Source organism: Variovorax sp. GW821-FHT10B04 (genome assembly GCF_059415645.1).
Genome location: NZ_JBWKNQ010000004.1, coordinates 1 through 114,707, shown reverse-complemented (window position 1 = coordinate 114,707; position 114,707 = coordinate 1). Strand labels below are relative to the sequence as shown.

At 68.0% G+C, this 114,707-nt stretch carries 100 protein-coding genes (1 of these 100 running past the window's edge); 68 read left to right on the top strand and 32 right to left on the bottom strand.

Translation table 11 applies throughout. The features are described 5' to 3' along the window. The 4 genes in view from AC07PZ_RS11795 to AC07PZ_RS11780 are tightly spaced (at most 14 nt apart) and all read left to right on the top strand, a layout consistent with a single transcriptional unit that may run on beyond the window. Positions 1-129, top strand: the 3' end of a protein-coding gene (locus AC07PZ_RS11795) for a carboxymuconolactone decarboxylase family protein (RefSeq protein ID WP_495295276.1). 306 nt of this gene lie to the left of the window's left edge; only the last 129 of its 435 coding nucleotides appear in the window; the start codon falls outside the window, past its left edge; it ends in the stop codon at positions 127-129. Beyond that, positions 126-1,040, top strand: a complete 915-nt coding sequence (locus AC07PZ_RS11790) for an NAD(P)-dependent oxidoreductase (protein ID WP_495295275.1) — start codon at positions 126-128, stop codon at positions 1,038-1,040. Before AC07PZ_RS11795 ends, AC07PZ_RS11790 begins: the two co-directional genes overlap by 4 nt. After that, a complete protein-coding gene (locus AC07PZ_RS11785) occupies positions 1,037-1,837 on the top strand; it encodes an SDR family NAD(P)-dependent oxidoreductase (RefSeq protein ID WP_495295274.1) in 801 nt (266 codons plus the stop codon). Before AC07PZ_RS11790 ends, AC07PZ_RS11785 begins: the two co-directional genes overlap by 4 nt. 14 nt (positions 1,838-1,851) lie before the next feature. After that, positions 1,852-2,487 carry an EthD family reductase gene (locus AC07PZ_RS11780; protein ID WP_495295273.1) on the top strand — a complete coding sequence of 212 codons (636 nt, stop codon included), beginning with the start codon at positions 1,852-1,854 and terminating at the stop codon, positions 2,485-2,487. Positions 2,488-2,523: 36 nt separating this feature from the next. On the opposite strand, the gene AC07PZ_RS11775 is transcribed toward AC07PZ_RS11780, so the two are convergent. The 3 genes from AC07PZ_RS11775 to AC07PZ_RS11765 form a co-directional block, all read right to left on the bottom strand. After that, on the bottom strand, positions 2,524-3,522 hold the full coding sequence (locus AC07PZ_RS11775; protein ID WP_495295272.1) for a 3-hydroxyacyl-CoA dehydrogenase: 999 nt from the start codon (positions 3,520-3,522) through the stop codon (positions 2,524-2,526). After that, the gene (locus tag AC07PZ_RS11770; protein WP_495295271.1) at positions 3,519-3,977 is read right to left on the bottom strand and encodes a PaaI family thioesterase; all 459 of its coding nucleotides are present in this window, start codon (positions 3,975-3,977) and stop codon (positions 3,519-3,521) included. Before AC07PZ_RS11770 ends, AC07PZ_RS11775 begins: the two co-directional genes overlap by 4 nt. A gap of 211 nt (positions 3,978-4,188) precedes the next feature. Next, positions 4,189-5,844 carry a sigma-54 interaction domain-containing protein gene (locus AC07PZ_RS11765; RefSeq protein ID WP_495295270.1) on the bottom strand — a complete coding sequence of 552 codons (1,656 nt, stop codon included), beginning with the start codon at positions 5,842-5,844 and terminating at the stop codon, positions 4,189-4,191. A gap of 277 nt (positions 5,845-6,121) precedes the next feature. On the opposite strand from AC07PZ_RS11765, the gene AC07PZ_RS11760 reads away from it, so the two are divergent. The 15 genes from AC07PZ_RS11760 (at position 6,122) to AC07PZ_RS11690 (ending at position 23,309) form a co-directional block, all read left to right on the top strand. Beyond that, entirely contained in the window at positions 6,122-6,901 is a 780-nt protein-coding gene (locus AC07PZ_RS11760) for an enoyl-CoA hydratase-related protein (RefSeq protein WP_495295269.1), read from the top strand. A gap of 24 nt (positions 6,902-6,925) precedes the next feature. Next, entirely contained in the window at positions 6,926-8,617 is a 1,692-nt protein-coding gene (locus AC07PZ_RS11755; RefSeq protein ID WP_495295268.1) for a class I adenylate-forming enzyme family protein, read from the top strand. Further along, positions 8,618-9,385: an enoyl-CoA hydratase/isomerase family protein gene (locus tag AC07PZ_RS11750; protein ID WP_495295267.1), complete on the top strand. Its 768-nt coding sequence runs from the start codon at positions 8,618-8,620 to the stop codon at positions 9,383-9,385. Then, a complete protein-coding gene (locus AC07PZ_RS11745; protein WP_495295266.1) occupies positions 9,385-10,128 on the top strand; it encodes an SDR family NAD(P)-dependent oxidoreductase in 744 nt (247 codons plus the stop codon). The genes AC07PZ_RS11750 and AC07PZ_RS11745 overlap by 1 nt, the downstream gene beginning before the upstream one ends. Before the next feature lie 14 nt (positions 10,129-10,142). Then, positions 10,143-11,309: an acyl-CoA dehydrogenase family protein gene (locus AC07PZ_RS11740; protein WP_495295265.1), complete on the top strand. Its 1,167-nt coding sequence runs from the start codon at positions 10,143-10,145 to the stop codon at positions 11,307-11,309. A gap of 28 nt (positions 11,310-11,337) precedes the next feature. Then, entirely contained in the window at positions 11,338-12,213 is an 876-nt protein-coding gene (locus AC07PZ_RS11735; protein ID WP_495295264.1) for a 3-hydroxyacyl-CoA dehydrogenase family protein, read from the top strand. Between the two features lies 1 nt (position 12,214). Beyond that, positions 12,215-12,892, top strand: a complete 678-nt coding sequence (locus AC07PZ_RS11730; protein ID WP_495295263.1) for a 3-hydroxyacyl-CoA dehydrogenase family protein — start codon at positions 12,215-12,217, stop codon at positions 12,890-12,892. Then, positions 12,889-14,094 carry a CaiB/BaiF CoA transferase family protein gene (locus tag AC07PZ_RS11725; RefSeq protein WP_495295262.1) on the top strand — a complete coding sequence of 402 codons (1,206 nt, stop codon included), beginning with the start codon at positions 12,889-12,891 and terminating at the stop codon, positions 14,092-14,094. The genes AC07PZ_RS11730 and AC07PZ_RS11725 overlap by 4 nt, the downstream gene beginning before the upstream one ends. Continuing rightward, on the top strand, positions 14,082-15,734 hold the full coding sequence (locus AC07PZ_RS11720) for a long-chain-fatty-acid--CoA ligase (protein ID WP_495295261.1): 1,653 nt from the start codon (positions 14,082-14,084) through the stop codon (positions 15,732-15,734). Before AC07PZ_RS11725 ends, AC07PZ_RS11720 begins: the two co-directional genes overlap by 13 nt. After that, on the top strand, positions 15,727-17,814 hold the full coding sequence (locus AC07PZ_RS11715; protein ID WP_495295260.1) for an oxidoreductase: 2,088 nt from the start codon (positions 15,727-15,729) through the stop codon (positions 17,812-17,814). Before AC07PZ_RS11720 ends, AC07PZ_RS11715 begins: the two co-directional genes overlap by 8 nt. Positions 17,815-17,915: 101 nt before the next feature. Further along, positions 17,916-19,253: a 3-hydroxyacyl-CoA dehydrogenase gene (locus tag AC07PZ_RS11710; protein WP_495295259.1), complete on the top strand. Its 1,338-nt coding sequence runs from the start codon at positions 17,916-17,918 to the stop codon at positions 19,251-19,253. A 69-nt stretch (positions 19,254-19,322) separates the two neighbouring features. Then, positions 19,323-20,507 carry an acetyl-CoA C-acyltransferase gene (locus AC07PZ_RS11705; protein ID WP_495295258.1) on the top strand — a complete coding sequence of 395 codons (1,185 nt, stop codon included), beginning with the start codon at positions 19,323-19,325 and terminating at the stop codon, positions 20,505-20,507. A 38-nt stretch (positions 20,508-20,545) separates the two neighbouring features. Then, entirely contained in the window at positions 20,546-21,481 is a 936-nt protein-coding gene (locus AC07PZ_RS11700; RefSeq protein WP_495295257.1) for an alpha/beta fold hydrolase, read from the top strand. A gap of 129 nt (positions 21,482-21,610) precedes the next feature. Continuing rightward, complete coding sequence (locus tag AC07PZ_RS11695) at positions 21,611-22,501, top strand: SDR family oxidoreductase (protein ID WP_495295256.1); 891 nt, start codon at positions 21,611-21,613, stop codon at positions 22,499-22,501. Positions 22,502-22,517: 16 nt separating this feature from the next. Continuing rightward, positions 22,518-23,309, top strand: a complete 792-nt coding sequence (locus tag AC07PZ_RS11690; RefSeq protein WP_495295255.1) for an enoyl-CoA hydratase — start codon at positions 22,518-22,520, stop codon at positions 23,307-23,309. A gap of 26 nt (positions 23,310-23,335) precedes the next feature. On the opposite strand, the gene AC07PZ_RS11685 is transcribed toward AC07PZ_RS11690, so the two are convergent. Further along, positions 23,336-23,896: a TetR/AcrR family transcriptional regulator gene (locus AC07PZ_RS11685; RefSeq protein WP_495295254.1), complete on the bottom strand. Its 561-nt coding sequence runs from the start codon at positions 23,894-23,896 to the stop codon at positions 23,336-23,338. Between the two features lie 328 nt (positions 23,897-24,224). Here AC07PZ_RS11685 and AC07PZ_RS11680 point away from each other — a divergent pair, with 328 nt between their 5' ends. From AC07PZ_RS11680 to AC07PZ_RS11570, 23 genes are all read left to right on the top strand, one after another. Then, positions 24,225-25,466 (top strand): ABC transporter substrate-binding protein, encoded by a 1,242-nt coding sequence (locus AC07PZ_RS11680; RefSeq protein WP_495295253.1) that lies wholly within the window; start codon positions 24,225-24,227, stop codon positions 25,464-25,466. A 31-nt stretch (positions 25,467-25,497) separates the two neighbouring features. Then, positions 25,498-26,085 carry an NADPH-dependent FMN reductase gene (locus AC07PZ_RS11675; RefSeq protein WP_495295252.1) on the top strand — a complete coding sequence of 196 codons (588 nt, stop codon included), beginning with the start codon at positions 25,498-25,500 and terminating at the stop codon, positions 26,083-26,085. A gap of 45 nt (positions 26,086-26,130) precedes the next feature. Then, positions 26,131-27,744: a class I adenylate-forming enzyme family protein gene (locus AC07PZ_RS11670; protein ID WP_495295251.1), complete on the top strand. Its 1,614-nt coding sequence runs from the start codon at positions 26,131-26,133 to the stop codon at positions 27,742-27,744. 44 nt (positions 27,745-27,788) lie between these two features. Next, positions 27,789-29,201, top strand: coding sequence for a 4-hydroxyphenylacetate 3-hydroxylase N-terminal domain-containing protein (locus AC07PZ_RS11665; RefSeq protein WP_495295250.1), 1,413 nt, complete (start codon positions 27,789-27,791; stop codon positions 29,199-29,201). 19 nt (positions 29,202-29,220) lie between these two features. After that, the gene (locus AC07PZ_RS11660; RefSeq protein WP_495295249.1) at positions 29,221-31,626 is read left to right on the top strand and encodes an acyl-CoA dehydrogenase family protein; all 2,406 of its coding nucleotides are present in this window, start codon (positions 29,221-29,223) and stop codon (positions 31,624-31,626) included. Between the two features lie 112 nt (positions 31,627-31,738). Beyond that, entirely contained in the window at positions 31,739-32,974 is a 1,236-nt protein-coding gene (locus tag AC07PZ_RS11655; protein ID WP_495295248.1) for an ABC transporter substrate-binding protein, read from the top strand. A 7-nt stretch (positions 32,975-32,981) separates the two neighbouring features. Next, the gene (locus AC07PZ_RS11650; protein WP_495295247.1) at positions 32,982-33,860 is read left to right on the top strand and encodes a branched-chain amino acid ABC transporter permease; all 879 of its coding nucleotides are present in this window, start codon (positions 32,982-32,984) and stop codon (positions 33,858-33,860) included. Then, complete coding sequence (locus tag AC07PZ_RS11645) at positions 33,857-35,701, top strand: branched-chain amino acid ABC transporter ATP-binding protein/permease (RefSeq protein WP_495295246.1); 1,845 nt, start codon at positions 33,857-33,859, stop codon at positions 35,699-35,701. The genes AC07PZ_RS11650 and AC07PZ_RS11645 overlap by 4 nt, the downstream gene beginning before the upstream one ends. After that, positions 35,694-36,440, top strand: a complete 747-nt coding sequence (locus tag AC07PZ_RS11640) for an ABC transporter ATP-binding protein (RefSeq protein WP_495295245.1) — start codon at positions 35,694-35,696, stop codon at positions 36,438-36,440. Before AC07PZ_RS11645 ends, AC07PZ_RS11640 begins: the two co-directional genes overlap by 8 nt. Then, positions 36,433-37,209 (top strand): crotonase/enoyl-CoA hydratase family protein, encoded by a 777-nt coding sequence (locus tag AC07PZ_RS11635; protein ID WP_495295244.1) that lies wholly within the window; start codon positions 36,433-36,435, stop codon positions 37,207-37,209. Before AC07PZ_RS11640 ends, AC07PZ_RS11635 begins: the two co-directional genes overlap by 8 nt. A 52-nt stretch (positions 37,210-37,261) precedes the next feature. Then, positions 37,262-39,403: a fatty acid oxidation complex subunit alpha FadB gene (gene fadB / locus AC07PZ_RS11630; RefSeq protein ID WP_495295243.1), complete on the top strand. Its 2,142-nt coding sequence runs from the start codon at positions 37,262-37,264 to the stop codon at positions 39,401-39,403. Next, the gene (locus AC07PZ_RS11625; RefSeq protein ID WP_495295242.1) at positions 39,396-40,223 is read left to right on the top strand and encodes an enoyl-CoA hydratase-related protein; all 828 of its coding nucleotides are present in this window, start codon (positions 39,396-39,398) and stop codon (positions 40,221-40,223) included. The genes fadB (AC07PZ_RS11630) and AC07PZ_RS11625 overlap by 8 nt, the downstream gene beginning before the upstream one ends. A gap of 49 nt (positions 40,224-40,272) precedes the next feature. Continuing rightward, the gene (locus AC07PZ_RS11620; RefSeq protein ID WP_495295241.1) at positions 40,273-41,421 is read left to right on the top strand and encodes an acyl-CoA dehydrogenase family protein; all 1,149 of its coding nucleotides are present in this window, start codon (positions 40,273-40,275) and stop codon (positions 41,419-41,421) included. 11 nt (positions 41,422-41,432) lie between these two features. Beyond that, entirely contained in the window at positions 41,433-42,239 is an 807-nt protein-coding gene (locus AC07PZ_RS11615) for an enoyl-CoA hydratase/isomerase family protein (protein WP_495295240.1), read from the top strand. Next, complete coding sequence (locus AC07PZ_RS11610) at positions 42,239-43,273, top strand: MaoC/PaaZ C-terminal domain-containing protein (protein WP_495295239.1); 1,035 nt, start codon at positions 42,239-42,241, stop codon at positions 43,271-43,273. The genes AC07PZ_RS11615 and AC07PZ_RS11610 overlap by 1 nt, the downstream gene beginning before the upstream one ends. Beyond that, positions 43,266-44,444 (top strand): acetyl-CoA C-acetyltransferase, encoded by a 1,179-nt coding sequence (locus AC07PZ_RS11605; protein ID WP_495295238.1) that lies wholly within the window; start codon positions 43,266-43,268, stop codon positions 44,442-44,444. The genes AC07PZ_RS11610 and AC07PZ_RS11605 overlap by 8 nt, the downstream gene beginning before the upstream one ends. A 109-nt stretch (positions 44,445-44,553) precedes the next feature. Continuing rightward, positions 44,554-46,701 (top strand): fatty acid oxidation complex subunit alpha FadB, encoded by a 2,148-nt coding sequence (fadB, locus tag AC07PZ_RS11600; protein WP_495295237.1) that lies wholly within the window; start codon positions 44,554-44,556, stop codon positions 46,699-46,701. Between the two features lie 30 nt (positions 46,702-46,731). Beyond that, a complete protein-coding gene (locus AC07PZ_RS11595; protein ID WP_495295236.1) occupies positions 46,732-47,979 on the top strand; it encodes an acyl-CoA dehydrogenase family protein in 1,248 nt (415 codons plus the stop codon). A gap of 25 nt (positions 47,980-48,004) precedes the next feature. Then, positions 48,005-48,979 carry an NAD(P)H-dependent flavin oxidoreductase gene (locus AC07PZ_RS11590; protein WP_495295235.1) on the top strand — a complete coding sequence of 325 codons (975 nt, stop codon included), beginning with the start codon at positions 48,005-48,007 and terminating at the stop codon, positions 48,977-48,979. Between the two features lie 4 nt (positions 48,980-48,983). Beyond that, on the top strand, positions 48,984-49,994 hold the full coding sequence (locus AC07PZ_RS11585; RefSeq protein WP_495295234.1) for an NADPH:quinone oxidoreductase family protein: 1,011 nt from the start codon (positions 48,984-48,986) through the stop codon (positions 49,992-49,994). Then, positions 49,991-51,571 carry an AMP-binding protein gene (locus AC07PZ_RS11580; protein ID WP_495295233.1) on the top strand — a complete coding sequence of 527 codons (1,581 nt, stop codon included), beginning with the start codon at positions 49,991-49,993 and terminating at the stop codon, positions 51,569-51,571. Before AC07PZ_RS11585 ends, AC07PZ_RS11580 begins: the two co-directional genes overlap by 4 nt. Before the next feature lie 67 nt (positions 51,572-51,638). After that, on the top strand, positions 51,639-52,580 hold the full coding sequence (locus AC07PZ_RS11575; RefSeq protein ID WP_495295232.1) for an NAD(P)H-dependent flavin oxidoreductase: 942 nt from the start codon (positions 51,639-51,641) through the stop codon (positions 52,578-52,580). A gap of 362 nt (positions 52,581-52,942) precedes the next feature. Continuing rightward, positions 52,943-54,490, top strand: coding sequence for a caspase family protein (locus AC07PZ_RS11570; protein ID WP_495295231.1), 1,548 nt, complete (start codon positions 52,943-52,945; stop codon positions 54,488-54,490). Positions 54,491-54,634: 144 nt separating this feature from the next. Here the strand turns inward: AC07PZ_RS11570 and AC07PZ_RS11565 are convergent, their stop codons facing one another. The 9 genes from AC07PZ_RS11565 to AC07PZ_RS11525 all read right to left on the bottom strand — a co-directional run bounded on the left by AC07PZ_RS11565 (position 54,635) and on the right by AC07PZ_RS11525 (position 62,662). Further along, entirely contained in the window at positions 54,635-54,985 is a 351-nt protein-coding gene (locus tag AC07PZ_RS11565; protein ID WP_495295230.1) for a hypothetical protein, read from the bottom strand. Between the two features lie 36 nt (positions 54,986-55,021). After that, the gene (locus AC07PZ_RS11560; protein ID WP_495295229.1) at positions 55,022-56,122 is read right to left on the bottom strand and encodes a CaiB/BaiF CoA transferase family protein; all 1,101 of its coding nucleotides are present in this window, start codon (positions 56,120-56,122) and stop codon (positions 55,022-55,024) included. A gap of 13 nt (positions 56,123-56,135) precedes the next feature. Continuing rightward, entirely contained in the window at positions 56,136-57,161 is a 1,026-nt protein-coding gene (locus AC07PZ_RS11555) for a phosphotransferase family protein (RefSeq protein WP_495295228.1), read from the bottom strand. Then, positions 57,158-58,180, bottom strand: coding sequence for a branched-chain amino acid ABC transporter permease (locus tag AC07PZ_RS11550; RefSeq protein ID WP_495295227.1), 1,023 nt, complete (start codon positions 58,178-58,180; stop codon positions 57,158-57,160). The genes AC07PZ_RS11555 and AC07PZ_RS11550 overlap by 4 nt, the downstream gene beginning before the upstream one ends. A 9-nt stretch (positions 58,181-58,189) precedes the next feature. Further along, positions 58,190-59,062 (bottom strand): branched-chain amino acid ABC transporter permease, encoded by an 873-nt coding sequence (locus tag AC07PZ_RS11545; protein WP_495295226.1) that lies wholly within the window; start codon positions 59,060-59,062, stop codon positions 58,190-58,192. A gap of 2 nt (positions 59,063-59,064) precedes the next feature. Further along, complete coding sequence (locus tag AC07PZ_RS11540) at positions 59,065-59,781, bottom strand: ABC transporter ATP-binding protein (RefSeq protein ID WP_495295225.1); 717 nt, start codon at positions 59,779-59,781, stop codon at positions 59,065-59,067. 61 nt (positions 59,782-59,842) lie between these two features. Beyond that, the gene (locus tag AC07PZ_RS11535) at positions 59,843-60,640 is read right to left on the bottom strand and encodes an ABC transporter ATP-binding protein (protein WP_495295224.1); all 798 of its coding nucleotides are present in this window, start codon (positions 60,638-60,640) and stop codon (positions 59,843-59,845) included. Positions 60,641-60,669: 29 nt separating this feature from the next. After that, positions 60,670-61,848 (bottom strand): acetyl-CoA C-acetyltransferase, encoded by a 1,179-nt coding sequence (locus tag AC07PZ_RS11530; protein WP_495295223.1) that lies wholly within the window; start codon positions 61,846-61,848, stop codon positions 60,670-60,672. A 31-nt stretch (positions 61,849-61,879) separates the two neighbouring features. Next, complete coding sequence (locus AC07PZ_RS11525; RefSeq protein ID WP_495295222.1) at positions 61,880-62,662, bottom strand: SDR family NAD(P)-dependent oxidoreductase; 783 nt, start codon at positions 62,660-62,662, stop codon at positions 61,880-61,882. 223 nt (positions 62,663-62,885) lie between these two features. On the opposite strand from AC07PZ_RS11525, the gene AC07PZ_RS11520 reads away from it, so the two are divergent. The 4 genes from AC07PZ_RS11520 (at position 62,886) to AC07PZ_RS11505 (ending at position 68,948) form a co-directional block, all read left to right on the top strand. After that, positions 62,886-65,609 (top strand): winged helix-turn-helix domain-containing protein, encoded by a 2,724-nt coding sequence (locus AC07PZ_RS11520; RefSeq protein ID WP_495295221.1) that lies wholly within the window; start codon positions 62,886-62,888, stop codon positions 65,607-65,609. Positions 65,610-65,763: 154 nt separating this feature from the next. After that, positions 65,764-66,987: an ABC transporter substrate-binding protein gene (locus AC07PZ_RS11515; RefSeq protein WP_495295220.1), complete on the top strand. Its 1,224-nt coding sequence runs from the start codon at positions 65,764-65,766 to the stop codon at positions 66,985-66,987. A gap of 314 nt (positions 66,988-67,301) precedes the next feature. Next, positions 67,302-67,616 carry a helix-turn-helix domain-containing protein gene (locus AC07PZ_RS11510; RefSeq protein WP_495295219.1) on the top strand — a complete coding sequence of 105 codons (315 nt, stop codon included), beginning with the start codon at positions 67,302-67,304 and terminating at the stop codon, positions 67,614-67,616. Positions 67,617-67,628: 12 nt separating this feature from the next. Next, positions 67,629-68,948 (top strand): type II toxin-antitoxin system HipA family toxin, encoded by a 1,320-nt coding sequence (locus AC07PZ_RS11505; protein ID WP_495295218.1) that lies wholly within the window; start codon positions 67,629-67,631, stop codon positions 68,946-68,948. 57 nt (positions 68,949-69,005) lie between these two features. On the opposite strand, the gene AC07PZ_RS11500 is transcribed toward AC07PZ_RS11505, so the two are convergent. Continuing rightward, entirely contained in the window at positions 69,006-70,529 is a 1,524-nt protein-coding gene (locus AC07PZ_RS11500) for an acyl-CoA synthetase (protein ID WP_495295217.1), read from the bottom strand. Positions 70,530-70,733: 204 nt separating this feature from the next. Here AC07PZ_RS11500 and AC07PZ_RS11495 point away from each other — a divergent pair, with 204 nt between their 5' ends. Both AC07PZ_RS11495 and AC07PZ_RS11490 read left to right on the top strand, forming a co-directional pair. Continuing rightward, positions 70,734-71,882, top strand: coding sequence for an acyl-CoA dehydrogenase family protein (locus tag AC07PZ_RS11495; protein ID WP_495295216.1), 1,149 nt, complete (start codon positions 70,734-70,736; stop codon positions 71,880-71,882). Positions 71,883-72,150: 268 nt separating this feature from the next. Then, positions 72,151-74,586 (top strand): PAS domain-containing hybrid sensor histidine kinase/response regulator family protein, encoded by a 2,436-nt coding sequence (locus AC07PZ_RS11490; protein WP_495295215.1) that lies wholly within the window; start codon positions 72,151-72,153, stop codon positions 74,584-74,586. Between the two features lie 39 nt (positions 74,587-74,625). On the opposite strand, the gene AC07PZ_RS11485 is transcribed toward AC07PZ_RS11490, so the two are convergent. Continuing rightward, positions 74,626-76,203, bottom strand: a complete 1,578-nt coding sequence (locus tag AC07PZ_RS11485; RefSeq protein ID WP_495295214.1) for an MFS transporter — start codon at positions 76,201-76,203, stop codon at positions 74,626-74,628. After that, positions 76,200-77,408 carry an aspartate transaminase gene (locus AC07PZ_RS11480; protein WP_495295213.1) on the bottom strand — a complete coding sequence of 403 codons (1,209 nt, stop codon included), beginning with the start codon at positions 77,406-77,408 and terminating at the stop codon, positions 76,200-76,202. Before AC07PZ_RS11480 ends, AC07PZ_RS11485 begins: the two co-directional genes overlap by 4 nt. A 182-nt stretch (positions 77,409-77,590) precedes the next feature. Between AC07PZ_RS11480 and nac the strand changes: the two genes are divergently transcribed. The 12 genes from nac to AC07PZ_RS11420 all read left to right on the top strand — a co-directional run bounded on the left by nac (position 77,591) and on the right by AC07PZ_RS11420 (position 87,418). Further along, positions 77,591-78,550 carry a nitrogen assimilation transcriptional regulator NAC gene (gene nac, locus AC07PZ_RS11475; protein ID WP_495295212.1) on the top strand — a complete coding sequence of 320 codons (960 nt, stop codon included), beginning with the start codon at positions 77,591-77,593 and terminating at the stop codon, positions 78,548-78,550. Positions 78,551-78,617: 67 nt separating this feature from the next. Continuing rightward, positions 78,618-79,079 carry an acetyl-CoA carboxylase biotin carboxyl carrier protein gene (locus AC07PZ_RS11470; RefSeq protein ID WP_495295211.1) on the top strand — a complete coding sequence of 154 codons (462 nt, stop codon included), beginning with the start codon at positions 78,618-78,620 and terminating at the stop codon, positions 79,077-79,079. A gap of 13 nt (positions 79,080-79,092) precedes the next feature. Continuing rightward, positions 79,093-80,457 carry an acetyl-CoA carboxylase biotin carboxylase subunit gene (gene accC, locus AC07PZ_RS11465; protein ID WP_495295210.1) on the top strand — a complete coding sequence of 455 codons (1,365 nt, stop codon included), beginning with the start codon at positions 79,093-79,095 and terminating at the stop codon, positions 80,455-80,457. After that, entirely contained in the window at positions 80,454-81,134 is a 681-nt protein-coding gene (pxpB, locus tag AC07PZ_RS11460; RefSeq protein ID WP_495295209.1) for a 5-oxoprolinase subunit PxpB, read from the top strand. Before accC ends, pxpB begins: the two co-directional genes overlap by 4 nt. Continuing rightward, positions 81,131-82,111 (top strand): 5-oxoprolinase subunit C family protein, encoded by a 981-nt coding sequence (locus tag AC07PZ_RS11455; RefSeq protein ID WP_495295208.1) that lies wholly within the window; start codon positions 81,131-81,133, stop codon positions 82,109-82,111. The genes pxpB and AC07PZ_RS11455 overlap by 4 nt, the downstream gene beginning before the upstream one ends. A gap of 4 nt (positions 82,112-82,115) precedes the next feature. Then, positions 82,116-82,559, top strand: a complete 444-nt coding sequence (locus AC07PZ_RS11450; RefSeq protein WP_495295207.1) for an acetyl-CoA carboxylase biotin carboxyl carrier protein — start codon at positions 82,116-82,118, stop codon at positions 82,557-82,559. 21 nt (positions 82,560-82,580) lie between these two features. Then, positions 82,581-83,354 (top strand): LamB/YcsF family protein, encoded by a 774-nt coding sequence (locus AC07PZ_RS11445; protein WP_495295206.1) that lies wholly within the window; start codon positions 82,581-82,583, stop codon positions 83,352-83,354. Between the two features lie 160 nt (positions 83,355-83,514). After that, complete coding sequence (locus AC07PZ_RS11440; RefSeq protein WP_495295205.1) at positions 83,515-84,267, top strand: SDR family oxidoreductase; 753 nt, start codon at positions 83,515-83,517, stop codon at positions 84,265-84,267. A 43-nt stretch (positions 84,268-84,310) separates the two neighbouring features. Then, a complete protein-coding gene (locus tag AC07PZ_RS11435) occupies positions 84,311-85,012 on the top strand; it encodes an amino acid ABC transporter permease (protein WP_495295204.1) in 702 nt (233 codons plus the stop codon). A gap of 3 nt (positions 85,013-85,015) precedes the next feature. After that, positions 85,016-85,774, top strand: coding sequence for an amino acid ABC transporter permease (locus AC07PZ_RS11430; protein WP_495295203.1), 759 nt, complete (start codon positions 85,016-85,018; stop codon positions 85,772-85,774). Positions 85,775-85,787: 13 nt separating this feature from the next. Then, a complete protein-coding gene (locus tag AC07PZ_RS11425) occupies positions 85,788-86,522 on the top strand; it encodes an amino acid ABC transporter ATP-binding protein (protein ID WP_495295202.1) in 735 nt (244 codons plus the stop codon). Positions 86,523-86,575: 53 nt separating this feature from the next. After that, positions 86,576-87,418 (top strand): ABC transporter substrate-binding protein, encoded by an 843-nt coding sequence (locus AC07PZ_RS11420; protein ID WP_495295201.1) that lies wholly within the window; start codon positions 86,576-86,578, stop codon positions 87,416-87,418. 41 nt (positions 87,419-87,459) lie between these two features. On the opposite strand, the gene AC07PZ_RS11415 is transcribed toward AC07PZ_RS11420, so the two are convergent. Then, positions 87,460-88,017 (bottom strand): pseudouridine synthase, encoded by a 558-nt coding sequence (locus AC07PZ_RS11415; protein ID WP_495295200.1) that lies wholly within the window; start codon positions 88,015-88,017, stop codon positions 87,460-87,462. Positions 88,018-88,019: 2 nt separating this feature from the next. Further along, complete coding sequence (locus tag AC07PZ_RS11410) at positions 88,020-89,474, bottom strand: short-chain fatty acyl-CoA regulator family protein (protein WP_495295199.1); 1,455 nt, start codon at positions 89,472-89,474, stop codon at positions 88,020-88,022. A 126-nt stretch (positions 89,475-89,600) separates the two neighbouring features. On the opposite strand from AC07PZ_RS11410, the gene prpC reads away from it, so the two are divergent. The 4 genes from prpC to AC07PZ_RS11390 all read left to right on the top strand — a co-directional run bounded on the left by prpC (position 89,601) and on the right by AC07PZ_RS11390 (position 95,521). Next, positions 89,601-90,779: a bifunctional 2-methylcitrate synthase/citrate synthase gene (gene prpC, locus AC07PZ_RS11405; protein WP_495295198.1), complete on the top strand. Its 1,179-nt coding sequence runs from the start codon at positions 89,601-89,603 to the stop codon at positions 90,777-90,779. A gap of 64 nt (positions 90,780-90,843) precedes the next feature. Beyond that, a complete protein-coding gene (gene acnD, locus AC07PZ_RS11400) occupies positions 90,844-93,438 on the top strand; it encodes a Fe/S-dependent 2-methylisocitrate dehydratase AcnD (protein WP_495295197.1) in 2,595 nt (864 codons plus the stop codon). Positions 93,439-93,450: 12 nt separating this feature from the next. Next, positions 93,451-94,644, top strand: coding sequence for a 2-methylaconitate cis-trans isomerase PrpF (gene prpF, locus AC07PZ_RS11395; RefSeq protein WP_495295196.1), 1,194 nt, complete (start codon positions 93,451-93,453; stop codon positions 94,642-94,644). A gap of 16 nt (positions 94,645-94,660) precedes the next feature. After that, a complete protein-coding gene (locus AC07PZ_RS11390) occupies positions 94,661-95,521 on the top strand; it encodes an isocitrate lyase/PEP mutase family protein (protein ID WP_495295195.1) in 861 nt (286 codons plus the stop codon). 38 nt (positions 95,522-95,559) lie between these two features. Here the strand turns inward: AC07PZ_RS11390 and acpA are convergent, their stop codons facing one another. Further along, the gene (gene acpA, locus AC07PZ_RS11385) at positions 95,560-97,299 is read right to left on the bottom strand and encodes an acid phosphatase (RefSeq protein ID WP_495295194.1); all 1,740 of its coding nucleotides are present in this window, start codon (positions 97,297-97,299) and stop codon (positions 95,560-95,562) included. Positions 97,300-97,440: 141 nt separating this feature from the next. After that, a complete protein-coding gene (locus AC07PZ_RS11380; RefSeq protein WP_495295193.1) occupies positions 97,441-98,640 on the bottom strand; it encodes an MFS transporter in 1,200 nt (399 codons plus the stop codon). A 102-nt stretch (positions 98,641-98,742) separates the two neighbouring features. Here AC07PZ_RS11380 and AC07PZ_RS11375 point away from each other — a divergent pair, with 102 nt between their 5' ends. Next, a complete protein-coding gene (locus tag AC07PZ_RS11375) occupies positions 98,743-99,528 on the top strand; it encodes an AraC family transcriptional regulator (protein ID WP_495295192.1) in 786 nt (261 codons plus the stop codon). Between the two features lie 65 nt (positions 99,529-99,593). On the opposite strand, the gene AC07PZ_RS11370 is transcribed toward AC07PZ_RS11375, so the two are convergent. From AC07PZ_RS11370 to AC07PZ_RS11345, 6 genes are read right to left on the bottom strand one after another with little or no spacing between them, the layout of a single operon-like run. Continuing rightward, on the bottom strand, positions 99,594-100,457 hold the full coding sequence (locus AC07PZ_RS11370) for a carbon-nitrogen hydrolase family protein (protein ID WP_495295191.1): 864 nt from the start codon (positions 100,455-100,457) through the stop codon (positions 99,594-99,596). Continuing rightward, positions 100,454-101,251: an ATP-binding cassette domain-containing protein gene (locus AC07PZ_RS11365; RefSeq protein ID WP_495295190.1), complete on the bottom strand. Its 798-nt coding sequence runs from the start codon at positions 101,249-101,251 to the stop codon at positions 100,454-100,456. Before AC07PZ_RS11365 ends, AC07PZ_RS11370 begins: the two co-directional genes overlap by 4 nt. Next, on the bottom strand, positions 101,248-102,228 hold the full coding sequence (locus AC07PZ_RS11360) for an ABC transporter ATP-binding protein (RefSeq protein WP_495295189.1): 981 nt from the start codon (positions 102,226-102,228) through the stop codon (positions 101,248-101,250). The genes AC07PZ_RS11365 and AC07PZ_RS11360 overlap by 4 nt, the downstream gene beginning before the upstream one ends. Continuing rightward, the gene (locus tag AC07PZ_RS11355; RefSeq protein WP_495295188.1) at positions 102,225-103,073 is read right to left on the bottom strand and encodes an ABC transporter permease; all 849 of its coding nucleotides are present in this window, start codon (positions 103,071-103,073) and stop codon (positions 102,225-102,227) included. Before AC07PZ_RS11355 ends, AC07PZ_RS11360 begins: the two co-directional genes overlap by 4 nt. Continuing rightward, entirely contained in the window at positions 103,070-104,035 is a 966-nt protein-coding gene (locus tag AC07PZ_RS11350; protein WP_495295187.1) for an ABC transporter permease, read from the bottom strand. Before AC07PZ_RS11350 ends, AC07PZ_RS11355 begins: the two co-directional genes overlap by 4 nt. Positions 104,036-104,071: 36 nt before the next feature. Further along, positions 104,072-105,724, bottom strand: coding sequence for an ABC transporter substrate-binding protein (locus AC07PZ_RS11345; RefSeq protein WP_495295186.1), 1,653 nt, complete (start codon positions 105,722-105,724; stop codon positions 104,072-104,074). Positions 105,725-105,885: 161 nt separating this feature from the next. Between AC07PZ_RS11345 and AC07PZ_RS11340 the strand changes: the two genes are divergently transcribed. Further along, a complete protein-coding gene (locus tag AC07PZ_RS11340; RefSeq protein ID WP_495295185.1) occupies positions 105,886-107,322 on the top strand; it encodes an amidase in 1,437 nt (478 codons plus the stop codon). Positions 107,323-107,331: 9 nt separating this feature from the next. Then, the gene (locus AC07PZ_RS11335) at positions 107,332-108,201 is read left to right on the top strand and encodes a MurR/RpiR family transcriptional regulator (protein ID WP_495295184.1); all 870 of its coding nucleotides are present in this window, start codon (positions 107,332-107,334) and stop codon (positions 108,199-108,201) included. Between the two features lie 34 nt (positions 108,202-108,235). Here the strand turns inward: AC07PZ_RS11335 and AC07PZ_RS11330 are convergent, their stop codons facing one another. Next, on the bottom strand, positions 108,236-108,826 hold the full coding sequence (locus tag AC07PZ_RS11330; protein ID WP_495295183.1) for a TetR/AcrR family transcriptional regulator: 591 nt from the start codon (positions 108,824-108,826) through the stop codon (positions 108,236-108,238). Positions 108,827-108,897: 71 nt separating this feature from the next. On the opposite strand from AC07PZ_RS11330, the gene bdcA reads away from it, so the two are divergent. Further along, positions 108,898-109,611 carry an SDR family oxidoreductase gene (gene bdcA, locus AC07PZ_RS11325; protein WP_495295182.1) on the top strand — a complete coding sequence of 238 codons (714 nt, stop codon included), beginning with the start codon at positions 108,898-108,900 and terminating at the stop codon, positions 109,609-109,611. Between the two features lie 8 nt (positions 109,612-109,619). Here bdcA and AC07PZ_RS11320 read toward each other — a convergent pair whose 3' ends face one another. The 5 genes from AC07PZ_RS11320 to AC07PZ_RS11300 form a co-directional block, all read right to left on the bottom strand. Beyond that, complete coding sequence (locus tag AC07PZ_RS11320; protein ID WP_495295181.1) at positions 109,620-111,221, bottom strand: gamma-glutamyltransferase family protein; 1,602 nt, start codon at positions 111,219-111,221, stop codon at positions 109,620-109,622. 19 nt (positions 111,222-111,240) lie between these two features. Continuing rightward, a complete protein-coding gene (locus AC07PZ_RS11315; protein ID WP_495295180.1) occupies positions 111,241-112,755 on the bottom strand; it encodes an amidase in 1,515 nt (504 codons plus the stop codon). Positions 112,756-112,766: 11 nt separating this feature from the next. Beyond that, the gene (locus AC07PZ_RS11310) at positions 112,767-113,132 is read right to left on the bottom strand and encodes a RidA family protein (RefSeq protein WP_495295179.1); all 366 of its coding nucleotides are present in this window, start codon (positions 113,130-113,132) and stop codon (positions 112,767-112,769) included. Positions 113,133-113,202: 70 nt separating this feature from the next. Further along, positions 113,203-114,252 (bottom strand): ABC transporter ATP-binding protein, encoded by a 1,050-nt coding sequence (locus AC07PZ_RS11305; protein ID WP_495295178.1) that lies wholly within the window; start codon positions 114,250-114,252, stop codon positions 113,203-113,205. Continuing rightward, positions 114,249-114,707: oligopeptide/dipeptide ABC transporter ATP-binding protein (locus AC07PZ_RS11300; protein ID WP_495295177.1), on the bottom strand; the 459-nt coding region annotated here is incomplete at its 5' end. The genes AC07PZ_RS11300 and AC07PZ_RS11305, both read right to left, overlap by 4 nt.

Genomic DNA, 114,707 nt, shown 5'->3' with positions numbered 1-114,707 from the left:
CGCGAAGTGCTGCTGCACATCGGCATGTACTGCGGCATTCCGATTGCGCGCGACTGCTTCGTGATCGCACGGCGCATCCTCAAGGAAGAGAACGTCGATCTGTCCTCACTCGAATCGGCGGCCGCATGAGCACGCGGCTCGGCATGATCGGCATCGGCGACATGGGTCGGCCGATAGCGTTGCGCCTGTTGCGCGCGGGCTTTGCGCTCACCGTGCACGACACCAATCCGGCCGCCGTGGCGGACCTCGTCGCGCAGGGAGCTCGGCAGGCCGCATCGGCCAGGGACGTCGGCTCGCAAGCCGAGATCGTCCTGGCCTGCCTGCCGTCGCCCGCGATCAGCGAGCGCGTGGCGCTCGGCGAAGGCGGCGTCATCGAGGGCACCGCGGTCCGCCACTACGTGGAGATGTCGACCATCGGCTCGGCGGCCATGGCGCGGATCGCGTCGGGGCTGGCTGCGCGGGGCATCGCATTGCTCGATGCGCCCGTCAGCGGCGGCCCGACCGGCGAGCGCGCCGGGCGGCTGACCTGCTTCGTCGCCGCGCCGCGCGCGGCCTTCGAGCAGGCCGAGGCGGCATTGCGGGGCCTGTCCGATCGGCTGTTCCATGTGGGCGAGACGCCCGGGCAGGCGCAGGTGCTGAAGCTGGCCAACAACATGCTCAATGCCGCCAATCTGTCGCTGGCCATCGAGATGGTGCTGATGGCCCAGCGCGCGGGCATCGACGAGGCGATGGCCATCGACGTGATCAATGCCAGCACCGGCCGCAGCCGTGCAACCGAAGAGACCTTCAAGGCGCAGATCCTGTCGAGGACCTTCAATACCGGCGCCAAGCTGAGCATCCTCCACAAGGACGTGGTGCTGGCCAGCGAGCAGGCCGAAGCGCTGGGCGTGGAACACGGCGCGGCCGATGCCGTTCGCGCGATCTGGGACGCCGCCGTGGCGCAGGGCCATGGCGGGGAGGATCTCTCGCGGATCTATCACTTCATCGCCGGCCAGGCGAAGCCGTTGCACGCTGGCGCGCACGAAGGCGGCGCGCCATGAGCGGCACCGGAATCGGCGTCGGCGATGTGCCGGTCGCGGTCGTGACCGGTGGTGCCAAGGGCATCGGCCGCGAGATCTCGCTGGCGCTCGCGCGCGAGGGTTCGGACCTCATCCTGGTCGGTCGCGACCGCGCCGCGCTGGACGACACCGCCGCGCAGATCCGCGCGCTCGGTCGGCGCGTGCTCGGCGTGGCCGCGGACGTCACCGTTCCCGCAGAAGTGGCGCGCATCTCGGCGGCCGTGCGCGACGCGTTCGGTGGACGGGTCGACACGATCGTCACGGCCGCGGGCTTTCGCGATCACTACAACAAGGCGGTCGATGCGCTGGACATCCACGAGTTCGATCTCGTGATGCAGGGCAACGTGAACGGCACGTTGCTGCCCATCCGCGAGGTGTTGCCGTTCATGAAGGAGAAGCGCCGGGGCAAGGTCGTCGCGATCAGTGGCGTCTACGGCCTCAAGGGCAATCCCCGGCATGCGGGCGGCTGCGCGTCCAAGTGGGCCGTGGAAGGCCTGGTGCGCGTGATGGCGCTCGAACTGGGGCCCTACAACATCAACGTGAACGCGGTCTGCCCGGGCTATGTCGAAGGGCCGCGTTCGGCCGCGGGCATGGCGCGCGCCGCCGCGCTGCGCGGTATCGCCGCGGCCGACGTGCGCGCCGAACTCGAGAACGCGACGGCCATGAAGCGGCTGTCGACCGCGGCGGATGTCGCCGATGCCGTCTGCTTCCTGGCCGGTGAACGGTCGCGCAACATCACCGGCCAGGACCTCGTGGTCGATGGCGGCTGGATGCTGTAGCCGGACGCGCCGCCATGTCCTGCTGTGTGATCACCTTCACCCGACGCGCCACGGACGTTCCGCTGGCGCTTTTCCGCGATCAGGCCCTGCGGCACGCCCGCACGCTGGCGCCGCCGGCCGGCTGCACCGGCCGCGCGCATTCGCAGGCCGACGACCGTGGCTACCGCCATGGGGACCCGATCTTCGACGCGATGGACGAATACCAGTTCGAGGACCTCGCCGCGGCCCAGGCATGGCGCTGGCGGAATCCCGGCGTCGATGCGCTGACGTTGCTGGCACGGGTGGTCCCCGTGCTGCCTGGCGATGCCGTGCGGGGAGGCGTCAAGCATGTCGAACTGCTGAAGCGCCGCGCGGACATGGACCGTGCACCGTTCGCAGCCTACTGGCGCGACACGCATGGCCCGTTGGCGGCGGCCCTGCCGATGCTGCGCCGCTACACCCAGCTGCCCGCGAAAGACAGCGAGTACGCGCAAGGCCAGCCCCGGTTCGACGGCGCCGCCCTGCTGTGGTTCGACTCGATCGACGCGATGCGCGAGGGCGCCCGCCAACCGGCATTCCAGCTCGCGCGTGACGACCTGGTGCAGTTCGCCGACACGGCCGCGTCGGCATCGTTGCTCACGCGCGAGGTCTGGTCGTCTTCGCAGGGCTGAACAGCGGACGACGCGGGCCGGTGCCGGCGGCCGCGCTCAGCCGCTTCGGCCGGGCGTCTCCAGCGCCTCGGGCGGCCAGGGCTCCACGTCATGGCGGCGCTGGCTGCGCAGGCGCATCAGCATGCGGTCGCGCCAGCGCACGCGCGCGGCCCATTGGGCCAGCGGCAACATGGCGCGCCGCTGGCCGTCCACCGTGTCGACCAGTTCGGGAATCCACGGGTCGTGCTGGCCACGCTCGGCCCCCATGCGCTCATAGGCCGGACCCATCTTCGTCGCATGCGATGCGATGCCGCCGCGCGTATTGAGGTCGACGGTTTCGAACGGACCCATGAAGCTCCATCGCAGGCCGAGGCCGTCCCGCATCACCGTGTCGATGTCCTCGACGTTGGCGACGCCGTCGCGCACCAGGCAATAGGCTTCCCGCAGAACCGCACCCTGAAGCCGGTTGAAGACGAAGCCTTCCACCTCCTTGCGCACCCGCACAGGCGACAGCCCGGCCTGCCGATAGAGCGCCTCGGCGCGCGTCGCAGCCGATGGGTCGGTGAAGGGCGCGGGCACGATCTCGATGACCGGAATCAGGTAGGGCGGATTGCCGGGATGGGCCACGATGCAGCGTGCGCGTCCTGCCAGTTCCGACGCATACAGCGAGACCGGCAGGGCCGAGCTGGCGCTCGCCAGGATGGCCTCTGCGGGTGCCAGCGCATCGAGCTGCTGGAAGAGCTCGCGCTTGAGTTCGGCCCGCTCCGGCGCGCACTCCTGCACCAGCGCCACGCCATCGACCGCATCGGCCAGCGAATCGGTCACCCGGACGCGCTGTGCGACGAGCGCCGGCGATTCGCCCGCGAGCCCGAAGCGGTCGCAGTCGTCGAGGCAATCGCGCAGTTCCTGCAACGCGGCACTTCGCCGTTGCGCGTCGGGGTCGTAGAGGCTCACCTGCAAGCCGGCGCGGCTGAACACGACGGCAAAGGCCACGCCGATGCTGCCAGCGCCGACGATGGCAATGCGCACGGGCGCCTGGTCCGCGCGGCCCGTCATGGCTTCGCCTCTGCGATGGCCACCAGCTTGAATACGCCGCGTGCCACCGCCACCACCGCACCGGCCTCGTCGCGGGCTTCCGCGTCGCAGAAAGCCATCGTGTGGCCGCGCCGGGTGCAGCGGCTCTCGATGGTGAGCGAGGTGCGCGCGGGCCTGTAGAAATGGGTCGTCATGTCGATGGTGATCGCGCCGAGGCCGAGGGGATCGTCGGCGCGTGCCGCCGCGCTGAGCGTGAAGTCCATCGCGCTCATGATGGTGCCGCCATGAATGTCGCCGCGACTGTTGCCGAGATGCGGCTGCCATGCCAATTCGGTCCGGCATATGCCGTCCTCCAGGCGGACCGCCGTCAGTCCGATGTACGCCATGAAGGGTACGTCGATGCCGAAGTAACGCTTCTCCTCGTCCGGCGGAATGGAGGTTTCTATCGACTGTTCAATTGCGCCGTGAAGTGCCAAGAGTCCACCTTGTTGGATTGCATGAATGGCCCTCCTTGATCAGGGCATCGATGCCACTTCATGCAATCCACGTGCCAGAGCCAATGGCGTGCGAATCAGGTGAAACGGGGCTGTTGCGCGTGTCGAAGTGACTGCGCCGGGTACACGGCTGTTTGCCGAAAACGCACAAATGGCGATGTGTCGCCAGATCGAACCCATTGGACGGTCCGGACTAGAAACCCATCAGCGCCAGCTTCTTGTAGAGATAAGACCGCGAAATGCCGAGTTCCTCCGCCATGCGCTTCTTGTTTCCGTCGAACTGCTTCATCGCATTGCGGATGAGTTGCTCCTCGACCTGGCCGAGGGTGTCGCGTACCGACGGCGGGCCGGCCGATGTCGATGCGACCGGCAGCGTGTCTTCGGTGCCGGCGATCTCGACGGTCGGCGATCGCTTCAGCAAGGCCCGGAACTCGTCGATGGTCACCACGTCGGAGTCGGCAAAGATGCTGGCACTCTCCACCGCATGCATCAGCTGGCGAACATTGCCGGGCCAGCTCTGTTGCTGGAGATACGGAATCACGTCGGGCGCCAGGGACTTCTGCTTCGTCGAGTTCTTCAATGCAAAGTCGTAGAGCGCCTGGTTGGCCAGCAGCGGAATGTCTTCCAGGCGTTCGCGCAATGGCGGCAGATGCAGCGTGACGACACTCAGCCGATAGAAGAGATCGAGCCTGAATTCGCCCTTGTCGATCATCGACGGGAAGTCGCGGTTGGTCGCCGAGATGAGCCGGAAGTTCGAGACCCGCGACTTGTCGCCGCCGACGCGCTCGAACGTCCCGTCCTGCAGCACGCGCAGCAGCTTGACCTGGATCTCGAGCGGCATGTCGCCCACTTCGTCGAAGAACAGGGTGCCTTCGTTCGCCTGCTCGAACTTGCCCCGGCGGCCCTTGCGTTCGGCACCGGTGAAGGCACCGGCTTCATAGCCGAAGAGTTCGCTTTCCACCAGCGTCGCGGGAATGGCCGCGGCGTTCACGGTCACCATCGACTCGTCCCTGCGATTGCTCAGCAGATGGACGGCATGCGCCACCAGTTCCTTGCCCGTGCCGCTTTCGCCGACCAGGAGCACCGGCACGTTCAGGGGCGCGATCCGCGCGATCTGCTCCTTCAGCCGCTGTATGGCCTTGCTCTGTCCGATGATGCGGTCGAGCCCGTGGCGCTTTCCGAACTGGCCGGACAGTGCGCGCTGGTAGTAGGAGACTTCACTCTTGAGCCGCGCCACTTCGGAACTCAGCGTCTGCAACTGGTCGGGTCCCTTGAACATGATCTGGCCGATGGCGGCCACGATGTTTCCTTCCGCGTCAAGCACCGGCATGCGGGTGACGACACGCGTGGTCTCGCGCATCTGCTGCAATTGGCCGATCTCCGCCTTGCCGGTGCGGGCGACTTCATGCAGTCGCGTGTTCTCGATGACCTCGGTCACGTATTTGCCGACGGCTTCTCCCGGACCGAGTCCGAAGAATCGTTCGTGGATCGGACTCAGGAAGCGGATGAACCCGTTGCGGTCCACCACCGTGAGCGCCTGGTACGGATTGGTGAGCAGATGCCGCAGGATGTCGTCGGCACAGTCGACAGTGGCGGCGAAGTCGAAGAGAACGTCGTGGATGCCGCGTTCGAACACCAGGAAGACGGTCGCTTCCTTCGACGCGATGGCGACCACCGACAGCCCCTTGCCACCGGCTTCGACCGCAAAGAGCCCGCGCTGCGCCGTTCCCTGCCTGCGCCATTCCACCCGGAGTACCGACACGAGTTCTTCGCTGATTGCAGCGCCGCTGGCAAAGAGGACTTCCTCCTTGGCCGAGAGGACCAGCGTGCCAAACGTCTCTTTTCTCATTAGATATTCCAAATTACCGGACTTGTCTCGATCGAGTGTTCGTGTCTTCGGGGCGAACACATCACGCGGTGCGGTGGCAGTGTTTGCATTCTATGAAGACACTTTGATGCCGACTATTCACCATTTCCTTAGTCGACTCCTTTTCGCCTGGCATTGCGCAAGAACGAGGCCCGGGGGGAGAAAGGCCACTCGATGCACCTCGACATGGCGATGACGGCGCGCGTGGCATGGAAGGTGCTTTTTAGACCTCCAGAAAACACATCTGGAGACAAAAGCAGTGACATACGAAGAGATCATCTATCGCGAAGACGGACCCGTCGGAACCCTGACCCTGAACCGTCCCGATGACGGCAACATGTTCACCGAGAAGATGTGCCACGAGATCCGCGACTGCATCAACGAAGTCCGTCGTGAAACGCGCACCCGCGTGCTCGTCATCACCGGTGCGGGCGACAAGTTCTTCTGCATCGGTGGGCGCAAGAACGGCATGGAAGAGACGACGCTCTACGCGGGCGTGCTGCCCACGTTGGAGATGTATGAAAGCATCGATCGCCTGCAGAAGCCGGTGGTCGCCTCGGTCAATGGATTCGCGGTGGGCGGGGGCAACGTGTTGCAGATGGTGTGCGACGTCACCATCGCCAAGGAAAGCGCGGTGTTCCGCCAGGTCGGTCCGATGATGGGCAGCTTCGATGCCGGCTATGGAACCTGGTATCTCGAAGACCTCGTCGGAAAGAAGCGCGCCAAGGACATCTGGTTCCGCAATCCCAAGATGAGCGCGGCCCAGGCCCGCGAGATGGGCCTGATCAACGAAGTGGTGCCGGACGGGCAACTGCAGGAAGCGACCATGAAGATGGCGCTGGAGATCGCCGACCGGGGCGCCTTCGCGCTGGCGTCGATCAAGGCGGCCTTCAACGCGCGGCACGGCGGCGTCGGCGGACTGTCGCGCATGGCGCACGACCTGTTGCTGCGCACCTACCTCAAGACCGACGAGTCGAAGGAGCTGTCGAAGGCCTTCGCCGAACGGCGCTCGCCCGACACCGACACCTTCGGTCACTGAGCCCGCGGCTCGGTTCGGCACCCCATGGGCAAGATACTTACCTTGCACGACCCGCGCAGCGCGCGCGGGTTCTATCTCAACGGCACCTGGCAGCCCGACACCATGTACGGGCTGCTGCGCAGGCATGCGACCCAGCGCGGCAGTGCATTCGCCCTGCGCGACGCGAAACGCCGGCTGACGTGGTCGGAGCTGCTCGGGCTGGTCGATCGCGTCGCCTGCGCACTCGACGAGGTCGGCCTGCGGCAGGGCGACCGGGTGTCCGTCTGGCTGCCCAATCGCGTCGAAGTGGTGGCGGTGTTCCTTGCGTGCTCGCGCAACGGCTATGTCTGCAACCCTTCTCTCCACGAGAACTACACGGGCGCCGAGATCGCCGACCTCATCGAGCGCATCGAGAGCCGCGTGCTGTTCGCCCAGCCCGGCCACGGCGCGGATGCCGCGACGCGCGACCCGCTGGCCGCGCTGGTCGGCCTGCCTTGCCTGAAGGCGATCTTCGCTCTCGACGCGCAGGTTGCCGGCATGTCCGCGCCGGAGGGCACGCGGCCGTTTCCCGGCGACGCGGTGGCGGCGGTGCCGGTGCCATCGATGGCGCTGGAGCCGCCGAGCGCAGACCCGGACAAGGTGGTGTACCTCGCCTTCACTTCGGGCACGACGGGCAAGCCCAAGGGTGTCATGCACAGCGACAACACCCTGCTCGCCAACGGCAGGGCGCTGGTGTCCGACTGGGCGCACGACGACCGCTCCGTTGTGCTCACGCTGAGCCCGATGAGCCATCACATCGCGACGGTCGCGCTCGAACAGAGCCTCGTCGCCGGATGCGAACTCGTCATGACGGATCGCCGTTCGGCGGTCGAACCCATCGACTGGATCGAACAGACGGGTGCCACCTATGTGATGGGTGTCCCCACGCATGCCATGGACCTGCTGCGTGCCATGGAAGGCCGCGGCACGGTCGGCCTCGGCCAGGTGTCGATCTTCTACATGGCCGGCGCGCCGATACCGCGAGACATCGCCGGGCGGTTCCTGCAGATGGGCATCACGCCGCAGAACGTCTACGGCATGACGGAGAACGGCTCGCACCAGTGCACGCGGCCGACCGACGATGCGGAGACCATCGTGTCGACCTGCGGCAAGGCCTGCACCGGCTACGAAGTCAGGCTGTGGCGGCAGGACGATCCGGACACCGAGGCGCCGCCCGGCGAGATCGGCGAGATCGGTGGCCGTGGCGGTCTGCTGATGCTCGGCTATTTTTCCAATCAATCCGCGACGGAGCAGTCGTTCAATGCGAGCGGCTGGTTCATGAGCGGCGATCTCGGCCTCATGAGCGACGACGGCAACCTGCAGATCGTCGGCCGCAAGAAGGACCTGATCATCCGCGGCGGCCACAACATCCATCCGGCGCGCATCGAGGACCTCGCACACAGGCATCCCCGGGTGGCGAAGGCCGCGGCCTTCGGGGTGTTCGACGAACGACTCGGCGAGAAGGTCTGCCTGGTCGTCATCGCGGCCGGTCGGGCGCCGTCGGCCATCGAGATGCTCGCACACCTCGACGCGCAGGGCCTGTCGAAGTTCGACATGCCCGAGTACTACACGGTCGCCGACGCGTTCCCGCTGACGGCCAGCGGCAAGGTGCTCAAGCGCGAACTGGCGGAGTGGGCCCGCAGCGGCAGGCTCCAGCCTCAGCCGGTTCGCCATGTCTCGCAGGCAAGGGAGTCCTGAATGGCCATCCGACTGAGTTTCGAAGAAGAGTTCGCGGTGCTGCGGATCGAGCGGCCGGAAGCGTTGAACGCGCTGAGCTTCGCGCTGATCCGGGACATCGGCAAGGCCCTGGAAGAGGTCGACCGCTCGGCGGCGCGCGCGCTGCTGGTGACGGGTGCCGGCGAGAAGTCGTTCTGCGCGGGCGCGGACATCAAGGAGCTGATGAACCGCTCGCTGGACGAACAGAAGCGCGGGGCCGAGCTGGGCCAGTCCGTGTTCGCGGCGCTCGACAGGCTGCGCATCCCGTCGGTGGCTGTCGTCAATGGCTACGCCTTCGGTGGCGGCTGCGAGCTGGCACTGGCCTGCACGTTCCGGCTGGCCGCGCCCCAGGCGCGCTTCGGGTTGCCGGAAATCAAGCTCGGCCTGATTCCGGGCTACGGCGGCACGCAACGGCTGCCGCGGCTGGTGGGCGAGGCCAGGGCGATGGAGATGATCCTCACCGGGCGGACCGTGCTGGCCGACGAGGCCTTGCGCATCGGACTCGTCAACCGCATCGTCGATGCGCCGCTGATGGACGCCGCGACGGCTTTCGCACGCGAGTTCACCGGCTTCGGCCGCCTCGCGCTCCAGTTCGCCAGGGAAGCGGTGCAGCGCGCGTCGCAGACCACCTTGACCGAAGGCCTGCGCATCGAGGCCGACCTGTCCACGCTCGCCTACCGCACGGCCGATGCCGATGAAGGCATGAAGGCCTTCGTCGAACGGCGTCCACCCGCTTTCAAAGGTTGCTGATGAATTCAACTTGTATCGTCGTCACCGGCGCCAGCCGCGGCATCGGCGCGGCCATCGCATCCCGGCTCGCGCAGGCCGGCCGGCAGGTCGCCTGCCTGTCGCGTTCGGGCGCGATGCCCGCACTGAGCGGGCTTGGCGAAGAGGCCGCCGCGCGCCTGCTGCCGATGGCTTGCGACGTCACACAGCCCGGCGCCATGCAGGCCGTGCTGGCGGAGATCGCCGCGCGCGGCCATGAGATCGCCGGGCTCGTGAACAACGCGGGCGTCCACCTCGACGCGCCGTCCGCCACGGCGTCGCTGGCCCACTACGAAGAAGTCATGGGAACGAACGCGACGTCGGTCCTGCTCGGCTGCCAGGCCATCCATCCGTACCTCGCGGCGCGCAAGAGCGGGCTCATCGTGAACCTCGGTTCGTTCTTCGAGAAGCTGGGCGTCAAGCGCAATCTCGCGTACTGCGCGTCCAAGGCAGCGGTAGGTGCCATGACGCGCTGCCTGGCCGTCGAATGGGCCGGCGACGGCATCCGCGTGATCGACGTGGCACCCGGCTACATCCATACCGACCTGAACCACGAGGCGATGACGCAGGGGCCGCTGCGTGCCTACCTGGACAAGCGGATCCCGGCGCGCCAGCCCGGCACCGCCGACGACGTGGCCCGCCTGATCGCCGGCCTCTACACGCTCGACATCCCCTTCCTCACCGGGGAAACGATCTACATCGACGGCGCCCAGGGCGTCGCACATTGAAGCGGAATCCAGAAATGAACATGTTCGATCGGCTCGACGCCTCGTTGCGCCTGAATGGCGACGAGAGGATGCTGCTGGACAGCGTCACCACCATGGCGCGGGAGCGCATCGCGCCACGCGCCGAAGCGCACGACCGCGATGCGTCCTTCCCCTGGGACAACGTGCGCGACATCAACGCGCTGGGGCTCAACGCGATGTTCGTGCCCGAGGAATACGGTGGTGCCCCGCTGTCGTACCAGTGCTATCTGGCCTGCGTCCGCGAGATCTCCAAGGCCTGCGCGTCGACCGGCATCATCTGGGCGACCAACTTCCATGGCATGAAGCCGCTGATCGAGTTCGGTACCGCCGCGCAGAAGGCCCGCCTGCTGCCGCGCATCGCGGAAGGCGGACTCGGGGCGCTGGCCATCACCGAGCCCGGTGCGGGTTCGGACGCCACCGGCATGCAGACCACGTTCCGGGAAGAGGGCGATCACATCGTGATCGAGGGCGGCAAGACCTTCATCAGCAACGGCGACGTGGCCGACCTGTACCTGGTGTTCGGCAAGTGGGCGGGCATCGACGATCCGAAGAAGGCGATCTCGGCGCTGATCGTCGAGAAGGGCACGCCCGGCCTGTCGGTGGTGCGCCTGGAGGACAAGATGGGCACGCGCGCTTCCGGCACCGCCACGCTGGCCTTCGACCGTTGCCGCGTGCCGCGCGACAACCTGCTCGTCGCGCCCGGCGCGGGCTTGCGCATCCTCTTCGCGTCGCTGAACCGGTCGCGCCCGAGCGTGGCCGCCCATGCGCTCGGCATCGCGCGCGCGGCCTTCGAGGACACCGTCGCCTACATCAACGAGCGGCGCCAGTCCGGGCGCCGGGTCATCGAGTTCCAGGGCGTGCAGTTCATGCTGGCCGACCTGGCCGCCGAACTCGTGCTGTGCGAGTCGTGGCTGTGGCGCCTGGCCGAGTCGGTGGACGCCGGCGCGCAGGACTTCGGCATCGAGGCCTCGGTGCTCAAGATGCGCGCGAGCGACCTCGCGATGCGCATGACGACCGACGCGGTCCAGCTCTTCGGCGGCTACGGCTACTGCAAGGACTACCGCGTCGAACGCCTGATGCGCGACGCAAAGATCACGCAGATCTGGGAAGGCACCAACCAGATCCACCGGCAACTGATCGGCCGCAGCTTTCTGAACAAATGACGGGAACACCCGTCCGCTGGAGACACACATGAAAGAGATCATGACAGTCGGCATCGCCGGCTGCGGAACGATGGGTGCGGGCATCGCCATCGTCTGTGCGCGCGCTGGCTTCAAGACCCGCGTCTTCGACATGCGCGCCGATGCCGTGGCGCGGGCCCGCGACCAGACCGAAGCCTTCCTGCGCAAGTCGATCGAGCGCGGCAAGCTCGCGCCCGAGCGGCTTCCCGAGGTCATGGACAACTGGATCGGCACGACCACGCTGGCCGACCTGGCCGATTGCGATCTGGTCATCGAAGCCGCGTTCGAGAACCTGCAGGTCAAGCACGACATCTTCTCGGCACTGGATCCGCTGTGCGGCGCCGACACGCTGTTCGCGTCGAACACGTCGACCATCTCCATCACCGAGATCGCGGGCGGTTCCGGCCGCGCGGACCGGTTCGTCGGCATGCACTTCTGCCTGCCGGCGCAGTTGATGAAGCTGGTCGAGATGTCGCCCGGGCTCAACACCAGCGACGACACCTTCCAGCGCGCCTGGGCATTCTGCGAAGCGGTCGGGCAGAAGCCGGTGCGCACGCAGGACTCGCCGGGCTTCATCCTCAACTACTTCCTCATCCCGTTCAACAACGACGCGATTCGGCTGGTCGAGCAGGGCGTGGCCGAGGCGGCCGACATCGACAGGGCGATCAAGACCGCATTGGGCTATGCGATGGGGCCGCTCGAACTGCTCGACCTGGTCGGGATGGACACGCAGCGCCTGCTGTGCGAGGCCATGCACGGCGCGACCCACGAACCGCGCGCGGCCTGCCCGCCGCTGGTCAAGCGAATGATCGCCGCCGGCCATCTCGGCCGGAAGAGCGGGCAGGGTTTTCACAGCTACCGGGACAGCCGGATGTACGGAGCCTGAGATGTCGAACTACCGAATCGTTTCGGCCGGCGAGAGCCGGTCCTTTCCCTCGTCCGACGCGTCCGACGCGTCCCACGCGTTCCTCGAAGCCGCGCAGCCTGACGGTGAGGCGCTGGTCATCATCGGCAGCGGCGCCGGCCAGGCCTTCCGGCAGGCCGGTGCGCCCGGGCGGCATGCCTTCGTCGCCATCGAACTCGGCACCGAGTGCCTGGGTGCGCACACGGGTGAGTCGCGTGGCCTCGAAGGCTCGAACGTCGTCGGCTTCGCGCGCTATCGGCTGGGCGACGCCGCGCCGTCGAATCTGATCGAACTCGTGCGCCAGCCGGCCACGCCGGACGCCGTGCTCCAGGCCGCGCGCACCGCGTTCGAAGCCGCCGGGCTGATCGTCGCCGTCTGCAATGATTTTCCCGGCCGCATCGTCGACCGGCTGATCCGCCCGTACTTCAATGCCGCGCTGCGCCGGCTCGACGAAAGGCTCGCGACGGCCGACGACCTGGACAAGACGCTGTGTCTCGGCCTGGGCTATCCCGAAGGGCCGATCAGCCTGCTCGAGCGCACGGGGCTCGCCCATCACCACGACGTCAGCGCGGCGCTGTATCGGGCGCTGGGCCAGGAGCCCTACGCGCCCGCGCGCCGGGCGCAGGTGGCCAAGCAGCGCAGCCTGCAGGACGGCCAATGAGCGCCGCCCGGTCGTCCGAAGGTGCCGCCCCGGGCCGCGGCCCGCTGTCGGGTGTGCGTGTCGTCGACTTCAGCACGCTGCTGCCCGGACCCTTGTGCAGCCTGTTGATGGCCGAGGCCGGAGCCGAGGTCATCAAGATCGAGCGGCCGGGGAGCGGCGACGAGATGCGCTCGTATGCGCCGCGCTTCGGTACGCAGAGCGTCAACTTCGCGCTGCTGAACCAGGGCAAGCGATCGCTGGCGCTGGACCTCAAGAACGCGGCGCACCTGGAGCAGGTCCTGCCCCTGGTGCGCGATGCGGACGTGCTCATCGAGCAGTTCCGTCCGGGTGTCATGGCACGCCTGGGGCTCGGCTACGACGCCATGGCCCAGCTCAATCCGAAGCTCGTCTACTGCTCCATCAGCGGCTGGGGCCAGCACGGACCGATGGCCGACGTGGCGGCACACGATCTCAATTACCAGGCCGAGACCGGCCTGCTCGGCCTGACGGCCGGCGTCGACGGCATGCCGGGCATTCCGCAGGCCCTGGTCGCCGACATCGCCGGCGGCGCCTATCCGGCCATGATGAACATCCTGCTGGCGCTGCGCGCGCGCGACGCCGACGGCCATGGCCGGCACATCGACGTGTCGATGGCGGACAACCTCTTCTCGTTCATGTACTGGGGGCTGGGCAACGGCTTCTCGGCCGGCCAGTGGCCCGTGCCCGGGCGGGAGCTCGTGACCGGCGGCACACCGCGCTATCAGGTCTACCGCACCCGCGACGACCGCTACCTGGCCGTCGCCCCGCTGGAGCAGAAGTTCTGGGAAGCCTTTCTTCGGGTGATCGAGGCTCCCGCATTGGTCGACGACGCGGCCGATCCGGAGGGCACGCGCGCCGCCGTGGCGGCCATCGTCGCCACGCGCTCGGCCGACGAGTGGATGCAGCGCTTCGACGGTGTCGACGCCTGCGTGTCGGTGGTCAAGTCGCTGCAGGAAGCCGTCGACTCGCCGCACTTCCGGGCGCGCGGATTGTTCGACGGCCGGATCGAGAGCGACGACGGCCGCGCCATACCGGCAATGCCGCTGCCCATCGACCGGCGGTTCCGGCCGCATGCGATGTCCCCGAGTCCTGCGCTCGGCGAGCACAGCGCCCAGTGGCCCGGCACACCGCCCGGCACACGTCCGACTCTCAACTCCAGCGAGGTTTCTTCATGCAAGGAATGATGCAGGACTGGCCCCTGCTGTGCCACCGGATCATCGAACACGCGGCGCGGCAGCACGGCGCGCGCCGCATCGTCACGCGGTCCGTCGAAGGGCCGATCGAGGTCACCGACTATGCGCAGCTGCACCAGCTGGCGCTGCGCATTTCGAAGCGCCTGTCGGCCGACGGCATCGGCTTCGGCGACCGCGTGGGCACGCTGGCCTGGAGCACCGCACGCCACCTGGCCTGCTGGTACGGCATCGCGGGGCTCGGCGCCGTCTATCAGCCCGTCAACCCGCGCCTTTTCCCGGAGCAGATCGCCTACATCATCAACGACGCGAAGGACCGCATCCTCCTCGTGGACACCAGCTTCGTGCAGTTGCTCGAAGGCGTGGCCGACCGGCTGACCGGTGTCGAACGCTACGTGGTGCTGACCGATCGGGCGCACATGCCGCAGACCACGCTGAAGAACGCCGTCTGCTTCGAGGACTGGCTCGACGGCGTCGATGCCGACTTCGCATGGGGCCGCTTCGACGAGAACACGGCCGTCACGCTGACCTACACGTCCGGCACCACGGGCCAGCCGAAGGGCGTGGTCTATTCGCATCGTTCCGTGAACCTGATGTCGCTGACGGGCTGTGCGCCGGACATGTACGCGTTCTCGTCGCACGACGTCGTGCTGCAGGTCATTCCGATGAGCCATGCCAATGGCTGGTCGTGGCCGTTCTCGGCACCCATGACAGGCGCCGGCCTGGTGTTTCCCGGCGCGCGGCTGGACGCGGCCTCGCTGGTCGAGCTGCTCGTCGACGAGCACGTCACCATGAGCGGCGGCGTGCCGACCGTGTGGCAGAGCATCCTTGCGCAGCTCGCCGGCACGCGGCAGCGTCTGCCGGACCTGCGCCGCGTGTACATCGGTGGCTCGGCCTGCTCGCGCGCCATGCTGGAGGAGTTCCGCAACGTGCATGGTGTCGAGGTGCGGGCGGGTTTCGGCATGACGGAGATGGGGCCGATGTCCGCCGTCGGGTCGCTGCTGCCCGAGACCGCCGCGCTCCCGCCCGAACAGGAGATCGCCATCCGCCAGACCCAGGGCCGGCCGCCGTACCTGGTGGAGTTCCGCCTGGTCGACGACGCCGGCAAGGTGCAGCCGTGGGACGGCGTCAGCCAGGGGCATCTGCGGGCGCGGGGGCCGTGCATCGTGCAGGCCTACCACGGCCAGCCGGCAGGCAGCGCACTCGATGCCGACGGCTTCTTCGACAGCGGCGACATCGCGACGATCGACCGCAACGGCTACGTGCACCTGACCGATCGTGCCAAGGACCTCGTGAAGTCCGGCGGAGAGTGGATCTCGTCGATCGACCTGGAGAACTGGGCGGCCAGCTTCCCGGGCGTGCACGAGGCCGCGGTGGTCGGCGTGGCGCATCCCAAATGGGACGAGCGCCCGTTGCTGCTGCTGGTCGCCAAGCCGGGTGTGACGCTCGACAGGGACGCCGTCCTCGCCTTTCTCGGCGAGCGCGTCGCGAAGTGGTGGTTGCCCGACGACGTGGTGATGGTGGACGAGATACCGCACACCGCCACCGGCAAGATCAACAAGGTCACGCTGCGCCAGCGCTACGCGGCGCACTATGCCGCGCCGGTGCCGAAGCGCCACCCGCTGGATGCCTGACGTGACGCAGGCCCGGCCCTTGCCATCCACGGCCGACCACGGCTTTCCGCTGCTGTTGTCGCCGCTGCGCGTCGGGCCGATCGAACTGCGCAACCGCGTGGTCATGGGTTCGCTGCACACGCGGCTGGAGAACGAGCCCGACGGCATCCGCAAGCTCGCCGTCTTCTACGAGGCACGCGCCCGTGGCGGCGTCGGCCTGGTCATCACCGGCAGCGTGTCGCCGAACCGCGAGGGGCGCGTGGAAGAGGACGGCAGCGTGCTCGACTCGGTGGCGGCCGTCGAGGACCACCGCCCCGTCGTGGCGGCGGTCCACGGCGCGGGCGCACGCATCGTGATGCAGGTGCTGCACGCCGGCATCTACGCGAAGCATCCGCAGCTCGTCGGCCCGAGCGGCAGGCGTTCGCCCATCAACCGGCGCGTGCCGCGGGCGCTGACGACCGACGAGGTCGAAGCCACGGTGGACGACTTCGTGCGGTGCGCCGAACTCGCTGCGCGCGCGGGCTACGACGGCGTGGAAGTGATGGGCTCCGAGGGCTATCTCGTGAACCAGTTCCTGGCGCCGCGCACCAACGACCGGACGGACGGCTGGGGCGGCTCGCTGGACAAGCGCATGCGCTTCCCGACGACGATCGTGCGGCGCATCCGCGAGCGGATGGGGGCCGGCTTTCTCGTCGTGTACCGCATCTCGGCCATCGACCTGGTCGAAGGCGGCATGACCGCGGACGAGATCGACACACTGGCCCGTGCGGTCGAAGCCGCGGGTGCCGACGTGCTCAACACCGGCATCGGCTGGCACGAGTCGACCGTGCCGACCATCGCGACGATGGTGCCGCGCGGCGCCTTCGCCTTCGCGTCGGCACGGCTCAAGCGCGCGGTGCGCATCCCGGTGATCGCGTCCAACCGCATCAATACGCCCGAGGTGGCCGAAGCGATCCTCGAAGCGGGGTCGGCGGACCTGGTGTCCATGGCGCGCCCGCTGCTCGCCGACCCGGACTTCGTGGCCAAGGCAGCCGCCGGCCGCGGCGACCGGATCAACACCTGCATCGGTTGCAACCAGGCCTGCCTCGATCACATCTTCAGCGGCCGCCTCGCGACCTGCCTGGTCAACCCGAAGGCCTGCCACGAGACCGAGTTCGACGATCGCCCCGCGCCGGGCCGCCGCCGCATCGCGGTGGTGGGTTCCGGCCCCGCAGGGCTGGCCTGTGCGGCGACCGCCGCGGCGCGAGGCCACGACGTCACGCTGTTCGAGGCCGATCGCGCGATCGGCGGGCAGCTCAACATGGCGCGGCGGATTCCCGGCAAGGTTCAGGAGTTCGGGGAGCTGATCCGCTACTTCGGCCAGCAGGTGAGCGCGAGCGGCGTGACCGTGCGCGCCGGCGTGCGGGCCGACTGGCAGATGCTGGTGGCCGGCAGGTTCGACCGCGTCGTCGTCGCCACCGGCATCCGGCCGCGCACGCCCGACATCGACGGCATCGACCATCCCAAGGCCGTGAGCTACCTGGACGTGATCCTGGGACGGGTGCACGTCGGTGCGCGCGTCGCGATCATCGGCACGGGCGGCATCGGGCACGACGTGGCCGAGCTTCTCACCGCAGGCCATGCCGGCGACGCATCGGTCGACGAGTTCCTGGCGGGCTGGGGCGTCGACATCGCGATCTCGACGGCGGGCGGCCTGGGCCAGCCCGCAGCGGCCCCGGCCGCGACCGCGACCGCGACCGCACGTGGGCGGGATGTCACGCTCTTCCAGCGCACCATGCAGACACCGAAGGCCAGGCTCGGGCTCAGCACGGGATGGATCCATCGCACGCAGCTGGCACGCCGCGGCGTGCGCACGGTGATGGGCTGCACGTACACCCGCATCGACGACGAAGGCCTGCACTACACGGTGGACGGCAAGCCGGCGGTCTGCGCGGCCGACCACGTCGTGATCTGCGCCGGCCAGGACCCCGACCAGACGCTCGTCGCCCCGCTGCGGGCGGCCGGCATGGAGGTGGACCTGATCGGCGGTGCGCGGGTCGCCTCGGAGCTGGACGCCAAGCGCGCCATCGACGAGGGCACCCGGCTCGCCTATTCGCTCTAGCGACGGGCTGCATGCGGCGGCGCGGCCTGCCGGGCGCGCGGCGCCGCCGCATGTCGCCTTCTCCTTGTCTTCTTTCCATTTCGACTCCGCACACCATGTCCATGAACGAATCCTCCAGCGAATCGCGTGCACTGCAATACCTGTCCCTGGCGCAGCATGCGGCGGCCCGTGTGCCAGGCATCGACACCTCGGCGCCGTTGCGCCGCATCGCCCGCGTCGGCGTCGTGGGCTCCGGGACGATGGGCGGCGGCATCGCGATGAACTTCGCCAACGCCGGCATCCCGACGGTCATCGTCGAGAACGATGCCCAGGCGCTGGAACGTGGCCTGGCGCGCATCCGTGCCAACTACGATGCGACCGCGGCCAAGGGGCGGCTCACCGCCGCGGAGGTCGAAGAGCGCATGGCTCGCCTCGAGGGTTCACTGGACTTCGCGGCGCTGGCCGGCTGCGATCTGGTGATCGAAGCCGTCTTCGAGAACCTGGACGTCAAGCGCGATGTCTGCGCAACGCTCGGACGGGTCTGCAAGCCGGGCGCGATCATCGCGTCGAACACCTCCACGCTGGACATCGATGTGCTCGCGCAAGCCAGCGGCCGGCCTGCCGACTTCCTGGGGCTGCACTTCTTCAGTCCCGCGCATGTGATGCGCCTGCTCGAGATCGTGCGCGGCGCGCAGACCGACCCGGACGTGCTGGCCACGGCCATGCAGCTCGCCCGGACCATCGGCAAGGTCGCCGTCGTGTCGGGCGTCTGCTACGGCTTCATCGGCAACCGGATGCTGGAGAGCTATCTGCGCGAGGCGGATTTCCTGCTCATGGAAGGCGCGACGCCGGCCCGGATCGACGGCGCCCTGGAGGCGATCGGCCTGGCCATGGGCCCCTGCCGGATGCTCGACATGGCCGGCACCGACGTGGCGGGGAAGATCGTTCTCGAGCGCGCCAAGGCCGGCAGCCTGCCCGACGACCCGGCCTACCGCGCGGTGGTCGTGCGCCTGCTCGACAGCGGGCGCCACGGCCAGAAGAGCGGCGCCGGCTATTACCGCTATGAAGGCCGCCGGGCGCTGCCCGACGACGCATTCACGGCGCTGTGCGCGGCCGTCGCGCACGACCACGGCATCGCCCGGCGCAGCGACATCACCGATGCCGAGATCGTCGAGCGCTGCCTGTATCCGCTGATCAGCGAAGGCGCGCGCATCGTCGAGGAAGGCATCGCCTACCGCGGCGGCGACGTCGACGTCGTCTGGACGCAGGGCTACGGCTTTCCGGTGGACCGGGGTGGCCCGATGTTCATGGCCGACGAGATCGGCCTGGGCACGATCGTGGCCGCGCTGAACCGCCATGCATCCGGGCGCGGCAACGCATTCGGCTACTGGAGCGTGTCGCCGCTGCTCGAACGACTTGCAGCGACGGGCGGGCGCCTGTCGCTCCAGGGCGCCCCCTGAACCACGGGCCGGCCGCCCCGTGCGATCGGCCCGCCCCCATCGATCCATCCGCAACCAAGGAACACCATCGTGAAAGAAGCCGTCATCGTCTCCACCGCGCGCACGCCCATCGGCCGCGCCTTCCGGGGCTCGCTCAACCACATCAAGTCGCCGACGCTCATGGGGCACGCGATCTCCCATGCCGTGGCCCGCGCGAAGGTCGATGGCGCCGAAGTCGACGACGTGGTCGTCGGCGCGGTGCTGACGGCGGGCACGGCCGGCATGAACATCGCCCGCCATGCGGCACTCGTCGGCGGCCTGCCGGCGAGCGTTGCGGCCCAGACCATCGAACGGCAATGCGCCTCGGGCCTGATGGCCATCGCCACGGCCGCCAAGCAGATCGTGGTGGACGACATGAAGATCGTCGTGGCCGGCGGCCAGGAAAACATCTCGGCCGTGCAGAACGTCTTCTACAAGCTGGCGACCGAGGCACAGGACCCGAACGCCATCGCGGCGGCACCGAACATCTACATGCCGATGCTGCAGACCGCGGAGTTCATCTCGCGCAAGTACGGCATTTCGCGCGAGGCGCAGGACCGCTATGCGTTGGCGTCGCAGCAGCGCACGGCGGCTGCGCAGGAAAGCGGAAAGCTCGACGCGGAGATCGTGCCGATCACGGCGCGGATGGCCGTCACCGACAAGGCGACCGGTGCGGTGTCGTACCGCGAGGTCGAGCTCGCCAGGGACGAAGGCAACCGCCCGCAGACCACCTACGAATCGCTGGCCCAGCTTCCGCCGGTGATCGAGGGCGGCGTCGTCACGGCAGGCAATGCGAGCCAGTTGTCGGACGGTGCGTCCGCCTGCGTCCTGATGGAGCGCAGCCTGGCGGAGAAGCGCGGTCTCGGCGTGCTGGGCATCTACCGTGGCATGGCCGTGGCCGGATGCGCGCCGGAAGAAATGGGGCTGGGTCCGATCTACGCCGTGCCGAAGCTGTTGAAGGCGCACGGCCTGAAGGTCTCGGACATCGGCCTGTGGGAACTGAACGAGGCCTTCGCCTGCCAGGCGCTGTATTGCCGCGACCAGCTCGGCATCGATCCGGCCTTGTTCAACGTGAACGGCGGCGGCATCTCGATCGGCCACCCGTATGGCATGACCGGCGCGCGATTGACCGGGCACGCACTGATCGAAGGCAAGCGCCGTGGCGCGCGCTACGTCGTCGTCACGATGTGCATCGGCGGCGGCATGGGGGCGGCAGGGCTGTTCGAAGTGGCCTGAGGCCGCGCATTTCTTTTCATACCAAGGAGACAACAACCATGAGATTCCCGACATACACGGCACGTGCCTTCGCGGCGCGCTCGGCGCAGGTCATGCTGCTGGTCCTGGTGGTCGTCGCGGCCGGGCTCTGGCCGAGCCCGGGCCGTGCGGCCGAGATGCGGCGCATCGCGGTGGCCGACGGCGTCGAGCTCGCCGTGAGGGTCGACGGCAACGGCCCGATCCCGGTCATCCTGCTGCATGGCTACAGCCTGTCGATGGACACCTGGGACAAGGTGATCCGCAAGTTCCCGTCGGACCGCTACACGACCTATGCCTACGACCTGCGCGGCTTCGGCGATTCGTCCAAGCCGGACAGCGGCTTCACCATGAACCAGCATGCGCAGGATCTCGCGGTGCTGATGGACAGGCTCAACCTGCCGAGTGCGGTGCTCATCGGGCATTCCCTGGGAGGCGCCATCGGCCAGGAGTTCGCGACCCTGTACCCGCAGCGGGTGCTCGCGCTGGTGACGTCGGACGCTTTCGCCCGGCAGTTGCCGTTGCCGGGTGCGAGCGACGCGATTCGTGCGCGCGCCGCGAGCTTCGGCACGGTGGAGCAGAACCGCGAGATCCTGAAGGGCGCCGTGCCGCGCTACTTCGATCCTCGCAACGCCAACCCCGTCGACGTCGAGCGCTTTCTGGCGGTCGCCCTGAAGTCGTCCACGCCGGCGCTGCGCGACCAGTTGATCGATGCCTACGCCGCACCGGCGCTGGACGCCGACAAGTACCGGAAGCTCCGCGTTCCCGTGCTGGCGATCTCGGGTGCCATGGACAACGTGGTCCCCGTGGCGCAGGCCATCGCCGTCAGCGATGCCGTGCCCGACGCCGAACTGGTGCTCGTGCCGCGCGCCGGCCATACGCCGATGTGGGAGCGTCCGGACGCCTGGGGGCAGGCCGTGCTCGAGTTCCTGGGCCGACGCGTCGGGTCGCGCTCCTGAGGCTGCAGGTTCGTCGCTTCCGACGATGGCGTCCGCGTGCGTGCGTGTCCATCATGAGTGGCTCGAATCGCCGATCGAGCCGCACGCACTGCGCGTGCCGTGGCATCACCACCTCACCTGGACTCCCTGATGAACCCCAGCGACCTGATGTACAAGCCCGGTCTCCTCGACGGAGAACGAATCCTCATCACCGGCGGTGGCACCGGGCTCGGCAAGGTGATGGCCGAGGCGTTCCTGATGCTCGGCGCGCAGGTCTATATCTGCGGGCGGCGCGGTGCGGTCGTCGAGGAGACGGCCGGCGCGCTCATGGCGCAGCACGGCGGCAAGGTCGTCGGCCTGGGCTGCGACATCCGCGAGCCCGAGCAGATCACGGCGATGCTCGACCGCATCTGGGCCGACGGCGGTGCGCTCACCGGGCTGGTGAACAACGCCGCCGGCAATTTCATCAGCCGCACCGAGGACATCTCGCCGCGCGGCTTCGACGCCGTCACCAACATCGTGCTGCGCGGCAGCTTCTGCGTGACGCTCGACTGCGGCAAGCGCTGGCTGGCCGAGCGGCGCAAGGCATCGGTCCTGAGCATCGTGACCACCTGGGTGTGGAACGGTTCGCCCTTCACGGTGCCGTCGGCCATGGCGAAGTCCGGCATCAACGCCATGACGCAGTCGCTGGCGGTGGAGTGGGGCGGCCGCGGCATCCGGTTCAACGCCATCGCGCCGGGCCTGTTCCCGACCGAGGGCATGAGTGCGCGCCTCAATCCGCAGGGCGGTGAGCACAAGCCGGAAGGCAACCCGATGGACCGCGCGGGCCGGATGCCGGAACTCGCCAATCTCGCGGTCTTCCTGATGAGCCGGCATGCGGAATACCTGACCGGCCAGACCATCGCGATCGACGGTGCGCAGTACCAGGCGACCGGCGGCAACTTCGCGTCGCTCGGTGCCTGGGACGACGCGCAATGGCAGGCCGCGCGCGACGCCATCGCCGACCGCAACCGTACCGACCGTGCCCAGCGCACCGTTTGACGAAGGAAGGTCGTCGATGGCCACGAACCCCGATGCGCTCCTGCTCGTCTCGCACCCCGAGCCCGGCCTGGCCGTGCTCACGCTCAACCGCCCGGATGCGCGCAACGCGCTGTCCATGTCGCTTCGCCGCGCCTTCGTCGTGGCGCTGCGCGAACTGTCCGGCGACGGACGGACGCGGGTCCTGATCCTCACCGGCCAGGGCTCGGCCTTCTGCGCGGGCCTGGACCTGGCGGAGCTGTCGGCGGGCCCGGCGCCTGGCGAGCCGTCGCCGCTCGATGCCGGCCCGGACCACGACGTCGTCGCTGCGCTGTCCGCGTTTCCGGGCGCGACCATCGGCGCGATCAATGGCGCGACGGCCACCGGCGGCCTCGAGCTGGCACTGGCATGCGACTTTCTGATGGCGTCCAGCGCGGCGCGCTTCGCGGACACCCATGGCCGTGTCGGCGTGATCCCCGGCTGGGGGCTGTCGCAGCGCCTGCCGCGCCGCATCGGCATCGCGCGTGCCAAGGAAATGTCGTTCACCGGCAATTACGTGGACGCCGAACTCGCGCTGGCCTGGGGCCTGGTCAATCGCGTCGTCGCGCCGGAAGAGCTGATGCCGCGCGCACTCCGGATGGCGGGCGACATGCTGGACGCCGTGCCCGGGTTCCTCGTGCGCTACAAGGCGCTGGTCGACGAAGGCATGTCGAAGCCATTGCCCGAAGCGCTGGCGATCGAGAAGGCGGCATCGGCCGAATGGCAGGCCACGTTCAGCGCCGACGCGCTGGCCGAACGCCGCGCCGCCATCCAGCGCAGGGGACGGGGCTGAGCGTTCGGCGTCCGGCCGCCGGCGCGTCAGCCTCCTGGGCGTGACACCAGTTGGAGCACCTTCTTCAGATAGTCCTCGTGCATCTTCGCATCGGACTCGCCGAGATTCACCACGTTGACGGACAGCAGGATGCGCGCCCGCAGCGCCGACGCGTCCTTGTCGAAGCCCATCTCCTCGAACGCCTGTTCAAGATAGGACAGGACGAGCGTTTCCGCGCGGCGCAGGGTCTTCTCCGCGCGCTCGTCCATCGTGGCCCAGACGCGCATCGCCCGGTCGAGATCGAAGGTGCCGAGCTGCGTGCTCACCGTGCGGAGGCGCTGGATGCGGTCGAGCGGACTGAGCGCCGCCGCGCCTGCGACGTCGAGCTCGTGGCGGACCCGCTCGACGCTGTAGTTGTCGGCCAGGTCGCCCAGATAGTGCTCGAAGCTCGAGAAGTGGTGATAGAAGCTGCCGATCGAAACCTTCAGGCGATCGGTCAGCGCGGCGAGCTTCACGCCGGTGATGCCCGACTGGCAGAGGATCACCTCGCCGGCATCGATCCAGTCCGCGCGGCTCAATCGATCCTTGCCGCCATTGCGCCCGGACACCGTCGTCTTCCTGGCTGCGCTCTCGGCAGTTTTCTTCGCAGGTTTCTTGGCGGTGCGCGCGGCGCCATCGGTGCTTGCGCCGGTGGTCTTGCGCGGGGAGGAAGAGACGGCAGCAGGAGTTTTTCGGGCGGTACCGCGCATACGGGAATGGCTTGACGAAGGGTTGTGTGACGTCCAAAGCATAACTCATCTTATGACGGCTTCGGACACCGCCCGGAGCCGCTTGCCAACGAGGGGAAACACCGATGTCGAGAGCCGTTCCGAACGATTGCAGCACAACATAACATAGCTTATCCTACCTACAAATCAACGACGAAAGGACGGAGACATGAGTTCGGTATCACCCTTCAGTTCCGCACCGAGCAGGCGGAAGATATTGCGCACGGCGGGATCGATCGCGGCGAGCACCATCGCCTCGTCCTTCCTGCCCGGATTGGCGTCGGCGCAGTCCGGCGAATTCCGCATCGGCTGGATACGGCCGACCACCGGCAAGCTCGCGAGTTCGTTCGCGCCCTTGTATGCCGGCGGCCTGATCGCCCTCGAAGAGATCAATTCGGCGGGCGGCATCCTGGGCCGCAAGCTGGTTCTCAACGAGGAGGACGACGAGGCCTCTCCGGCCAAGGAGCCGGCCGTCGTGCGCAAGCTCAAGTCGTCCGGCATCGACTACATCGTCGGGCCGACGGGCTCGCCGCAGACGCTGGCGGCACTGGCTTCGGCCACCCAGTCGAAGATGATCCAGACCGGCATCGCCAACGGCGAGGAGCTGGCCCATGCCGACAAGTACCCCTATCACTACATGTGCGTCTACACGACCACGCAGGAAGGGGAGGCCGCTGCGCAATACATGAGCGGCCAGCTGAAGCTGCGCAAGATCGGCATCCTGCACGAGGTCACGCCCTTCGGCGAAGCCGCCGCGGGCGCATCGCGCCGCAAGCTCAAGGAGCTGACCGGCCAGGACGCCGTGGCGGTCCAGACCTACTCCATGAACACGTCCGACCTGACGGTGCAGGTGCAGGCGCTCCAGAAGGCCGACTGCGACGGCGTGATCGTCTGGATGACGAGCAACGTGCACATCTCGATGGCCTTCACCGCGATGTCCAAGATGGGCTGGCTGCCGCCCATCATCGGCCACGTCAATCTGTTCAACGACGCGCTGTTCGATCTGGTCCCGGAGCAGACGCTGAAGAACGTCTTCGGCATCTACTACCGCAACTGGACCTACAGCGACAGCACGCCGGCCTCCGAACGCAACACCGCCCTCGCGAAGAAGCTGCAGGCCGCGCCCGGCGTCAAGGGCATCGAGGCCTACGTAGCCGGCACGCCGCAGTACGACTTCCTGCACCTGCTCAAGACCGTGATCGAGCAGGAGAAGAGCTTCGACGTCGAGGTCGTCCGCAAGGCGCTCAACGGAACCCGTGGCTACAAGGGCGCCATCGGAACGCTGAGCTTCTCCGAGACCAACCACGCCGGCGTGGCCCAGGAGGACATCACCGTGTCGAGCGTCGCCTCGAGCCGCGATCCACGTTCCAAGGCGCTCGGCGCACTGCGCCTGCGGGCACCCGGCGCCTGACGCAACGACCCACCACTCTGGAGAACCCGAGATGAAGAGCAAACCGTACATCGTCGGCATCGGCGGTACCGGTCGAGAGAACTCGTCGACCGAACGCGCGCTGCGCGCGAGCCTGGACCACGCGAAGCGCCTCGGCTGCCGCACGGCCCTGTTCGCCGCGGCGGACCTGGACTTGCCGATGTACGGCAGTGGACTCCTGACCGACAAGGCGCAACTGCTGGTCGAGGCGGTCCGTCAATGCGACGGGCTGCTGCTGGCCACGCCCGGCTATCACGGCTCCATCTCCGGCATGGTGAAGAACGCGCTCGACTACGTCGAGGAATTGCGCGCCGACGAGCGCCCCTATCTCGAAGGGCGTGCGGTCGGCAGCATCGTCTGCGCCTACGGGCCGCAGGCGATCGGCACGACCATCGTCGCGGTCCGTTCCATCGTCCATGCGCTGCGCGGCTGGCCGACGCCGGTCGCGGCGGGCATCAACTCGGCCGACCTCGGCTTCGATGCGGGCGGACGCTGCACGAACGCCGCGGTCCAGCAGCAGCTGGAACTGGTGGCACGCCAGGTCTGCGAGTTCGGTTCCATGTATTCGCAGATGGAGGCCTGTGCCGAGCTGACGACATAGCGCGCGATCACGCGCCGGTTGAATAAAAACAAAGGAGACAGATCCATGACCCTGATGGCGACGGACCCGCAGGTCCATCCATTGGCGAGCACCTTCAGCTTCACGCACTGCCTTCGCCGGGCCTGTGCAACGGTCGGCGAGAAGGTCGCCGTCGTCGATGAGACGCGAAGCCTGACCTGGAACGAACTGGGCGACCGCAGTCGACGGCTCGGCGCCGCGCTCAAGCAACTGGGAATGGCGCCCGGCGACAGAGTCGCGATGCTGGCGCACAACTCCCACCAGTATCTGGAGTACTACTACGGCGTGCCATGCGCCGGCGGCATCTTCGTGCCCCTGAACTTCCGGCTCTCGCCGCTGGAGTTGAGGGCCATCCTGGTCGACGCCGACGTGCGCATCCTGATCGTCGACGAGCACAACCTGGCGCTGTCGGCCGAAGCCGTCGAAGGCACGCCGGTCGAGCACGTCATCCACTTCGGCGACGCGCCGGCCCCCGGAGGCGTTCTCGACTACGAGGCCTTGCTGCGCGACGCCGACCCGATCGCGCCGGAAGACGATCATCCCGCGGCGGACGACGACGTGGTCTGCCTGTTCTACACGAGTGGCAGCACGGGCACGCCGAAGGGCGTCATGCACACGCACAAGAACCTCATGTCGAGTTCGCTCGTCTTCGCGGCGCAGATCGGGCTGAACGACGAGTCGATCGCGATGATCATCTCGCCGCTGTTCCACGTGGGCGCTGCCGGCCTCGCCATACCGGCGATGACGGCCCTGGGCACCGCCGTGCTGGTGTCGCGGTTCGAGGCGGCCAAGGCGCTGGCGACCATCGAGCGGCACGGCATCACGGTCATGACCTGCGTGCCGACCATGCTGCGGATGATGATCGACCACCCGGACGTCACCCGGCGCGACATCTCCAGCATGTCGGCGATCCTCTACGGCGCGTCGCCGATGCCCGAATCGCTGGCGCTGGAGGCGCGCGAGCACTTCCCGAAGGTGAAGCTCACGCCGTGCTACGGCATGACGGAGTCGACCGCCAGCGTGTCGTCGCTGCCGCCGTTCTATACCCGGCCGGAGAACTGGCGGCTCGGCAAGGCGAACTCCATCGGACGTCCGCTGATGGCCTGCGAACTCGCCATCGTCGACCCCGACGACCGGCCGCTGCCGTCGGGCTCGATCGGCGAGATCGTCGTGCGCGGACCGCTGGTGATGAAGGGCTACTGGAACAAGCCGGAGCTGACGGCGCAGACCCTGCGCAACGGCTGGCTGCACACCGGCGATCTCGGCTACATGGACGAGTCCGGCATCTTCCACGTCGTCGACCGGCTCAAGGACATGATCATCGCCGGCGGCGAGAACGTCTATTCGGCCGAGGTCGAGGCGGCGATCTATTCGTTTCCCGGCGTCGCGCAATGCGGCGTCATCGGCATACCGCATCCGAAGTGGGGCGAGTCCGTCCACGCCGTGGTGCGCGCCTCGCCGGGCATTGCGCTCGACGAGCAACAGTTGATCGCCCATTGCCGCAGCCGGATCGCCAGCTACAAGTGCCCTCGCTCGTTCGAGATCTGGACCGAGTCGCTGCCGCTTTCCGGTGCCGGAAAGATCAACAAGCCCGCCTTGCGGGCGCCGCATTGGGAAGGACGCGGCAGCCAGTTGGTCTGACCGTCCCCCGTTCAAGAACTCTTCAAACAACTCAGGAAACAGACATGCCTATCAAGACCCCCGAACAGTACGTGGAAAGCCTTCGCGACGGCCGAGTGACCTTCTGGGACGGCGAGCGCATCGACGACATCACGACCCATCCGAGATTCAGGATGCCGATCCAGTCGGTCATGGCCGACTACCGCTACGACGATCCGAAGCACGGCGAGCTTCGTCTCTATGAGACCGAGGAGGGCGGCGTCGCGCACCGGATCTTCCAGATCCCGCGCAACGAGAAGGACCTAGGGACGCGCGTGGAGATGATGAACCACACCTCCATCGGGACGCTCGTCACGGGCGTCTACATGGCGCTGATGAGCGTGAAGGATGCGGTCAGCAAGGTCAACCCGATGTACGGCGAGAACATCGAGCGCATGTACCGCTACTGCCGCGACAACGACCTGCGTGCCGCGGAGGTCATCACCGACCCCAAGGGCGACCGCAAGCGCAGCGCGGCGCAGCAGGACGACCCCGATCTCTACCTGCGCATCGTGGAGCGCCGCAAGGACGGCATCGTGGTGCGCGGCGCCAAGCTGCACATCACGGCGGCATCGCTGGTCCATGAACTGGTGGTGATGCCCACCAAGGGCATGAAGGCCGAGGAGGCGGACTACGCGGTGTCGTTCTCGATCCCGGTCAATGCGCCGGGCGTGAAGATCATCAACCGCAGCGTCGCCGCCGCCGAACTCAATCCCTTCGACTTCCCGGCCAGCTCGCACCACGGCATGCCCGAAGGCTTCGTGATCTTCGACGACGTCTTCGTGCCGTGGGACCGCGTGTTCCTGGCGGGCGAGGTCGAGCTTGCCGGCAAGCTGGCGCAATCGCTCGGGCTCTGGGAGCGCACCGGCGGCATGGTCGAGGCGGTCCGCCTGTCGGAGCTGTTCGTCGGGCTGGCGCAGCTCGTCAACGAGATGCAGGGCAAGGACAGCGACCCGGTGACGCAGAACTCCGTGGCCGAGCTGATCGCCTATGCCGAGATGCTGCGCATGTCGCTCGACTTCGCCTGCCGCCATTTCGAGACGACGCCGTCCGGCATGGTGTTCCCCAACACGCTGGCCATCAACGCGGCCAAGTACTACTACGCGGCCAACTACCACCAGACCGTGCGGTACCTGCACGACCTCGGCGGCGGACTCGTCCTCACGCTGCCGCTGGAGTCCGACCTGCGCAACGAGGAGTCCGGCAAGTACATCCGCAAGTACCTGCACACCAAGCCGGAAGTCAACGTCGAGACCCGCATGCGTGTCTACAACATGATCCGCGACCTGACCGCCGATGCCTACGGCGGCTGGCAGTTCGTGGTGGCGCTCCAGGCGGGCGGCGGCCTGCCGGCCCAGCGCGTCATGATGCGGCGCTCCTACAACATGGAGCAGGCCAAGCGCCGTGCGCTGATCGCGTCCGGCGTCCAGGTCGATTGAGGCGGGCCGGGGTCTGTCCGTGAGTATCGACACAGCCGAAGGCGACGCCCGCTTCGTCGCCGATGTACGTGAGTTCCTGAGCCGGAACCTGCCTGCGGACATGGCCGCGCGCGGACGCACGGACGTGCATCCGTCGCGCGAAGACATGCTCGGCATCATGGCGCTGCTGGCGCGGGCCGGATGGTCGGTGCCGAACTGGCCCGAGGCCCACGGCGGCCCGGGCTGGTCCGCATGGCGCCGCTATCTCTTCGAGGAAGAGCTGATGCGCGCGGGTGCGCCTGCGAACAACATCCAGGGCGTCTCGCTGGTGGGGCCGGTGATCTACAGCTTCGGCACGCAGGCGCAGAAAGACCGCTACCTGGCGCCGATCCGCGAAGGCCGGGAGTTCTGGGCGCAGGGCTTCTCGGAGCCGGGCTCCGGCTCGGACCTCGCGTCGCTCCGGACCCTGGCCGTGCGCGAAGGCGATGGCGCGGACGCGGTCTACGTCGTGAACGGCCAGAAGATCTGGACCTCGCAGGCCTTCATGGCCGACATGCTGTTCTGCCTGGTGCGCACCGACACCCAGGCCAAGGCGCAGCGCGGCATCTCCTTTCTGCTGATCCCGATGCGCTCGCCCGGCATCCAGGTGCGCCCGATCCAGTCGATCGACGAAGGCGAAAGCCTCTGCGAGGTCTTTCTCGATGACGTCAGGGTGCCGGTCGGGAACCTGGTCGGCGAGGAAGGAAAGGGCTGGGACTACGCCAAGTTCCTGCTCGGCCACGAGCGGGTGACCACGGCCGACGTGCCGCGCAACAAGCGCTATCTGTCGACGCTGCTGGAGATGGCGCGCCACGCGCCGTCGCCGTATCGTGACGGCGCCTGCCTGCTGGACGACCCCGTGTTCCGCAGCCGGGTCGCGAAGCTGGAGATCGACCTGATCGCGCTCGAGGCCGCGGCGATCGGCACCATCGAGTTCGACGACACCAGCCCGTTGACGCCTTCGGCGCTGAAGATCCACGGGACCGAGCTGATGCAGTCCCTGCTGGGCATGCAGGTCGAGTCGCTGGGCCTGCATGCGGCGGCTTTCGTGCCACACGATGCGCCCGCGGGTTCCGACGCGGCGCTGCAGGTCCAGCCGGCCCACGCATCGAGCGCGACCGCGGAGTACCTCTTTCGCCGCGCGGCCACCATCTATGGCGGTTCGACGGAGATCCAGAAGAACATCATCGCCAAGCTGCTGTTGAACGGCCAGCAGCCCGCGCCGGTGCCGCTGACCGAAGACCAGACGCTGCTGCAGCAGAGCGCCGAGCGCTTCGCCGCGTCGTGCGGTGAAGAAGGCTGGAGCGCCTTTGCCGCAGGCGACGCTGGCCTGGCGCGCACGCGCTGGCAGCGGCTGGCCGACACCGGCTTCCTCGGGCTGGGCACGTCGGAGAGTGCCGGCGGCCTGGGCGGGTCGAGCGCCGACGTCGCCGTCGTGTGCGAGGCGCTCGGCCGCGGCGGCGTGGCGCAGCCGCTCGGCGCCTGCTGGCTGGCGCCGTCGTACCTGCTGGCGCATGCCGACTGGCCTGCCGCGCGCCGCCGCGACGCGGTCGAGCGTCTGGGCGCAGGGCAATGGGTCGTGGCGCTCGCGCACGACGAGGGCGCAGGCATCGCGCGAACGGCGGGTGCATCGGCCGCGGTGCTGGCGCGGACGCAGGGCGACGCCATCGTGCTGCGTGGCCGGCAGCGTGCGGTCATGGGCGGCGCGATGGCCGACGCGTTCATCGTGTCCGCGCACTGGACGGCGGCGGATGGCGGGCCCGGCTCGCCGGCACTGTTCCTGGTGCCGAGCGAGGCCAGCGGACTCGCCTGCCGGCGCTACCGCGCACTGGACGGCCAGGTCATGGCGGACATCGAACTGGCCGACGTCGAACTCGATGCCGGCGCACTGATCGATGCGGGTGCGGCTGCGGCAGACCACCTGGAAGCGGCCACCGCGCTGGCGATCGCGATGGCCTGCGCCGACGCCGTCGGCACGATGGACACGCTGTTCACGACCACGCTCGACTACCTGCAGACCCGCAAGCAGTTCGGCAGCACGCTGTCGACCTTCCAGGCGCTGCAGCATCGGCTGGCGGAGATGTACGGCGAGCTTGCGATCTCCCGCGCGATGCTGCGGCGCGCCGTGGCGGCGCTCGACGAGGGCGGCCACGAACGGCGGCGCCTGGTCGCCGCGGCCAAGTCCCGCATCGGCCGGGCCGCCTTCTTCGTCGGCAGCCAGGCCGTGCAGCTGCATGGCGGCATCGGGATGACGCAGGAATGCGCCGTGGGGCGGCACTTCAAGCATCTGCACGTCTTCGAAGCGGTGTGGGGCAACGGCCCGTACCACGCGCACATGTTCGTCCGCCATGCCGAGAAGATGGACGAGAAGACAGGCTCGAACGACAAGGAGGTGCCCACACGCTGAGCGCGCAACCGGACCGAAGGCGGCGCAGCCATGCGCCATCGACCTGGCAACCCACCTGTCGCGCGCCGCCTCGAGCACGCGAAGGCCACACACAAGAAGACTGGAGACAAACATGAGTTCAACGTTGAGCCTCGAGAACCAGGACGGCACCCTCAGCCGCCGTGCACTGCTGGCGACCGCCGCGCAGCTCGCGGTGGCGACGGCCGCGGCCGCGCCGCTGTCGCTGCTGGCCGCCACGTCATCCACGGATCCCTTCCGGGTCGGCTGGGTGCGGCCGACCACCGGACGTTTCGCGTCCAGCTTCGCCTCGCTGTACGTCACCGGGCTGATGGCGCTGGACGAGATCAATGCCGCGGGCGGCATCCTCGGCCGGCCGGTGGAACGCGTCGAGCTCGACGACGAAGGCTCGCCGACCAAGCAGCCCGGCGTCATCAAGCGGCTGAAGTCGGACAACATCGACTACGTGCTCGGACCGACGGGCGACGCGCAATGCCTGGCATCGCTGCCCACGGCCACGCAGTCCCAGATCGTGCAGGCCTGCTTCACCCACGGCACCAAGCCGATGGACGGCAATGCGTACCCCTACAGCTTCGTGCTGTTCCATTCGGTGCAGATGATCTGCGACCTCTGCGTCGACCACTTCCACACCAAGGGCGTGAAGCGCTTCGGCCTGCTGGTCGAGAACACGTCGACCGGTGAGGCCGCGACCATCGCGTTCAAGGCGACGCTCGACCGCCTGGGCCTGACGGCGACCACCGTCCAGACCCTGCCGCTGGCCGGCGCCACCGCCACGCCCTACATCACGAACCTGCGCAAGGCCGGCACGGAGGTCATCATCAACTTCCTGGGCAGCGCGCCACCGGCCGCCCAGGTGCTCAACGCGATGTCGGAGCAGCAGTGGTTTCCGCCGATCACCGGCCACGCCGGGCTGCTCTACGAGTCGCTCTTCGATCTCGTGCCCGCGGAGGCGCTGAAGAACGCCAGCGGCGTGTGCTTCAAGGGGCTGACCTGGTCGGACGCCGAGGCGCCCGGGCCGAAGCAGATCGCCTTCGCGAAGAAGATGCTGACCTACCCCGACGTCACGTCGCCGTACAACGTCGCGTCGAGCCCTTTCTACGACTTCCTCTATCTGCTCAAGCAGGTGATCGAGCAGGAGAAGACCTTCGACAGCAAGCGCATCAAGACCGCGCTGGACAACGTCAAGGGCTTCCAGGGCATCCGCTGCAAGATCAGCTTCACGCCGGAGAACCACTGCGGCGTGTCGATGGCCGAGCTGGCGATCGCGAGCGCCACGTCCTCGAAGGACCCGCGCTCGCAAGGCAGCGTGTTCCGCCAGCGGCTGGCCTGAGGTGCCCATGGACTTCACCATCCTCATCCAGGGCATCACGATCGGCAGCATCTATGCGCTGGCCGGCGTGAGCATCAACATCATCTACCGGCCGACCAACGTCTTCAACATCGCGCAGGGCAACCTGGTGATGCTGGGCGCCATCGTGTGCTCCTCGCTGCTCGCGAAGTTCGGCCTGCCCTGGTACCTCGCGGCACTGGCGTCGCTGGTGCTCGGTGCCGCGCTGTCCTTCCTGACCGACGTGCTGGCCGTCGCACCGCTGATGGGCCGACGCGGCGGCGCGGGGCACGGCTGGGTGGTCAGCACGCTGGCCGTCTCGATGGTCATCGAGGACCTCGTCGGCAAGCTGGTCGGTCCGGACCCGAAGCCGCTGCCGCCACCGCCGCCGTTCTCGACGCACGCGCTGGTCGCGGGCCAGCACGTGAGCAGCTACCAGATCTTCCTGGTGGTGCTGGTGCTGGTCCTGGTGCTGATGGCCGAGCGCTTCTATCGCACGCGCGCCGGCAAGGCGATGCTGGCGATCTCGGAGGACCGCGAGGCATCGCTGCTGCGCGGCATCGATCCGCGCCGGCTCGCGGCGCTGTCCTTCGCCATCGGCGGCGGCGTCGCGGCGGTGGCGGGCGTGCTGGCCGGGCCGATCCTCTTCGCGTCGATCTCGATGGGCGCCATGATGCTCATCAAGGGCTTCGAGGCCGCCGCGCTGGGCGGCATCGGCTACAACCGCGGCGCCATCGTCGGCGGCTATCTGCTCGGTCTCGTGGAAGTGGTCGCGTCCACCTTCCTGTCGCCCGGCTACCAGGACGCGGCGTCCTTCGTGACGATGCTCCTGGTCCTGCTGGTGCGCCCGCAGGGCGTGTTCGGCCGCGCAACGCTGAGGGCCGTATGACCAACTCCATCTCGCAACAACCGGTCAAGCCGGCGCGGCTGCACTTCGCCGGCCTGGGTTCGTCGGGCACGGCCATCACCGTGTTCGCGGTCCTGGGCGCCATTCCGCTGTTCACGTCCAGCTCGTACGTGCTCTTCGTGGCCACGCAGGTCTGGGTCTACTTCGCCGTCGCGCTGGGGCTCAATTTCCTGAGCGGCTACGGCGGCCAGACCTCCATCGGCCACGGTGCGCTGATGGCCGTGGGCGCCTACGTCGCGGCGATCGGCATGGCCGACTACCACCAGTCGTTCTGGCTGATGCTGCCCGTCGCGCTGGTCTGCACCGCGGCGGTCGGCGCGGTGATGGCGATACCGGCGTTCCGGGTGTCCGCCTGGTACTTCGCGCTCATCACGCTCGCCTTCACCCAGGTGGTGCAGAGCCTGCTGGTCGAATGGCAGCCGTTCACGCACGGCTTCGCGGGCGTGATCGGCATCGCGATGCCGTCCATCGGCAGCTACGTCTTCACGGAACGCGATCTCTACTGGACGGTGTTTGCGTTCTGCATGCTGGCGTTCTACTGCAGCCGCAACCTGATCGACTCGCGCTACGGCCGGGCGCTGCTGGCCATGCGCGACAACCCGCTGGCGGCCATGGGCAGCGGCGTGTCGCTGGTGCGCCTGAAGCTGTTCGCCTTCGCCTACAGCGCGGTGCTCACGGGCGGCGCGGGCGCGTTCTTCGCGGTGCAGAAGACGGTGATCACGCCCGACGACTTCTCGGGCGAGCTGTCGATCTTCTTCCTGCTGGTGGTGGTGCTCGGCGGCATGGGTCGGCTGTATGGCCCGTTGTATGGAACGCTGGCCTTCTTCCTGCTGCCCGAGCTGCTGAGCGACCTGAAGACCTGGCGGCTGCTGATCTACGGCATCGGCCTGCTGCTGCTGGTCCGGTTCGCGCCCGACGGCATCGCCGGGGCGCTGACCTCGCTGCGCGAGCGCTACGGCTTCGGCAGGCCACAGGCGGCGCCGGTGGTGGCCGCGGACGTGAAGATCCCTCGCGTGCGCGGCGCCCGGCTCCAGGTCGATGCGGTGGGCAAGCGCTTCGGCGGTGTCGCTGCGCTGCAAGGCGTGTCGCTCGATGTCGAGGCCGGCAGCGTGCACGCACTGGTCGGCCCGAACGGGTCCGGCAAGACGACGCTGCTGAACCTGATCACCGGCTTCTACCCCTTCGACGACGGACGGATCGAGGTCGACGGCGTCGCCGTGCGCGACCGCAGCACCGATGCGCTGGCACGCGACGGCATCCGCCGTTCCTTCCAGACGCCGAAGCTGGTGCCCGAGCTGTCCGTGCTCGAGAACGTGATGCTCGGCACCTTCGCCAGCGAGAAGGCGGGGCTGGCCGCCGTCATGCTGAACCTCCCCAGCGCGCAACGCGAGCGCGCCGAACGCGAGGCGGAAGCGATGAACTACCTGCGCTTCGTCGGGCTCGACCCGCATGCCGGGCAACTCGCCGGCAAGGTGCCTCATGGGCAGCAGCGCCTGGTCGAGATCGCGCGTGCACTGGTCGCGCGGCCGCGGTTGCTGCTGCTGGACGAGCCCGCAGCCGGGCTGTCGATGAGCGAACTCGACGGGCTGGTCCAGCTGATCCGCGCCATCTCGGACATCGGCACGACCATCGTCATCGTCGAACACCATCTCGACATGGTCGCCAGCCTGGCGCAGCACGTCACGGTGCTGGAGCAGGGCAAGGTGCTGGCGACGGGCAAGCCCGCCAGCGTCTTCACCGATGAGCGGGTCATCGCCGCGTACATGGGTGCGCGTGCGCTGCGCAAGGACGACGAAGTCAAGGCGGAGGTCGCCCATGCGTGACGCGCACATCGCAGCGGCGCAGCCCCTGCTGGCCATCGAAGGGCTGAGTGCCGGTTACGGTTCCGTGGCCGTGCTGGAGAAGGTGAGCCTGACGGTGATGCCGGGCCAGATCTGCGCGCTGGTCGGCAGCAACGGCGCGGGCAAGAGCACGCTGCTGAAAACGGTGTCGGGCCTGTTGCCGCCGACGGCCGGACGCATCGTCTACGGCGGCAAGGACATCGGCGGCGAGCCGCCGCAGCGGATCGTCCAGCGCGGCCTGCTGCACGTGGCAGAGAACCGGCGCCTGTTCCGCCAGCAGAGCGTGCAGGACAACCTCGAGCTGGGTCTCTATGGCGCCGGCCTGAGCCGCGCCGAGGAGGCGCGGCGCTACGAGCACGTGTGGGCGCTGTTCCCCGCGCTGGCCGAACGGCCGCAGGTGATGGCCGGCGCGATGTCGGGCGGGCAGCAGCAGATGCTCGCCATCGCGCAGGCGCTGATGCGGTCGCCGCAACTGCTGATGCTGGACGAACCCTCGCTCGGCCTCGCGCCGGTGATCGTCGACCAGGTGCTGGAGATCCTCGTGCGGCTGCGCAGCGAAGGCTGCGCGCTGCTGCTGGTCGAGCAACTGGTCGAGCGGGCGCTGGAGATCGCCGACACCTGCTTCGTGATGCAGTCCGGCCGCGTCGTCGGCAGCGGCCCTGCGGCGGAGATGGCCAACAACCCGTTGCTGGAACAAGCCTATGGAGCCGCGCATGCCTGAGTCCGATGCCGTCCTGCTGGAGCGCCGGCCGGATCACGTCGCCATCGTGACGTTGAACCGTCCGGCGGCGCGCAACGCCGTCAATGGCGCATTGCGCGACGGGCTGAGCGCGGTGGTGGATGCGCTGGAGTCGGACGACGACGTCCGCGTCGTCGTGCTCACGGGCGCCGGCAGCGCGTTCTGTGCGGGCGCCGACCTGAAGGAGGTGGCGGCCGGCCGGTCTTCGGCGCTGCGCAATCAGCACGGCTTTGCCGGCTTCGTCAACGCACAGCGCGCCAAGCCCTGGGTCGCCGCCATCAACGGGCCGGCGCTCGCCGGCGGCTGCGAGATCGCGCTGGCGTGCGACCTCGTGGTGGCGGACGCGAACGCGGTGTTCGGTCTGCCCGAAGTCACCCGCGGGCTGGCGGCTGCGGCGGGCGGCCTCTACCGCCTGGTCAGGGCCTTGCCGCCGCATGTCGCGACCGAGCTCATCCTGACCGGTGACCCGATGACGGCACAACGCGCGCAGGCGTTCGGCTTGGCGAACCGCCTGGCGCCGCCAGGCCAGGCCGTCGCCGAAGCGCTTGAACTGGCGCGCCGCATCGCGGCCAACGGGCCGCTGGCCGTGCGCGAGAGCCTGCGCATCGCGCGTCGCGCCAAGGAAATCGACGAGGCCGCGCTGCGCGAGCTGTCCGACGAGGTCTGGACGCGCATCGGCCTGAGCCAGGACGCCATCGAAGGGTCGCTCGCCTTCGTCGAGAAGCGTCCGCCGCGCTGGACCGGACGTTGAGCCGCGCCCGCGGCCCCGCAATTCCCATGGAATCGACACTGGAAGGAACGATATGTACGAAGGAAAAAGCCTGAGCGTGCGCTGGCTGGAGGAGGGCATTGCACAGCTCTGCTTCGACCGGCAGGGCGAGGCCATCAACAAGCTGGACGCGCGCACGCTGCGGGAGCTGGGCGAGGCGGTTGCCGCGCTGGCGGCCGAGCCGCGCGTGCGGGGCGTGCTGGTCACCAGCGCGAAGGAAGTCTTCATCGTGGGCGCCGACATCACGGAATTCACCGCGACCTTCGGCATGGAGAAGCAGGCGCTCGCCGAACACACGATTCGGTCCAACGCGGTGTTCGTCGCACTGGAAGACTTGCCGGTGCCGACGCTGTCCGTCATCAACGGCTTCGCGCTGGGTGGCGGGCTGGAGCTTGCACTGGCGACCCAGTTGCGCGTGATGTCGACGACCGCGCAGGTCGGCCTGCCGGAAGTCACGCTGGGCCTGTTCCCCGGCCTGGGCGGCACGGTGCGGCTGCCGCGCGTCGCCGGCATCGCCACGGCGGCGGAGTGGATCAGCAGCGGCAAGCCGCAAGGCGCCGACGAGGCACTGCGCGCCGGCGTCGTCGATGCGGCCAGCCCGCCCGATGCCTTGCAGGGCGTGGCGCTCGGCATGCTCAAGCGCGCCATCTCCGGCGAGCTCGACTGGCGCCCGCGGCGGGCGCGCAAGCTGGTGGCGGTGGCCGCGGCGGGCGAGTCCGCCGCGCTGATCGCCGATGCCAGCGCGCGTGCCAACGCGGCTTCGGGCAAGCATCAGCCGGCGCGGCTGGCGGCGGTCGAACTCATCGGCCGCTCGTCGGCATTAGACCGCGCGGCGGCACTGGCCGCCGAGGCCCACGCGTTCGCGGAGATCGCCAAGACCCAGGCCGCCGGCTCGCTGGTGCAGACCTTTCTCAACGACCAGAAGCTCAAGAAGAAATTCAGGGCGCATGCGGCGCAGGGGCAGCCGGTGCGGCAGCTGGCGGTGGTGGGCGCCGGCATCATGGGTGGCGGCATCGCCTATGCGAGCGCGCTCGCAGGCGTGGCCGTGCGGATGAAGGACGTGTCGGCGACACAGCTCGACATCGGCATCGGCGAGGCCCGCAAGCAGTTGACGAGGCTGGTGCAGCGTGGCCGGTCGCAGGCCGACGCCGACCAGGTGCTGTCGCGCATCACGCCCCAGCTGGACACGGCGGGCTTCGAGCACCTGGACATGGTCATCGAAGCCGTGCCGGAACAACTGGCGCTCAAGCACGCGGTGCTGTCGGCGCTGGAGCAGGCCGTCTCGCCGGAGACGGTCATCGCGTCCAACACCTCCAGCCTGCGCATCGACCACATCGGCGAGGCGCTCGCGCGGCCGCAGAACTTCGTCGGGATGCACTTCTTCAACCCGGTGCCGGTCATGCGGCTGGTCGAAGTCATCCAGGGAACGCGCACATCGGACGCCGCGGTGTCGACCGCCGTGCGGCACGCCCTCGCGATGGGCAAGGTGCCGGTGGTGGTGAAGGACTGCCCCGGCTTCCTGGTCAACCGCATCCTCACGCACTACACGCGCGCCTTCCTGCAACTGGTGGCCGACGGCGCGGACTTCGTGCAGGTCGACCGTGCGCTCGAGGCCTTCGGCTGGCCGATGGGGCCGGCCTATCTGCAGGACGTGGTCGGCATGGACACCGGCGCCCATGTGCTGGGCGTGATCTCCGAAGGCTATCCGGACCGCATGCCGCCACTGCCGCACAACGCGCTGCAACTGATGGTGGCGAACCAGCGCTTCGGCCAGAAGAACGGACTGGGCTTCTACCGCTACGAGGTCGACCCGAAGGGCAAGCCGCGCAAGTGCCTGGCGGAAGACAGCCATGCGCTGCTGCGCGCCGTGCAGCCGGGCGGCCCCAAGGCTTTCAGCGACCGCGAGATGGTCGACCGCCTGATGCTGCCGCTGATCCTCGAAGCCGGCCGCGCGCTCGAAGACGGCGTCGTCGCGAGCGCGGCCGAGATCGACATGGCGCTGCTGCTCGGCGTCGGCTTTCCCGCGTACCTCGGCGGACCGCTGCGCTACGCCGACTGGCTGGGCCTGGACACAGTGGTGGCGCTGAGCGACAGGTACGCCGCACTCGGCACCGCATATCACGCCACGGCGCAGATGCGCCGCATGGCCACGGAAGGACGCAAATACCATGACTGAACCCGCACAACCGGCCGGCGCGGCGCCTGCGCGCCTGCGCTATGGCGTCGAGGACGGCATTGCGCGGATCGTGATCGACGACGCGGCACGCATGAACCCGCTGAGCATCGCGCTGCAGCACGAAATGCTCGCCGCGCTGGCGCGCATCCGCGCCGACACGTCGGTGCGCGCGCTGCTCATCACCGCCAACGGCAAGGCCTTCAGCGTGGGCGCCGATCTCTCGTCGCTCGGCCAGGTGGAAGCCGGCGACACCGTGGGCACGCAGACCGAGCGGCTGATGCGCGAGCTGACCAACCCGATGATCGAACAACTGCGCAGCCTGCCCGTTCCGGTAGTGTGTGCGGTGCAGGGCGCGGCGGCCGGTGCCGGCGTCGGGCTGGCGCTGGCGGGCGACATCGTGCTGGCGGGCCGCTCGGCGTACTTCTATCTGCCCTTCGTCCCGAAGCTCGGGCTGCTGCCCGACGCCGGCATCACCTGGTTCCTGATGCAGCTGGTCGGGCGTGCGCGCGCGACGGCGCTGAGTCTGCTCGGCGACAGGCTGAGCGCGCAACGTGCGGAGCAATGGGGTCTGATTGCGGAATGCACCGAGGATGCCGATCTCGCCGAACGGGCGCTGCAGATCGCGAAGCGCCTCGCCGCGCTGCCGGCACACGGCATCGTCGAGACGCGTGCGGCCTTCGACGCGGCCGGCCGCAACGACCTGGCCGCACAGCTCGCCCACGAAGCCACGCGCCAGCGCGAACTGCTCGACCGGCCCACCTTCCAGGAAGGCGTGCGCGCCTTCTTCGAGAAGCGACCGCCCGAGTTCGGCGGGCGCTGAACCCGCTTCATCCGCCGCATCGCGGCTCACACCAGGAACACACAGAACCATGGCCATCGAATTCCCTGTCGCCTGGCAGGACAGTGATATTTCCACCTACCGCGACACCGTGGCGCGCTTCGTCGAAGACGAGATGCTTCCCGCGGACGAAGCCGCACGCAAGCAGGGCCACGTCGGCCACGCACTCTGGCGCAAGGCCGGCGAGCTGGGCCTGCTCTGCGCCGATCTTCCCGTCGATTACGGCGGCGGTGGCGGCGACTACCGGCACATGGTCGTGCTCTACGAGGAGATGTCGCGCCGCGGGCTGACCGGGATGAACGCTTCGGTCCACAACATCGTGGCGCACTACGTCTTCAACCACGGCACGGAAGCCCAGAAGCGCGAGTACCTGCCGCGGCTGTCCAGTGGCGAACTGGTCGGCGCGATCGCGATGACCGAACCCGATGCCGGGTCCGACCTGCAAGGCATCCGATTGCGAGCACAACGCGAGGGCGCGCATTACGTGCTCAACGGCGCCAAGACCTTCATCTCGAACGGGCTGCTGGCCGGCCTGGTGCTGGTCGTCGCGAAGACGGACCCGGCGCAGCGCGCCCGCGGCACGTCCATCGTGCTGGTGGAGACACGGGACTGCGCGGGCTTCCGCGTCGGCCGCGTGCTCGACAAGATCGGCCTGAAGGCGCAAGACACGTCGGAGCTGTTCTTCGACAACGTGCGCGTTCCGGCAGCGAACATCCTGGGCGGCCAGGAAGGGCAGGGCTTCACGCAGCTCATGGCCGACCTTCCGTACGAGCGCACGGTGATCGCCGTCATCGGGCTGGCGGCCATGGAAGGCGCCTACCAGGCGACGCTCGACTACGTCCGCCAGCGGCGCGCCTTCGGCAAGCCGATCGGCGAGTTCCAGAACACCCGCTTCAAGCTGGCCGAGATCGCCACCACCACGCGCGTCGCCCGCGCCTTCGTCGACCAGTGCGTCCAGAAGCTGGTCGACGGAACGCTCGACACCGCGACCGCATCGATGGCGAAGTATTGGGTGTCGGAGGCGCAGGCCCGGGTGGTCGACGAATGCGTCCAGCTGTTCGGCGGCTACGGCTACATGAACGAATACCTGGTCGGCCGGATGTACGTGGATGCACGCATCCAGCGCATCTACGGCGGCACCAACGAGATCATGAAAGAAGTCATCGCCCGCGCGATGTGAGGACCCCTCCGATGCATTTCGAACACATGGACGTGGTGAAGGAAGGCGAGATCGCCTGGGTCACCCTGAACCGGCCCGAGCGCCTGAATGCGCTCAGCCTCGTGCTGATGCGCGAACTGTTCACCTTCTTCACCGCGCTGTACGACGACCCGAGCGTGCGCGTGGTGGTGCTGCGCGGCGCCGGCCGCGCCTTCTGCGCGGGGCTCGACCTCAAGGACCAGCAACGCCGCGACATCAGCAAGAGCGTCGCCGTGGCGATGGGGCAGCAGCGCACCGTGCGCGACATCATGCTGGCCATGCGGCGCTGTCCGCAGCCGATCATCGCGATGCTGCACGGCGCGGCCAGCGGCGGCGGCATGGCGCTCGGCCTGGCGTCGGACGTGCGCCTGGCCACGCCGGACCTGCGGATGAACGCGTCCTTCATCCGGGTCGGCCTGAGCGGTTGCGACGTCGGCGTGAGCTACTTCCTGCCGCGCATGGTCGGCAGCTCGGTGGCCGCCGAACTGCTGCTGACCGGCCGCTTCCTGGACGCCCGGCGCGGCGCGGCGCTGGGCCTCTTCAGCAACGTCGTGGAACTGCCGCAGCTGGAGGCCGAGGCACGCGCGCTGGCGACCGACATGCTCGCCGCCACGCCGCTGGGCCTGCGGCTCACCAAGGAAGCGCTGGGCCACGCCATCGACGCCGGATCGCTCGAAGCCGTCATCGCGCTCGAAGACCGCAACCAGGTGCTGTGCACCCAGGGCGAGGACTTCGAGGAAGGCATTGCGGCATTCCTCGAGAAGCGCCCGCCACGCTACGGCGCGGGCGCCGCCGACTGATGCCCGCGCCTGTGCCCGTGCCTGTGCCCGTGCGTCAGGCGGCGCCGCCGCAGCCGCTGGACACCGCGCTGCTGCTCGGCTGGCCGGAGCAGCGTGCCGTGCACCGGTACGACGTGCGCGACTGCATCCTCTACGCGTTGGGCGTCGGCGTCGGTGTCGGTGTTGGTGCAGGAGCCGGCACGTGGCCCGTCGACGCCGACGAACTGCGTTTCGTCTACGAGAAGCACATCCGCGTGCTGCCGACGATGGCCATCACGCTCGGCGTCGGGCGGAGCGACTTTCTCGGCGACCCGAGAACCGGCATCGACCTGGCGCGTGTGCTGCATGGCGAGATCGCGCTGGACCTGCATCGGCCCTTGCCGGCCGCGGGCACCGTGGTCGGCATGACGCGGATCACCGGGCTGGTCGACAAGGGTCCGCGCATCGGCGCGGTGCTGCACTACGAACGCAGGCTGGTGGAGCAGGGCAGCGCCGCACTCCTGTCGGTCGAACGCGGCACCTATCTGCTGCAGGGCAACGGCGGCTTCTCGGGGCCGGCGCAGGTCGCTGCGCCACCGCCGGCAGCGCCGTCGCCGCGTGCCGAGCCGGCAGCGAAGCCCGACTGGCAGTTCGTCACACCGATATCGCCGCGCGCCGCGCTGATCTACCGGCTCAGCGGCGACCTCAACCCGCTGCATGTGGACCCGGAAGCCGCCGCGCGGATCGGCTTCGACCGGCCGATCCTGCATGGCGCCTGCGCCTTCGGTGCGATCGGCCGCGATCTGCTGCGGCACGTCTGCGGCGATGCGCCCGAGCGCATGCGGCACCTGGGCGTCCGCTTCAGCGCGCCGGTGCGGCCGGGCGACACGCTGGAAACCCGCGTGTGGCGCGGCGCACCGGGCACCGCGACCTTCGAGACACGCATCCTCGGCGTTTCAACGGTCGCGCTGAGCCGCGGCACGCTGCGCTTCGGGCCGCCGAGCGACTCCCAAGCACACGCGCGAGCACAAGCACACGCACCCTTCACACTTTCACAAGGAGATTCCCATGCCTGAAGCCTATATCGTCGCCGCGGCCCGCACCGCCGGAGGCCGCCGTGGCGGCCGTCTTGCCGGATGGCATCCGGCCGACCTGGCCGCGCAGGTGCTCAACGCGCTGCTGGAGCGCACCGGCGCCGACCCTGCGCTGGTGGACGACGTCATCCTGGGCTGCGTCGGGCAGGCGGGCGAGCAGGCGACCAACATCGCGCGCAACGCGGTGCTCGCATCGAAGCTGCCGGAGTCGGTGCCGGGCACGTCGGTCGACCGCCAATGCGGCTCTTCGCAACAGGCCCTGCATTTCGCGGCGCAGGCCGTGATGTCCGGGACCATGGACGTGGTGATCGCCGCCGGCGTGGAAAGCATGACGCGCGTGCCCATGGGCATGCCGGCGACCCTGCCGCTGAAGAACGGCCTGGGCTTCTATGTGAGCCCGCTGATGCAGGCGCGTTACCCCGGCGTGGAGTTCAGCCAGTTCACCGGCGCGGAGGCGATCGCCAGGAACTACGGCCTGCAGAAGGCGCAGCTCGACGCGTATGCGCTCGACAGCCATCGCAAGGCGGCCGAGGCCACGCGCGCCGGGCGCTTCGCGAAGGAGATCGTTGCGATCGCCGCACGCCCCGCGGATGGCAGCGACCCCGGCGAGCTGCACACCGCGGACGAGGGCATCCGGGCGGGCGCGACGCTGGAAGGCATTGCCGGCGTGAAGCTCATCGCCGAAGGCGGGCGCCTGACCGCGGCCACGGCAAGCCAGATCTGCGACGGCGCCAGCGGCATGATGGTGGTCAACGAGCGCGGCCTGAAGGCCCTCGGCGTCGAGCCGCTCGCCCGCGTGCACCACATGACCGTGATCGGCCACGACCCGGTGATCATGCTGGAGGCGCCCATTCCGGCCACGAAGCGCGCACTCGACAAGGCGGGCCTGCGGATCGGCGACATCGATCTCTTCGAAGTCAACGAGGCTTTCGCGTCGGTGCCGCTGGCGTGGCTCCAGGCCACCGGCGCCGACCCCGCGCGCCTGAACGTGAACGGCGGCGCCATCGCGCTCGGCCATCCGCTGGGCGCATCGGGGACCAAGCTCGCCACGACCCTGGTCCACGCGCTGCGCGACCGGGGTGCCCGCTTCGGGTTGCAGACCATGTGCGAAGGCGGTGGCCTGGCGAACGTGACGATCTTCGAACGCCTCTGAAGGGCCGGGCCGGCTGCGCATTCGTCCGTTCCGACGATGGTCCGCCGGCCCCCGGATTCCTAGACTCATCGCAGGCCGCCGGCACGTCGCGGGCGCAGGAGTTGTGATGATGTTCGAGAGACAGAGCGTGCGGGTCGTGGCGACCGCGGTGCCGGGTGTCCATGAGTTGTGCTTCGACCGCCAGGGCGAGTCGGTCAACAAGTTCGACAACCGCACGGTGATGGAACTGGAGGAGGCCACGCGCTTCCTCAAGGCGCAGCCGGACCTGCGCGGCGTGCTCGTCACCAGCGCCAAGGACGTGTTCATCGTCGGCGCCGACATCACCGAGTTCGGCGAGATGTTCAGCCAGCCCGCCGCGGACATCGCGGCCGACGTGCTGCGGCGCAATGCGGTCTTCGTCGAGTTCGAAAGCCTGCCGGTGCCCACCGTGGTCGCGATCAACGGCTTCGCGCTCGGCGGCGGGCTCGAGTTCGCGCTGGCCAACAGCATCCGCGTGATGTCGACTGCGGCACAGATCGGCGTGCCCGAGGTCAAGCTCGGGCTGTTTCCGGGCTTCGGCGGCACGGTCCGGCTGGTGCGACAGGCCGGACCGGCGGTGGCCTGCGAATGGGTGTCGACCGGCAAGCCGGCGAAGGCCGATGCCGCGTTGGCCGCCGGTGTGGTCGACGACGTCGCCGCGCCCGAGGCACTGCGCGCCAAGGCGCTCGAATGGCTGCAGCGCGCGATGGACGGCGGCTTCGACTGGCAGGCCAGCCAGCAGCGCAAGCGCGAGAAGCTCGCGATGCCGCAGGCCCAGGCCGACGCCGCTTTTGCGGAGGCGCGTGCCAGGGCGGTACGCCAGGCGGCGCCTCACCAGCCCGCGGCGCTGGCCGCGATCGACATGATGCGGGCCGGCGCCGGGCTCGACCAGCGCGGCGCGCTGGAGCTGGAGGCCGGCACCTTCGGCGAGATCGCGCGCACGCAGGCCGCGGTGTCGATGGTGCGCACCTTTCTCAACGAGCAGGCCGTCAGGAAGACGGCCAGGCGTCATGCCAAGGCCGCGCAACCGGTGCGCCAGGCCGCGGTGCTCGGCGCCGGCATCATGGGCGGCGGCATCGCCTTTGCCAGCGCGCTGAAGGGCATCCCGGTGCGCATGAAGGACATCAGCCAGAAGGCGCTCGACCAGGGCATGGACGAGGCGCGCAAACAGGTCGGCCGCCAGCTCGCGTCCGGCCGCCTCTCGGAGCCCAGGGGCGCCGCCGTGCTGGCGTCGATCCAGCCGCAGATCGACAACGCGGGCTTCGACGCCGTCGACCTCGTGGTCGAGGCGATCGTCGAGAAGCTCGAAGTCAAGCAGAAGGTGCTGGCCGAACTCGAAGCCGGGCTGAAGCCGGGCACCGTGATCGCATCGAACACCTCGAGCCTGCGGATCGACGACATCGCGACGGCGCTGCAGCGCCCGCAGGACCTGGTCGGCATGCACTTCTTCAATCCGGTGCCGATGATGCCGCTGGTCGAGGTGGTCAAGGGCACGAAGACCAGCGACGCGGCCGTGGCCGCCGCCGTCGGCTATGCGGCTGCGATGGGCAAGACGCCGATCGTGGTGAAGGACTGCCCCGGCTTCCTGGTCAACCGCGTGTTCACCGCGTACATGCGCGGCTTCCTGCAGCTCGTGGCGGACGGCGGCGACTTCGTGAAGATCGACGCGGCCATGGAAGCCTTCGGCTGGCCGATGGGCCCGGCCTATCTGGAAGACGTGATCGGCATGGACACCGGCAGCCACGTCAACGACGTGATCTCCGCGGGCTATCCGCAGCGGATGCCGGCCTTCGCCGACGACGCGCTGCGCCTGATGGCGCGCGCCGGCCGCTACGGCCAGAAGAGCGGCTTCGGCTTCTATCGCTACGAGCCCAACTCGCAGGGCAAGCCGCGCCGCGTGCCGGCCGGCGACACGCATGCGCTGCTGGCGCCGCTGCAGCACAACGGACCGCGCGACTTCACGCCGGCCGAGATCGTCGACCGGCTCATGCTGCCGATGGTCGTGGAGGCCGCCCACGCGCTGGAAGAAGGCGTGGTCGGCACGCCGGCCGAACTCGACATGGCGCTGCTGATGGGCCTGGGCTTTCCGGCCTATGCGGGCGGCCCGCTGCAGTACGCCGACTGGCTCGGCCTGGCCGAAGTCGTCGCGCGCTGCGACCGGCTCGCGGCGCTGGGCGCGGCCTTCCGGCCGACCGACCGCATGCGCGCCATGGCGGCGTCCGGCGCCCGCTTCCACTGACATCCGTTCCATATTCCCCAGGAGTACACCTTGCATTTCGCGCTTCCAGAAGATGTCCAGGAGATGCAGCGCACGCTGCGCCGCTTCATGGACGAGCAGGTTTTGCCGCGCAACGCGGAGTTCGAGCGCATCGCCGCGTCGGGCACCTACCCGACCGACGTGGTCGAGCCGCTGAAGCGGATGGCGCGCGAGGCCGGCCTGTGGAACCTGTTCCTGCCCGGCCTGAAGCCCGACCAGCCGGGCACGCAGCTGAGCAACATGCAGTACGCGCCGCTGGCCGAGATCATGGGCCGTGTGCCGTGGGCGTCCGAGGTGTTCAACTGCAACGCGCCGGACACCGGCAACATGGAACTGCTGGAACTGCATGCGTCGCCCGAGCAGCGCACGCGCTGGCTGGAGCCACTGCTCGACGGCGCGATTCGCTCGTGCTTCGCGATGACCGAGCCGGACGTCGCGTCGTCCGATGCGACCAACATCCAGACCACGATCCGGCGCGACGGCGGCGACTACGTGATCAACGGGCGCAAGTGGTTCACCACCGGCGCGATGCACCCGCACTGCAAGTTCGCGATCGTGATGGGTGTGACCGACGAGAGCGCCGATGCGCCCAAGCATCGCCGGCATTCGATGGTCATCGTGCCGCTGGACACGCCGGGTTTCCGTATCGTGCGCAACGTGGCCATCATGCATCACCATGCGCCCGAGGGGCACTGCGAAGTGACCTTCACCAACGTGCGCGTGCCGGTCTCGAACCTGCTGGGCGAAGAGAACGCGGGCTTCGCGCTGGCGCAGGCGCGGCTCGGCCCGGGCCGCGTGCACCACTGCATGCGCACCATCGGCCAGTGCGAGCTGGCGATGGAGCTGATGTGCGAGCGCGCGCTGACGCGCAAGGCCTTCGGCAAGCAGCTCAGCGACTTCGCCAACGTGCAGGACTGGATCGGCTATTCGCGTGTGGAGATCGACCAGGCGCGCCTCTTCGTGCTGCAGGCGGCCTGGAAGATGGACACCTACGGCAACAAGGCCGCGCACATCGACGTGTCGGCCATCAAGCTGGTCGCGGCGCAATTGCAGACCCGGGTGGTCGACCGCGCGATCCAGGTGTTCGGCGCGATGGGCGTCACGCCGGACACGCCGCTGTCCTTCCTGTGGTCGTGGGGCCGCGCGATGCGCTTCTTCGACGGCCCGGACGAGGTGCACCTGCGCACCATCGCGCGCCACGAACTGACGCGGGCCAAGAGCACGCTCGGCGCCACCGCGCCGTACTACAGCGCGCATTGATCCGGCACCGACTCCCGCATCGCACATGAAGACACGAATCACCGAACTGCTGGGCATCCGCTACCCGATCCTCCAGGGCGGCATGCAATGGGTGGGCACCGCCGAGATGGCGTCCGCGGTGTCCAACGCGGGCGGGCTGGGCGTGCTGACCGCGCTCACCCAGCCGAGCCCGGACGCGCTGGCCGCCGAGATCGCGCGCTGCCGCACGATGACCGATGCGCCCTTTGGCGTGAACCTCACCATCCTGCCGTCGGTCAAGCCGCCGCCGTATGCCGAGTACGTCGACGTCGTGATCCGCAGTGGCGTGCGCGTCGTCGAGACCGCCGGCAACAGCCCGAAGGACTTCATCGAAAAGCTCAAGGCGGCCGGCGTGACCATCGTCCACAAGTGCACGAGCGTGCGGCACGCGCTGTCGGCCGAACGCAATGGCGTCGACGTGATCAGCATCGACGGCTTCGAGTGCGCGGGCCACCCGGGCGAGGACGACGTCGGTGGCCTGGTGCTGATACCGCTCGCCGCGCAGCGACTGCGCATTCCGGTGATCGCGTCCGGCGGCATCGCCAGCGGTGCCGGCATGGCGGCGGCCCTTGCGCTCGGCGCCGAGGGCGTGAACATGGGCACGCGCTTCTGCGCGACGGTCGAGGCGCCGATCCACGAGAACATCAAGCAGGCGCTTGTGCGCGCGTCGGAGCGCGAGACGCAGCTGATCTTCCGCACGCTGCACAACAGCGGCCGGGTGCTGAAGAACGCGGTGTCCGACGAAGTCGTGGCGACCGAGCGCCGCCCCGGCGGCTGCGAGTTCAAGGACATCCAGCCGCTGGTTGCCGGACAGCGCGGCCGTGCCACGCTGCAGAGCGGCGAGGTCGACGGCGGCCTGGTCTGGGCCGGCCAGACGGTCGGGCTGATCCAGGACATCCCGACCTGCGCGGAGCTGCTCGAACGCATGGTGGCCGAGTGCCGCGCGTCGCTGGCGCGGGCCAGCGCGCTCGCGGCGGGCTGAGCCGATGCGCAGCCTTCAGGCCCACGGCTTCGACGGCCTCGCGTCGTGGCAGCTCGCGGTGCTGCCCGCACCGGAGCCCGCCGCGGGCGAGGTGCAGGTCCGCGTCGAGGCCAACACGATCTCGTACGTCGACCTGCTGATGGCGCGTGGCCGCTACCAGATCAAGCCGGCGCTGCCCTTCGTGCCCGGCACCGAGTTCTGCGGCGTCGTCACGCAATGCGGCGCGGGTGTGCCGGACACGCTTCGCCCGGGCACGCGCGTGACCGGCACGGTGTTCGGCGGTGCCTGGGCCGAAGTCGTCTGCGCGCCCGCGTCGGCGGTCTGCCCGGTGCCGGCCGATGCGGACGCGGGCGCGGCCGCCGCGCTGCCCGTGACCTTCGCGACCGCCGTCTACGCGCTGCATGAGCGTGCCCGCCTGCGTGCCGGCGAGCGCGTGCTGGTGCTCGGTGCGGCCGGCGGCGTGGGGCTGGCGGCGGTGCAGACCGCGAAGGCGCTCGGCGCCTGGGTCGTCGGTGCCGCGACCGGCGCCGCCAAGTGCGCGGCGGTGCGCGAGGCCGGTGCGGACGTCGCGGTGGACATGGCCGCGCCGGACTGGGCCGCGCAGGTCAAGGCGGTGTCGGACGGCGGCGTCGACGTGGTGCTCGACCCGATCGGCGGGCGGGCGACCGACCCGGCCTTCCGCACCCTGCGCTGGGGCGGCCGGCATCTGGTGGTCGGCTTTGCCGAAGGCGCGATCGCCGAACTGCGCACCAACCTCGCGCTGCTCAAGGGCGCGTCGCTGGTCGGCGTCGACGTGCGCCAGTTCCGCGAGCGCGAACCCGAGGCCAACCGCGCCAACCTGGCGCTGACCGTCGACCTGTTCACGCGCGGCCTGCTGCGTCCCGCCGTGGCGGCGCGCGTGCCGGTGGCGGACTGGCCGAGCGCCATCGCCATGGCCGAAGACCGACTGACCACCGGCCGCGTGGTGATCGACTGGACCGCCGCCTTCACCGAACCCGGAACGAACTCGCCATGACACAGGCACCTGGAACCACGAGCGCGGCCTGGCACGCGCCGACCGCTTCCGCGCTGGTCTTCCGTGCGCTGCGGCGCTTTCCGGACCGACCGGCCTTCACCTGGGACGGCGGCAGCCTGCGCTATGCCGGCGCGCTGGACACCATTGCGCGCTTCCAGGCCGTCTTTTCGTCGCTTGATCTGCAGGAGCCGTTGCGGCTCGCACTGCTGAGTGCGAACCGCGCCGACGCGTGGTGCGCCGAGGTCGCCGCGCAGGCGCTGGGCGGCGCCATCACCTGGCTGCATCCGATGGGCGCACTGGCCGACCAGGTCGAGCAACTGGCCGATGCACGCGTGCATGCGCTGGTGGTCGACGCCGCCGCCTTCCATGACCGCGGTGGCGAACTCGCGTCGGGCGCCGATGGGCTGCAGGCGGTCTGGACGCTCGGCCCCGCGCGCTTCGGGCGCGACCTGCTCGCGGCTGCGGACGCCGCCGGCGCCTGCACGCCGCGCGACCTGGCGCGGCACGACGACATCGCCACCTTCAACTACACCGGCGGCACCACCGGCAAGTCGAAGGCTGCGGTGCGGCGCCAGCACGGCCATGCCGCGATGTGGCGCGCGATCCTGGCCGACTTCGAGCTGCCGGCCGTGCCGCGCTACCTCGCCGCGGCGCCTATCAGCCATGTGGCCGGCACCAAGATCATGCCGACGCTGCTGCGCGGCGGCAGCGTGCACCTGATGCAGAAGTTCGACCCGTCGCGCTTTCTCGCGACGCTCGAACGCGAGCGGCTCAACATGAGCCTGCTCGTGCCGACCATGATCTACACGCTGCTCGACGATCCGGCGATGGGCCGTGCCGACCTGTCGTCGCTCGAGCTGCTGTTGTACGGCGCGTCGCCGATGTCGCCGACGCGGTTGCTCGAAGGCATCGAGCGGATCGGGCCGGTGTTCTCGCAGCTCTACGGCCAGACCGAGTGCTACCCGATCAGCCTGCTGCGCAAGGGTGACCATGACGTGACGCGGCCCGACCTGTTCACGTCCTGCGGCTCGCCGCTGGTGTCGACCGATGTGCGCCTGCTGGACGCGCAGGGGCAACCCGTCGCGCTCGGCGAGGCCGGCGAGATCTGCGTGCGCGCGCCGCACGCGATGGACGGTTACTGGCAGCGCGACGAACTCACGCGCAGCACCGTGGTCGACGGCTGGCTGCACACCGGCGACATCGCGCGTGCCGACGACGAAGGCCATCTGTTCGTGGTCGACCGCACCAAGGACATGATCGTGAGCGGCGGCTTCAACGTGTACCCGCGCGAGATCGAGGACGTGCTGACCTCCGACCCCGCGGTGGCGATGGCCGCGGTGGTCGGCGTGCCCGATGCGCGCTGGGGCGAGGCCGTGCTGGCCGTGGTCGTCGCGAAGCCCGGCGCGCAGGTCGACGCCGCCGGCCTGATCGGCCTGGTGAAGGCGCGCAAGGGCGCACAGCACGCGCCCAAGCAGGTGCAGTTCGTCGATGCCTTGCCGCTGACGGCGCTGGGCAAGATCGACAAGAAGGCACTGCGTGCGCCACACTGGGCCGGCAAGGATCGGGGCGTCGCATGAGCGGCCTGCGCAACGTGCGCAAGGTGTGCAACGCGCGCGGAACCCCGCTGGCCGAAGGAATGTCCAGATGACCTTGCCCGCGTCGATTGCCCGCCGTTTGAAGCTGCCGCTGATCAGCGCGCCGATGTTCCGCGTGTCCGGGCCCGAGCTGGTGATCGCGGCCTGTCGTGCCGGCGTGATCGGCGCGTTTCCGACCGCCAACTGCCGCAGCGCGGCTGAGCTCGACGACTGGCTCGGCCATATCGAAGCGGCGCTGGGGCCGGACGACGCGCCGTTCTGCCCGAACCTGATCGTGCGGCACGAAGCCCTCGCCGAGCAACTCGCCGTGCTGCTGCGCCACCGCGTGGAACTGGTGATCACCAGCGTCGGCTCGCCGGCCGCTGTGGTCGGTCCGTTGCATGGCATCGGCTGCAAGGTGCTGGCCGACGTTGCGTCGCTGCGGCATGCGCACAAGGCGGTGGAGGCCGGCGTCGACGGACTGGTGCTGCTGAGCGCCGGGGCGGGCGGGCAGACCGGCTGGGTCAACGGCTTCGCCTTCGTGCGGGCGGTCCGCGCGTTCTACGACGGGCCGGTCGTGCTGGCCGGCGGCATGTCCGACGGCCATGCGCTGTGGGCCGCGAAGGCGCTGGGCTGCGACCTGGCCTACATGGGCACGCGCTTCATCGCCGCGGACGAGAGCCTGGCCGACCCCGCCTACAAGCGCATGCTGGTCGCGTCGGAGTTCGACGACGTGCTGCTGAGCGACGCATTCACCGGCCTGCCGGCGAACATGCTCGAAGCATCGGTGTGCGCGGCCGGGCTCGACCCGAAGGCACTGCCCGAAGGTCTCGGTGCGGACGGCGCGGCGCGGCTGTTCGGCGCATCAGGCAGCGAGGCGCAACGCTGGAAGGACATCTGGAGCGCGGGCCACAGCGTGTCGGGCGTGCGCGCGCTGGGCAGCGTGGCCGAGATCGTGGCGGCGACGGCGGTGGAGTACGCGGCGGCGCGGAAGGCGTCTTGCGCGGACTGAGGGGGAGTCCCGGGACGTGGGCGCGTCGCGCTCATGAGGTCCACCGCAGCGGCCAAGTCTGAGGTGGCTGGGGTGGAGAAGCACGGTCCTGCGCGACTCGCGCCGGCAGTTGACCGACCCTGATTGCCATAGGCGGTGCCGCAAACAGAACGTGGCTTGCGTCATGCGGCGCTGTTGGCCGGAGTTGCCGCCTCAACCAATGTCTATCCATTTGCATTGCGGCAATTGAAAGTGAAGATTGACGCGCTCTCCGGTGTCCGGGGCAGGTAGGATCTTTATATGCGCGGCGTTCGTTATATGCGCGGTACTAGTGAAGCTTGTTGAAATCACCTGAGCGTAGTTTTTATTAAAAAGGAATATCAATGAAATTAGCTATCGTAGGTGGAATCACCCACTATCAGCACATGAGGCCGTTGCCTGCTTGCACTAACGACGCTCAGGCTATCAATAGTCTACTAAATTCCACGGGCGACTATGCTGAGATCTGCTTTATTGATCCGACTGCCACTGCGGCGGATGCAAAATCAAAAATTGTCAAATTTATAGAAGCGCACAAACTAGATAAAATTGAAGAATTACTTTTTTATTTTTCGGGCCACGGGGACCGATCAGAAAACGATTTTTTCTACGCATTTTCCGACTACAAATTTGATTTTCGGGAGACCACTGGGCTTAGAAATTCTGAGCTCGATGAGCTCATTCGCAATCTGACTCCAACGCTCACTGTGAAGATTGTTGATGCTTGCTTTTCCGGGTTTACTTATATAAAGTCGGACGATGATCTGACGCCGATAGTTCAGAAATCTGCCAATGCGAATGAACTTAAGAATGTCTATTTCTTCTTTTCTTCCGCTGCTAATGAGAAGTCGTTTGCTGGGCCGAAATACAGCTATTTCACTCAATGTTTCCTTGAGATTTTGTCCGGCGAGACGGGCCTCGTTCGATACCGAGATCTTATGGGGGCTATTGCTGACATCATGAGTCGCCGGGGGTGGCCCAAGCCTTTCTTCGTCACACAGTCAACGAATTTGGAAAAATTTGCATACATAGGAGAACCAACGCGCGACGCCGTTAAAGATTCTCTGAAATTGCTCGAACCGCCAGAACCCACAGCGTCCAAAGATCTGCATCAAACGACAGGCGACGGACAGCTTGCGGTCAAGCAACGCCAGCCCTCAGTGCAGCCTCTTTCGTTGGCCGCGCTAGCGAATGAAAAAGCAACGAAAATCTACTGCACAAAAGAAGAAGCTATTAAAAATCTTGGCTTGCTTCAAATTTTAAAGAAGCCAGATTATTGGCCATCCGAGCTTCGCGATGCATATGAGTTGGAAGTGAAGTCGGTTGAAGAGGGCGATATTCCGAACTGCGCGGCAATTGGAAATTGGATAAAGAATCTCAAGGAAGACTCCGTTTTCGCGGCGCCAACTTATGAAACTCAGAAATTTACTACCCAAGAATACAAAGAATTACCGAAAAAGCCGACGCAGCCTTTTGGAGGATTTGGTTCTTCGATAGGTCAAATGCGGAGACTTTTTGGTGAGGAGAAAGAATATAAACTTGAAACTGTCGAAAAAACGCGCCAAGTACTATCCGGATTTCGATTCTCGGCCGATGCAATTGTCGAGCCTATGCTCATTCGATTTTCGCCAAAATTTTCATCCTTAGAAAATTATGCGTTATATATAGTTTGCCTTTTTTCACGAAAAAATGTGACTTGTCTTTACTCCGTCGAGCACCTTGCTTTTACGGGGTGGGATAATATAGTCGATCCCAAGGCTTTGGATTGGAAGCAATTATCATCATCCATTAAAGAAGTTGACTCTATCAATGAGATGATTAACTCTTTGGTACGCGAAGTTGTTGATTTCATTTTTTTGGATGCGCGTCAGCGCTTGTCGCCAGCAAACTGATCCCGAATCTCGGTGTGGCGGCACATATAATGAAATGTTGATGAAGTGCTTCTGATCTAACGTGGCTAACTGAAGTATGAGTTGATTACGATGCGTTAATTGCAGAATATTAACGCTAATGTCGGTCTGTCGGCGTGAATTGCTTCAGCGGTGCAGAAATGTTTGTAACGCTGCAGAAATCATCAGAAATTTATTCTGGCTCTCAAACTCATGGCAATCTGCCGCTGCAATTGCCTCTGGATGTTTTCCCACGCTTGAAAGAAGTTTTTCACCATCGCAGCGCAGCGTTGCGATTCGCTTCTTTGTCTTCTTGTTCTTGAGTTGTGCTTGCCAACAAGCGTCGGCAGCGCCGCATGATCGATATTCAAGGACTTCGGTATCCGGCTTCCACGCAAGGTACGTGACCGGATTGCCACTGGAAGCAGATACCTCCGCGCCAAGTGCCAACATCGCCATGAGCAGCAGGGACGAGCGCGCCGCTGTTGTTGTCTTCATTTGTAGTCCTGCTGTCCGTTATTCCGAACAGCAAGACTAGCCGACGTCGATATCGGCGGCAGCCGCACCCCAACTCGCCAGCGCCTGCGGCAACGCATCAGCCCGCGCAGCCACCGGTACCTCCCCCGGCGTGCGCGAAAACCGCGGCGCCGATGCCGGCTGCAGCACGCCATCCACCGTCACGAAAGCCTGCCGCGCCGCGTTGTGCGGATGCAGCGGCGCCTCGTCCCAGTCCAGCACGGGCGCGAAGCAGGCGTCGGTGCCTTCCAGCAGTTCGCACCATTCGCCGCGCGTCTTCATGCGGAACACGTCGCCCAGCCGCAGCTTGAGCAGCGGCCAGCGCGCCGGGTCCATCTGCGCGTCGAACAGCGGGTCGTCGACGCCGCAGCGCGCAAGCAGTTCCTTGTAGAACTGCGGCTCGATCGCGCCGATGGCGACGTACTTGCCGTCGGCGCAGGCATAGGTGTCGTAGAAGTGGGCGCCGCCGTCGAGCAGGTTCTCGCCGCGCTGGTTGCTCCATTGGCCCTGAGCCTTCATGCCGTACATGAAGGCGGACAGCAGGGCGGTGCCGTCCGACATCGCGGCGTCGACCACCTGGCCGGTGCCGGAACGGCGCGCCTCGTGCAGCGCCGCGAGCAATCCGACCGCGAGCAGCATGCCGCCGCCACCGAAGTCGCCCACGTAGTTGAGCGGCGGCAGCGGCGCCTCGCCTGCACGGCCGATCGCGTGCAGCGCACCGGCGATCGCGATGTAGTTGATGTCGTGCCCCGCCGCCTGCGACAGCGGGCCGGACTGGCCCCAGCCGGTCATGCGGCCGTACACCAGACGCGGATTGGCCGCCAGGCAGGGCGCAGGGCCGAGCCCGAGCTTTTCCATCACGCCGGGGCGGTAGCCCTCGATCAGCACGTCGGCCTGCGCGACCAGCGCGAGCACCTGTGCAGTTGCGCCTTCGGCCCGCAGGTCGACCGGGACCAGGCGCCGGTTGCGGCCGGTGACGTCGCGCGGGTCGGGCTCGGCACCGGGCCGGGCGATGCGGATGACGTCCGCGCCCATGTCGCCGAGCAGCATCGCGCAGAACGGGCCAGGCCCGATGCCTGCGAATTCGATGACCTTGAGTCCGGCGAGCGGTCCAGCCATGGTGGTGTCTCCTTCAGCCTTCGGTGGCGATGATCTCGGCGGCATAGCGCGCGAAGCGGGCGGACAGGTTGCCGACCGCGGCAGCGTTGTCGGCGGCGGCATTGCCGGCGCGAGCACGGGCGGAGATGCCTTCCAGGATCACGGCGAAGCGGAACAGCGAGAAGGCGTGGTGAAAGGGCTCCACGGCTGCGGTGCGCCCGCTGCTGCGCAGGTACACGTCGAGATACTCCTGCTGGCCCGGGATCTGCAGCGCCGCCAGGTCGAGGCCGCGCACGCCCTCGAACACATCGGGCTCGGTCAGCCACGGCAGGCTGCTGTAGGCGGCGTCGGCCAGCGGATGGCCCAGCGTCGACAGTTCCCAGTCGAGCACCGCCACGATGCGCGGCTCGGTGGGGTGGAACATCACATTGCCCAGGCGGTAGTCGCCGTGCGCGATGGTGGTTTCGTCGCCGGCCGGAATGTGTGCGGGCAGCCACTCGATCAACCGGTCGATGTCGGCGTTCTCCGCGCCCTTCGAGTCTTCCCACTGGCGCGTCCAGCGCGCGATCTGCCGCGTGAAGAAGTTGCCGGGCCTGCCGTAGTCGGACAGCCCGACGGATGTCCAGTCGACCGCATGCAGCCGAGCCAGCGTCTCGGCCAGCGCGACCAGGTAGGCGCGGCGCTCGCGCGGCGCGATCTCGGGCAGTGCGTAGTTGCTCAGCACGCGGCCTTGCAGCCGTTCCATCACATAGAAGGGCGTGCCGATCACCTCGCGCTCGTCGCAATAGAAGAGGGCGGGCGGCACCGGCACGTCGGTGGGCGCCAGCGCGCGCAGGATGCGGAATTCGCGGTCGACCGCATGGGCCGACTTCAGCAGCTCGCCCGGCGGTTGCTTGCGCAGCACCAGCTGCGGGCCTTGCTGGAAGCTCACGAAGAAGGTCGGGTTGGACTGGCCGCCGCCGATGCGTTCCAGCTGCATCGCGCCCTTCAGCTCGGGCAGCTGGGTGCGCAGGTATGACGCCAGGACGTCGGCGTCGAACTCGGACACGGCGGCCGTCATGCGTCCGCTCCGGTTTGGCCCGCGAGGCGCGTGCGCAGCTTCGACAGCAGCGTCATCACGCCGCCCGGCATCACGAACATGAACAGGATCAGCACCACGCCGTAGACGCCCCAGGCCGCGTCCTTCGTCACGCTCTCCGCCAGGCTCGGCACGAACATGATGAAGACCGCGCCGAACAGGGCGCCCCACAGCGTGCCGACGCCGCCGACCACCACGCCGACCAGCAGCGAGATCGACAGGAACATCGTGAACGAGTCGGGCGAGACGAACTGCACCGCCAGCGCCGACAGCGCGCCGCCCACGCCGGTGAACGCGGCGGACACGCCGAAGGTCATCGACTTGTAGTGGCTGTTGTCCACGCCCATCGACTCGGCCGCGATCTCCTGGTCGCGGATGGCGCGCATCGCGCGGCCGGTGCCGCTCACGATCAGGTTGTGCGCGATCCAGAACATCACGACCGCGACCGCCAGCGCATACAGGTAGAACCACTGGTCGGCCGTGAGCGGCAGGCCGAAGGGCGCCTCGGGCTTCATCAGCACGATGCCGCCCACGCCGCCGGTCAGCGGTTCGAGGTGTTTGTATTTCAGCAACTGCGGCGTGACCACGCCGAGCGCGAAGGTCGCGAGCGCCAGGTACAGGCCCTGCAGCTTCAGCGCCGGCCGCCCGAACACGTAGCCGACGACCAGGCAGACCAGCGCCGCAGCCGGCACGCCGGCCCAGTAGGGCACGTCGGCGCGGTCGACCAGGATGCCGACGGTGTAGGCGCCGATGGCGAAGAACGCACCATGGCCCAGCGAGATCTGCCCGTTGTAGCCGGTCAGCAGGTTCAGCCCGACCAGCGCGATGGCATAGGACAGCACCATCGTGGCCTGGAACAGGATGTAGCCCTTGGCGAAGAAGGCGAGCGCCGCGGCGGCGACGATCAGGGCCAGCACCCAGGGCACGGCATGGCTGGCGCGTGCGCGGGCAGCGGGTGCAACGGACGCAGCGGGTGTGGTGGCGGTGGTGGCTTGCAGCATCGGGCTTCCTCAGACGCGTTGGACGATGCGCCGGCCGAACAGGCCGGCGGGGCGCACGATGAGCACGCCGACGATGAGCACGAGCGCCACGGACAGCTTGAGCTCGGTGCCGACCACGTAGGTGCCCAGCAGGTTCTCCAGCACGCCGACCAGGAAGCCGCCGACGATCGCGCCGACCGCGTTGTCGATGCCGCCGATGAGCGCGCCCGCAAAGGCGTAGATCAGCACGCCGGTCATCATCCCCGGGTCCAGGAAGACCACCGGCGCGACCATCATTCCCGACACCGCGCCGATCGCGCCGGCCAGGCCCCAGCCCAGCATCAGCATGCGGCCGACGTTGATGCCGAGCAGGCGCGACGAGCCGGGGTTCTGCGCCGCGGCGCGCATCGTCAGCCCGAGCGTCGTGTAGCTGAAGAAGGTGAACAGTGCGGCCACGATGCACAGGGCGACGAAGATCGTGCCGACCTGGTGCGGCGACATCACGCTGCCGCCGAACCACGCGTCCTTGGCGAACGGGCTCGGGAACTCCTTGATCTGCGAGCCGAAGATCCAGCCCGCGAGGCTGTGGAAGATCATCAGCAGGCCGATGAAGACCACCACGACGCTGAGCGCCGGCGCCTTGTGCAGCGGCCGGATCACCGCGAACTCGATCGCCGCGGCCAGCACGAAGGAGATCGCCATGGTCGCGAAGAACGCGGCCCAGTAGGGCATGCCCGACTGGATCAGCGCCCAGGCGATGAAGGTCGAGAACATCGCCATCTCGCCCTGTGCGAAGTTCACGTGGTGGGTGGCCTGGTAGATCATCACCAGGGCCAGTGCCAGGCTGGCGTAGATGCCACCGGTCGCGAGGCCCGCGACCAGTTGTTGGATGAAGGTTTCCATGTTCACTCCCCGAGGTACGCGCGGCGGACGGCGTCGTCGCTGCGCATCTCGGCGCTGGTGCCGTGTTTGACGATGTGCCCGGTCTCGAGCAGGTAGGCGGTGTCGGCGAGTTCGAGCGCGATGCGCGCGTTCTGCTCGACCAGCAGGATCGACACGCGCTGTTCCGCGCGGATGCGCCGCATGATCGCGAAGATGTCCTTGACGACGAGCGGCGCGAGGCCGAACGACGGCTCGTCGAGCAGCAGCAGCGACGGCCGCGCCATCAGCGCGCGGGCGATCGCCAGCATCTGCTGCTCGCCGCCCGACAGCGTGCCGGCCTGTTGGGCGCGGCGCTCCTTCAGGCGCGGAAAGTAGTCGTACATGCGTTCCATGTCCTCGGCGGCGGCGCGCTTGTCGGCGCGGCCGTGGCAGCCCAGGCGCAGGTTTTCTTCCGCGCTCAGGCCGAGGAAGGTACCGCGCCCGTCGGGCACGTGGCCGACGCCGCGCATCGCGATGTATTCGGTCGACTTGGCGTCGATGCGCTCGCCGCGAAAGCTCACCGAGCCGCCGGTGCGAACCTGGAAATGGCAGATCGCGCGCAGCGTGGTGGTCTTGCCGGCACCGTTGGCGCCGAGCAGCGCGGTGATCAGGCCTTCGTCGACGTCGAGGTCGATGCCGTGCAGGACCTGGGTCGCGCCGTAGCTGGCCGTGAGGCCGCGCACTTCGAGCAAGCGGCTCATTCGAATACCTCCGTGCTCCGCACTGCAGTGCGAGCCTTGTTTGGGGCGGCCCGGCACGCGCTCATGCCGCCACTCCCTCTTCATCGCCCAGATAGGCCCGGATCACTTCCGGATGGCGGCGCACTTCGGCGGGCGTGCCGTCGGCGATCTTCTTGCCGAAGTTGAGCGCGACGATGCGGTCGCACACGCCCATCACCAGGCCCATGTGGTGCTCGACCAGCAGCACGGTGAGGTTCAGCCGGGTGCGGATGTCGAGGATCAGCTCGCCGAGGCCGCTGAGTTCCTCGTGGTTCAGGCCGCAGGCCGGCTCGTCGAGCAGCAGCAGCGACGGCTCGCTGGCCAGCGCACGCGCCAGCTCGACGCGCTTCTGCGTGCCGAAGGGCAGGTCGCCCACGGCGCGGTGCGCCACGCGCTCCAGGCCGAGCAGTTCGATCGCCGTCTCGGCATGCGCACGCGCGGCGCGCTCGGCCTTCCGTGCGCCCGGCAGGCGGAAGGCGTCGCGCAGGAAGCCCGCGTGATGGTGCGAATGCGTGCCGACCAGCACGTTGTCGCGCACCGTCATCGAACGGAACAACGCGAGGTTCTGGAAGGTCCGGCCCACACCGATGCCCGCGACGCGATGGCGCGGCTGGTCCGACAGCACCTGGCCGTCGAAGTGGATCGAGCCGCTGTCGCAGCGGTACAGCCGCGACAGGCAATTGAACAGCGTGCTCTTGCCCGCGCCGTTCGGGCCGATCAGCCCCCGCACCTCGCCACGTCGCACGTCGAAGCTGACGCCGTCGAGTGCCACGATGCCACCGAAACGCACGGATACGTCGTCCACGCGAAGCAGCGGCTTGTCTCCATTCTTGTCGTTCATGCCGTCAGTCGTTCATCTCGGCGCGCGCTTCAGAGCCGTTCCACGATGGTGACGTTGGCCAGGCCACCGCCTTCGCACATGGTCTGCAGGCCGTAGCGGCCGCCGCGCTGCTTCAGCACGTTGATCAGCGTGCTCATCAGCTTGGTGCCGGAGGCGCCCAGCGGGTGGCCCAGCGCGATGGCGCCGCCGTTCACGTTGAGCCGGGCCGGGTCGGCACCGATCGCCTGGGCCCAGGCCAGCGGCACCGGCGCGAAGGCCTCGTTGACCTCGTAGGCGTCGATGTCCTCGATCCGCAGGCCGGCCTTCTTCAGCGCGATCTGCGTGGCCGGAATCGGGCCTTCCAGCATGACCACCGGGTCGTGGCCGATCACCGTCATGTGGTGGATGCGGGCCAGCGGCGTCAGGCCGAAGGTCTTCAGCGCGCGTTCGCTCACGACCAGCACGCCGGTGGCGCCGTCGCAGATCTGGCTGGCGCTGGCCGCGGTGATGACGCCGCCTTCCTGCAGCAGCTTCACGCCGGCGATGCCCTCGATCGTCGCGTCGAAGCGGATGCCTTCGTCGACCGTGTGCATCTCGCCCGAGTCCTCGACGCCCGCGCGGCGCACCGCGACCGGCAGGATCTCGTTGGCGAAGCGGCCTTCGCGCGTGGCGGCGATGGCGCGACGGTGGCTCTCGAACGCGAAGGCGTCGAGCTGTTCCTTCGTCAGGCCGTACTTGCGCGCGATCATCTCGGCGCCGGTGAACTGGCTGAACTGCACGCCGGGGTAGCGCGCCTGGATGCCGGGGCTGGTGTATTCGCCCAGGCCGGCCTTGCGCGGCAATTCGTTGGGCGTGAACATCGGCACGCGCGTCATGCTCTCGACGCCGGCGGCGATCACGCAGTCCATGGTGCCCGACATCACGGCCTGCGCCGCGAAGTGCAGCGCCTGCTGCGACGAGCCGCACTGGCGGTCGATCGAGGTCGCCGGCACCGACTCGGGCAGCTTCGACGCCATCACGGCGTTGCGCGCCACGTTGGTCGCCTGCTCGCCGACCTGGCTCACGCAGCCCATGATCACGTCGTCGACCGCGGCGGGGTCGATGCCGGTCTTGTCGATCAGTGCGTCGAGCACGGCGGCCGACAGGTCGACCGGATGCCAGCCCGACAGGCGGCCGTTGCGGCGGCCGCCGGCGGTGCGTTGGGCGGCGACGATGAATGCTTCTGCCATGGAATTTCTCCTTGAAGATGGGATGTCGGACTCAGCGGGGCGCCATGCGGATCGCGCCGTCGAGGCGCACGCATTCGCCATTCAGGTAGGCATTGGTCACCATGGTCTCGACCAGCTGACCGAACTCGTCGGGCTCGCCGAGGCGCTTGGGGAAGGGCACCGACGCGGCGAGCGCGGCCTTGACCTTCTCGGGCGCGGCGTTGAGCAGCGGCGTGTTGAAGATGCCGGGCAGGATCGTGTTCACGCGGATGCCTTCGTCCATCAGGTCCCGCGCGATCGGCAGCGTCATGCCCGCGATGCCGGCCTTGGAGGCGGTGTAGGCGGCCTGGCCCATCTGGCCGTCCTGCGCCGCGACCGAGGCGGTGCTGACGATCACGCCGCGCTCGCCGGTGTCGGTCGGTGCCAGCGTCAGCATGCCGGCCGCCGACTTGGCGATGCAGCGGAAGGCGCCGATCAGGTTGATCTGGATCACACGCTCGAAGTTGGCGAGCGGGTAATGGCGGATCTCGCCGGTGTTCCTGTCGCGGCTCGCGGTCTTGACGGCGCTGCCGGTGCCGGCGCAGTTGACCAGGATGCGTTCCTGGCCGTGCGCCGCGCGCGCCTTGGCGAAGGCCTGGTCGGTCTGCTCTTCCGAGGTCACGTCGACCTGGCAGAACACGCCGCCGAGTTCGCGGGCCAGCGCTTCGCCGAGTTCGGCGTTGAGGTCGAACAGCGCGACCTTGACGCCGTGCGACGCCAGGCGGCGGGCCGTCGCGGCGCCGAGGCCGGAAGCGCCACCGGTGATCACGGCGGCAATGGAGGCATTGAGTTTCATGGGTAAAACGGTTTCCAGCGGAAGGGGTCGCACGGACGTGGAAAGGTCCGCGGCAGGATGACTTTAGGGATTGCCCGGCCAGGCGACCATCGTCCAAAGCGACGAGTTCGACGCCCTTCGCGCCGAATGAATACCGGGCGAATACGGGGTCTTGCGCGGATGTCCGTATGCGATCATTTCCCGCTGGGCCGGGCGCGTCACGCGTCCGCGCCGATCCTCCTCCATGACCCTGCCTGCCGACCGTTCCACCGCCGCTTCGCCGCCCTTGCCGCCTTCCGCTTCGTCCCGCCCGCTGACCGTGTCCTCCGCCAAGCTGGGGCCGCCGGTGCAACGGACGGCCGAGGTGCGGCGCACCGGCATTGCGGAGCGGCTGGCACGGGCCGGCTCGGTCAAGCTGGTGCTGGTGCGCGCGCCCGCCGGCTTCGGCAAGACCACGGCCATGGTCCAGCTGCGCGAGCTGCTGCAGGAGCGCGGCAGTGCCACCGGCTGGCTGGTGCTGGACCGGGCGGACAACGACGTGCCGCGCTTCCTGTCGGGCCTGTCTGCAGCGGCTGCCCACATGGGTGTCGAGCGCCGCAACGACGCGCCCGAAGGCATCCTCGACCTGCTGGCCGCCGAGACCGCGCCCTATGCGCTCTTTCTCGACGACTTCGAGCTGATTCGCGAGGGCGGCGTGATGGCGCTGATCCGCGAGCTCATCGACAACCTGCCGCGCAACGGCCTGCTGGTGATCGGCTCGCGCAGCGTGCCCGACCTCGGGCTGGGCCGCTTGCGCGCGCGCGGGCAGTTGCTTGAACTCGACACCAGCGTGCTGCGCTTCAGCCCGGCGGAGTCGGAGGAGTTCTTCCGCCTGCGTGGCGCCGGCCTGTCGCTGGAGGCCGTCGACCGCGCGCACGGCAAGACCGAAGGCTGGGTCGCGGCGCTGTGGCTGCTTTCGCTGGCGTTGCAGCGCGACGGCTCGCGCAGCAGCGACCTCATGGCCCGGCTGGCGCTGTCGGACCGCGACGTCGCCGAGTACCTGACCGAGGAAGTGCTGACCCGGCAGGACCCGCCGGTGCGCGACTTCCTGCTGCGCACCAGCGTTCTCAAGCACCTGAGCGCACCAGCGTGCCAGGCGCTGCTGCCGCACCAGGACTGCGCGGCCATGCTGCAGCAGCTGGAGCGCACCAACGTCTTCCTGATTCCGGTCGAGGACGCGCCGGGGCTGTACCGCTATCACAGCCTGTTCGCCGATTTCCTGCGCGACCAGTTGGCCAAGGAGCGGCCCGACGAGGTGGCGCGGCTGCACCTGGCGGCCTCGGGCTGGTATGAGTCCGAAGGGCGTGCCGTGCCGGCCATCGACCACGCGATCGAGGGCGGCGACCATCCGCATGCGCTGTACCTGCTCGAGAGCCAGGCGGAGATGCTGCTCGAGCAGGGCCGGATGCGCCTGCTCGACCGCTGGTGCTCGGCGATCCCGCCCGACCTGCTGCGCGAGAAACCGTTGATGCAGCTGGTGGCCGTCTGGGCGCGCTGCTTCACCCAGGGTCCGTGGACCGCGATGGAATGGCTGCAGGCCTCCGGTTGCGCGGACAGCCCCGCGCCCGGCATCCAGGCCCACGTGCGGGCGCTGCTGCCGATCCTGCTGGCGATGATGGACCGCTACGACGACGCGCATCGGGCCGGCCGCGAGGGGCTGCAGCATCTGCCGACCGGCAACGCCTTCGCCGACAGCGTGCTGCTCAACGCGATGGCCCACATCGTGTCGGTCGCCGGCGCGCGGCAGGAGGCCCACAGCTTTCTCGACGATGCGCGCCGCTCGCAGGGCGCCAGCGGCTTCAACCGCATGTACACCGAGACCGTGGGCGGCCTGCTCGACCTGCGCGAAGGGCGCATGCGGCAGGCCACGGCGCGTTTCCGCATGGCCGTGACCGCAGGCTCCGGCGCCACGATCTACAACTACTCGCACGGCAACGCCTGGGCCGGCGTGTTCTATGCGCGCGTGGTCTATGAGGCGAACGACCTCGCGGGCGCCGAGCGGCTGCTGAACGTCTACCTGCCGCTCGCGCGCGACGTCGGCCTGCCGGACCATCTGATCTTCAGTTACCGGATGCGCTCGCGCATCGCGTTCGCGAACGGCGACGTCGACACCGCCCTGCAGGCGCTGACCGAGCTCGAATACCTGGGCCACCAGCGGCAGCTGCCGCGCGTGATCGCCAACGCCAAGCTGGAGCGCTCGCATCTGCTGGTGCTGCAGGGCCACGGCGCGGCGGCGCGCGAGGAGCTGGCGCGCGCCGACGACCGGGAAGTCTGGAGCGCGCTCGCGCACCAGCAGCGGCCCGCGCAGGAGGTGGACGACTTCTTCATCGGCGAGCTGCGGGTGGACCTGCACTTCGGCAAGCCGGTCGACCATGTGGTGCGGCTCGAGACCGAGCTGCGCCAGGCCGAGACCGCGGTGCGCCGGCATCGCACGCTGAAGCTGCGGCTGTTGCTCGCGCTGTGCTTCCTGCGCAGCGGCGACGTCGGCCGGGCCATCGACCATGGCGTGCCGGTGCTGAAGGAAGCCTGCCGCGAAGGCTTCATCCGGCTGATCCTCGACGAGGGGCCGATCGCCGCGGGACTGGTGCGGCGCGTGCAGGCCGATACGGCCGCGTCGCAGGCGCTGCAGGATCCGATCTTCAGCGAGTACCTGCAGCGCCTGTGCGACCTGTTCGGCCCGCGCGCCGACGCCGAGGAAGACGCGTCCTTCGCGCCGGAAGCCGCCCCGCTGGCCGAGCCGCTGACCCGCAAGGAGATCCGCGTGCTGCAGCTGCTGGTGGAGGGCTATTCCAACACCGCGATGGCCGAGAAGCTCTTCGTTTCCGACAGCACGGTGCGCACGCACCTGCGCAACATCAACACCAAGCTCAACTGCCACAGCCGCACACAGGCCGTGGCGGTGGCACGCCGCCTCGGCGTGATCCGCTGAGCCGCGCCCGCGCCGACCGCGGCGGCGGACGCGGTGTTGTCGAATTCGTCGCTTCTGACGATAGGTCGGCCGTCGCTCGCCTCCTAGCATCTGCAACGTCGCATTGCAGACGCCGGGCGCCCTTGCCCGACCCAGAAAACCACCAGGAGACAACATGGCATTCAGGTTCAATCGCAGAGCTCTCGTCGTCGGCATGGCCGCGGCCCTCGCACTCACGACGCAGCTCACGGCGCAGGCGCAGAAGCGCTACGACACCGGTGCGTCGGACACCGAGATCAAGATCGGCAACCTCGTCTCGTACTCCGGCCCGGTCTCGGCCTTCGGCACCATCGGCAAGTCCGCCGCGGCCTACTTCGCCAAGGTCAATGCCGAAGGCGGCGTGAACGGCCGCAAGATCAACTTCATCTCGCTCGACGACGCCTACACGCCGTCGAAGACCGTGGAGCAGGCCCGCAAGCTGGTCGAGCAGGATGAAGTCTTCGCGATCTTCCTGCCGGTCGGCACCGCGCACAACGCGGCGATCCAGAAGTACCTGAACGCCAAGAAGGTGCCGCAGCTCTTCGTCGGCTCGGGCGCCACGCGCTGGGGCAACATCAAGGAATTCCCGTGGACGATCGGCTGGCAGCCGACCTACGAAGCCGAGGCGCGCGCTTTCGGGCAGCACATCGTGGCGAGCAATCCGGGCGCGAAGGTCGCGATCCTGATGCAGAACGACGACTTCGGGAAGGACTTCCAGAAGGGCGTGATCGACGGCATGGGCGACAAGGCCAAGTCGATGGTCGTGACGACGCAGACCTATGAAACCAGCGACCCCACCATCGACAGCCAGATCGTGTCGATGAAGGGCTCGGGCGCGGACACGCTGCTGATCTTCGCGACGCCCAAGTTCGCCGCGATGGCCATCAAGCGCGCCGCCGAAATCGGCTGGAGCCCGGCGCGCTACGTGTCGAGCGTGTCGGTGTCGGTCAGCTCGGTGCTGAAGCCGGCCGGCCTGGACGTGTCGAAGGGCGTGATCAGCGCGACCTACTTCCGCGACCCGACCGACCCCGCCACCCAGGCCACCAAGGAATATGCGGAATACGCCGCCACGCTGAAGCAGTTCTATCCGGCGGGCGACCCGACCGACTCGCTGAACCTGATCGGCTATTCGTCGGCGCAGACGCTGGTGCAGACCATCAAGCAGGCCGGCGACAACCTGACGCGCGAGAACCTGATGAAGCAGGCGCTGAACCTGAACATGACGCTGCCGATGCTGTACCCCGGCATCACCGTGGAGACCAGCGCGACCGATGCCTATCCGATCGAGAAGCTCCAGCTGATCCAGTTCAATGGCGCACGCTACGAGCCGGTGGGCAGCGTGTTCGGCAAGGCGAAGTGATGGCTTGATGCGTTGCCTGGGCGTGCTCGGCCCAGGCTGTCGTCCTCCGCTGGCGCCAACCGCGCTGGCGGTACCTGGAAAGCCGCTTCCCCGCTGGGGGGAAGCGGCTTTCTTGCTTGTGATTCGGCCATGGATTACGACGACGCTTGTTAAGCGATAAAAATACGTTTCTTAAATGCACAAATAGAGCATAAGAGATGCTTTTCCAGTACTTATGAAAATCATCATGAATCGATATAATCGATGTAAAAGCATTGCTTAAGTAGATAAATCCAGATTTATCACTGCTATTCCATCTCTTACCGAGGTAGCCTATGAACCACACCGCTGACGAACTGGAAAGCGAGCTGGGCGAGCGCATTCGCACATACCGGCTCACGAAGAACATCCAGCAGACCGTGCTGGCAGAAAGGGCCGGGGTGGGCATCACGGCGCTGCGCAACCTGGAGAACGGTCGCGGCTCGACGGTGAGAACGCTGTTGAGCGTCGTGCGGGCGCTCGGGCGGGAGGAGTGGCTCAACAACGTGGCGCCCGTGGCCACGGTGAACCCCTTGACGCTGACACAGCAAGCCCGGCCTCGCACCCGCGCTCGCACCAAAGGGGGCGCCGTGAGCACCCGCAAGGAATAAGGCAGACAGGACATGGCAACCAGCAGCAGAAAGACCAGGGCGAAAGGCTCGACGTACAAGCCCGTCAACGTGGTGGAGGTGCATCTGTGGGGCACGCTCCTCGGGGCGGTGTCCATGGACCCTGCCTACGGCTTCTATGCCTTTGCCTACACCGACAAGGCACAGGCCGCCGGCATCGAGCCGTCACCCCTCGTCATGCCTTTGGGCAGTGAACCCTATCTGTTCACCGACCTGCCGGAACTCACGTACAAGCGCCTGCCCGCCATGCTCAGCGACGCACTGCCGGACGACTTCGGCAATGCGCTGATCGACAAGTACATGGCCGAAAAAGGGATCCCGAAGGCGCGCATCACAGCGCTCGACCGCCTCGCCTACATGGGCAGCCGCGGGATGGGTGCCCTGACCTTCAAGCCCACCCGGGGCCCCGGTACCCAGAAGCCCACCGCGATCGAACTCGGCAGCCTGGTAGCGGCTGCCCGCGAAGCGGTGCACGGCAACATCGAGGACGAAGCCGGTACCAACGCCGCGCTGCGCAACATCATCGAAGTGGGCACCTCCGCAGGCGGCGCACGCGCGAAGGCCGTCATCGCCTGGAATCCGGTCACCAACGAAATCGTGGCGGGCCAGATGCAGGCGCCGGACGGCTTCGAGCACTGGCTCCTGAAGTTCGACGGGATGGGGACGGACCGCGAACTTGGCGCCAGCCAGGACTACGGACGCATCGAGTACGCCTACCACCTGATGGCCAGGGCGGCCGGCATCGACATGACGGATTGCAGGCTCCTGGAAGAAAGCGGCCGGGCGCACTTCATGACCAGGCGCTTCGACCGCTATGGCGGCAGCGGACGCCACCACATGCAGACGCTCTGTGCGATGAGCCACATCGACTACAAGAAGAAGGGCGCCAACGCTTATGCCCAGCTCTTCCTCGCCATGCGTGGCCTGGACCTGCCCTATGAAGACTTCGAGCAGGCCTTCCGGCGCATGGCGTTCAACGTCATGGCACGCAACTGCGACGATCACTCCAAGAACTTCTCGTTCCTGCTCAAGCAGGGGGAACCCTGGCGGCTGGCCCCGGCCTACGACGTCACCTTCGCGCACAACCCGGACGGCGAGTGGACGAACCAGCACCTGATGTCGGTGAACGGCAAGTTCAAGGGCTTCACGCGAGCCGACCTTCTCGAAGAGGCGGATCGGTACAAGGTCGGCACCGCACCCAGGGTCCTGGACCAGGTTGCAGCCGCCGTGGGGCAGTGGACGCAGTTCGCACGGCAAGCCGGCATCTCGCAGGCACAGGTCGACGCGATCCAGCGCCAGCTGCTTCCGCTGTAGGAGCGCAGGGCCGAAGCCCTGCACCCGGCTCGTCCGGCCACACTCGGCCACACCCGGCTACACCCAGTAGCGCTTGCGCACCTCACCCTTCAGCAGTTTGCCGGTCGGCGTGCGTGGCAGCGCGTCCACGAAGTCGACCGACTTGGGTGCCTTGTAGGAAGCCAGCCGGCTCTTGGTGAAATCGATGATCTCCCTGGCGAGCTCGGCGCTGGGCGCGATGCCGGCAGCCAGCGTGACCACGGCCTTGACCTGTTCGCCCATCTCCGCATCCGGCACGCCGATGACCGCGATGTCCGAGATGGCGGGATGCAGCGCCAGCGCGTTCTCGACCTCCTGCGGGTAGATGTTCACGCCGCCCGAGATGATCATGAAGGCCTTGCGGTCGGTCAGGAACAGGAAGCCGTCGGCGTCGACATGGCCGATGTCGCCGACGGCCGTCCAGGTCGGGTGATGCGGGTGCTGGGTGGCGCGGGTCTTCTCGGGATCGCCGTGGTACTGGAAGGGCATCGCGTCGCGCTCGAAGTACACGACGCCGTCCGCGCCGGTCGCCAGCTCGTCGCCGCCTTCGTCGCAGATGTGGATCACGCCCAGCGCCGCGCGGCCGACCGAGCCCGGCTTGCGCAGCCAGTCTTCCGGCCGGATCACCGTCATGCCGTTGAGTTCGGTGCACGAGTAGTACTCGTACAGCACCGGCCCCCACCAGTCGATCATCTGGCGCTTCACGTCGACCGGGCAGGGCGCGGCCGCATGGATGGCGACCTGCATGCTGCTGACGTCGTAGCGCGCGCGCACCTCGGGGTCGAGCTTGAGCATGCGCACGAACATCGTCGGCACCCACTGGCTGACGGTGGCCTTGTACCGGTCGATGTGGGCGAGCGCCGTCTCGGCGTCGAACTTGTCCATCACGACCGCCGTGCCGCCGAGCGCCTGGACCGACGCGCAGGTGCGCAGCGGCGCCGCGTGATAGAGCGGTGCGGGCGAGAGATAGACCGTGTCCTTCGAACAGCCGAAGTTGCCGCTGAACATCGCGACCATGGTGTCGCCGGGCTCCGAGACTTCGCGGTTGGGCAGAGGCGGCCGAACGCCCTTGGGCCGGCCGGTGGTGCCCGACGAATACAGCATGTCGCCACCGCGCGGCTCATGGGCCGGCCGCTCGGCGGATGCCGAGGCGATCAGCGCCTCCATCGACTCGAAGCCCGGGACGTCCGCCGCAAAGGCCACCCGGCAGCGCAGCGTGTCGGGCAGCTCCAGCGTGCAGTTCGCGCCGAGCTTGCCCATGAAGAGGGCCTTGGCGCCGGAGTTGGCGAGGATGTAGCTGATCTCGTCGGGACGCAGGTGGTAGTTGATCGCCGTCAGGTACAGCCCGGCGCGCTGGGTGGCCCAGTACACGTCGAAGATGCGCGCGTCGTTGTCCGACACCAGCGCGACGACGTCGCCGCGCTCGAAGCCTTGCGCGCGCAGCCAGTTGGCAAGGCGCAGCGAGCGGTCTTCCAGCTCGGCGAAGCTGACCTGCTGGCCGGTGGCGGCCATGATGAGCGCCGGCTTGTCGGGGGTGGTGAGAGCGTGGGTGCCAGGGAACATGACGGAAGGATGTTGCAGTTGAACCCGCGGATGGTCGGTCAGCGCGTCGCGCTTGCATATCGTCTTTCTGGACGGTTTCTGCGCGCCGCCGGTGCGTCGCGCACGCACACGGCGCGGAAAGCAGCGATCGTCCGTTCCGACGATGCACAAGCCCGTGCCGGGCCGGCAAACTCGCCTGGAATTCTCGCGTCGGAAAGGAAAGACATGCCCATCGACTTCAGCCGCTCCTGGAACAACGAAGACCTCGCCCTGTACCGGGACAACGTGGTGCGTTTCGTGGAGTCGGAAATGCTCCCGCACGACGCGGCGGCACGGGAGCGCGGCCATGTCGGCCATGACCTGTGGCGCAAGGCCGGTTCGCTGGGCCTGCTCTGCACCGACATCCCGGAGGAATACGGCGGCGGCGGCGGCGACTTCCGCCATGAGGCCGTCATCCACGAAGAGATGGCGTCTCGTGCCCTGACCGGCATGAACAGCGGCGTGCACAGCATCGTGGCCCACTATTTCCTCAACCACGGCACCGAGGCGCAGAAGCGGAACTACCTGCCCCGCATGGCGCGGGGAGAGCTGGTCGGCGCGATCGCCATGACGGAACCGGGCACCGGCTCCGATCTCCAGGCGGTGCGCACGCGTGCGGTCAGGAAGGGCGACAGCTACGTCATCGACGGTTCCAAGACCTTCATCAGCAACGGATTCCTGGCGGGCGTGGTGCTGGTCGTGGTCAAGACCGATCCGGGCCAAGGTGCGCGCGGCACGTCGATCCTCGTCGTCGAGACGGAGAACTGCCAGGGCTTCCGCATGGGCCGCGTGCTCGACAAGATCGGCCTGAAGGCGCAGGACACCTCCGAGCTCTTCTTCGACGGCGTCGAGGTGCCGGCGCATGCGCTGCTCGGCGGCGCCGAAGGGCAGGGGTTCTTCCAGCTGATGGGCGATCTCCCTTACGAGCGGCTCATCATCGGCGTGACGGCACTGGCCGCCATGGAGGGCGCCTACCGGGCCACGCTCGACTACGTGCGCGAGCGCAAGGCCTTCGGCAAGCCCATCGGCGAGTTCCAGAACACGAAGTTCAAGCTGGCCGAGATTGCCGCGCAGATCAAGGTGGGGCGCGCCTTCATCGACCGGTGCATCGAAGACATCGTCGCCGGCAAGCTCGATACCGTCACCGCTTCCATGGCGAAGCTCTGGGCGTCCGATGCCCAGGGCCGCGTGATCGACGAATGCCTCCAGCTGTTCGGCGGCTACGGCTACATGACCGAGTACATGGTGGCTCGGATGTACGTGGACGCCCGGATCCAGCGCATCTATGGCGGCACGAACGAGATCATGAAGGAAGTGATCTCCCGGGCGCTGTAGCGCCGTTGCGATCGGCGGCGACCGCCGCTGCCGGACACAGGCGCGTCCCGGTGCGGGACACGCGCTCGTGGTTCGAAAACGTCCCCTGCGGCCCACTAAGATGCCACCCTCGCGGGGCATGCCGCCTGAGACGTTACAAACCACGATTTTTTCCTATGTGCCTCGGCATTTCCTGCACCCACCCGACAACGCGCGGCGCCCTTCCGATCCGGGGCATGCGACCGTGAGCGGACGCCGGTCGTCCGCCTTTCAATCCGGCGGTGGTGCGATGGGCGCCCGGATGCGGGCCTTCGACTGGGCCGCGACCGACGTCGGCCCGATCGACACCTGGCCGCATGCGCTGAAGATCTCCGTCGACAACATGCTGTCGTCGGACTTCCCCGCCTGCATCTTCTGGGGCGCGGACTTCATCGCGATCTACAACGACGGCTACCGGGCGATGCTCGGCGACAAGCCCGAAGCGCTCGGCCAGCCGATGCGGGTCACCTGGAGCGAAGCCTGGAACGACCTGCGACCCATCGCCGAGAAGGCCATGGAGGGCGAATCGACCTTCATCGAGGACTTCCGGGTTCGCGTCGATCGCCGCGGGTTCATGGAAGACGCCTTCTTCACGTTCTGCTACAGCCCGCTGTACGACGAGCATGGCGACGTCCTCGGCATTCTCGACACCGTCGTGGAGACCACCGGCAAGGTGCAGACCGAGCGCAAGCTGCAGACCGAACGCAAGCGGCAGAACCACCTCCTGCAGCAGATGCCCGGCTTCGTCGCGTTGCTGTCGGGGCCTGCGCATGTCTACACCTACGTCAACGACGCCTACGTGGACATCTCGGGGCCGCGCGACTTCATCGGACGCACGGTCCGCGAGGTCTTCCCGGAACTGGTGGATCAGGGGATCTACGAACTCCTGGACGGCGTGTACGCCACGGGCGAGGCGGTGCATGCGAAGGCACGGCCACTGAAACTGCAAAGCCATGACGGGCTGCGCTACATCGACTTTCTCTACGAGCCCATCCGGGACGACGAGGGCCAGGTGCTCGGCATCTTCGTCGGCGGCTACGACATCACCGAGCATGTCCGGGCGAAGTCGGATCTCGCCGCCAGCGAAGCGCGCCTGCAGGAGCTGGCCGCGTCGCTGGAGCAACTGGTGGACGAGCGGACCCGCGCGCTGCAGGACTCCGAGGACTTCACGCGGCTTGCGCTCGGTGCGACCGGCGGCGTGGGCGTGTGGTCGTACCTGGTGGTCGTCGACAAGTTCTATTGCGACGCGGCGATCTCCGAGCTGTACGGCCTCGATGCGAAGACGGCCGCCAACGGCATTTCACGGCTCGAGTTCCTGGCCAACGTGCACCCGGAAGACATGCCCCGCCTGAAGCAGACGATGTCCGGCGGCCTGCAGACCGAAGGCCCGCTCGAACTCGAATACCGCATCTGCCATCCCGACGGCTCCGTTCGTGCCGTGCTGTCGCGCGGCCATACCTACTTCGACGATGCGGGCTACGCGGTGCGGCGCACCGGCGTGGGCATCGACATGACGCGCCAGCGCCAGCTCGAGGAGCAACTGAGGCAGTCGCAGAAGATGGAAGCGCTGGGCCTGCTGACCGGCGGCATCGCCCACGACTTCAACAACATGCTCCAGGGCATCGTGATGCCGCTGCAGCTGATCCGCAAGCGGCTGGCCTCGCGCAAGTACGACGGGATGGAGCGCTATATCGATGCCGGGCTCGACTCGGCGCGGCGTGCCGCCGCGATCACGCAGCGGCTGCTGGCCTTCTCGCGCCGCCAGCCGCTCGTCAACCGCAGCATCTCGGTCGCGGCGGCGCTGCGGGGCCTGGAGGAGATCCTGCGCAATGCCGTCGGCGAGAACGTCAAGCTGGTCATCGACGAAACGCAGGATGTCTGGGACGTGCTGACCGACCCGCACCAGTTCGACAGCGCGGTGCTCAATCTCACCATCAATGCGCGCGACGCCATGCCGGACGGCGGCACGTTGACCATCGCGGTCACCAACGTGAGCCTGACGGCACGGGACGCCGCGCGGGTGCCGGGCCTCGCGGCGGGCGACTATGTGCGCATCGCGGTGCGCGACACCGGGGTGGGCATGTCGGCCGCCGTGATGGCGCAGGCCTTCGAGCCGTTCTTCACGACCAAGCCCATCGGGCAAGGTACCGGGCTCGGCCTTTCGATGATCTATGGCTATGCCCGCCAGTCGCAGGGCACCGTGGTCCTCGAAAGCGTGGAGGGCATCGGCACGGCCGTGAATCTCTACCTGCCGCGCGCCATGGTGCCTTTGATGCCGCACAGCGTGGCGCAGCCCGACGCGCCGGTGCCGGGCACATCGCCGCGCAGGATCCTGGTGGTCGAGGACGACGAGGTCGTCCGGCACATGGCGGTCGAACTGCTTCGCGACCAGGGCTACGAGGTCCTGGAGGCGAACGACGGCATCCAGGGCATGGCCGTGCTCGAACATGCGGTGGAGATCGACCTGCTGCTCTCCGACGTCGGCCTGCCGGGCCCGAACGGCAGGCAGCTCGCGGATTTCGCCATGGCGCGCCTTCCCGACATCCGCGTGATCCTGATGACCGGCTACGCGGCGCACGTCGCGACCGACGCGACACTGGTGGAAGGCAACGTCGAGTTGATGGTCAAGCCCTTCGATGCCGATGCCTTGCTGCGCATGGTGAGCGACATGCTCGGCCGTCACTGAAGATCGGCGCGCAGCTTCGCCTGCCGACGGCGCTTCGGCTCAGCGCGGCGGCGATGCCGAAGCGCGCCGATGCAGGTCGACCGGCGGCAATCGCCGCAATGCCCATAGCGCCAGCGCCATCAGGACCGCGGCGAGGGCGATGCCGACGTCGATCGCGTGCGCCAGCGCGGCGCGGGCGCCTTCCAGCAATGCGGCTGCGTCGTGCCCGCCCGCCGCGAGCTGGCGCAGGGCGGCGCTGCGGCCCGTGGCGTCCAGCAGCAGGCGCGGGTCCGCGAAGGCCGCCGCGCTCTCGGGCGCCGCCGCGAACACCTGGGCCACGCCGTGCCGGTACAGCATCGTCACCAGCGATCCGACCAGCGCGGTGCCCAGCAGTCCACCCACCAGGCGCAGCGACTGCAGCAGTGCGGTGGCGATGCCCAGGTGCGCGCGGTCGGCCAGCGTCTGCGTGAACAGCGTCAGGTTCATGAAGACGAAGCCGAAGCCCAGCCCGCCAGTGAACATCAGGGCCAGCAGCACGCCGAAGGACGCGCCGCGGCCGGCCATCGGCAAGCCGATGCAGGTCAGCAGCAGCAGCGCGAAGCCCAGCAGCGGCAGGCGATTCGGATTGCGCAGCCTGGCCACGACACGGCCGTTGACGATCGCACCCAGCGTGATGCACAGCACCAGCGGCGTGATCAGCAGGCCGGCGTCCTGCGGCGAGAAACCGTAGGCGCCCTGGAACAGCAGCGGCAGGTAGAACAGCAGCACGAACATCGCCGCGCCGGCCAGCACCGACAGGGCGAACAGGACGCGCAGCCCCGCGTCGTGGAACAGCGCGGGCGGCAGCAGCGGCTCTGGCGTGCGGCGCTCCCACCACCACAGGCCGGCAAAGGCTGCCGCCGCGACCGTGCCGACGGCGATGCTGGCGGCCACCGCATCGCCTGCCGGCAGCCATTCGACGAAGAGCTGCAATCCGCCGAGCGCCAGCGCGATCAGCAGGGCACCGACCCAGTCGAGCCCGCCGCGCGCGGACCGCGCCGGCTTGAAGTGCGGCAGGTAGCGCCAGACGAAGACGATGGCGAGCGCGCCGAGCGGCAGGTTCAGATAGAACACCGATCGCCAGCCGAAGTACTGCGTGAGGAAGCCGCCCAGGGTCGGCCCCGCTGCATTGACCACGCTGAACGCGGCGGACAGCAGCATCTGCCAGCGCAGCCGCTGGTGGGTGTCGGGGAACAGCTCGGGCACGCAGGCGAAGGCGGTGCCGATCAGGATGCCGCCGCCCACGCCCTGCGCGGCGCGGCCGATCACCAGCCACAGCATGGTCGGCGCGAGCGCACACAGCAGCGAGGCCAGCGTGAACACCACGCCGGCCACCAGCACGAAGGGCTTGCGGCCGTGGTAGTCGCCAAGGCGTCCGAAGATCGGGATGGTCACGACCGAGGCCAGCAGGTAGCCGGTCGCAACCCAGGCATAGAGCTCGAAGCCGTGCAGGTCGGCCACGATGCTCGGCAGCGCATTGCCGATCACGGTCTGGTCGAGCGCGGACAGCATCAGCACCAGCGAGATGCCGAGCATCGCCAGCAGCGATTCGCGAAAGCTCCGCGGTGCGGCAGCGCTGGCGACGGCCGTGGCGCTCACTGCAACTGCGCGACCGCGCGCGCGATCCGGTCGCAGCCCTGTTCGAGGATGTCCAGCGTCGTCGCGATCGAGAGGCGGAAGTAGGGCGCCAGCCCGTAGGCGGTGCCTGCGACCACGGCGACGCCCTGGCTCTCCAGCAGGTACATCACCACGTCGCCGTCGGTCTCGAGCACCTTGCCGTCCGGTGTGCGCTTGCCGAGCAGGCCGCCGCAATGGATGTAGAGATAGAACGCGCCATCGGGCGCCAGGCAGCTCAGGCCGGGAATGGCGTTGATGCGTGCCAGCGTGCGGTCGCGCCGCTGGCGGTACACGGCCACGCTCTCGGCGACGAAGGACTGGTCGCCCTTCAGTGCGGCGGCGGCTGCGGCCTGGCTGATCGAGCAGCAGTTGCCGGTCGACTGCGACAGCATGGTGTCGAGCGCCTGGATCAGGTCGCGCGGACCGGCCACGTAGCCGATGCGCCAGCCCGTCATCGCGTAGGTCTTGGACACGCCGTTGATCGCGAGCGTGCGTTCGCGCAGCTGCGGCGCCACGCCGAGCAGGTGCACGCGTTCGGCGTCGTCGTAGCGGATGTGCTCGTAGATGTCGTCGGTCATCACCATCACCTGCGGATGGCGCATCAGCACGTCGGCCAGTGCGCGGTAGTCGTCGGCGGTGTAGCAGGCGCCGGTCGGGTTGCTCGGCGAATTGATGATGAGCCAGCGTGTCCGCGGCGTGATCGCCGCCTCGAGCTGCGCGGGCGTGAGCTTGAAGCCCTGTGATTCCGGGCAGGGCAGCGACACCGGCACGCCGTCGCAGGCCAGCACCATGTCGGGGTACGACACCCAGTACGGCGCCGGGATCAGCACCTCGTCGCCCGGCTCCAGGGTGACGGCCAGCGCGTTGTAGATCGCGCTCTTGGCGCCGCTGGTGGCGATCACCTCGTTCATCGCGTAGCTCAGGCCGTTCTCGCGCTGGAGCTTGGCGACGATCGCCTCGCGCAGTTCCACGGTGCCGGCCATCAGGGTGTAGCGCGTCGCGCCCTTGTCCATGGCGGCGGCGGCGGCCTGGCGGATGTGGGCGGGCGTGTCGAAGTCGGGCTCGCCGACCACGAGATTGACGATCGACTGGCCCTGGCGGCGCAGTTCGTTGGCGCGGTCGGCGGCCGAGGTGCTGGGCGAAGGCTTGATGCGCTGCACGCGGGCAGCGAGGCGGGAGGAGGTCACGTGCGGTTCCTGTGGTCCTGTGGAGAAGGTGCGAAGGCAGGCCGCAAAGGTATGCGCAGCCGCCCGATCGGCCAAGACGACTTCGGTCTGGTTCTATAGGCAAGACTTATGGTGCGGGGCTGCCGGCCGCGGGCGGCACGCTTTTGGTGCAATTGCTGGCTTGGCTTTTGCACTGGGAGAGCGTGAATCTCCGCCGCCTCAAATACTTCGTGAAGATCGTGGACATCGGCAGCCTGACGCAGGCCGCCGAGGTGCTCTTCATCGCCCAGCCGGCACTGAGCCAGCAGCTCGCCACGCTCGAGGGCGAGGTGCGGCAGCAGTTGCTGGTGCGCACCAAGCGCGGCGTGACGCCGACCGAGGCCGGCAAGGTGCTGTACCGCCATGCGCAGATCATCCTGCGCCAGTGCGAGCAGGCGCAGAGCGACATGGACGCGGCCGGGCGCGGGCTCTCGGGCCAGGTGTCGATCGGGCTGGCGCCGGGCACGGCGGCGGCGATGCTGGCGATGCCGCTGCTGCGCACGGTGCGCGCCCGCCACCCCGGCGTGCTGCTCTACCTCAACGAAAGCTACGGCACCACGCTGAGCGAGCTGATCATGAACGGCCGCATGGACATGGCCGTGCTCTACGGCAACAAGAACATCCATGGCCTGACCTTCCTGCCGCTGCTGAGCGAGGAGCTCTACCTGGTCGGCCCGGCGAGCCTGCCCAGGCCCGGCGAGTCGGTGCGGCTCGCCGACCTGCGTTCGACCGAGCTCTTCCTGCCGCGCCCCTACAACATCGTGCGCAAGCTGGTGAACGAGGCCTTCCAGCGCGCAGGCCTGGGCGCGCCGAACGTGGTGGCAGAGATCGAGTCGGCCATCACGCTGACCGCGGTGGTCGGCGACGGCCTGGGCGCGACCATCCTGCCGGCATCGATGGCGCGCGAGATGGTCGGCTCCAGCAATGCCTGGCAGAGCCGGATCGTCGAGCCGACGGTCGAGGCGCCGCTGGCGTTGTGCCAATCCGACCATCTGCCGCTCTCGGAGCCGGCCCAGGCGGTCAAGGAGATCCTGCTGGAACTGGTCGGCGACCTGCTGGGGGACGGCAGCGACAAGGCCGCAGCGCCGGCACCCGCCATGCAGGGCGCGCCGGCCGCGTCATAAGGCCGCCTTATCGCGGCACAGCCATTCCGTCTTGGCGTGTTGGGCGTGCGCTCGGTAACTTCGGGGCATGGATCAGCAGCTCATCAAGTCACTCATCGACGCCATGGCGTCGTCGGACCTGTCCGAACTCGAGTTCAGCCAGGACGGCTGGACCTTGCGGCTGGCCCGCGGCAGCGCATTGCCGGCGCCGGCACCTGCGCCCGCATCTCCGGCCGCGCCGGCGCCCGTTGCCACCCGTGCGGCGCCCGGCGCACCGGCCGCCGCCGAAGCGCCACCGGCCGCGCCGGACGCCGTGCCGCGCACGCTGGACGCGCCGCTCTACGGCGTGCTGCACCTGCGTCCGTCGCCGGGCGAGCCGCCCTTCGTCGAAGCCGGACAGCCGGTGCGCGCCGGCCAGACGCTGTGCGTGATCGAGGCGATGAAGGTCTTCAACGAGGTGCAGGCCACGCACGACGCCGTCGTTCAGGCGGTGCTCGCGGCCTCGGGGCAGGAGGTCGAAGCCGGCCAGCCCCTGTTCCGCTTCGCCTGAGCCCGGAGCGCACATGTTCGACAAGGTGCTCATCGCCAATCGCGGCGAAATCGCATTGCGCATCCAGCGCGCCTGCCGAGGCCTGGGCCTGCGGACGGTGGCGGTGTATTCGGAAGCCGACCGCGACGCCATCCACGTGCGGCAGGCCGACGAGGCGCTGTGCATCGGGCCGGCATCGCCGGCGCGCAGTTACCTCGACCAGGCGGCGATCCTGTTCGCGGCCGAAGTCTCCGGCGCGCAGGCCATCCATCCGGGCTACGGCTTCCTGTCCGAGAACGCCGGCTTCGCGGCACGCATCGAGGCGGCCGGGTTGCACTTCATCGGTCCGAGCGCCGCCTGCATCCGCGTGATGGGCGACAAGGTCTCGGCCAAGCGCGCGATGCGGCTCGCGGGCGTGCCCTGCGTGCCCGGCCCGGACGCGTCGCTGCCGGAAGACGGCGCCGCGATCCGGGCGATCGCGCGCGACATCGGCTACCCGGTCATCGTCAAGGCCGCGGGCGGCGGCGGTGGGCGCGGCATGCGCGTGGTGCAGCGCGAGGACGAATTGCTCGACGCGATGGCGCTGACGCGCGAGGAGGCGCGGCGCGCCTTCGGCAATGCGGAGGTCTACATCGAGAAGTTCCTCGGCCATCCGCGCCACGTCGAGATCCAGATGCTGTGCGATGCGCATGGCAATGCGCTGTGGCTCGGCAGCCGCGACTGCTCGCTGCAGCGCCGCCACCAGAAGGTGATGGAAGAGGCGCCCGCGCCCGGCATCGACCCGGCGCTGATCGCGCGCGTCGGCGAGCGCTGTGCCGAGGCCTGCCGCCAGATCGGCTACTGCGGCGTCGGCACCTTCGAGTTCCTCTACGAGAACGGCGAGTTCTTCTTCATCGAGATGAACACGCGGCTGCAGGTCGAACATCCGGTGACCGAGATGACCAGCGGCATCGACATCGTGCAGCAGCAGATCCGCGTGGCGCGCGGCGAGCGGCTGACGCTGGCGCAGGCCGATGTCGGCTGCCATGGCCATGCGCTCGAATGCCGCATCAACGCGGAGAACCCCGAGAGCTTCGCGCCGTCGCCCGGCCGCGTCACGCAATGGCAGGTGCCCGGCGGCTTCGGCGTGCGCGTCGACTCGCACGTGAGCGTCGGCTACGTGGTGCCGCCGTATTACGACTCGATGATCGCCAAGCTCATCGTGCATGGCGCGACGCGTGCGGACGCGCTGGCGCGCATGCGGCTCGCGCTGGCCGAAATGCAGGTCGGCGGCATCGCGACCAACGTGCCGCTGCACCGGGCGATCCTCGAGGACGAGGGCTTCACCGAAGGCGGCGTCGACATCCATCACCTGGAGCGCTGGCTCCGGCAGCGCGCGCTGCAGCGGGAGGCCGCATGAATCCGATCCCATCGACCGACCGGGCATTGGTCACGCCCCTGGGCACCACCGCGTTGCTGTTCGAGGCGCCGGGCGATCTTTCGCTGGCGGCCCAGCAGCGCATCTGGGCGCTGTCGCGCAGCGTGGCGCAGTGGCCGTGCGTGCGCGAATCGGTGCCGGGCATGAACAACCTGATGGTCACGCTGACCGACCCGCCGCCGCGCCGGGCCGAATGGCTGGCGCTGCAGTCGCAGTTGCTCGACGCCTGGGATGCGTCCGAACCGCTGCCGCTCGAAGGCCGCGTGGTCGAACTGCCCGTGGTCTATGGCGGCGAAGGCGGACCGCACATGGCGGACGTGGTCGCGCACACCGGCCTGAGCGTCGAGCAGGTGGTCGAGCTGCACAGCGCGCCGCTCTATCCGGTGTACGCGCTGGGCAGCCACCCCGGCTACTGCTACCTGGGCGGCATGGACCCGCGCATCGCGACGCCGCGGCGCCAGGTGCCGGTGCTCAGCGTGCCGGGCGGCTCGGTGTCGATCGGCGGCGTGCAGACCGGCGTGTCGGCCTCGGCCGGGCCGAGCGGCTGGCACACCATCGGCCGCACTGCGATGGAATTCTTCGACCCGCGGCGCGATCCGCCCGCGGTGCTGCAGGCGGGCGACCAGATCCGCTTCCGTGTCCAGGGCATCGTCCGATGATCGAAATCCTCTCCAGCGCCGCATTGGCCACCGTGCAGGACCAGGGCCGCCTCGGCAGCCTGCGCCATGGCGTCGGCACCTCCGGCGCGATGGACCGGCTCGCGCTCGCCGCCGGCAACCTGCTGCTCGGCAACGACGCCAACGCGGCCGCGATCGAGATACCCGTGTTCCCGTTTCAGGTCCGCTTCACGCAGGACTGCGCCTTTGCGCTGACCGGTGCGGACTGCGACGCGCGCCTGGGCGACCGGCCCCTCGCGCCCTGGTGGGCTGCGCAGGCCCGGCAGGGCGATGTGCTGAGCCTGGGCCTGCCGGCTGCGCGCAGCGGCAGCAGGGCCTACCTGGCGCTGGCCGGCGGTGTCGCCGTCGCCGAGGTGCTGGGTTCGCGCAGCACGCAATTGCGCGGTGCCTTCGGCGGCCTCGAGGGCCGGGCGTTGCGGCGCGGCGATCGGCTCGACGCCGCGGCGCCGGGCATCGGCCTGCACCGCGATGTCGGACTGGTACCGCCCGCATTGGCGCTTCCACTGAGCGTCGACGGCTGCGCCGCGGTGCGCGTGCTGCCGGCCGCCGAATACCTGCGCTACCGCGAATCGTCGCGCGCGGCCTTCTGGGCCGGCGAATGGAAGATCACCGCGCAGAGCGATCGCTACGGCTATCGCCTGGCCGGCGAAGCGCTCGTGCCGATCGCGCCGATGGAGATGCGATCGCACGGCATCGTGCCCGGCGTGATCCAGGTGCCGCCCGGCGGCCAGCCGATCGTGCAGATGCGCGACGCCCAGCCCTCCGGCGGCTACCCGAAGTTCGGCACCGTGATCGAGGCCGACCTCTGGCGCCTCGGCCAGGCACCGATCGGCAGCCGCATCCGCTTCATCGAGACCACCTACGAAGAGGCCGCTGCCGCCCATGCCGAGGCACAGGCCTGGCTGGCCGAATGCGAACGGTTGCTGTCGCTGAACCACCTGGCCCTGCCGAGGAACTGAGCCCATGCAATCCATCGACATCACGCAGCTGGCCGACTGGCTGGCCGATACCGACATCGACCTGTTGACGCTCGACGCGCCGATGGGGCACCTGCGCCTGAAGCGCGGCGGCGGCGTTGCAGAGACGCCCGTCGAAGCGGGGCCGCGTGTCGGCGCGGGCGCGCATGCCGCGCCATCCGAAGCCGCTGAAGCTGCCGGTGGCATCGTCGTCAGGGCTTCATCGGTCGGTGTGTTCCTGGACGCGCATCCGCTGCGGGCGGCACCCTTCGTGCGGGCGGGCGGGCCGGTCGTACAGGACCAGCTCGTCGGCCTGCTGAAGATCGGCGCACTGCTGCTGCCCGTGCGGGCGCCATGCGCCGGAACGGCCGACGCGCCGGCCGTGGTCACCGGCGCGACCGTGGGCTACGGCACGCCCTTGCTCGTCATCCGCCCGCATGCGGCGCCTTGACATCCGGAAGAAGAAACGACCATGGACATCGACCTGAATGCCGACCTCGGCGAGGGCTTCGGCCCCTGGCGCATGGGTGAGGACGAAGCCCTGCTCGAGGTGATCTCGTCCGCCAACGTCGCCTGCGGATTCCATGCCGGCGACCCCGTGATCATGGACCGCACCGTGCGGCTGGCACTGCAGCGCGGCGTCGACGTCGGTGCGCACGTCGGCTTTCCCGACCTGATGGGCTTCGGCCGCCGGCCGATGCAGATCGACATCGGCGAACTCGCGAGCTACGTGACCTATCAGCTCGCCGCGCTGGCCGGCATGGCGCGCGCCGCCGGCCACCGCATGACGCACATGAGCTTTCATGGCGCGCTCGGCAACATGACCGCGGCCGACCCGGCGCTGGCCGAGCCGCTGGTCGCGGCCGTGGCGCGCTTCGATCCGTCGCTGATCGTCAGCACCTCGGTCAGCGCGGCGATCGAAGGCGCGGCGGCCCGCAACGGGCTGCGCACGGCCATCACTTTCCTGGCCGACCGCGCCTGCGGCGACGACGGCCTGCTGGTGCCACGCAAGCTGCCCGATGCGGTGATCCACGACAAGGCGCAGGTCCTGGCGCGCGTGCGCCAGTTGCTGACCGACGGCACGGTCACCAGCTACCAGGGCAAGCGGCTGCCGATGCGCGTCAACTCGATCCTGCTGCATGGCGACACGCCGGGCGCGCTCGACCTGGCGCGCGCGGTGCGCGACGACATCGCCGCCGCGGGCGGCCGCGTGGTGCCGATCTCGCGGCAGCTGGTCGGCCCATGAGCGACCGCATGCAGTGCATCGGCACGCCTCTGGTGCGCACGGATCGAGGCATAAGGTCGACTTATCGCCACACAGCCAATCCGTCTTGGCGCTCCGAAGGGGCGCTCGACAGAATCCATTCCACATCGCGCCAGGCGCACTGAATTCCAAGGACCCGAACATGCCTTTCTCCGACTACAAGACCGCGCTGGTGACCGGTGCCTCCTCCGGCATCGGCGCCGCCACGGTCGAGCGCCTCTGCAAGGAAGGCGTGCAGGTGCATGCGCTGGCCCGCAGCGCCGACGCGCTGGCCGCGCTGGCCGAACGCACCGGCTGCATCCCGCATGCGATGGACGTGACCGATCTCGCCGGCGTGACCCGGCTCACGCAGGAAGTCGCCTTCGACGTGCTGGTCAACAACGCGGGCGTGGACCGCCCCGGTTCGCTGCTCAAGGCCGACGCGGACGGCATCGACCTGCTGATCGACGTCAACCTGCGCGCCGTTCTGCAGCTGTGCCGCCTGGTGCTGCCGGGCATGGTGGCGCGAGACCGCGGGCATGTGGTCAACATCAGCTCGATCGCCGGGCATTACCACTTCGGCGGCAACACGACCTACCACGCCACCAAGGCGGCGGTCCACATGCTGTCGCGGCAGCTGCGCATCGATGCCAGCGGCAAGCGCGTGCGCGTCACCGAGATCTGCCCGGGCCGCATCGCGACCGACATCTTCGCCCACGTGCATGGCGACTCCGAAGAGACGCACAAGCGCTTCGTCGAAGGCTTCGAACTGCCGCAGGCGGTCGACGTGGCCGACGCGATCGCCTTCGCCATCGCCGCACCGATCGCGGTCAACGTCGGGCTCATCGAACTCATGCCGACGCTGCAGGTGCCCGGCGGCCTGACGACCCTGCGCCCGGAATCGGCGCTGGCCTGACGCGCCGCAGCGACGCGCCCACCGAAAGCGACGAAAGCACCGCATGAAGGACTTCGACCTCCTGGCGATCCTGCTGAAGCCCGAGTTCACCGAGATGCTGCTGAAGGGCATCGCGACGACGTTGCGGATCGCCGCGGGTTCCTGGCTGCTCGCGATGGTGCTGGCGCTGCTGCTGCTGACGATCCGCCTGACCACCAACCGCCTGGCGGAGCGCTTCGTCGCCGCCTATGTGTCCTACCACCGCAACGTGCCGACGCTGGTGCAACTGATGCTCTGGTACTTCGGCATCGGCAACCTGCTGCCGGCCGACTTCCAGGGCTGGCTGTCGGAACACCACGGCGAGTCGGTGTTCGCGGTGATCTCGCTCGGCCTGTGCCAGGCGGCCTTCTTCAGCGAGGACCTGCGCTCGGGCATGCGCTCGATTCCGGCGGGCCAGACCGAAGCGGCGCGCGCACTGGGCCATGGCTACGTCGGCTCGATGCGCCATGTGATCCTGCCGCAGGCGGTGCGCAATGCGGTGCCGGCGCTGGTCAACCACACGGTGTCGCTCTTCAAGAACAGCAGCCTGGCGATGGCCATCGGCGTGGCCGAGCTGACCTACACCGTGCGCGAGATCGAGAGCCAGAGCTTCCGCACCTTCGAGGCCTACCTGGTGGCCACGCTGCTCTACCTGGGTTTCTCGCTGCTGCTCATGGCGCTGGGCGCCGTGCTGGCGCGGCGCTACAGCATCGCCGTCGCGAGGTAAGCCATGTTCGACATCCTCACCATCCTGCGCGACAACTGGCTGCTGCTGCTGGTCGGCCAGTATCCCAACGGCCCGCTCGGCGGCATCGTGTGCACGCTGCTGCTGTCGGTGCTCGGCATCGTGCTGGCCTTCCCGCTCAGCGTGCTGCTGGCGCTGGCCCGGCTGTCGCCCTGGCGGGCGCTGCGCTGGCCCACCACGGCCCTGGTCTACGTGACGCGCGGCGTGCCGCTGCTGATGATCATCCTGTGGGTGTACTTCCTGCTGCCGCTGCTCATCGGCCACAACGTGTCGGGCCTGCTGACGATGCTGTGCACGCTGGTGCTGTACGAGGCGGCCTACCTGTCGGAGGTGGTGCGCGCGGGCATCCTGTCGCTGCCCAAGGGGCAGATGGAGGCCGCACGGGCGCTCGGCCACAGCCATCTCGGCGCGATGTGGACCGTGGTGCTGCCGCAGGCGCTCTACAACATGCTGCCGAGCATGCTGAGCCAGTTCGTCTCCACCATCCAGGAGACCACGCTGGGCTACGTGATCAACGTGCCGGAGCTGACCTTCGCCGCCAACCAGATCAACAACCAGCTGCTGACGAAGCCGTTCCAGGTCTTCTTCATCCTGGCGCTCGTCTATTACGTCGTCTGCTTCAGCCTGACCGAACTGACGCGCTGGTTCGAGCGCCGCATCGCGGCACGCCGGGCCGGCCAGATCGGCGGGCTCGCGCCGGCGACGCCGGAGCCGTCCGCCCGGCTCGTCCCTGTCGACCACTGATGGAGTCCATCCCATGATCCTGTTCAACAACATCAACAAGTGGTACGGCGACTACCAGGCGCTGACCAACGTCAACGCCGAAGTGAAGAAGGGCGAGGTTGTGGTGCTCTGCGGCCCGTCGGGCTCGGGCAAGTCGACGCTGATCCGCACGGTGAACCGGCTGGAGGAGGTCAGGTCGGGCCAGCTGCTGTTCGACGGCCACGACATCCATGCGCCGATGAGCAGTGTGGAACTCAACCGGCTGCGCAGCCGCATCGGCTTCGTGTTCCAGAGCTTCAACCTGTTCCCGCACCTGTCGGTGCTCGACAACATCGTGCTGTCGCCGGTGCGCGTGCTGGGCGTGAAGCGCAGCGAGGCCAAGGCCCGCGCGATGGCGCTGCTCGAGCGGGTCGGCCTGCCGCACAAGGCGAATGCCTTCCCGGCGCAGCTCTCCGGCGGCCAGCAGCAGCGCGTGGCGATCGCCCGTGCGCTCGCGATGGAGCCGCCGGCCATGCTGTTCGACGAACCCACCAGCGCACTCGACCCCGAGATGGTTGGCGAGGTGCTGCAGGTGATGCGCGGCCTGGCCGACGACGGCATGACCATGATGTGCGTGACCCACGAGATGGGCTTCGCGCGCGAGGTGGCCGATCGCGTCTGGTTCATGGACGCCGGCCAGATCCTCGAGATGGCCGAGCCCGACACCTTTTTCAACAGTCCGCAGCATCCGCGCGCGCAGCGCTTCCTGTCGGACCTGCGCGCGCACTGAATCCACCGTCGTCTTCGTCTTCACCGCCTTCACTTTTTCTTCAGGAGTTCACCATGTCGATCTCGATTTCACCGCTTCGCCTGACGGCTGTCGCCGGCCTGCTGGCGCTTTCCATGGGCGCCCATGCCGACCAGTGGCAGGACATCAGCCAGCGCAAGGAACTCAAGTGCGGCACCTTCGCCGACGTGCCGCCCTTCGCCGCACCCGATCCCAAGACGCGCGAGATGGTCGGCTTCGACGTCGACCTGTGCAATGCGCTGGCCAGGCAGCTCGGCGTCGCGGCAAAGGTCACGCCGCTGTCGGTCGAGGCGCGCGTGCCCGAGGTGAAGCTCGGCCGTGTCGACGTGACCGTGGCCAACCTGGCCTACACCAAGAGCCGCGGCGAGCAGATCCAGTTCAGCGATCCGTACTACGTGGCCAAGGAGATGCTGGCCGTGAAGGCGTCCGACCCGGGCACCACCAAGGCCGACTTCAAGGGCAAGCGGTTGAGCTCGACCAAGGGCTCGACGTCGGAGCTGTCGATCAAGATGAACGGCTCCGACCCGGTGACCTTCCAGGACACGGGCTCGGCCTACATGGCGGTGCAGCAGAACAAGTCGGTCGGCATGGTCGCCAACACCATGACCATTACCAAGCTGGTCAATCAGTCGAAGACCGAAGGCACCGCGCTCAAGATGATCGCCGACCCGATGGTCCTGCAGCCGATCGGCATCGGCATGAAGAAGGACGAGCCGGTGCTGCTGGCCAAGGTCAACGCCGCACTGCTGGCGCTGGACAAGGCCGGCGAGATCGACAAGCTCTGGGCCAAGTGGCTCGGCCCGAACACCGAGTACAAGCTCACGCGCGACGAGAAGGTGACGCCGCTGTCCGAGTTGAAGTTCGAACTGCTGCCCTGATCGGCGTCGGCAATGGCATCGGCGTCGGCATCGGCATCGGCTTAAGGCCCGGCGTCCAGCCAGGTGCCGGTCGGCAGGCCGGACAGCGTGTACGGCCCGATGGCGGCGCGGATGAGCCGCAGGGTGGGATGCCCCACGGCTGCCGTCATGCGCCGCACCTGCCGGTTGCGGCCTTCATGGATCGTCAGCTCCAGCCAGGCGGTCGGAATGGTCTGGCGGACCCGGATCGGCGGCTCCCGGTCCCACACGGACGGCGGCTGCGGCAGCAGCAGGGCCTTGGCGGGCAGGGTGACGCCGTCGTTGAGCATCACGCCTTGCCGCAAGGCCGCCAGGGCCGCTTCGTCGGGCACGCCTTCGACCTGCGCCCAATAGGTCTTCGCCATCTTGAAACGCGGGTCGGCAATGCGGGCCTGCAGCGCGCCGTCATTGGTGAGCAGCAACAGCCCTTCGCTGTCGGCGTCGAGCCGGCCCGCGGCATAGACGTGCGGCACGTCGATGAATTCCTTCAGCCCCCGCCAGCGGCCTTCGGGCTGGAACTGGCTCAGCACGCCGTAGGGTTTGTTGAAGCGGATCAGTCGGGACGAAGTGGATGTTTGCATGTTCACGGCCGGCCCTGCATTGTCGCCGCCGGGGCCGGGCCGCCCGCAGGGTAGGGCGCGAAGCGGCTCTCGTTCTCGCTGACGTCCAGCGGACGCCCCACGAACGGGAAGGCGCGCTGCGGGCAGCCCGCGCGCTCGCACACCTTGCAGCCCATGCCGATCGGCGTGGCGATCCCGGGGTCGTCGAGGTCCATCCCGCGCGAATAGACCAGCCGCGGCGCATGGCGGACGTCGCAGCCCAGCGCGACCGAGAAGTCCTTGCCCGGTGCGCCGTAGCCGCCCTGGCCCGCCGAGACCGTGCGCGCAATCCACAGGTAGCTGCGGCCATCGGGCATGCATGCGAGCTGCGTCAGGATCTTTCCCGGCTGCGAGAACGCCTCGTAGACGTTCCACAGCGGACAGGTTCCGCCCGTCTTCGAGAAATGGAAGTGCGTGGCCGACTGCCGCTTCGAGATGTTGCCGGCGCGGTCCACCCGGACGAAGAAGAAAGGCACGCCCGGTGCGCCCGGCCGTTGCAGCGTGCTCAGCCGATGGCAGATGGTCTCGAAGCCCACGCCGAAGCGGCGCGACAGCCGGTCGATGTCGTAGCGCAAGGTCTCGGCGGCTTTCAGGAAGGGCGCGTAAGGCAGCAGCAGCGCGCCCGCGAAGTAGTTGGCCAGCCCGATGCGCGCCAGCGTGCGTGCCTGCGGCTCCTGGCGGAGGTCGGAGGTGTCGACCAGCGCGTCCAGCAGCGGCGAATACGACAGGAAGGCCAGCTGCGTGGCCAGCTGGAACGCGACCTGCCCCGCGTCCAGCGACGCCGACAGGCGCAGGACCTTGCTGCCGGGGTCGTAGCTGCGCTGGCGGGTATCGACCTCCTCGTGCGATCGGACGACGTGGATGCCATGCTGCGCGGCCAGTTGCCGTGCCAGCCAGTCGGTCAGCGGACCGCCGTCGGCGCTCGCCCGGGCCGCGAGCGACTCGGCGGTACGGTCCACGTCGTCGAAGTGGTTCTGGTGCGAGAAGAAGAAATCGCGCACCCGCTCGAAGGCCATCGGCCGCGAAGGCGCGAGCTCGGCGCGGCCGTCGCCCAGCTGGAGCGCCAGCGCTTCCAGCCGCTGGCCGGCGTCCAGGTTGCGGCGGTGCAGCGCCAGCAGCGCACGGCCGACGGCGGGCATCTGCGAGGCGATCTCGCGCAGTTCGGGCAGGGCGATGGCCTCGCCGCCCGGGTTGTCCGCCAGCGCCTCCTGCATGCCTGCAACGAGGCGCGCTTCTTCGTCCTCCGAGAACTGCTGGACATCCACGCCGAGCGCCTTGCTGACCTTGAGCAGCACGGCGACCGTGAGCGGGCGCTGGTTCTGCTCCAGCTGGTTCAGGTAACTCGGCGACAGGCCCAGCGTCTGCGCCATCGCGATCTGCGACAGGCCGCGCTCGCCGCGCAGCTTGCGCAGGCGAACGCCCATGAAGGTCTTCTTCATGGGCGTGCCGACGCCACTGCGCAGTCCGGGTGATTTGCAGAATTCGCAAATTCGAGGGTTTGGGTTCGCAAGATTTCGCCCTTTCAGTCCTTCATCGATAGAGCGATTGTGCGTAGATTGCGAAGCATGACAACACCACAAACGACCGTTTCGAGCGGCACGCCCCCCGCAGGCTTCAAGCCCAAGAAATCCGTCGCGCTGTCCGGCGTCACGGCCGGCAACACGGCGCTGTGCACCGTCGGGCGCACCGGCAACGACCTGCACTACCGCGGCTACGACATCCTCGACATCGCCGAGGTCTGCGAGTTCGAGGAGATCGCGCACCTGCTGGTGCACGGCAAGCTGCCCAACGCAGCCGAACTGCGCGCCTACAAGACCAGGCTCAAGGCCATGCGCAACGTGCCGGTCAGCGTGAAGCTGGCGCTGGAACAGATTCCTGCCGGTGCGCATCCGATGGACGTCATGCGCACTGGCGTGTCCGCCCTGGGTTGCACGCTGCCCGAGAAGGACGACCACAACACGCCCGGCGCACGCGACATCGCCGACCGGCTGATGGCGTCGCTCGGCTCGATGCTGCTGTACTGGTACCACTGGTCCACCAACGGCAAGCGCATCGAACTGGAAACCGATGACGACTCCATCGGCGCGCACTTCCTGCACCTGCTGCACGGCAGCAAACCCAGCGGTGCGTGGGAGCGCGCGATGCACACCTCGCTGAACCTGTACGCCGAGCACGAGTTCAATGCCTCGACCTTTGCGGCCCGCGTGATCGCCGGCACGGGCAGCGACATGTATTCGGCCGTCTCCGGCGCCATCGGCGCCTTGCGCGGCCCCAAGCACGGCGGTGCCAACGAGGTGGCCTTCGAGATCCAGAAGCGCTACGACAGCCCCGACGATGCCGAAGCCGACATCCGCCGCCGCGTCGAGGCCAAGGAGGTCGTGATCGGCTTCGGCCACCCGGTCTACACCGTGAGCGACCCGCGCAACGTGGTCATCAAGGGCGTGGCCAGGGTGCTCTCGGGAGAGACCGGATCGACCAAGATGTACGACATCGCCGAGCGGCTGGAATCGGTGATGTGGGAGGTGAAGAAGATGTTCCCCAACCTGGACTGGTTCAGCGCCGTGAGCTATCACATGATGGGCGTGCCGACCGCCATGTTCACGCCGTTGTTCGTCATCGCGCGGACCTCGGGCTGGGCCGCGCACATCATCGAGCAGCGCATCGACAACAAGATCATCCGGCCGAGTGCGAACTACACGGGCCCCGAAGACCTGGCGTTCGTGCCGATCCAGGACCGCCTCTGAATCGCTTCCAAGCCGCCTCCAACCCACCGCGAAACCGGCGGCACCGCAGCGTGCCGCCCGCCCCATGAATATCCGATACCGCAAGAACCTGCCCGGCACATCGCTGGATTATTTCGACGCCCGCGCGGCCGTCGACGACATCGCACCCGGTGCCTACGACCGCTTGCCCTACACCTCGCGCGTGCATGCCGAGAACCTGGTGCGCCGCTGCGACCCGGCGACCCTGGTCGACTCGCTGCGGCAACTGATCGAACGCCGACGCGACCTGGACTTCCCGTGGTTCCCGGCGCGCGTCGTGTGCCACGACATCCTGGGCCAGACCGCGCTGGTCGACCTGGCCGGCCTGCGCGATGCCATCGCCGACATGGGCGGCGACCCGGCCAAGGTCAACCCGGTGGTGCAGACCCAGTTGATCGTGGACCACTCGCTGGCCGTGGAGTTCGCCGGCTTCGATCCGGACGCATTCGCCAAGAACCGCGCGGTGGAGGATCGCCGCAACGAAGACCGCTTCCACTTCATCGAATGGACGAAGAAGGCGTTCAAGAACGTCGAGGTGATCCCGCCGGGGAACGGGATCATGCATCAGATCAACCTTGAAAGAATGAGCCCCGTGGTGCATGCGAAGGACGGTGTCGCCTACCCGGACACGCTGGTCGGCACCGACAGCCACACGCCGCATGTCGATGCGCTGGGCGTCATCGCGATCGGCGTCGGCGGCCTCGAGGCCGAGAGCGTGATGCTGGGCCGCGCCTCCTGGATGCGCCTGCCGGACATCGTCGGCGTCGAACTGACGGGCCGCCCGCAGCCGAACATCACCGCGACCGACATCGTGCTGGCCCTGACCGAGTTCCTGCGCGTGGAAAAGGTGGTCGGCGCCTACCTGGAGTTCCACGGCGAGGGCGCGCGTGCGCTGACGCTGGGCGACCGCGCGACCATCTCGAACATGACGCCGGAGTTCGGCGCCACCGCAGCCATGTTCTCGATCGACCGGATGACCATCGACTACCTGCGCCTGACCGGCCGCGAGGACGAACAGGTCCGCCTGGTCGAGCTGTATGCAAAGCAGACCGGGCTGTGGTCCGATGCGCTGGAGACCGCCGAATACGAGCGCGTGCTGCGCTTCGACCTGTGTTCGGTCGTGCGCAACATGGCCGGCCCGTCGAACCCGCACAGGCGGTTGCCGACGTCCGACCTGGCGGCGCGCGGCATCGCTGCATCGTGGCAAGAGACGCCCGGCCAGATGCCCGACGGTGCGGTGATCATCGCGGCCATCACCAGTTGCACCAACACCAGCAATCCGCGCAACGTGATCGCCGCCGGGCTGCTGGCCCGCAACGCGAATGCGCGCGGCCTGACGCGCAAGCCGTGGGTCAAGTCGTCCCTGGCGCCAGGCTCGAAGGCGGTGCAGCTCTACCTGGAAGAAGCGGGGCTGCTGCATGAACTGGAGCGGCTCGGGTTCGGCGTCGTGGCCTTTGCGTGCACCACCTGCAACGGCATGTCCGGCGCGCTGGACCCCGCCATCCAGCAGGAAGTGATCGCGCGCGACCTGTACGCCACGGCCGTGCTGTCGGGCAACCGCAATTTCGACGGCCGCATCCATCCTTATGCCAAGCAGGCCTTCCTGGCCTCGCCGCCGCTGGTGGTGGCCTACGCCATCGCCGGCACCGTGCGCTTCGACATCGAGAAGGACGTGCTGGGCACCGATGCCGACGGCCGCGCCGTGACGCTGAAGGACATCTGGCCGAGCGACACGGAGATCGATGCGATCGTTGCGGCGAGCGTCAAGCCCGAGCACTTCCGCCGGGTGTACGACCCGATGTTCAGGATCGGCGCCGTCAATGGCGAGGCCGTCAGCCCGCTGTACGACTGGCGCCCGCAAAGCACCTACATCCGACGCCCGCCGTACTGGGAAGGGGCGCTGGCCGGCGAGCGCACCTTGCGCGGCCTGCGTCCGCTGGCCGTGCTGCCGGACAACATCACGACCGACCACCTGTCGCCGTCCAACGCGATCCTGATGGACAGCGCTGCCGGCGAGTACCTGCACAGCATGGGCTTGCCGGAAGAAGACTTCAATTCATACGCGACGCACCGCGGCGACCACCTGACCGCCCAGCGCGCGACCTTCGCCAACCCGCAACTGGTCAATGAGATGGCCGTGGTCGACGGCCGCGTGAAGAAGGGGTCGCTGACCCGCATCGAACCCGAGGGCGAGGTCGTGCGCATGTGGGAGGGCATCGAGCACTACATGCGGCGCAGGCAACCGTTGATCATCGTCGCCGGCGCCGACTACGGCCAGGGCAGCTCGCGCGACTGGGCTGCCAAGGGCGTGCGGCTGGCGGGCGTCGAGGCGATCGCCGCCGAAGGCTTCGAGCGCATCCACCGCACCAACCTCATCGGCATGGGCGTGCTGCCGCTGGAGTTCAAGCCCGGCGTGAGCCGGCTGACGCTGGGCCTGGACGGCTCCGAGGTCTACGATGTCGTGGGCGAGCGCCAGCCGCGCACCACGCTCACGCTGGTGGTTCACCGCAGGAACGGCGAGCGCGTCGACGTACCCATGACCTGCAGGCTGGACACGGCCGAGGAGGTTTCGATCTACGAAGCCGGCGGCGTGCTGCAGCGCTTTGCACAGGACTTTCTCGCAGCCGGCCAGCCGGCCTGAACAACGTATCGCATGTCACATATCTCCCAGATCAGGATTCCCGCCACCTACATGCGCGGCGGCACCAGCAAGGGCGTGTTCTTCCGCCTGCAGGACCTGCCCGCCGTTGCCCGCGAGCCCGGCCCCGCGCGCGATGCGCTGCTGCTGCGCGTGATCGGCAGCCCCGACCCGTATGGCAAGCAGATCGACGGCATGGGCGCGGCGACGTCGAGCACCAGCAAGACCGTCATCCTGTCCGCCAGCAGCCGGCCCGGCCACGATGTCGACTACCTGTTCGGGCAGGTCGCCATCGACCAGCCCTTCGTCGACTGGAGCGGCAATTGCGGCAACCTGTCGGCCGCGGTCGGGCCCTTCGCGATCAGCAACGGGCTGGTCGACGCGCAGCGCATTCCGCGCGACGGCGTGGCCATCGTGCGCATCTGGCAGGCCAACATCGGCAGGACCATCGTGGCGCACGTGCCCATGGCCGATGGTGCGGTGCAGGAGACGGGCGGCTTCGAGCTCGACGGCGTGACCTTCCCGGCGGCCGAGGTGCAGCTCGAGTTCATCGATCCGGCCGACGAAGGCGAGGACGGGGAGGGCGGCGCGATGTTCCCGACCGGCAACCTGGTGGACGACCTGGCGGTGCCCGGCATCGGCACGCTGAAGGCGACGCTGATCAACGCCGGCATTCCCACCATCTTCGTCAATGCCGGGTCGATCGGCTACACCGGCGCCGAGCTGCAGGACGCGATCAACGGCGACGCCGATGCGCTCGCCATGTTCGAGACCATCCGCGCCCACGGCGCCGTGCGCATGGGCCTGATCCGGCATGTGGATGACGCTGCGCGGCGCCAGCACACGCCGAAGGTCGCCTTCGTCGCACCGCCTGCCGCCTACGTTGCCTCCAGCGGCAAGGCGGTGGCGGCGGGCGACGTGGACCTGCTGGTGCGGGCGCTCTCGATGGGCAAGCTGCACCACGCGATGATGGGGACGGCCGCCGTGGCGATCGGCACGGCGGCGGCCATCCCCGGGACGCTCGTGAACCTGGCGGCTGGCGGCGAGGAACGCTCGGCGGTGCGCTTCGGGCATCCCTCGGGCACCTTGCGCGTGGGCGCCGAGGCCCGGCAGGCCGACGGCCAGTGGACGGTGACGAAGGCCCTGATGAGCCGCAGCGCCCGTGTGTTGATGGAAGGCTGGGTCCGAGTGCCCGGCGACAGTTTCTGATTGGAAAGCTTCAAGCATGTCGACCCGCAAGACTCTCAAATCCCTGGCAGAAGCCCGCCGCGGCGTTCTCGTGCCGGGCGCGTTCAACGCCCTGTCCGCCAAGGTCATCGAAGACCTCGGCTTCGAGGCCATCTACGTCACCGGCGCCGGTGTCACCAACATGTGGTTCGGCATGCCGGACCAGGGCTTCATGGGCCTGCACGAGATCGCCGACCACACGGCACGCATCCGCGACGCCGTGAGCCTGCCGCTGATCGTCGATGCCGACACCGGTTTCGGCAACGCGCTCAACGTGCGCCACACGGTGCGCGTGCTCGAACGTGCCGGCGCGGACTGCATCCAGCTCGAAGACCAGGTCGCGCCCAAGCGCTGCGGCCACTTCTCGGGCAAGGAGGTCATCTCGACGGAGGAGGCCGTCAGCAAGATCAAGGCAGCCGTCGATGCCCGGCACGACCCGGACTTCCTCATCATGGCGCGCACCGATGCCTGCGCCACGCAGGGTTTCGAAGCCGCGCTCGAACGCGCGCAACGCTTCGCGGAGGCCGGCGCCGACATCCTGTTCGTGGAGGCCGTCACCACGGCGGAGCAAATCCGCGCGCTGCCGCAGCGGCTTCAGAAGCCGCAGTTGATGAACATGGTGATCGGCGGCAAAACGCCGATCTTCGGTGCGCAGGAATTGAGCGAGCTCGGCTACGGCATCGTGCTGTATGCCAATGCGGCGCTGCAGGGCGCAGTCGCCGGCATGCAGAAGGCGCTGACGGTGCTGCGCGACACCCGGCGCGTGGACGAAGACCCCGCGCTGGTCGTGTCGTTCGCGGAGCGGCAGCGCCTGGTCGGCAAGCCCGAATGGGATGCGCTGGAGAAGCGCTACACCTGAGCGTCGGCAGTGGCGGACGCGCCGGGCTGCCGCGTGCGTCAGCCCAGGTTCAGCGCGTTGGTCAGGTCGCCCAGCAAAGCCTGGCCGCGCGCCGCCATGGCTTCGTCGCGCATCTGCAGTCCGGGGAGTTTCTCCAGGTCGAAGACGCGGGTGATCAGGCGCAGCACCGACGCGGTGTCGTAAGGCGTGTGGTCGACGACGCCCTTGCGCGACAGCGGCGAAATCACCAGGGCCGGGACGCGCGAACCAGGGCCGAAGCGGTCGCCTGCCGGCGGCGCCACGTGGTCCCACCATCCGCCGTTCTCGTCGACCGTCACGACCACGACCATGTTTTCCCACTGCGGGCTGTTGCGCAGCAGCTGGATGGCATGGGCGATGTGCTGGTCGCCCGAGGCGACGTCGGCATAGCCGGCATGCATGTTGAGGTTGCCCTGCGGTTTGTAGAAAGTCACCGCCGGCAGCTGTCCCGCGCGCGCATCGGCGAGAAACTTGTTGGAGGACTCGTCGTCGCCCAGCCCTGCGTCACGCAAGCGTTTGCTGCGCGCCGCGGTGCCCGGCGCCAGGTTCTTGAAGTAGTTGAAGGGCTGATGGTGGTATTGGAAGTTGGGCACCACCGGCGTGCCGTTCGCGATGTTGGCGCCATGCTGGTCGAGCGTCTGCTGGAACGCGCCCGCATACCAGGCCCAGTCCACGCCCTTGCGATCGAGCTTGTCGCCGATGTGTTCGTGCGATTGCGGTGGCAGCGCCGTGGCGTTCTGTGCCAATGCAAAGTCGACCACGTTGCCCGAGGCATCGAGCTTCAGGTTGGTCCACGTCGGGATGTAGGGCGGCGCCATGGTGTTGACGGCGTAGCTCACGCGGGTGCCGTCCGGCAAGGTCTCGGTCGGTGTCAGGGCACTCGGACCGAAACGGGGGATGCCGTCGAGTGCGCTCGCCGGCGATGCGGGCAGCGGCTTCAGGCGCGCGTCGTCGGCGCGGCCGCTCACGGTCGTGGCGATGAGCTCGCGTGCGATCGACCGGTCCGCATCCGGATAGCTCGGCGCGGCCGCGGAGATCAGGTAGAGGTGGTTGAGGAAGGAGCCGCCGAACGCACCCTGGAAGAAGTTGTCGCACAGCGTGAATTCCTGGGCGAGTCCCCACAGGCGCAGGGCGTAGTCGGTGTTGGCGTAGTAGCCCATGGTGAAGCCGCCCGAGTCGGCCCACGCCACGAACTGGTCGTTCTTGCCGCCATTGATCTGCATCTGGTTTTGATAGAACACATGCCAGAGGTCGCGGGTGACCAGCGTCAGCGGCAGGTCTTCGCCCTTCGGCCCCTTGAGGGCGAACGGTGCGTTCAGCAGGTTCTTCTGGAACTGCTGTTCGGGCGCATAGGTGAGGCCGTTGTGCGTCTGTGCCTTGGGCAGCCAGCCGCCGGGCACGACAGGCAGCACCGGCAGCACGGTCTTGCCGTCGCGATCGACCTGCTGGTAGTCCTCCGGGCGCAGTTTCGACAGAGGCGCCTGCAGGCCCGGATAGTTGGCGAACAGGTTGTTGAAGCTGCGGTTCTCGCCGTAGATCACCACCACGGTCTTGACCTTCCGGCGCAATGCCGCATCCAGCTCGACGGAGGCTCGCGTGTTCGTGGGGGTCGTCTGGCAGCCGGAGAGCAGGCTCGTGCTCGCAGCGGCTGCGATCGGTGCGGTCAATGCGCCGCCCAGCAGGCGACGGCGGCTCACTGAAAGAAGGGAGTCGGCCGATTCGGTGTTGGGCGTCGGCTTCGAATCCTGCGTGTTTTTCATGTTGGAGTCAGCAAGTTGGAACAAGCAGCGAACGTAGAGATTCTGTGCGTCGGTTCCGTGACAGAACATGCGCAGCGCGCCGTTCGGACGAAATTTCGTCCGATGTGCCGGCGCAATGAAAGGCATTCGAAAGCTGGGTGCTCAGGCCGGTGCCGTTTCGGTCTCCGCCTCGGCCTGCACCACCTGCACCGCCCGGTTGCGCAGCCGCAGCGCGAGTACCGTCGCTGCGCACAGCACGCACAACGCCGCCGTCATCGTCACGCCCAGCCCGCGCGCGTCCGACAACATGCCGAACAGCGGCGACACCAGTCCCCCCACCGAAAGCGCAAGCCCCAGCGTGATGCCGCTGGCCGTGGCCGGATTGCGTGGCAGGTAGTCCTGCGCCAGCGTCACCTGCGCGGCGAAGGGCAGGAACATGCTCATGCCGAGCAGCGCGGTGCAGGCCAGTGCCATGCCGGCCGACGGTGCGAGCACGATGCCCGCCATCGACGGCAGGGCGAGCAGGTAGCCCGCGCGGATCGTGCCGATGCGCCCCGTGCGGTCGCCCAGCCAGCCGCCGAGAAGCGTACCGACCGCGCCCGCAGCCGTGAAGGCAGTGAGCGCCGCCGCGCCCTGAAAGGCCGTGCCGTGCAGGTCGCGCGTGATGCGCAGCGACAGCATCGACAACACGGTGACGTAGGGGATCGACCAGCCCACGATGGTCGCCACCAGCCAGCCGAAGGCGCGCCAGTCGTTGTGCGGCTTGAGCAATCGGGCGTCGGCCGTGCGCGCCGCCTTCGCGGCCGCCGCCGTGGCCGCACCGCCGCGCCCGGCGTTCGCCAGCAGCCACACCGCGCCCATCGCCAGTGCCGGCAGGCCCAGCAGGTAGCTGCGCGCCAGTCCACCGCCGCTCACCGCGGTGGCTGCCAGCACCGGTGCGAACGAGGCACCGATGGTGCCGCCGACCGAGAACACGCTCATCGCTTTCTGCGACGCGCCACCGGCCGCCCGCGCCGCGACGGTGGCCGGCGGGTGGTAGGCCGCGATGCCCAGTCCGCACAGCGCGATGGCGATCCAGGTCATCAGGTAGCTGTGGCTCAGGCCGGCCAGCACCACGCCCAGCGCGGCCACCAGGAAGCCGGTGGGCACCAGCCAGCTGCGCGGGTGCCGGTCGGCATACAGGCCGAAGAGTGGTTGCACCACGCTCGACAAGCCGGTGGCCGCGAGCATCAGCCCGCTGACGGCCGTGTAGCTGTAGCCCCGCTCCAGCACCATGAAAGGCAGCAGTGCAGGCACCAGGCCTTGATAGAGGTCGTTGACGGCATGGGTGCCGGTGAGCAGCCCGAGTCGGCGCTTGTTCATTCGATCGATTCCTTGATGTCCATGGGCTTTCGGTAGCGGAGAGGCATCGTAGGAAGCCATGGGCAGATGTTCTCGCCACGAATCGGCATGTATCGTCGAGGAATGGACAAACTGAATCTGCGCCCTGCCGAGGGCGAGTCGACCCCGCGCGCGGTGGCCGCGCTGGCGACCGATCCTGAAGGCGACGCCTTCATTCCGCTGCACACGCACCGGCGCGGGCAGCTGATCCATGCGATCTCAGGGGTGATGCTGGTGAGCGCCGTCGCCGGCAGCTGGGTGGTGCCGCCGGGTCGCGGGGTATGGGTTCCGGCCGGCATGGCGCACCAGATCCGAATGGCGGGCGAGGTGAAGATGCGCACCGTGTTCGTCGAGCCAGGCACGCGCGCCGACCTGGGCGGCGACTGCCGCGTGATCCACGTCGGCGAGCTGCTGCGTGCGCTGATCGTCACGGCCGCGTCGCTGCCGCATGACTACGCGCCTGGTGGGCGTGACGAGCGCGTGATCGAGCTGATGCTCGATGAGATCGAAGCAGCGCCCGCGCTGGCGCTGCATGTGCCCATGCCGCGCCACGCGCGCCTGGCCGCGCTGTGCGAAGCGCTGGTGCGCGATCCCTCGCTGCCTGCCTCGCTGGACGACTGGGCGCTGCGCCTGCACATGAACAGCCGCACGCTGGCGCGTCTTTTCCAGCGCGAGACGGGCATGAACTTCGGCGCGTGGTGCCGCCAGGCGCGCCTGCTGCTGAGCTTGCCGAAGCTGGCGGCCGGCGCGTCCATCCTCGAGGTGGCGCTGGCGCACGGCTACGAGAGCCCGAGCGCCTTCACCGCGATGTTCCGCCGCACGCTGGGGGTGCCGCCCAGCCAGTACCTGCATCGAGCAGATATCAAATGACGTTCATCGTCTCCTTGCGCGGATCCGACCAAGCGACGGAGGTCGGCGAGCAGCCCGGCTGCCGATCACGCAACGGGATGGTCCCGCGTCCGCAGCGCCAAGGGGCCGAGCGCATGCAGTGCCGGCGGGCACTCCTCCGCCTGGTTGTAGCAAGGGAAGCGCACGGCCGTGTCGCGGAACGATTTCAGCATCTGCCCGAGCCCCTGGAGCCCATGCGCGCGCGTTCGGCGCACCCGTGCCAGGTCGAGCACCATCGGAATGGTTTCCGCCGCATCGCCCGCCTGATGCAGCACGTCGCCCTCCGGGCCCACCAGGATCGATCGGCCGTTGCCCAGCTCGCCCGCGCTGTTGATGTCGATGAAGTAACACTGGTTGGCGATCGCGTTCGCTCGCGCCAGGATCAGCTCCTGCCCGCGGTCGGTCGTGCCGGTCATGGTCGGATGAAGGATGACTTCGGCGCCGCGCCAGGCGAGTGCGCGCGACACCTCCGGGAACCACTGGTCGTAGCAGATCGACAGGCCGAAGCGGCCGACGCCCGGCACGTCGAAGGTCGAGATTTCGCTGCCGTGGGCGATGCCCGCCTCGTAGGGCAGGAACGGGTAGATCTTGCGGTAGCGCGCGACCACCGTCCCGTCCGGCGCGATCGCCGAGGCGGTGTTGTAGGTGCGGTCCTCGCAGCGCTCGTACAGCGAGCCGGGCACGAGCCAGATGCCATGCCGGCGCGCCAGCTGGCGGTAGGCTTCCTCCGCCGGGCCCGGCAGCGGCTGCGCGCGGGCGCGCAGGGGGCCGAAGGTCGCCAGCTCGCTCAGCACGATCATCTGCACCCACGGGAACCGCTGCATCGTGAGCGCGATATGCCGGGCGATGTGCTCCTGGTTGTCCTCGGCCGCGAGTGCCAGCTGCAATCCCGCAATGGCGAATTCGCTCATGTCATGTCTCTCTTTTCTGGTGCCGGTGACTGTTGGCTGATCGACGCGTACAGCGCCCGGCTGTAGGGGTGGTCCGGGGTGTCATAGAACCTGGCCGCGTCGGCCACCTCGACCAGTTCCCCTTGTCGCATCACCGCGACGCGATGCGAGACATAGCGTGTTGCAGCCAGGTTGTGCGAGATGAACAGCGCGGCAAAGCCGTGCTGGTCCTGCAACTGGCGGATGAGATTGAGGATCTGGCTCTGCACCGACACGTCGAGCGCACTGACGGCCTCGTCGAAGACCACGAAGCGTGGCTGCGTGATCAGCGCCCGCGCGATGGCCATGCGCTGGCGCTGGCCGCCCGACAGTTCGCCCGGGTAGCGCTGAGCGAGTTCCGCCGGGAGGCCGACCTTGGCGAGCATCTCGTCGACGCGGTCCGATCGGTCCTTGGCGGAGCCCCAGCCCTGGATCGCCAGCGGTTCCATGATCGACAGCCCGCTGCGAAGACGCGGGTTGAGCGCCCATTCGGGATGCTGGAACACGACCGACAACGCGCCCGAGCGGCGCACCTGGTCGTCGAAGGGCTGGCCATCGAAGCGGAAGCTGCCGGAACTCGGCGCGATCAGGCCGAGCGCTACGCGGCCCAGCGTCGACTTGCCGGAGCCCGACTCGCCGACCAGGCCGAGCGTCTCGCCGGGCGCGATCGACAGCGTGATCCCCCTGACGGCGGGCACGTCCACGTGCCGCCACAGTCCACGCTTGCGGTAGGTCACGCCGAGTGACGCGAACTCGATGATGGAAATGTCGGTCATGCGAGCGCGCGCTCCATGTGCGCGAGGTCTTCTGCCGCGAAATGGCAGGCCACGGTACGGCCGTCGACACTGCGCTCCGCGGGCCGCTCGACGAGGCAGCGGGCCTGCGCGATACCGCAGCGCGGCGCGAAGGTGCAGCCGGTGGCGGCGCCCTTGAGTACCGGCGGAACGCCCGGGATCGGCAGCAGCTTCTGGCCGGGACGCTCATTGCCCGCCGCGGCCCGGATGAGCGCGCGGGTGTAGGGGTGGCGCGGCCTGCTGGCGATGCGCCCGCTGGCGCCGGTCTCGATGATTCGTCCGCCGTACATCACGGCCAGGCGTTCGCAGCGCTGCGTCACCATGTGCAGGTCGTGGCTCATCAGAACCAGGCTGGCGCCGGTGGTGGCGCGCAGCGCCGTCAGGAGGTCAAGGATCACGCCCTGAACGGAAGCGTCCAGCGAGGCGGTGGGTTCGTCGGCGATCAGGATGGCCGGCCGGCGCGCGATCGCCTGGGCGATCACGACGCGCTGGGCCATGCCGCCCGAGAGTTCATGCGGGAACTTGGCCGACGTCTGCGCAGCGTCGGGCAAGCCGACACGATCGAGCAGCGCCTCGACGTCCGCGCGCGTCGCACCGGCGCCGAGCGCCAGTGCGACCTGGCGTCCGACGCGCATCGTCGGGTCCAGCGCCGCCATCGGGTTCTGGTAGACGATGCCCAGCTTCTCCCGGCGCAGCCTGCGCAGCGCATCGGGCGTGCACGACAAGGCCGAATGACCCCCGATGCGCACATCGCCCGCTTCGACCTGCGCGTTCGGCGCCAGCAGCCGGCCGATGGCCATGCCCAGCGTCGATTTTCCCGACCCGCTCTCGCCGACGATGGCCAGGCTGTCGCCCGCCGCGATGTCGAGGTCCACGCCGTCCAGCGCGCGCACCGGCGCCTGGCCGCGCCCCATGCGGTAGGAGATCACAAGGCCCCGAAGTTCGACGTCGTCGCTCATTGCAGCGGCCTTCCGCGCAAGGGTTCGAGTGCGTCGCGTATCGCGTCACCGAGAAGATTGACAGACATGATCGACAGCGCGAGACACAGTCCCGGTATGAGCACCAGTGAAGGCGACAGGTTGAGATAGACGCTACCCAGCCGCAACAGCGACCCGAGCGACGCGAGCGGCGGCTGCACGCCGAGTCCGAGAAAGCTCAGGCCGCTTTCGATCAGCATGCCGACCGACAGCGCATAGCTCAGCTGGACAACCGCGGCACCCCACACGTTGGGCAGGATGTGGATGCGCAGCACGCGCCATGTCGACGCGCCGGACACCGTGGCAGCGACCACGAAGTCGCGCTTCGACACCGACAGCGTGGCTGCGCGGATCACCCGCACGAACAGCGGCAGCGTGGCCGTGGCGATCACCACGACCGCGGCGCTGCCGCCGGCCCCGAGCACCGCGGCGGCAAGCAGTCCGAACAGCAGTGCGGGAAAGGCGAACAGCACGTCGGCCAAACGCGCGATGAGCGAGTCCGTGAAGCCCTGCATGTAGCCCGCGACCATGCCCAGCAGCGTGCCGAGCAGGCCGGTGATCAGCACGGCAGCGGAAGAGACCAGGAAGGTGGCGCCGATGCCCTGGACCACCCGGGGCAGGTAGTCCCGCCCCAGTTCGTCGGTGCCCATCGGAAAGGCGAGGCTGGGGCCGGCGAGCCTTGGACCCGCGCCGATCGCCTCGGGGTCGCCCAGGGGCAGCAACGGCCCGACGGTGCCCACGAATACCAGCAGCACGAGCAGAACCGCGCCCAGCAGCCCCAGCGGATCGGCCCGGAGAAAGCGCCACAACGCGCGTGCGGCTCTCATCGGGCACCCCGCGCCGCGCCGATGCGCGGGTCGATGAGCGCATAGGCTACGTCGGCGGCCATGTTCAGCGCCACGAACACGAAGGCGGCGATCAGCACGCCGGCCTGCACCACGGCATAGTCCCGGCCCTCCAGCGAGCTGTAGATGTAGTAGCCGACGCCGGGAATGGAGAACAACACCTCCGCAATGACGGCACCGCCGAGGAGAAAGCCGAAGTAGGTCGCGGTGACGGTCACCACGGGGATCGACGCATTGCGAAGAATGTGATGGCGCACGATGCGCAGTGGCGGGTCGCCGCGGCCGACCGCGGCGAGGATGTGGCCTTCGGTCAGGGTACGAAGGACTGCGTCGCGCGTGATGCGCAGGATCAGCGCAATGCCGAAGATGCTCAGCGACGCGACCGGCAGGACCACTGTCTTGAGGTTGCCCCAGGCATCTTCCGAGAACGGGACGAAGCCGCCGACCTTCAAACCCAGCGACCATGTCGAGAAGACGAAGATCAGCACGCTGCCGACGACGAATTCCGGCACGCTCGCACCCAGCGCGCCGACGAGGCGGCCGATGCGCCCGCCGCTCGCCCCTTCGGCCACGGCACTCCACACGCCGATCGGGAAACCCACCAGCAGCACGAGCAGCAGCGTGAGCGACGCCAGCTCGGCAGTGACCGGCACGCGCCGCAGCATCTCGTCGATCACCGGCGTGTTGCTGACCATCGACACACCGAAGTCGCCGTGCATCAACGCCATGAGCCATTGGCCGAATTGAACGACGACCGGCTGGTCCAGGCCGTATCGGGCACTGATCAACGCCCGTGTTTCGGGCGTGGCGAACGGGCCGAGCAGGACATCTGCGTAGCCGCCCGGCACGAGGCGCAACGAGATGAAGACCAGGAGCGAGACGCCCAGCATGGTCGTCGCGCCGATCAGCAGGCGCGGTATCAGAAAGAAGGCCAGCCGCAACATGTCGTCAGCGTCCGGCGCTTGGTGTCACACCGCGGCTCATCGCTTCTTCGGGTCGAATTCGGCCACGTACTGGTACGTGTTCGACGAGCCGGAAACCGGGTCGAGGCGGATCGCCACGCGGTCGCTGCGATGGACGAAGAAGTCCACCTTGTCGACCAGCGCCAGGATGTTGGCGCCATCGTCGATGCCGCGGCAGATGTCGGCGAGCTGCGTGTCGCGCTCTGCGCCAGCCGATTCGCTCTTGACCTTCTCCAGCGCATCCGCGAGCGAAGGGACGTACTCCTGGAACATCTTGTTCCAGACCGCGAACTTGGGGTTCCACCAGGCGATCACCATCGACGGGTCGCTGTAGCCGGCCAGCCATGAAAGGGCGGCGTCGAACTCGCCCTTGGTGAAGACGCGGTTCAGCGCTTCGGCCGTCGGCAGTTGCTGGATCTTCACGTTGATGCCGGCCGGCTTCACGTTCTGCTGGATCACCTGCGCAATGCGCGCGTAGGTCGGGTCGGAGGCTGGCGCAATGATCTCCACGTCCACGCTCGGCTTGCCGGTGGCGGCGACCAGCTCGCGCGCCTTGGCCAGGCGCTCCGCACGTGGCAGCTTGTAGGTGTCGAGGTCGTGGCACGCGGCCTTGCCGAAGGCGCGGGGAATCGGGTAGTCGGGCTTTGCGGCGCCTGCGAACACGATGCTGGCGATGGCATCGCGGTCGATGGCGAGGTTCATCGCCTGGCGCAGCCGCTTGTCCTTGAAGGGCGACTTCTCGGACAACGCGTTGATGTCCAGGCGGTAGTAGTTGGTCGTGTTCTGCGAGGTCACGACGAGGCGGTTGTCGCTCGCGACCAGGCGGCCGATGTCGGGATTGGAGAAGCCTGCGTAGTCGATGCGGCCGTCGCGCAGCGCGGCGATGCGCGCGGCATCGTCGGGGATGATGCGCACGTTCAGGCGATCGGCCTTCGGATAGCCCGGCCGCCAGTAATACGGATTGCGCACCAGCGTCCAGCTCTCCTTGGGCTTGTATGTCTCGACCATGAACGGGCCCGAGCCCAGGAGGCTGCGGGTCGGGTCGAAGCTGCCGTCGCGGAACTCCTTCATCGGAAGGATCGCGGCCGTGATGTGTGCGAGCGACGCCAGGAACGCGGCGTGCGGCTTCTCCAGGTCGATCCTGACGGTCTGGTCGTCCACCGCCGTCAGCGTCTTGATCGAACCGAACTGGCGCGACCAGTACGAAACGATGCGGTTGCTGGCTTTCTTCTTCTCCTCGTCCGTCTTTGCGGCCGCGACGCCGGCCGGATTCATCTCCACGCCCGTGATGCGCTGCAGGCTGCCGATGACGTCGGCAGCCGTCACGGGCCGCCCGTTCGACCACTTCGCCTCCTTGCGCAGGACGAGCACGTAGCTGGTCGGCGAGGGCTGGCTCCACGACACGGCCAGGCCCGGCTGCAGGTGCATGTCCTTGTCGGTGGTCAGCAGTGTTTCGTAGACGTGCTCGTAGATTGCCCACGATGCGACGGTCCCTGCCATGTGGACGTCCATCGTGTCGAGGTCGGCGTTGGCGCCCCAGGACAGCTCCTTGCCTGTCTGGGGCGACTGCGCCATCGACGGCGCAACACCCGCCCATGCAGTGACGGCGGCCATCGCCAGCAGCGCAAGTGTCCGACGGCCTGGCCGTCCTCTCATCAAAGCAATCTTCATGAACTGGAACTCCTGAATGAATATGTCGAGTTGGCGCGATTATGTGATTCACATAACAGTTAGTCAATTTAATGTTTATTGAGATAACATTCACTCGACACTGGCGCATGGCCGTCGGTGACGGGTCGACGTTGTCCGCTCATACAGAAAGGAATCCCGAAATGCTCACGTTCAGCGACTACCGAAGCCACGACGCTGTAGGCCTGGCCCAATGCGTCAGCCGCGGAGAGATCAGTCCGTTGGAATTGCTCGACGCCGCGATCGCCCGCGCAGAGACGGTGAATCCGGCCATCAATGCGGTAACCCAGAAACATTTCGAGCTCGCGCGCGAGGCGGTGCGCCAGGGCTTGCCGAGCGGGCCGTTTCGAGGCGTGCCCTTCCTGTTGAAGGACATCTCCGCGCAGTTGGAGGGGACAGTCACAAGCAACAGTTGCAAGCTCTACGCCAATGCCGTCGCAACGCGGGACTCGACACTCGTCGCCCGGTACAAGCAGGCCGGGCTGGTGATCTTCGGCAAGACCAACACGCCGGAGATGGGGCTGGCCGCCTCGACCGAATCCGCACTGCACGGCAGCACGCGCAATCCGTGGGACCTGGAGCGCACGGCCGGTGGCTCCTCCGGTGGCGCCGCTGCGGCGGTGGCCGCCGGGATCGTGCCCGCTGCGCAGGGCAGCGACGGTGGCGGCTCCATCCGCATCCCCGCATCATGCTGCGGCCTGTTCGGACTCAAGCCCACGCGCGCCCGTACGCCCGTCGGGCCGTTGATCGGCGAGACCTGGGGCAGCATGGGCGCTGTGCACGTACTCACGCGCAGCGTGCGCGACAGCGCTGCGTTGCTCGATGCGACCCAGGGCCCGGCAAGTGGCGACCCTTATGCGGCACCGCCGGTCGAACGCCCCTATCTCCAGGAGGTGTCGACGCCGCCGGGACGGCTGCGGATCGCGCTTCAACTTGCGCCGTTGTCGGGGCTGCCCGTCGACGGCGAATGCCTGGCCGCCGCGCGCAATGCGGCCTTGCTGATGCAGGAGCTGGGCCACGAAGTCGTCGAAGCCATGCCGCCCGGAAATGCAGCGGAACTGGGTGCGGCGTCATGGACGCTGGTCGCCACCGGCGTCTCTTCGTCGTTGCAGCGGCGCGCCGCGGCGCTGGGCCGCAAGCTGCGCGAAGACGACGTCGAAGCGGTCACCTGGGATGCCGTGCGGCACGCGCAGACACTGTCGGCGGTCGACCATGACAACGCGCTGCTGGCCATCCATTTGCAGGGGCGGCGCATGGGTGAATTTCATGCACACTACGACCTCTTGCTGAGCCCCACGCTGGGCCATCCACCCGGGCCTCTCGGGCCGCAACGGATGAGCAACCCCGACATCGAGCAATACGTCGCCGCCCTGATGCACTTCTCGCCATTCACCAGCATGTTCAACATGACCGGCCAGCCGAGCATGTCCGTTCCTTTGCACTGGACACCCGACGGCCTGCCGGTGGGCGTGATGTTCAGCGCAGCGCATGGCCGCGAGGGTCTGCTGCTGAGGGTCGCTGGCCAACTCGAACAGGCGCGGCCCTGGTTCGACCGCGTGCCGGCCACGACACTCCGCTGAGTCCGCCGCATGCGACGCTCCGTCCCACCCTCCAAGCTCGGCGAGCGCATCAACGCCCAGTTCGCCCGCATGACGCCTGCGGAGCGCAGCATCGCGAGCTACATGCTCGGCAACCTGCACCTGTTGCCTTTTGAAAGCGCGGCCGGCATTGCTGCCAGGGTCGGCGTGAGCCAGATGACCGTCGGCCGCTTCCTGCGCAGCATCGGCTACGAGGGCATCGGCGCGGTCAAGGCGGAACTGCGCGAGGCCACGCTCAGTCCCGAGCTGAAGGTCGGCGGGCGGCTTGGACGAATGGTCGTCAAGAGCGCAGCCGGAGAGGGTCTGCACAACAACCTCCAGATGGAAGTCAATGCGCTGGTCGATGTCTACGAGTACGTCGGCACGCCGATGTGGAACAGGGCGCTGACGCATCTGACGGAGGCCGATGCCGTGTTTGTCGCAGGGTTCCAGACCGTGAGCGGCATGGCGTCGGACTTCGCGGCCCGGCTCCAGTATCTGAGGCCAGGCGTCGGGGTGCTCGACGGACGCGACGGGACTTTCGCCGATCTCTTGGCCGGCACGTCGGCATCACCGTGCCTGGTGATTTTCGAGATGCGCCGCTACACGCGATTCAGCCAGTTGCTGGCAAAGAAGGCACAGGAACGTGGCATCGACCTCATCGTGCTTTGCGACCGCCATTGCGTCTGGGCGCACGACCACACGGACCTGGTCTTCACGGTCAATACCGACGGCACGCTCTTCTGGGACAACCAGACGCCGTTCCTGAGCCTGACGAACCTCATGTTCGACTACATCGTGCGCCGGCTGCAACCGTCCGTGACCGAGAGACTCAAGGCGATGGCTGAATTGCAGGATCAGTTCAAGGCTTTTCCGGAGTAGGGCTGCGCGGCCGGTCCATGGTCGCGCCGGGCGTTCACGCAGGAAGCGTTTGCGCGATGGCCATGCCGGCCAGCCGTGCGGTGGCCAGCAGCCGGTCCAGGCCTTGCCCATGGCGAGCGCTCGCCGAAAGCCCGGCCATGGTGGTGCTGACGAAATCCGCCAGCCGATCGGCTTCCTGCGGGTAGCGCTCGGCGATGCAACGACGAATCACGTCTTGCGCGGCGACGTGGAACACGCTGGCCGCCTCGCGTGCTTCCGTGTCATTGCAACGCGTGCCTTCCAGCACCAGGCAGCCCGTGGCCGCGGGGTTGGCCGCGTAGCTGCGAGCGGCTGCTTCCAGCACTTGGGCCAGCGACACCGCCAGCGGACGATCCGCGCGCAGGATCTGCTTGAGAGGGATCGCGCCGGTCTCGGCGTAGCGATCGAGGATGCGTGCATACAGCCCGGCCTTGCTGCCGAAGGCTGCATAGAAACTGGGTGGGTTGATGCCGAGCGCCTTGGTCAGGTCCGCGACGCTGACTGCGTCGTAGCCCTTCGCATGAAACAGCTGCTGAGCCGTGGCAACCGCCTCATCCGGGTCGAACCGGCGAGGGCGGCCGCGCGTGCGCAAAATATCTGTAGTCATGATTACAAAATTCTTGACAGAGGGTGGTTTTGATTATGTATCATTCACTACATTAATACCAAGGAGTGATCATGCCAGCGTTCGAGAACAAGTCGGTTTTGGTGCTCGGCGGCAGCCGGGGAATCGGGGCAGCCATCGTCCGCCGCTTCGTGGCGGATGGCGCGAGGGTGGTGTTCACCTACGCCGGTTCTGCCGAAGCGGCGGAGCTCCTGGCCAACGAAACAGGCAGCACGGCCTTCTTGACGGACAGTGCCGATCGGGACGCGGTCATTGCCCGGGTTCGCGACAGCGGCCCGCTGGACGTGCTGGTGGTCAATGCCGGCATCGCCATCTTCGGCGACGCGCTGGAGCAGGACCCGGATGCCGTGGATCGGCTGTTCCGCATCAACATCCATGCGCCTTACCACGCGGCGGTGGAAGCGGCGCGGCAGATGCCGTCGGGCGGGCGGATCATCGTGATCGGCTCGGTGAACGGAGACCGCATGCCGGTTCCCGGCATGGCGTCCTATGCGCTGAGCAAATCCGCGTTGCAGGGACTCGCGCGGGGGCTGGCGCGCGATTTCGGTCCGCGCGGCATCACGATCAACATCGTGCAGCCGGGTCCGATCGATACCGATGCGAACCCGGAGAACGGGCCGATGAAGGAGTTGATGCACAGCTTCATGGCCATCAAGCGCCACGGCCGTTCCGAAGAGGTGGCAGGCATGGTCGCTTGGCTCGCGGGACCGGAGGCGGGCTTCGTGACGGGCGCGATGCACACGATCGACGGTGCTTTCGGCGCCTGATCTCGCCATCAGACGCCGCTGGCTTGGCCATCCTTTCGATGATCTGACGCACCGAGATAACCGTCGTGGAGTTTCATGATCGCTTGCGATCCGCCGAACTCGTCTGAAAAACGTGGGGCCACAACGATGGTGTGCCCGCGTCTGCGCAATTCGCCAACGGCCGATTCAGGGAAATTCCATTCGACCAGGACGGTCATGTTGTCGTCCATGATTCGCCAGCGCGGTGCGTCGATGATGGCCTGGGGATTCTGTCCGTGGGCTGCTCTCAAGGTCACCTGGAGATGGCCTTGCGCCTGAATCGAGCCGCCCATCACGCCGAAACTCATCAGCGGCTTTCCGGCCTTCATCAGGAAGCCGGGGATGATCGTATGGAACGGTCGTTTGCGAGGACCCACCTCGTTGGGGTGGCCAGCAATCAGATTGAAACCCCAGCCTCGGTTGTGCAGCGCAATGCCTGTGCCAGGCACGACGAGGCCGGACCCAAAGCCCTTGAAGTTGGACTGGATGAACGAGACCATCATCCCTTGCTTGTCTGCCACTGTCAGATAGATCGTCCCGCCGGCATGCGGCTTGCCGGGTCCCGGGAACGAGGCGCGCGCCATGTCGATGGCGCCGGCCCGCTCGGCAAGATAGTCGGCTCCCAGCAAGTGCGCCGCGGAGACCTCAAGCATCGCCGCAGGATCACCGACGTACGCATGGATGTCGGCGAAGGCCAGCTTCATGGCCTCGATCTGCAGGTGGAAGAAGTCCGGCGAGTCCGGTTCGATCCCTTGAACCCCCAGGCTGTCCAGCATGCCGAGGGCCATGAGTGCACCGATTCCCTGGCCGTTCGGTCCGATCTCGTGAAGCGCCAGGTCGCCGTAGTCCGCATGGATCGTCTCGACCCAGTCGGCGCGGTGCTCCGCGAGGTCAGCACGTGTCATGGTGCCGCCCGTTGCCGCCGCGTAGTCTTCGATGCGTCTGGCGACTTCGCCGTGATAGAAGTCCGCGCCTCCCGTGTTGGCGATGGTCGTCAGCGTCTGCGCCTGGCCTTCGCACCGGAAGCGTTCACCGGGCAGAGGTGCGCGCCCGCCAGGGGCGAATGCGTCGGCGAAGCCGGGGATGTGACTGAAGACGGGGACCTGGGCTTGCCATTGCCGGCTGACGATGGGGGTGACGAGATAACCGTCCGTTGCGTAGCGGATGGCGGGCTCGAAGAGGTCTGCAAACGGCAGCTTCCCGAAGCGTTCCGACAGCGCGACCCAGCCCGACACCGCGCCGGGCACCGTCACTGCGTCCCAGCCGAGCGGCGGCATCTTGTCGTATCGGGCGAAGTGCTCCCGGGTCCATGCCGCGGGCGAGCGCCCCGAAGCGTTGAGACCCTGCAGCGCATGTCCGTCCCAGACGATGGCGAAGAGATCGCCGCCGATCCCGTTCATGCAGGGCGCCACCACGGTCATGGTGATGCCTGCTGCGATGGCTGCATCGACGGCCGAACCGCCTCTGGCAAGGATCTGCAGCGCAGCGTTGGTTGCAAGCGGATGCTCCGTGCTGGCCATGTTGTCGGCCAATGCGGGCATGCGTTGGGAGGGATAGGGGAACGCCCAGGAAACAGTATCTTTGTCGCTCATTGCAGTTCGTCTGGATGGGTCAGACCGCAGAGCCGGGCGCAGGGCCGGACGCTGTAGCCGACAAGTCGGGAGGGGTCGTGACGATGGACCGCAGTGTGGGGACCGCATCTTGCAGATGGGTCAGGTTGGGTCGAGGACGGCCGAGTCCCTCGATGCCGATGAACCATCGTTCGAGCGCGTGCGCGGCACCGAGCACTTCTCGATCGGATCTGAATCGTCCCACCACCTGCAGTCCGAATGGCATGCCCCTGTGGTCGACGCCGCAAGGGATCGAGATGGCCGGATGCGTCGCCAGAGTCACGACATAGGTCAGGCTCAACCAGCGGTAATAGTTTTCCTGCCTGACACCGTTGATTGCGTCCGCGTAGAGCTGCGTCCACGGAAACGGCGAGACCGGGGTCGTCGGCGACAGGATGAGGTCGCAGTCTTCGAACGTGCGCTGGAAGGTATGGAGAAGCCGTGTCTGCTCTGCCTGCGCCCAGGCGCTGTCCTGGAGACTCATCTTTGCGCCCATCTCGTAGTTGGCACGGGTGTTCGGGCCGAGACTGTCCGGGTTCTTCCGATAGGCGGCATGGAGTCCGGCGACGAAGGATTCCGCTCGCAAGACATCGAAGCACCGATGGACCTCCGCCAGGTCGACATCGATCTCGTCGCAAGCCTTGAACAGATGGCGGATGGATCGAACCTTTTCTCTGAACACGGCGCGGATGCCGTCATCGACTGCGCACGTGCCGAAGTCCTCGGTCCATCCGATGCGCAGCGACGAGAGGTCGACGTCCGGGGGAAAGAGGAACGACAGGGGATCCAGTGGATAGCTGAGAGGATCTCCGGCATGCATACCCGCAGTCGCGGCCAGTTGGAGACAGGCGTCGGCAACCGTCCTTCCCAGCGGGCCGACGACGGATATGGGTGTCCAGCCCAGAACCTTGCGCACACTGGGAACGATGCCGGGTGAAGGCCTGAAGCCGACCACGCCACAGATCGCGGCCGGGATCCGCAAGGAGCCGCCTGTGTCGGAGCCGGTGCAGACAGGCAGCATGTCGCATGCCAATGCCGCGGCCGAGCCACCCGAAGACCCGCCGGCGTTGAGGTTGGGATTGAACGGGTTGCCGGTGGCGCCCCACACGGTGTTGCGCGTATTGGCGCCGGCGCCCATCTCCGGCACATTGGTCTTCGCTGTCACGATGCCGCCCGCGCGCCGCAGGCGTTTGACGAGCTCGATGTCTTCGTCGGGTACATGGTTGCGGTAGATGGCCGATCCACCCGTCGTCAGCAGACCTTGGGTCGCTTCGAGATCCTTGACGCCGATCGGGAGTCCGTGCAACAGACCCAGCGGTGCGCCGGCCATCACGGCGGACTCGGCGACCTTGGCCTCGGTTCGGGCACGTTCGAAGCATGTCGCCGTCACGGCATTCACGAACGGATTGACCTGCTCGATCCGGGCGATGCAGGCTTCCAGCAGCTCCACTGGAGACAGTTGCCTGTCGGCAATGAGTCTTCGAAGCTCTGTTGTGGACGTCTCGACGATGGACATGGTGTGCGTATTCAACCGACCCAAGCCTGCGCCTCGATTTCTACGAGAGCCCCTTTGTAGAGCTTTGCCTCGACGGTCGATCGGGTCGGGAGTCCATCCGTGAAATGGCGTGCATATTCGTCGTTGAACGCTGAGAAGTCGTCGAGGTCCGCCAGCCAGACCGTGACCTTCACGACGTCGGCCATCGACGCACCGCGGGCCTTGAGCTGGGATGCGATCCGGACCAGGCATTCCTGTGTCTGAGCCTGTATGCCGCCGTCGAGAATCTGCCCGGTCGCATCGATGGCGAGGACGCCCGACAAGAAGAGAAATCCGCCGGCGCGCACGGCACTGGAAAGGGGAACGGGAAGCGGGGCGGGATAGCGCTCGATGGTCATGATGTGGTGGCTCTTCGATGAAGGTGATGTGGAGAAGGATGTGGGAGCGTGTTCGGCGGAGATGCGCGGTTCATCTGAAATGGCAGGCGACCCAGTGCCCGCCGCTCGAACTCGAAGTGCGCTCGCTGAGCGCCGGGTCGTCGGACTTGCAGATGGCCTGCGCCAGCGGGCAGCGCGTGTGGAAGCGGCAACCGCTCGGCGGATTGGCCGGGCTCGGCGGATCGCCCTGCAGCAGCATCCGCCTGGCCGGCGTGCGCGGGTTGGGCACCGGCACCGCCGACAGCAGGATCTCCGTGTACGGATGGCGCGGCGCCGAGAACAGCGTGTCGCGGTCGGCCACCTCCACGATGTGGCCCAGGTACATCACCGCCACGCGGTGGCTGATGTGGCGCACCACCGCCAGGTCGTGCGCCACGAAGAGATAGGCGATGCCGAACTCCGCCTGCAGGTCCATCAGCAGATTCACCACCTGCGCCTGCACCGACACGTCCAGCGCCGACACCGGCTCGTCGCACACGATCAGCTTCGGGTTCAACGCCAGCGCCCGCGCAATGCCCAGCCGCTGGCGCTGCCCGCCCGAGAACTCGTGCGGGAACTTCGTCACCGCCTCGGGCCGCAGCCCGACCTTGCTGAACAGCCAGCGCACCCGTTCCTTGCGCTCGGCCGCGGGCATGCCGAAGTTCTTCAGCGGCTCGGCCACGATCTCGCCGGCCGCCAGCCGCGGGCTCAGCGACGCGTACGGGTCCTGGAAGATGATCTGCACGTCGCGCCGGCGCAGCCGCATCTGCTCGGCGCTCAGCGTCGTCAGCTCCTCGCCGTCGAGCGTCACCGAACCCGAGGTCGGCTCGATCAGCCGCATCACCGACTTGGCCGTGGTCGTCTTGCCGCAGCCCGACTCGCCCACCAGCGACAGTGTCTCGCCGCGCGCCACGTGGAAGGACACGCCGTCGACCGCCTGGATCGGCGGGCGCTGCTTCGACAGCCAGCGCTTGGGCGAGATGTAGTGCTTCTTGAGGTTCTCGACCTTCAGCAGCGTGTTGGCGGGTGCGGTGATGGGCGCGGTGGCGATCGGCGATGCGGATGCCGTCCCGGTGGCCTCGGAAGAAAGAACGGCGTTCATGCGGTGACGGCCTCGGAGGTTGCTGCTGCGGCGCCGGCCGCCTTGGGCGGCGAGAGATCGATGCGCTGCTCCTCCACGGCGAAGCAGGCGACCACGTGGCTGCCGCCGTGCCCGGTGGCTGGCCCGGCATGTTGCTCGGTGAGCTGGGGCATCTCGCTGCGGCAGCGCGCATCGGCGTACGCGCAGCGCGCCGCGAACGAGCACCCACGCCGCGGCTCCTGCGGCGAAGGCACCAGCCCCGGAATCTCCGCCAGCCGCGCGGCCTGCGTGTTCATCGCCGGCATCGAGGCCATCAGCGCGCGCGTGTACGGATGCAGCGGCCGGTCGAACAGGTCCATTACATCGGCTTCCTCCACCTTGCGCCCTGCGTACATCACCACCACCCGGTCGCAGCTCTCGGCCACCACGCCCAGGTCGTGCGTGATCATCACCACGCCCATGCCCAGCTCCTTCTG

Bases quoted from the DNA above. Each gene is read 5' to 3' on its own strand.
- AC07PZ_RS11790 (WP_495295275.1), top strand. From the start codon at position 126: ATGAGCACGCGGCTCGGCATGATCGGCATCGGCGACATGGGTCGGCCG.
- AC07PZ_RS11785 (WP_495295274.1), top strand. From the start codon at position 1,037: ATGAGCGGCACCGGAATCGGCGTCGGCGATGTGCCGGTCGCGGTCGTG.
- AC07PZ_RS11780 (WP_495295273.1), top strand. From the start codon at position 1,852: ATGTCCTGCTGTGTGATCACCTTCACCCGACGCGCCACGGACGTTCCG.
- AC07PZ_RS11775 (WP_495295272.1), bottom strand. From the start codon at position 3,522: ATGACGGGCCGCGCGGACCAGGCGCCCGTGCGCATTGCCATCGTCGGC.
- AC07PZ_RS11765 (WP_495295270.1), bottom strand. From the start codon at position 5,844: ATGAGAAAAGAGACGTTTGGCACGCTGGTCCTCTCGGCCAAGGAGGAA.
- AC07PZ_RS11755 (WP_495295268.1), top strand. From the start codon at position 6,926: ATGGGCAAGATACTTACCTTGCACGACCCGCGCAGCGCGCGCGGGTTC.
- AC07PZ_RS11750 (WP_495295267.1), top strand. From the start codon at position 8,618: ATGGCCATCCGACTGAGTTTCGAAGAAGAGTTCGCGGTGCTGCGGATC.
- AC07PZ_RS11745 (WP_495295266.1), top strand. From the start codon at position 9,385: ATGAATTCAACTTGTATCGTCGTCACCGGCGCCAGCCGCGGCATCGGC.
- AC07PZ_RS11740 (WP_495295265.1), top strand. From the start codon at position 10,143: ATGAACATGTTCGATCGGCTCGACGCCTCGTTGCGCCTGAATGGCGAC.
- AC07PZ_RS11735 (WP_495295264.1), top strand. From the start codon at position 11,338: ATGAAAGAGATCATGACAGTCGGCATCGCCGGCTGCGGAACGATGGGT.
- AC07PZ_RS11730 (WP_495295263.1), top strand. From the start codon at position 12,215: ATGTCGAACTACCGAATCGTTTCGGCCGGCGAGAGCCGGTCCTTTCCC.
- AC07PZ_RS11725 (WP_495295262.1), top strand. From the start codon at position 12,889: ATGAGCGCCGCCCGGTCGTCCGAAGGTGCCGCCCCGGGCCGCGGCCCG.
- AC07PZ_RS11720 (WP_495295261.1), top strand. From the start codon at position 14,082: ATGCAAGGAATGATGCAGGACTGGCCCCTGCTGTGCCACCGGATCATC.
- AC07PZ_RS11715 (WP_495295260.1), top strand. From the start codon at position 15,727: ATGCCTGACGTGACGCAGGCCCGGCCCTTGCCATCCACGGCCGACCAC.
- AC07PZ_RS11710 (WP_495295259.1), top strand. From the start codon at position 17,916: ATGAACGAATCCTCCAGCGAATCGCGTGCACTGCAATACCTGTCCCTG.
- AC07PZ_RS11700 (WP_495295257.1), top strand. From the start codon at position 20,546: ATGAGATTCCCGACATACACGGCACGTGCCTTCGCGGCGCGCTCGGCG.
- AC07PZ_RS11695 (WP_495295256.1), top strand. From the start codon at position 21,611: ATGAACCCCAGCGACCTGATGTACAAGCCCGGTCTCCTCGACGGAGAA.
- AC07PZ_RS11690 (WP_495295255.1), top strand. From the start codon at position 22,518: ATGGCCACGAACCCCGATGCGCTCCTGCTCGTCTCGCACCCCGAGCCC.
- AC07PZ_RS11680 (WP_495295253.1), top strand. From the start codon at position 24,225: ATGAGTTCGGTATCACCCTTCAGTTCCGCACCGAGCAGGCGGAAGATA.
- AC07PZ_RS11675 (WP_495295252.1), top strand. From the start codon at position 25,498: ATGAAGAGCAAACCGTACATCGTCGGCATCGGCGGTACCGGTCGAGAG.
- AC07PZ_RS11670 (WP_495295251.1), top strand. From the start codon at position 26,131: ATGACCCTGATGGCGACGGACCCGCAGGTCCATCCATTGGCGAGCACC.
- AC07PZ_RS11665 (WP_495295250.1), top strand. From the start codon at position 27,789: ATGCCTATCAAGACCCCCGAACAGTACGTGGAAAGCCTTCGCGACGGC.
- AC07PZ_RS11655 (WP_495295248.1), top strand. From the start codon at position 31,739: ATGAGTTCAACGTTGAGCCTCGAGAACCAGGACGGCACCCTCAGCCGC.
- AC07PZ_RS11650 (WP_495295247.1), top strand. From the start codon at position 32,982: ATGGACTTCACCATCCTCATCCAGGGCATCACGATCGGCAGCATCTAT.
- AC07PZ_RS11645 (WP_495295246.1), top strand. From the start codon at position 33,857: ATGACCAACTCCATCTCGCAACAACCGGTCAAGCCGGCGCGGCTGCAC.
- AC07PZ_RS11640 (WP_495295245.1), top strand. From the start codon at position 35,694: ATGCGTGACGCGCACATCGCAGCGGCGCAGCCCCTGCTGGCCATCGAA.
- AC07PZ_RS11635 (WP_495295244.1), top strand. From the start codon at position 36,433: ATGCCTGAGTCCGATGCCGTCCTGCTGGAGCGCCGGCCGGATCACGTC.
- fadB (WP_495295243.1), top strand. From the start codon at position 37,262: ATGTACGAAGGAAAAAGCCTGAGCGTGCGCTGGCTGGAGGAGGGCATT.
- AC07PZ_RS11625 (WP_495295242.1), top strand. From the start codon at position 39,396: ATGACTGAACCCGCACAACCGGCCGGCGCGGCGCCTGCGCGCCTGCGC.
- AC07PZ_RS11620 (WP_495295241.1), top strand. From the start codon at position 40,273: ATGGCCATCGAATTCCCTGTCGCCTGGCAGGACAGTGATATTTCCACC.
- AC07PZ_RS11615 (WP_495295240.1), top strand. From the start codon at position 41,433: ATGCATTTCGAACACATGGACGTGGTGAAGGAAGGCGAGATCGCCTGG.
- AC07PZ_RS11610 (WP_495295239.1), top strand. From the start codon at position 42,239: ATGCCCGCGCCTGTGCCCGTGCCTGTGCCCGTGCGTCAGGCGGCGCCG.
- AC07PZ_RS11605 (WP_495295238.1), top strand. From the start codon at position 43,266: ATGCCTGAAGCCTATATCGTCGCCGCGGCCCGCACCGCCGGAGGCCGC.
- fadB (WP_495295237.1), top strand. From the start codon at position 44,554: ATGTTCGAGAGACAGAGCGTGCGGGTCGTGGCGACCGCGGTGCCGGGT.
- AC07PZ_RS11590 (WP_495295235.1), top strand. From the start codon at position 48,005: ATGAAGACACGAATCACCGAACTGCTGGGCATCCGCTACCCGATCCTC.
- AC07PZ_RS11585 (WP_495295234.1), top strand. From the start codon at position 48,984: ATGCGCAGCCTTCAGGCCCACGGCTTCGACGGCCTCGCGTCGTGGCAG.
- AC07PZ_RS11580 (WP_495295233.1), top strand. From the start codon at position 49,991: ATGACACAGGCACCTGGAACCACGAGCGCGGCCTGGCACGCGCCGACC.
- AC07PZ_RS11575 (WP_495295232.1), top strand. From the start codon at position 51,639: ATGACCTTGCCCGCGTCGATTGCCCGCCGTTTGAAGCTGCCGCTGATC.
- AC07PZ_RS11570 (WP_495295231.1), top strand. From the start codon at position 52,943: ATGAAATTAGCTATCGTAGGTGGAATCACCCACTATCAGCACATGAGG.
- AC07PZ_RS11565 (WP_495295230.1), bottom strand. From the start codon at position 54,985: ATGAAGACAACAACAGCGGCGCGCTCGTCCCTGCTGCTCATGGCGATG.
- AC07PZ_RS11560 (WP_495295229.1), bottom strand. From the start codon at position 56,122: ATGGCTGGACCGCTCGCCGGACTCAAGGTCATCGAATTCGCAGGCATC.
- AC07PZ_RS11555 (WP_495295228.1), bottom strand. From the start codon at position 57,161: ATGACGGCCGCCGTGTCCGAGTTCGACGCCGACGTCCTGGCGTCATAC.
- AC07PZ_RS11550 (WP_495295227.1), bottom strand. From the start codon at position 58,180: ATGCTGCAAGCCACCACCGCCACCACACCCGCTGCGTCCGTTGCACCC.
- AC07PZ_RS11545 (WP_495295226.1), bottom strand. From the start codon at position 59,062: ATGGAAACCTTCATCCAACAACTGGTCGCGGGCCTCGCGACCGGTGGC.
- AC07PZ_RS11540 (WP_495295225.1), bottom strand. From the start codon at position 59,781: ATGAGCCGCTTGCTCGAAGTGCGCGGCCTCACGGCCAGCTACGGCGCG.
- AC07PZ_RS11535 (WP_495295224.1), bottom strand. From the start codon at position 60,640: ATGAACGACAAGAATGGAGACAAGCCGCTGCTTCGCGTGGACGACGTA.
- AC07PZ_RS11530 (WP_495295223.1), bottom strand. From the start codon at position 61,848: ATGGCAGAAGCATTCATCGTCGCCGCCCAACGCACCGCCGGCGGCCGC.
- AC07PZ_RS11525 (WP_495295222.1), bottom strand. From the start codon at position 62,662: ATGAAACTCAATGCCTCCATTGCCGCCGTGATCACCGGTGGCGCTTCC.
- AC07PZ_RS11520 (WP_495295221.1), top strand. From the start codon at position 62,886: ATGACCCTGCCTGCCGACCGTTCCACCGCCGCTTCGCCGCCCTTGCCG.
- AC07PZ_RS11515 (WP_495295220.1), top strand. From the start codon at position 65,764: ATGGCATTCAGGTTCAATCGCAGAGCTCTCGTCGTCGGCATGGCCGCG.
- AC07PZ_RS11510 (WP_495295219.1), top strand. From the start codon at position 67,302: ATGAACCACACCGCTGACGAACTGGAAAGCGAGCTGGGCGAGCGCATT.
- AC07PZ_RS11505 (WP_495295218.1), top strand. From the start codon at position 67,629: ATGGCAACCAGCAGCAGAAAGACCAGGGCGAAAGGCTCGACGTACAAG.
- AC07PZ_RS11500 (WP_495295217.1), bottom strand. From the start codon at position 70,529: ATGTTCCCTGGCACCCACGCTCTCACCACCCCCGACAAGCCGGCGCTC.
- AC07PZ_RS11495 (WP_495295216.1), top strand. From the start codon at position 70,734: ATGCCCATCGACTTCAGCCGCTCCTGGAACAACGAAGACCTCGCCCTG.
- AC07PZ_RS11490 (WP_495295215.1), top strand. From the start codon at position 72,151: ATGGGCGCCCGGATGCGGGCCTTCGACTGGGCCGCGACCGACGTCGGC.
- AC07PZ_RS11470 (WP_495295211.1), top strand. From the start codon at position 78,618: ATGGATCAGCAGCTCATCAAGTCACTCATCGACGCCATGGCGTCGTCG.
- accC (WP_495295210.1), top strand. From the start codon at position 79,093: ATGTTCGACAAGGTGCTCATCGCCAATCGCGGCGAAATCGCATTGCGC.
- pxpB (WP_495295209.1), top strand. From the start codon at position 80,454: ATGAATCCGATCCCATCGACCGACCGGGCATTGGTCACGCCCCTGGGC.
- AC07PZ_RS11455 (WP_495295208.1), top strand. From the start codon at position 81,131: ATGATCGAAATCCTCTCCAGCGCCGCATTGGCCACCGTGCAGGACCAG.
- AC07PZ_RS11450 (WP_495295207.1), top strand. From the start codon at position 82,116: ATGCAATCCATCGACATCACGCAGCTGGCCGACTGGCTGGCCGATACC.
- AC07PZ_RS11445 (WP_495295206.1), top strand. From the start codon at position 82,581: ATGGACATCGACCTGAATGCCGACCTCGGCGAGGGCTTCGGCCCCTGG.
- AC07PZ_RS11440 (WP_495295205.1), top strand. From the start codon at position 83,515: ATGCCTTTCTCCGACTACAAGACCGCGCTGGTGACCGGTGCCTCCTCC.
- AC07PZ_RS11435 (WP_495295204.1), top strand. From the start codon at position 84,311: ATGAAGGACTTCGACCTCCTGGCGATCCTGCTGAAGCCCGAGTTCACC.
- AC07PZ_RS11430 (WP_495295203.1), top strand. From the start codon at position 85,016: ATGTTCGACATCCTCACCATCCTGCGCGACAACTGGCTGCTGCTGCTG.
- AC07PZ_RS11425 (WP_495295202.1), top strand. From the start codon at position 85,788: ATGATCCTGTTCAACAACATCAACAAGTGGTACGGCGACTACCAGGCG.
- AC07PZ_RS11420 (WP_495295201.1), top strand. From the start codon at position 86,576: ATGTCGATCTCGATTTCACCGCTTCGCCTGACGGCTGTCGCCGGCCTG.
- AC07PZ_RS11415 (WP_495295200.1), bottom strand. From the start codon at position 88,017: ATGCAAACATCCACTTCGTCCCGACTGATCCGCTTCAACAAACCCTAC.
- AC07PZ_RS11410 (WP_495295199.1), bottom strand. From the start codon at position 89,474: ATGAAGAAGACCTTCATGGGCGTTCGCCTGCGCAAGCTGCGCGGCGAG.
- prpC (WP_495295198.1), top strand. From the start codon at position 89,601: ATGACAACACCACAAACGACCGTTTCGAGCGGCACGCCCCCCGCAGGC.
- acnD (WP_495295197.1), top strand. From the start codon at position 90,844: ATGAATATCCGATACCGCAAGAACCTGCCCGGCACATCGCTGGATTAT.
- prpF (WP_495295196.1), top strand. From the start codon at position 93,451: ATGTCACATATCTCCCAGATCAGGATTCCCGCCACCTACATGCGCGGC.
- AC07PZ_RS11390 (WP_495295195.1), top strand. From the start codon at position 94,661: ATGTCGACCCGCAAGACTCTCAAATCCCTGGCAGAAGCCCGCCGCGGC.
- acpA (WP_495295194.1), bottom strand. From the start codon at position 97,299: ATGAAAAACACGCAGGATTCGAAGCCGACGCCCAACACCGAATCGGCC.
- AC07PZ_RS11380 (WP_495295193.1), bottom strand. From the start codon at position 98,640: ATGAACAAGCGCCGACTCGGGCTGCTCACCGGCACCCATGCCGTCAAC.
- AC07PZ_RS11375 (WP_495295192.1), top strand. From the start codon at position 98,743: ATGGACAAACTGAATCTGCGCCCTGCCGAGGGCGAGTCGACCCCGCGC.
- AC07PZ_RS11370 (WP_495295191.1), bottom strand. From the start codon at position 100,457: ATGAGCGAATTCGCCATTGCGGGATTGCAGCTGGCACTCGCGGCCGAG.
- AC07PZ_RS11365 (WP_495295190.1), bottom strand. From the start codon at position 101,251: ATGACCGACATTTCCATCATCGAGTTCGCGTCACTCGGCGTGACCTAC.
- AC07PZ_RS11360 (WP_495295189.1), bottom strand. From the start codon at position 102,228: ATGAGCGACGACGTCGAACTTCGGGGCCTTGTGATCTCCTACCGCATG.
- AC07PZ_RS11355 (WP_495295188.1), bottom strand. From the start codon at position 103,073: ATGAGAGCCGCACGCGCGTTGTGGCGCTTTCTCCGGGCCGATCCGCTG.
- AC07PZ_RS11350 (WP_495295187.1), bottom strand. From the start codon at position 104,035: ATGTTGCGGCTGGCCTTCTTTCTGATACCGCGCCTGCTGATCGGCGCG.
- AC07PZ_RS11345 (WP_495295186.1), bottom strand. From the start codon at position 105,724: ATGAAGATTGCTTTGATGAGAGGACGGCCAGGCCGTCGGACACTTGCG.
- AC07PZ_RS11340 (WP_495295185.1), top strand. From the start codon at position 105,886: ATGCTCACGTTCAGCGACTACCGAAGCCACGACGCTGTAGGCCTGGCC.
- AC07PZ_RS11335 (WP_495295184.1), top strand. From the start codon at position 107,332: ATGCGACGCTCCGTCCCACCCTCCAAGCTCGGCGAGCGCATCAACGCC.
- AC07PZ_RS11330 (WP_495295183.1), bottom strand. From the start codon at position 108,826: ATGACTACAGATATTTTGCGCACGCGCGGCCGCCCTCGCCGGTTCGAC.
- bdcA (WP_495295182.1), top strand. From the start codon at position 108,898: ATGCCAGCGTTCGAGAACAAGTCGGTTTTGGTGCTCGGCGGCAGCCGG.
- AC07PZ_RS11320 (WP_495295181.1), bottom strand. From the start codon at position 111,221: ATGAGCGACAAAGATACTGTTTCCTGGGCGTTCCCCTATCCCTCCCAA.
- AC07PZ_RS11315 (WP_495295180.1), bottom strand. From the start codon at position 112,755: ATGTCCATCGTCGAGACGTCCACAACAGAGCTTCGAAGACTCATTGCC.
- AC07PZ_RS11310 (WP_495295179.1), bottom strand. From the start codon at position 113,132: ATGACCATCGAGCGCTATCCCGCCCCGCTTCCCGTTCCCCTTTCCAGT.
- AC07PZ_RS11305 (WP_495295178.1), bottom strand. From the start codon at position 114,252: ATGAACGCCGTTCTTTCTTCCGAGGCCACCGGGACGGCATCCGCATCG.